Annotated in this window: 72 protein-coding genes (1 of these 72 cut by a window edge); 31 read left to right on the forward strand and 41 right to left on the reverse strand. The window is 32.3% G+C overall.

All coding sequences use genetic code 11. The features are described from left to right. The 5 genes from WNY78_RS05845 to WNY78_RS05865 form a co-directional block, all read left to right on the forward strand. Positions 1 to 464, forward strand: partial view of a TlpA disulfide reductase family protein gene (locus tag WNY78_RS05845; protein WP_342872255.1) — the 3' portion only. 79 nt of this gene lie to the left of the window's left edge; 464 of the gene's 543 nt are visible here — the last part of the coding sequence; its start codon lies beyond the left edge, outside the window; it ends in the stop codon at positions 462 to 464. After that, the gene (locus WNY78_RS05850) at positions 461 to 1,219 is read left to right on the forward strand and encodes a thioredoxin family protein (RefSeq protein WP_342872256.1); all 759 of its coding nucleotides are present in this window, start codon (positions 461 to 463) and stop codon (positions 1,217 to 1,219) included. The genes WNY78_RS05845 and WNY78_RS05850 overlap by 4 nt, the downstream gene beginning before the upstream one ends. 185 nt (positions 1,220 to 1,404) lie before the next feature. Next, positions 1,405 to 3,084 (forward strand): glycoside hydrolase family 2 TIM barrel-domain containing protein, encoded by a 1,680-nt coding sequence (locus WNY78_RS05855; protein ID WP_342872257.1) that lies wholly within the window; start codon positions 1,405 to 1,407, stop codon positions 3,082 to 3,084. Between the two features lie 223 nt (positions 3,085 to 3,307). Beyond that, positions 3,308 to 3,712, forward strand: coding sequence for a hypothetical protein (locus WNY78_RS05860; RefSeq protein ID WP_342872258.1), 405 nt, complete (start codon positions 3,308 to 3,310; stop codon positions 3,710 to 3,712). Between the two features lie 108 nt (positions 3,713 to 3,820). Beyond that, positions 3,821 to 4,501, forward strand: coding sequence for a hypothetical protein (locus tag WNY78_RS05865; RefSeq protein ID WP_342872259.1), 681 nt, complete (start codon positions 3,821 to 3,823; stop codon positions 4,499 to 4,501). A gap of 165 nt (positions 4,502 to 4,666) precedes the next feature. On the opposite strand, the gene WNY78_RS05870 is transcribed toward WNY78_RS05865, so the two are convergent. From WNY78_RS05870 to WNY78_RS05890, 5 genes are all read right to left on the reverse strand, one after another. Further along, positions 4,667 to 5,359, reverse strand: a complete 693-nt coding sequence (locus tag WNY78_RS05870; RefSeq protein ID WP_342872260.1) for a peptidoglycan DD-metalloendopeptidase family protein — start codon at positions 5,357 to 5,359, stop codon at positions 4,667 to 4,669. Between the two features lie 90 nt (positions 5,360 to 5,449). After that, a complete protein-coding gene (locus WNY78_RS05875; protein ID WP_342872261.1) occupies positions 5,450 to 6,952 on the reverse strand; it encodes a serine hydrolase in 1,503 nt (500 codons plus the stop codon). A 431-nt stretch (positions 6,953 to 7,383) separates the two neighbouring features. Continuing rightward, on the reverse strand, positions 7,384 to 8,934 hold the full coding sequence (locus WNY78_RS05880) for a hypothetical protein (RefSeq protein WP_342872262.1): 1,551 nt from the start codon (positions 8,932 to 8,934) through the stop codon (positions 7,384 to 7,386). A gap of 89 nt (positions 8,935 to 9,023) precedes the next feature. Continuing rightward, positions 9,024 to 9,608 carry a hypothetical protein gene (locus tag WNY78_RS05885; RefSeq protein WP_342872263.1) on the reverse strand — a complete coding sequence of 195 codons (585 nt, stop codon included), beginning with the start codon at positions 9,606 to 9,608 and terminating at the stop codon, positions 9,024 to 9,026. Continuing rightward, positions 9,592 to 10,149, reverse strand: a complete 558-nt coding sequence (locus WNY78_RS05890; protein WP_342872264.1) for an RNA polymerase sigma factor — start codon at positions 10,147 to 10,149, stop codon at positions 9,592 to 9,594. The genes WNY78_RS05885 and WNY78_RS05890 overlap by 17 nt, the downstream gene beginning before the upstream one ends. A gap of 211 nt (positions 10,150 to 10,360) precedes the next feature. On the opposite strand from WNY78_RS05890, the gene WNY78_RS05895 reads away from it, so the two are divergent. From WNY78_RS05895 to WNY78_RS05905, 3 genes are all read left to right on the forward strand, one after another. Next, entirely contained in the window at positions 10,361 to 10,927 is a 567-nt protein-coding gene (locus WNY78_RS05895) for a DUF2911 domain-containing protein (protein WP_342872265.1), read from the forward strand. Between the two features lie 12 nt (positions 10,928 to 10,939). Further along, complete coding sequence (meaB, locus tag WNY78_RS05900; RefSeq protein WP_342872266.1) at positions 10,940 to 12,019, forward strand: methylmalonyl Co-A mutase-associated GTPase MeaB; 1,080 nt, start codon at positions 10,940 to 10,942, stop codon at positions 12,017 to 12,019. 371 nt (positions 12,020 to 12,390) lie between these two features. After that, positions 12,391 to 13,107, forward strand: a complete 717-nt coding sequence (locus WNY78_RS05905; protein WP_342872267.1) for a glycosyltransferase family 2 protein — start codon at positions 12,391 to 12,393, stop codon at positions 13,105 to 13,107. Between the two features lie 3 nt (positions 13,108 to 13,110). Here the strand turns inward: WNY78_RS05905 and WNY78_RS05910 are convergent, their stop codons facing one another. From WNY78_RS05910 to WNY78_RS05945, 8 genes are all read right to left on the reverse strand, one after another. Continuing rightward, positions 13,111 to 13,686 carry a phosphatase PAP2 family protein gene (locus tag WNY78_RS05910; RefSeq protein WP_342872268.1) on the reverse strand — a complete coding sequence of 192 codons (576 nt, stop codon included), beginning with the start codon at positions 13,684 to 13,686 and terminating at the stop codon, positions 13,111 to 13,113. Then, a complete protein-coding gene (locus WNY78_RS05915; protein ID WP_342872269.1) occupies positions 13,686 to 13,913 on the reverse strand; it encodes a hypothetical protein in 228 nt (75 codons plus the stop codon). The genes WNY78_RS05910 and WNY78_RS05915 overlap by 1 nt, the downstream gene beginning before the upstream one ends. 59 nt (positions 13,914 to 13,972) lie before the next feature. Beyond that, positions 13,973 to 15,346 carry an MATE family efflux transporter gene (locus WNY78_RS05920; RefSeq protein WP_342872270.1) on the reverse strand — a complete coding sequence of 458 codons (1,374 nt, stop codon included), beginning with the start codon at positions 15,344 to 15,346 and terminating at the stop codon, positions 13,973 to 13,975. A 321-nt stretch (positions 15,347 to 15,667) separates the two neighbouring features. Further along, a complete protein-coding gene (locus tag WNY78_RS05925) occupies positions 15,668 to 16,771 on the reverse strand; it encodes an ATP-grasp domain-containing protein (RefSeq protein WP_342872271.1) in 1,104 nt (367 codons plus the stop codon). A 43-nt stretch (positions 16,772 to 16,814) separates the two neighbouring features. Next, positions 16,815 to 17,762, reverse strand: a complete 948-nt coding sequence (locus WNY78_RS05930) for a nitronate monooxygenase (RefSeq protein WP_342872272.1) — start codon at positions 17,760 to 17,762, stop codon at positions 16,815 to 16,817. After that, the gene (locus tag WNY78_RS05935; protein WP_342872273.1) at positions 17,763 to 19,367 is read right to left on the reverse strand and encodes a S8 family serine peptidase; all 1,605 of its coding nucleotides are present in this window, start codon (positions 19,365 to 19,367) and stop codon (positions 17,763 to 17,765) included. A gap of 69 nt (positions 19,368 to 19,436) precedes the next feature. Beyond that, positions 19,437 to 20,624, reverse strand: a complete 1,188-nt coding sequence (mnmA, locus tag WNY78_RS05940; RefSeq protein WP_342872274.1) for a tRNA 2-thiouridine(34) synthase MnmA — start codon at positions 20,622 to 20,624, stop codon at positions 19,437 to 19,439. 168 nt (positions 20,625 to 20,792) lie between these two features. Next, complete coding sequence (locus tag WNY78_RS05945; RefSeq protein ID WP_342872275.1) at positions 20,793 to 21,497, reverse strand: toxin-antitoxin system YwqK family antitoxin; 705 nt, start codon at positions 21,495 to 21,497, stop codon at positions 20,793 to 20,795. 83 nt (positions 21,498 to 21,580) lie between these two features. On the opposite strand from WNY78_RS05945, the gene WNY78_RS05950 reads away from it, so the two are divergent. Next, the gene (locus WNY78_RS05950; RefSeq protein ID WP_342872276.1) at positions 21,581 to 22,972 is read left to right on the forward strand and encodes a fasciclin domain-containing protein; all 1,392 of its coding nucleotides are present in this window, start codon (positions 21,581 to 21,583) and stop codon (positions 22,970 to 22,972) included. A gap of 338 nt (positions 22,973 to 23,310) precedes the next feature. Here the strand turns inward: WNY78_RS05950 and yidC are convergent, their stop codons facing one another. Both yidC and WNY78_RS05960 read right to left on the reverse strand, forming a co-directional pair. Then, complete coding sequence (yidC, locus tag WNY78_RS05955) at positions 23,311 to 25,215, reverse strand: membrane protein insertase YidC (RefSeq protein ID WP_342872277.1); 1,905 nt, start codon at positions 25,213 to 25,215, stop codon at positions 23,311 to 23,313. Positions 25,216 to 25,284: 69 nt separating this feature from the next. Then, a complete protein-coding gene (locus WNY78_RS05960; protein WP_342872278.1) occupies positions 25,285 to 26,922 on the reverse strand; it encodes a CTP synthase in 1,638 nt (545 codons plus the stop codon). A 212-nt stretch (positions 26,923 to 27,134) separates the two neighbouring features. Between WNY78_RS05960 and WNY78_RS05965 the strand changes: the two genes are divergently transcribed. Beyond that, on the forward strand, positions 27,135 to 27,749 hold the full coding sequence (locus WNY78_RS05965; protein WP_342872279.1) for a hypothetical protein: 615 nt from the start codon (positions 27,135 to 27,137) through the stop codon (positions 27,747 to 27,749). Between the two features lie 127 nt (positions 27,750 to 27,876). On the opposite strand, the gene WNY78_RS05970 is transcribed toward WNY78_RS05965, so the two are convergent. The 6 genes from WNY78_RS05970 to bshC form a co-directional block, all read right to left on the reverse strand. Then, complete coding sequence (locus tag WNY78_RS05970) at positions 27,877 to 28,110, reverse strand: DUF3820 family protein (protein ID WP_342872280.1); 234 nt, start codon at positions 28,108 to 28,110, stop codon at positions 27,877 to 27,879. A 1-nt stretch (position 28,111) separates the two neighbouring features. Next, positions 28,112 to 28,654 (reverse strand): DUF922 domain-containing protein, encoded by a 543-nt coding sequence (locus tag WNY78_RS05975; RefSeq protein WP_342872281.1) that lies wholly within the window; start codon positions 28,652 to 28,654, stop codon positions 28,112 to 28,114. A gap of 164 nt (positions 28,655 to 28,818) precedes the next feature. Next, on the reverse strand, positions 28,819 to 29,229 hold the full coding sequence (locus tag WNY78_RS05980; RefSeq protein ID WP_342872282.1) for an OsmC family protein: 411 nt from the start codon (positions 29,227 to 29,229) through the stop codon (positions 28,819 to 28,821). Further along, positions 29,230 to 31,137 (reverse strand): LysM peptidoglycan-binding domain-containing protein, encoded by a 1,908-nt coding sequence (locus WNY78_RS05985; protein ID WP_342872283.1) that lies wholly within the window; start codon positions 31,135 to 31,137, stop codon positions 29,230 to 29,232. Positions 31,138 to 31,300: 163 nt separating this feature from the next. Next, entirely contained in the window at positions 31,301 to 32,836 is a 1,536-nt protein-coding gene (gene guaA / locus WNY78_RS05990; RefSeq protein WP_342872284.1) for a glutamine-hydrolyzing GMP synthase, read from the reverse strand. A gap of 178 nt (positions 32,837 to 33,014) precedes the next feature. After that, the gene (gene bshC / locus WNY78_RS05995; RefSeq protein WP_342872285.1) at positions 33,015 to 34,616 is read right to left on the reverse strand and encodes a bacillithiol biosynthesis cysteine-adding enzyme BshC; all 1,602 of its coding nucleotides are present in this window, start codon (positions 34,614 to 34,616) and stop codon (positions 33,015 to 33,017) included. A 121-nt stretch (positions 34,617 to 34,737) separates the two neighbouring features. Here bshC and WNY78_RS06000 point away from each other — a divergent pair, with 121 nt between their 5' ends. From WNY78_RS06000 to WNY78_RS06020, 5 genes are all read left to right on the forward strand, one after another. Further along, positions 34,738 to 37,230: a M14 family metallopeptidase gene (locus WNY78_RS06000; RefSeq protein WP_342872286.1), complete on the forward strand. Its 2,493-nt coding sequence runs from the start codon at positions 34,738 to 34,740 to the stop codon at positions 37,228 to 37,230. Positions 37,231 to 37,406: 176 nt separating this feature from the next. Further along, a complete protein-coding gene (locus WNY78_RS06005; protein ID WP_342872287.1) occupies positions 37,407 to 38,153 on the forward strand; it encodes an alpha/beta fold hydrolase in 747 nt (248 codons plus the stop codon). Between the two features lie 163 nt (positions 38,154 to 38,316). Beyond that, positions 38,317 to 38,778 carry a GNAT family N-acetyltransferase gene (locus WNY78_RS06010; protein ID WP_342872288.1) on the forward strand — a complete coding sequence of 154 codons (462 nt, stop codon included), beginning with the start codon at positions 38,317 to 38,319 and terminating at the stop codon, positions 38,776 to 38,778. A gap of 139 nt (positions 38,779 to 38,917) precedes the next feature. Then, entirely contained in the window at positions 38,918 to 39,721 is an 804-nt protein-coding gene (locus tag WNY78_RS06015; RefSeq protein ID WP_342872289.1) for a hypothetical protein, read from the forward strand. 1,132 nt (positions 39,722 to 40,853) lie between these two features. Further along, positions 40,854 to 41,696, forward strand: a complete 843-nt coding sequence (locus WNY78_RS06020; protein ID WP_342872290.1) for a hypothetical protein — start codon at positions 40,854 to 40,856, stop codon at positions 41,694 to 41,696. Between the two features lie 129 nt (positions 41,697 to 41,825). Here WNY78_RS06020 and rimO read toward each other — a convergent pair whose 3' ends face one another. Continuing rightward, complete coding sequence (rimO, locus tag WNY78_RS06025; RefSeq protein ID WP_342872291.1) at positions 41,826 to 43,130, reverse strand: 30S ribosomal protein S12 methylthiotransferase RimO; 1,305 nt, start codon at positions 43,128 to 43,130, stop codon at positions 41,826 to 41,828. 476 nt (positions 43,131 to 43,606) lie between these two features. On the opposite strand from rimO, the gene WNY78_RS06030 reads away from it, so the two are divergent. Continuing rightward, positions 43,607 to 44,671, forward strand: coding sequence for a serine hydrolase (locus tag WNY78_RS06030; RefSeq protein ID WP_342872292.1), 1,065 nt, complete (start codon positions 43,607 to 43,609; stop codon positions 44,669 to 44,671). On the opposite strand, the gene WNY78_RS06035 is transcribed toward WNY78_RS06030, so the two are convergent. The 11 genes from WNY78_RS06035 to WNY78_RS06085 form a co-directional block, all read right to left on the reverse strand. Continuing rightward, positions 44,668 to 46,323 carry an amidase family protein gene (locus tag WNY78_RS06035; RefSeq protein WP_342872293.1) on the reverse strand — a complete coding sequence of 552 codons (1,656 nt, stop codon included), beginning with the start codon at positions 46,321 to 46,323 and terminating at the stop codon, positions 44,668 to 44,670. The two genes, WNY78_RS06030 and WNY78_RS06035, sit on opposite strands and share 4 nt — an antisense overlap. Positions 46,324 to 46,354: 31 nt before the next feature. Continuing rightward, positions 46,355 to 46,780, reverse strand: coding sequence for an SRPBCC domain-containing protein (locus tag WNY78_RS06040; RefSeq protein ID WP_342872294.1), 426 nt, complete (start codon positions 46,778 to 46,780; stop codon positions 46,355 to 46,357). Next, the gene (locus tag WNY78_RS06045) at positions 46,773 to 47,105 is read right to left on the reverse strand and encodes a hypothetical protein (RefSeq protein ID WP_342872295.1); all 333 of its coding nucleotides are present in this window, start codon (positions 47,103 to 47,105) and stop codon (positions 46,773 to 46,775) included. The genes WNY78_RS06040 and WNY78_RS06045 overlap by 8 nt, the downstream gene beginning before the upstream one ends. Before the next feature lie 11 nt (positions 47,106 to 47,116). Then, positions 47,117 to 48,091 (reverse strand): signal recognition particle-docking protein FtsY, encoded by a 975-nt coding sequence (ftsY, locus tag WNY78_RS06050; protein ID WP_342872296.1) that lies wholly within the window; start codon positions 48,089 to 48,091, stop codon positions 47,117 to 47,119. 201 nt (positions 48,092 to 48,292) lie between these two features. Then, positions 48,293 to 48,445 (reverse strand): DUF4295 domain-containing protein, encoded by a 153-nt coding sequence (locus tag WNY78_RS06055; protein WP_008271041.1) that lies wholly within the window; start codon positions 48,443 to 48,445, stop codon positions 48,293 to 48,295. Between the two features lie 49 nt (positions 48,446 to 48,494). After that, positions 48,495 to 48,677, reverse strand: a complete 183-nt coding sequence (rpmG, locus tag WNY78_RS06060; protein ID WP_342872297.1) for a 50S ribosomal protein L33 — start codon at positions 48,675 to 48,677, stop codon at positions 48,495 to 48,497. Between the two features lie 27 nt (positions 48,678 to 48,704). Next, positions 48,705 to 48,941, reverse strand: coding sequence for a 50S ribosomal protein L28 (gene rpmB, locus WNY78_RS06065; RefSeq protein WP_040281104.1), 237 nt, complete (start codon positions 48,939 to 48,941; stop codon positions 48,705 to 48,707). 115 nt (positions 48,942 to 49,056) lie between these two features. Next, positions 49,057 to 50,304 carry a competence/damage-inducible protein A gene (locus tag WNY78_RS06070; RefSeq protein ID WP_342872298.1) on the reverse strand — a complete coding sequence of 416 codons (1,248 nt, stop codon included), beginning with the start codon at positions 50,302 to 50,304 and terminating at the stop codon, positions 49,057 to 49,059. After that, on the reverse strand, positions 50,304 to 50,645 hold the full coding sequence (locus tag WNY78_RS06075) for an Hpt domain-containing protein (protein ID WP_342872299.1): 342 nt from the start codon (positions 50,643 to 50,645) through the stop codon (positions 50,304 to 50,306). Before WNY78_RS06075 ends, WNY78_RS06070 begins: the two co-directional genes overlap by 1 nt. Next, positions 50,645 to 51,256, reverse strand: a complete 612-nt coding sequence (locus tag WNY78_RS06080; protein ID WP_342872300.1) for a fumarylacetoacetate hydrolase family protein — start codon at positions 51,254 to 51,256, stop codon at positions 50,645 to 50,647. Before WNY78_RS06080 ends, WNY78_RS06075 begins: the two co-directional genes overlap by 1 nt. An 83-nt stretch (positions 51,257 to 51,339) precedes the next feature. Then, positions 51,340 to 52,116: a 3'-5' exonuclease gene (locus tag WNY78_RS06085; protein WP_342872301.1), complete on the reverse strand. Its 777-nt coding sequence runs from the start codon at positions 52,114 to 52,116 to the stop codon at positions 51,340 to 51,342. A gap of 131 nt (positions 52,117 to 52,247) precedes the next feature. Between WNY78_RS06085 and WNY78_RS06090 the strand changes: the two genes are divergently transcribed. Then, complete coding sequence (locus tag WNY78_RS06090; protein WP_342872302.1) at positions 52,248 to 52,823, forward strand: hypothetical protein; 576 nt, start codon at positions 52,248 to 52,250, stop codon at positions 52,821 to 52,823. Between the two features lie 112 nt (positions 52,824 to 52,935). On the opposite strand, the gene WNY78_RS06095 is transcribed toward WNY78_RS06090, so the two are convergent. From WNY78_RS06095 to WNY78_RS06110, 4 genes are all read right to left on the reverse strand, one after another. Then, on the reverse strand, positions 52,936 to 54,270 hold the full coding sequence (locus WNY78_RS06095; protein ID WP_342872303.1) for a dihydrolipoamide acetyltransferase family protein: 1,335 nt from the start codon (positions 54,268 to 54,270) through the stop codon (positions 52,936 to 52,938). 90 nt (positions 54,271 to 54,360) lie between these two features. Further along, positions 54,361 to 55,458 carry a glycosyltransferase family 2 protein gene (locus WNY78_RS06100; protein WP_342872304.1) on the reverse strand — a complete coding sequence of 366 codons (1,098 nt, stop codon included), beginning with the start codon at positions 55,456 to 55,458 and terminating at the stop codon, positions 54,361 to 54,363. A gap of 7 nt (positions 55,459 to 55,465) precedes the next feature. Then, a complete protein-coding gene (gene recR, locus WNY78_RS06105) occupies positions 55,466 to 56,083 on the reverse strand; it encodes a recombination mediator RecR (RefSeq protein WP_342872305.1) in 618 nt (205 codons plus the stop codon). Positions 56,084 to 56,259: 176 nt separating this feature from the next. Further along, positions 56,260 to 58,758, reverse strand: a complete 2,499-nt coding sequence (locus WNY78_RS06110; RefSeq protein WP_342872306.1) for a T9SS type A sorting domain-containing protein — start codon at positions 58,756 to 58,758, stop codon at positions 56,260 to 56,262. 158 nt (positions 58,759 to 58,916) lie between these two features. On the opposite strand from WNY78_RS06110, the gene WNY78_RS06115 reads away from it, so the two are divergent. Next, positions 58,917 to 60,353 (forward strand): sodium:solute symporter, encoded by a 1,437-nt coding sequence (locus tag WNY78_RS06115; RefSeq protein ID WP_342872307.1) that lies wholly within the window; start codon positions 58,917 to 58,919, stop codon positions 60,351 to 60,353. On the opposite strand, the gene WNY78_RS06120 is transcribed toward WNY78_RS06115, so the two are convergent. Beyond that, a complete protein-coding gene (locus WNY78_RS06120) occupies positions 60,330 to 60,692 on the reverse strand; it encodes a CoA-binding protein (RefSeq protein ID WP_342872308.1) in 363 nt (120 codons plus the stop codon). The two genes, WNY78_RS06115 and WNY78_RS06120, sit on opposite strands and share 24 nt — an antisense overlap. Positions 60,693 to 60,881: 189 nt before the next feature. On the opposite strand from WNY78_RS06120, the gene WNY78_RS06125 reads away from it, so the two are divergent. Then, entirely contained in the window at positions 60,882 to 63,365 is a 2,484-nt protein-coding gene (locus WNY78_RS06125; RefSeq protein ID WP_342872309.1) for a TonB-dependent receptor, read from the forward strand. Positions 63,366 to 64,094: 729 nt separating this feature from the next. Next, on the forward strand, positions 64,095 to 64,301 hold the full coding sequence (locus WNY78_RS06130; RefSeq protein WP_342872310.1) for a hypothetical protein: 207 nt from the start codon (positions 64,095 to 64,097) through the stop codon (positions 64,299 to 64,301). A 42-nt stretch (positions 64,302 to 64,343) separates the two neighbouring features. On the opposite strand, the gene WNY78_RS06135 is transcribed toward WNY78_RS06130, so the two are convergent. Both WNY78_RS06135 and WNY78_RS06140 read right to left on the reverse strand, forming a co-directional pair. After that, positions 64,344 to 64,649 carry a hypothetical protein gene (locus WNY78_RS06135; RefSeq protein ID WP_342872311.1) on the reverse strand — a complete coding sequence of 102 codons (306 nt, stop codon included), beginning with the start codon at positions 64,647 to 64,649 and terminating at the stop codon, positions 64,344 to 64,346. A 19-nt stretch (positions 64,650 to 64,668) separates the two neighbouring features. Next, positions 64,669 to 65,679 carry a beta-ketoacyl-ACP synthase III gene (locus WNY78_RS06140; protein ID WP_342872312.1) on the reverse strand — a complete coding sequence of 337 codons (1,011 nt, stop codon included), beginning with the start codon at positions 65,677 to 65,679 and terminating at the stop codon, positions 64,669 to 64,671. A 296-nt stretch (positions 65,680 to 65,975) separates the two neighbouring features. On the opposite strand from WNY78_RS06140, the gene htpG reads away from it, so the two are divergent. The 5 genes from htpG (at position 65,976) to WNY78_RS06165 (ending at position 71,306) form a co-directional block, all read left to right on the forward strand. Beyond that, the gene (gene htpG, locus WNY78_RS06145) at positions 65,976 to 67,886 is read left to right on the forward strand and encodes a molecular chaperone HtpG (protein ID WP_342872313.1); all 1,911 of its coding nucleotides are present in this window, start codon (positions 65,976 to 65,978) and stop codon (positions 67,884 to 67,886) included. Positions 67,887 to 68,109: 223 nt separating this feature from the next. Then, positions 68,110 to 69,066, forward strand: coding sequence for a tRNA-dihydrouridine synthase family protein (locus WNY78_RS06150; protein WP_342872314.1), 957 nt, complete (start codon positions 68,110 to 68,112; stop codon positions 69,064 to 69,066). 178 nt (positions 69,067 to 69,244) lie between these two features. After that, entirely contained in the window at positions 69,245 to 69,829 is a 585-nt protein-coding gene (locus tag WNY78_RS06155; RefSeq protein WP_342872315.1) for a Crp/Fnr family transcriptional regulator, read from the forward strand. Between the two features lie 351 nt (positions 69,830 to 70,180). Then, entirely contained in the window at positions 70,181 to 70,558 is a 378-nt protein-coding gene (locus tag WNY78_RS06160) for a VOC family protein (protein WP_342872316.1), read from the forward strand. Between the two features lie 58 nt (positions 70,559 to 70,616). Continuing rightward, entirely contained in the window at positions 70,617 to 71,306 is a 690-nt protein-coding gene (locus WNY78_RS06165; protein ID WP_342872317.1) for a YafY family protein, read from the forward strand. Between the two features lie 61 nt (positions 71,307 to 71,367). On the opposite strand, the gene WNY78_RS06170 is transcribed toward WNY78_RS06165, so the two are convergent. Beyond that, positions 71,368 to 72,435, reverse strand: a complete 1,068-nt coding sequence (locus WNY78_RS06170) for a tyrosine-type recombinase/integrase (RefSeq protein WP_342872318.1) — start codon at positions 72,433 to 72,435, stop codon at positions 71,368 to 71,370. A gap of 192 nt (positions 72,436 to 72,627) precedes the next feature. On the opposite strand from WNY78_RS06170, the gene WNY78_RS06175 reads away from it, so the two are divergent. From WNY78_RS06175 to WNY78_RS06200, 6 genes are all read left to right on the forward strand, one after another. Next, positions 72,628 to 73,353 carry a hypothetical protein gene (locus tag WNY78_RS06175; protein ID WP_342872319.1) on the forward strand — a complete coding sequence of 242 codons (726 nt, stop codon included), beginning with the start codon at positions 72,628 to 72,630 and terminating at the stop codon, positions 73,351 to 73,353. Positions 73,354 to 73,410: 57 nt separating this feature from the next. Further along, positions 73,411 to 74,187, forward strand: coding sequence for a DUF6602 domain-containing protein (locus WNY78_RS06180; protein ID WP_342872320.1), 777 nt, complete (start codon positions 73,411 to 73,413; stop codon positions 74,185 to 74,187). A gap of 220 nt (positions 74,188 to 74,407) precedes the next feature. After that, positions 74,408 to 75,151 (forward strand): hypothetical protein, encoded by a 744-nt coding sequence (locus WNY78_RS06185; protein ID WP_342872321.1) that lies wholly within the window; start codon positions 74,408 to 74,410, stop codon positions 75,149 to 75,151. Positions 75,152 to 75,319: 168 nt separating this feature from the next. Continuing rightward, positions 75,320 to 76,015 (forward strand): hypothetical protein, encoded by a 696-nt coding sequence (locus WNY78_RS06190; protein ID WP_342872322.1) that lies wholly within the window; start codon positions 75,320 to 75,322, stop codon positions 76,013 to 76,015. 146 nt (positions 76,016 to 76,161) lie between these two features. Continuing rightward, positions 76,162 to 76,650, forward strand: a complete 489-nt coding sequence (locus WNY78_RS06195) for a hypothetical protein (RefSeq protein ID WP_342872323.1) — start codon at positions 76,162 to 76,164, stop codon at positions 76,648 to 76,650. Between the two features lie 297 nt (positions 76,651 to 76,947). Continuing rightward, positions 76,948 to 81,441, forward strand: coding sequence for an ATP-dependent RecD-like DNA helicase (locus WNY78_RS06200; protein WP_342872324.1), 4,494 nt, complete (start codon positions 76,948 to 76,950; stop codon positions 81,439 to 81,441). Positions 81,442 to 82,374 lie beyond the last annotated feature (933 nt).

The following is an 82,374-nucleotide window of genomic DNA, read 5'->3' on the forward strand; positions in this document are numbered from 1 at the left end:
CAAATGAGAACCGTTCTGAAGTTAATAATGAGATCGCTGTACATGATTTCAATTCATTAGAACCTTTACTTTACACTGAGTCTAACAAAACATATATCGTGAATTTTTGGGCCATGTGGTGTGCACCTTGCGTTAAAGAATTGCCTTATATACAACAGTATGCCAAAACATATCCTGACACAGAAATCTTATTAGTGAGTTTAGATTTTAAAAAAGATATTGAAACCAAATTAAAGCCTTTCTTAAAAAAACATAATATAACCTCAAAAGTGGTGCTACTAGATGATCCTGATTCTAACACTTGGATTGATAAAATAGATCCAAACTGGTCTGGAGCTATACCATTTACTATCATATTCAATGCTAAAGAACGTGCTTTTTATGAGCGTTCTTTTGAAAGTTTTGAAGATTTAGAAAACGAAGTAACTAACACAATACATAAACCTTTATACAAATATAAATGAAAAGAATAAGCATGTTAATTGCCATAATTGGCCTATCTACAAGCGTACTAGTCTCTTGCAAAAATGAAGCTAGTGACAAGAAAGATTTAACTTCAGAAAATCAACATAAAGATCGAAAAGGTGCACATAGAGATGGAGATCATAAAGGACCTCCTCCAGGTGATAGAAAAGGTCCTCCTAAAGTTGGTAGCCCAGAACAAACCAAACCTTTAGAAGAAATTGGAGGCTACAAGATTGGTGATGTTGCAACAGATTTCAATCTTAAAAACGTAGATGGCTCCATGGTTTCGTTAGCAAGTATAGAGAGTGCTAAAGGTTATATAGTAACGTTTACTTGTAATGAATGTCCGTTTTCAAAATTATATGAAGACCGTTTAATTGCATTGCATAACACCTATGCTTCTCAAGGATATTCTGTAATTGCGATTAATCCTAATAGTCCTGAAAATGAAAAAGAAGGTTATGAAGCGATGCAACAACGTGCAAAAGAAAAAGGATTCCCTTTCGCATATCTAGTTGATGAAGGACAAAAAATCTATCCACAATATGGAGCTGTAAGAACACCTCATGTCTTTTTATTAGACAAAGAATTTAAAGTACAATATATTGGAACTATAGATGATAACGCTAAATCTCCAGAGGACGTGAAAGTGAAATATCTAGAAAATGCTATTAATGCATTACAAAATGGCAAAAAACCAGAACCAAATTTCACTAAAGCCAATGGATGTCCAGTAAAGGCAAGTAGAGCTTAAGACAATATCGTTTAATTAATATTAAAAATCCCGAACTTATGTTTGGGATTTTTTTGTTTGAAATATACGTAGAACTACGTATTGATAATCCAATAAAAAACGAGTAACTTCGTCTAACGACTGATATAAGTCATTTAAACGGACTCATATCATAATAGTTGTGTGCAATCAAAAAAACGGAGTAAATGAAACAAAATTTAACATTAATACTCATTCTATGTATTACCAAACTGATTTTGGGCTGTTCTCAACTGGAAAAGTCTAAAACTGAACAAAAGGAAGCAGAAACCAATATTGAACTAAAAGACAATTGGTACTACCTTAATGGAGAGAAATTCTTTATAAAAGCCATCGGTTACGAAATAGGTGCACGACCAGGACAACATCCTTATGAAGATGAAAAGAAAGATCATTTGGAGTTAATGAAATATGATCTCGATAACATTAAAAAAGGAGGTTATAATACAATAAGAACTTGGAGTCAATTTTCTGAAGCACAATTAAAATTGGTGCAAGAATCGGGTTTAAAACTTATTATGGGTTTAGAAGTTAATCCCGAAGAAGATTATAATGATCCTAAATTTATAAATCATTGCAAGACACAGCTTGAAGATATTTTAAAATATGCACCCAAATATGATTGTATAATTACGTATCTGGTTATTAACGAACCTCAAACAGATCACATTCATAAAGTTTCAGCCAAGGCGTTTAAAGACCTTATGAAAATGATGGTAGATATGATTCATAAGGATCACCCAAATGTACCTGTTACACTTTCTGCAAATGCTATGATTAGCGATTGGATGGATGAAAGTATGTATGATGTATACGCTTATAATTGTTATGGCTACAATGAAGGCCAAACAGCAACAATGGGATTTAGAGATTATATTAAAGGTTTAAATGAATTAAACGGATTAGATAAACCATTTATAATTACTGAATTTGGACATTCAGTATCACCAAAAGGAGGCTTTGGTAGTTTTGGCTCACGAACTTTAAAAGAACAAAGTGAAGGACTTGTCTCTAATTACCGAGATCTGATGGATGCTGGAGCTGTAGGAATGTGCCCATTTTATTATGCTGATGGTTGGTGGAAAGGTGGAGAAAAAAGCATACACAATAAAGACCAACCAGAAGAATGGTTTGGATTTTGGGGTTATAAAGATGTTTACGACAAATATGGTTCACCTCGTCCTGTTTGGTTTGCCATGCGAGATTATATGAAAGGGCTTATTATAAGTCCTAAAAACAGAACAATACACACTAACACAACGACGATACCTTTAGAGTTTTATAATGATGCGACTATTAAAAAAGTAGTTGTGAAAAACCGTGATGAAGTTATCTATTCTAAAAACATTACAAACGCAGGTTATTTTGCAGATCAATTAACAATTAATCCAGTTGGTATGGAAGCAATAGAGCTTGCTTTTGAGTTTTTTGATAGTGAAGATAATAGTGTAAAAAACGAATCTATAATAATTCTGGCTTCTAAAACTGCTATTGAATTGCCCAAATTAACTATAGAAGTCACACCTGAAAAAGATTTAAACGAAAGCAAAAATGCGAGTATCAAAACTAAAATTGAAACTAATGAAAATTTTAAATTAATTAGCGATTTAATAGTTAGTTATAATACACATCTTGGATGGGATGTTGGGCAACAAATATCTGTTTCTATTACAGAGCAATTAGATAAAAAGATAATAACTTCTGAAAGTTCCTTTTTTATTCCAGATAATAGCTGGGTTGTAAATGCATCAGCTGGAATATCTGTTAGGTATGGCAAATTTACCTTTAAAATCCATGACCAAAAAATAATTTACAGAGGTGATTGGGCTAAAGAAATCAGTCGTTAGCATGACAGCACACAACAACATGTATAATTAATTGCTTTGGTCGTTGTTTACTTGGAAAATTCCTTCGGAATTTTCTCGCGTTCGTTTTTGTTTACTAAATTAGGTGCTTAAACCACGTAACTAACCATAAACAAAATGTTAGACGAACTCCTCAAATCCATTCATAATTTAATTTTCAATATTTTTCATTACCTTCATTCCAACTAACTAATTCCAGATTATAATGAAAAACATCCTAGCAACCATCGTAGGCTTGATAGCAGCTTCATTAATCGTTTATCTTTTTGAAACGCTTATAGGTCAAAACCTGTTCCCTTTACCAGAAGGTGCCAACCCAATGGATATGGAGTGGCTAAAAAATAACATGGACCAAATCCCAACTGGTGCAAAAGTCATGGTAGTCATTGGTCATTTTATGGGAATTGTAGTAGGTATGTTTGTTGCAGGATTCATTTCTAAAACGAGTATGGTTCCTGCATATATTGTTGGAGGTTTGATGTTGGCTGCAACTATTTTTAATGTGGCTATGTTGCCAAAAGAGTTATGGTTTAGCATTAGTGATATTGTATTTGCTGTTGTTGGGCTATTAGTTGGAAAGAGTTTGGCTAGTAAACAGATTAGAATTTAAAAAAATAAAACATACACACATGAACCGAGCATTTACTTAACTCTATCATTGAAAAGAGTATTTGATTGCGAACAACATGTGACCTTATAAAACAATAAACATACACACATGAAACATATTATCATCGTATTTATTTTTACAGGACTATTACTATCTTGTAATTCATCAGACAAAACTAATACAGCAACTGAGCGTTCTTCGGAAACGGAAACGACAGAAACCAGCACACCAAAAGAGAGCACTAAAGCGTTAAAGTCAATTGAAACCGATGACGACTTAATAGCTACAGCATTAATGGCTGTTCCAGAAGAAAGTAGATCAGACTGTAAAATTATTGGATATAATATGGCTGGCGAATTTGTAACGCTTAAAGAAGGTACTAACGAATTTATTGTGCTTGCTGATGATCCTAAAAAAAATGGATTTAGTGCAGCATGCTATCATAAAGACCTAGAACCTTTTATGGCAAGAGGACGAGCTTTAAAAGCTGAAGGAAAGACACCAAAAGAAATATTTGAAATCCGTGAAGAAGAAATGAAATCTGGTGCACTTAAAATTACTACAGGAGCAACGTTGCATATTTACTACGGAAAAGAAACAGAATACGATCCTGAAACGTCTAAAGTAGAAGGAGCAAAACTACGCTATGTGGTTTATATGCCTTGGGCAACATCAGAATCTACAGGTTTACCTGAAGCACCTTTTGCTTCTAACCATCCTTGGATTATGAATCCTGGAACACATAGAGCGCACATTATGATTTCTCCTTTAGCTGAAGAAAACAATTAATAGTGTTGTGATTATAAGTATTTAGCTAAGTGATTGTTGATAATTTAAGTTGTCATTCAGAAGGAATTCCGATAGCAATCGGGAGACTGAAGAATCTTATGTTTTATTAATGCGAGATTCTTCGCTACGCTCTGAATGACAGAACAGCATGCTTTTAGCTTTATTTTACTCTAATCTCAACAAAATTTCTGGATCCAAACAATTCCCTTTATAAAACTCTAAATCCTTCTTAGAACAAACTCCTGGATAATCACCAACAAAATCTTGCATATCCTTTATAATCTGAAAATGTAAATGAGGCGCATAATCACCATTAACACTCGAATCTCCTAAAGTCGCAATTTGCTCTCCTTTTGTGAAGGTCTGCCCTACTTTTAGATTTTCTATGGATGCTAAACTTAAATGTCCGTAAAGCGTGTAGAATTCTATATCATCAATAGTATGTTTTAAAATAATCGTCGGACCATAATCTCCAAAATTGGTGTTATTTTTAAAACTATGTACCTCAGCATCCAAAGGTGTGAATACAGGAGTTTCCGCAGCTATCCAAAGATCGAGACCTAAATGGATATTGCGTTCGGTTTCGGGAGTTGCGTCTTTAAAATAGGTGCTTCGTTGATAGATGTTTCGGGTTTCGAGATAACCTCCAAAAGCGACTTTGGCACCATGTTTCTTTTTATGGCTATTGATGTAACGTTCTAATGTTTCCGAAGAAGAGATATCAATAGTATTGAGTACTTTGTTAAATTTTGATAAATCTAGTGAAACGTAATCTGATTTGGAGATTGTAGGATGTAACACATAAAGTGATTGCTTGCCTAATTCCCTCAACAATTGAGAAAATACTTTATTTGCCATGCTCGTGATTTTTGTTAAAAATACGTCAATTGCCGATTATGTACCACAATTTGAATGTGAGATTCCTCCTATCGTCGGAATGACATTAGTCTAATTTTTTAAAGCTTTTTCCAACGCTTCTGCTTTATCCTTTGCATACATTAAACTCTCATCCATTTGATAGCACATTTGAAAATTGGCTAAAGCTTGTATCGAATCGCCTTGCATTAACAACGCATCACCATAACTATCATAGACATTTGCAGATTTTGGATGCTCTTTGATATTCAATTTAAAAATTTGAGCTGCAGCATCTATCTTATTTTCATTGATTAATAAATACCCTAATTGATTGATGTCATTCTCGCCTACTCTATAGCTTATGGTATCTGTTTTTACGCTATTATAAAATGTAATGGCTTCGTTTACATCTTTCTCATATATCTTTTTTGCCATTTCATTAGTGACACTTTTCTTTGGCATTTGGTATGGTTCTCCAGCTCGTAATCTTTCAATATTATCATATATAGGCCCAAAATTCTCTCCTGAGTCATTGGTTAAAATAATAAAACCACTTTTTGCATCGACTTCATTATGCAAAAACGTAACAAAACCAAACCAACCTCCTGAGTGATTAATAACTCTAGGTTCTCCAGGATTATATTCTAAAAACCAACCAAAACCGTAGCCTGTATATTCACCATCATTAGTTTTACCAGACTCCCAAGCTTCGTCTAAATACTCTTTAGAAATGATGGTATGATTTGCTAATGCCATGTTCCATTTGTAGAGATCTTCTACAGTTGAGTAAATTCCACCATCACCTCTAACATCATTTACAATATTGTAATCGTTAATTATTAAGTCTTTCTGGTTAAGTGCTTTTCTGTAACCAAAAACACGATTTGGCATCTTTGGATCTGCATCTATTTGATAATTATATAATGTTGTATTGGCCATTCCTATTGGATCTGTAATCTGTTCTTTTAAGAAATCTCTAAAATGTTGTCCAGAAATTTTCTCAACAATAGAAGCCAAAACCAAATAACCAGTATTACTGTACTCCCATTTTTCTCCTGGTTGAAAATCTAACTCAGGATCTACACGGTAAAACACTTTTAAAATCTCATCGTTACCAAGAATATATTGTTTCGTGGAATCTTCTTTAACAAAGTTTTGATCAATTATTCGCTCATAATCTGTAAGCCCAGAGATATGATATAATAGTTGTCGCACTGTAATATTATCATAAGGAAAATCGGTCAAAATAGTATTCACTTTTTGATCATACTCCAATTTACCAGCTTCTTTTAATTTCATAATCGCCATGCCTGTAAACTGCTTACTTACAGATGCTAACCGGAATTGAGAATCCAAGTCTAACGAATCTATTGGGTTAATAGAACGTAACCCATTACTGCTTTTAAATATGACTTCGCCTTTTTCATAGACTAGGATGTTTCCTGTTGAGAGTCCTTCAGTTTTCATCGCATTTACGAAATTTGCATACTCACTTTTGGAATCCTCTCCTACGGTTTTTTTAGATTCGTCTTTACATGAAAAAAAGCATGCCGAAAAAAGACACACTACTACTAGTTGTTTGAATAAAGTCATATTTTTGATTGATTGTAATTCTACTCAATAAAGATAACCGATTTAATTAATTGTTACAAAAACTTGAAGTATTGTCTAATATTTTTCGATTGTCACCTTGAGCGCAGTCGAAAGGTCTTTAGATGAACGAAGCTCGAAAAGTTTCGACTGCGCTCAACCTGACATTGAGTTTAAAATAATCTTAAAATTTTATTTTTTTCTTCGGAAGTGGGACAACTTGAAGACTGTTTATTTTTTGAAAAGAGCATATTTCTGTTTAAAACTGAAAGACATTAAGCAAAAGCAAATATTTGAGTTTTCGACTGCGCTCAAACTGACATTCTGCTTAAATAGTAAGTAATATGATTGTCATTTAGAAGTAATAATGACTGAAGGATAATTGATTATTGAGATATGAGATTCCTCCTATCGTCGGAATGACAGAAAGACAACTATTGTTTCAAAGCAACCTCACTAAACTTAGCATTAATGACAATAGTTTTTCCAGAATTTTTAGAATTAGGATAGTTATTTATGGTTTGCTGTGTTGTTATTTCATCATTTAAACGTGAGCGATTGCCTTTAAAATACATACTGTAATCTACAGTATTGCTTGGTAATTTAATAACTGCTTCGCTATTCTCTAAAATAATATTGAGAATAGTAAATGCTTCCGAAATATTTGAAATAGATAAATCTCCAAAACTACCATCAATGATGGCAGTTCCGGTTAGATTATCAATATACATATCAGACGAGTTACTATTTAATCTCAAACTAGCAACTGTATTAAGATGTGCATTTTCAACATATTTTAAATTTAGTTCACCATCACTCCACGTTGTAACTTGCACTGGAGAATAAGACACATTAATGGAAGTTTCGTTTCCATCAATGTGATTTGCCATCAAATTAGCGTGTGATATATCTGCTTTAAGATTGTAAATAACCGATGCCATTTTTAATTCGCCATGTCTCACGTTCATATTTAGCTTAGCACCTTTTGGCATTTTTATTTTTATGGTACGTTTTACATCTTTACCATGCATTTCAAAACGTTTTGAAAGATGCTCAGCACGTTTTTCAAGAGCTTCTTGCCTTTTTTCATGAACTTTCTCCAACTTCTCATGACGTTTATCCATCATTCTTTCTTGAGCTTCCAATCGCTTCTCCATAGCTTTAGCTCTTTCCTCCATTTGTTTACCGTAACGTTCTCCCCAAACTTCCATCTTTTTTGACCATTCGCCATCAAAACGTTTTCCAAATTCTTCTCCCCAAGCTTCCATCTTTTTACCATAATCTTCACCAAATTGTTTCCCGAATTTTTCTCCCCAAACTTCCATATGTTTTTCATAAGATGAAAAATCAACTTTAGCCATTTCTCTTCCCCAAGCTTTCATCTTCTCGCGATTTTTTGCTGGATAATCCTTGCTCCATCTCTCTAAATACGCTTCTCCATCTTTTTTATAGGCTTCAGAATCAAAACTCACGTTCGTAATACCATCTGGTAATTCTGGTAATTCTGGTAATTCTGGCATTTCTGGTATTTCTAATCGTGCCATTTCTGGCATTTCTGGTAGCTCTGGCATTTCTGGCATTTCTGGCATTTCACCTAAATCTATATCTCTTAAAACATCTAATGCTTTTAGAGCTTCAAAAGATTCAAAATGTACATTTTCATTATCTGAAAAACTCCATGAACCATGTGATCCATCAGACGAAATTGTAACGTTGCTACCAGAACCTTCTACTTTAAGATTCCATGATTTTAAAGCCTCTTGTAATTCTTCTTTCGATAATTTTTCACCTTCAATATAGGCTTCAATTTCTAAGGTGCTTTTGTTCCATGTGTCAATTTCTATTTGCACATAACTCGTGTTTAAATCGATTTCTACATCTTTTGTGACATCAATTTTCTTTGAAACTTTGGTTAATTTCTCCTGAGCCGAAACGCTTAAAGCGATACAGAAAAATAAGAGTGTTAATATTTTATATATTTTCATTTTGATTGTTTTTTATTATTGTGAAATGTTAACTCCAACGAGGTTTCGACTGTGCTCAACCTGACAGAAGTTAATACTCCATATTTTGATTATGCTTTGATTTTCTCTCCTTCCGAAGTATTTAAATCATTTAATTGTTCTTTTAAGCGATACAATAAATTAAGTCTTAATTTAAGATTGTCTATCAATGCACTCACCGTTAATTCATTTGGTCCATGATCGGTTAGCTCTACCGAAAGACGTTTGTATTCTTGATTTAACTCTGCAAGTCTCACAACGTAACCATCAAACAACTCTTTGTTTTCTGGTGTTTGCTTTACTTTAGACAACTCTAAATTAATGTTTGCCAAATAGTAATCTTCAACCTTTTTAAAATCTGGAGAAATATCTCCTAGTGATTTTAATTGGTCATCTTTTGACGGATTTTGAGTCTCGACGATTTCCGTAGGATCAATAGTTACATTCCCAAAGAAATTTGATGCTCCAAACCCTAATCCAATTAAGATTACAATTCCTGCTGCAATTTGTAACACACTGAAACGTTTTTTGATTGCTATGTCTACTGGCAAGGCCTCATCCAATTTTTCGAGAAAACGTGCTTCGTGACCTACGCTCATTTTTAATTGCGAATCTTGTTGCTCTTCTTCAAATAATTTTCTAATATCTCGTGCCATTTTTTAAAGGTTTTAACTGTTCTTTTAATTTAGACTTTCCTCTAGAGAGTTGGGTTCTTGAAGCAACTTCTGAAATGTTTAAAATTTCAGAAATCTCCTGGTGATCATATCCTTCAACTAAATACAACATCACGACGTAACGGTATTTATCTGGAAGTTTTTGAATCGCCAACTTAATCTCATCTAGCGTTATTGTATCCTCAACTAACCATTCGTTCTTATAAGTGTCATCGACGACTTTGAGGTGCACCTCTTCCAATTCTTGCAAATGTTGCTTCTTGGATTTTAAGCAATCAATACATTTATTAATCACGATACGTTTTAACCAAGCTCCAAAAGTGACTTCAGCTTTATACTGATTGAGTTTTGCAAATGCTTTAATAAAGGCTTCTTGTACGATATCTTCAGCTTCCATAGAATCCTTTACAAACCGCATAGCAACTGCAAACATACCATCACAATATTGATTGTATAGTTTTATTTGCGCAGTGCGATCATTCTGCTTGCATTGTTCAATGATGTCAATTTGAAATGTCTTCAAATCTTTTTTTGGTTTGGTTATATATCAAATAAATCAATTACTTCTATTTGACATTAGTTCATTATAAAGACGACACAAATAATAGAGTGTTGCAAAAAATTATTTTTTTTTATAAAATCATAAGAAATTTATACAAATTCTCGTTAAGTATTGACTTAGCATTTCTATTTCAATTATATTTGACGTCAATTATTTACATTCTTTTATTGCTATGAATACCTTTTTAAAACGCCTACTTATATTATTGTCTATTGTTGCTTTGGGATTATTTTTATATTCTCATTTTGTTGAGAACATTTTTTCTCCACGATTGAGTCCTAAAGATACTGTAGAATTTAAACTGAATGACCTCAAACTAGAAGTCTTCTACAACAGACCATCAAAAAAAGGTCGTGACGTTTTTGGTGCATTAGTCCCTTTTAATAAAGTTTGGAGAACAGGAGCTAACGAGGCAACGACATTTCAAACCAATAAAAATTTAATGATACAAGGTATTTATTTACCTAAAGGAAAATATACATTATGGACAGTTCCAAAAGATTCTACATGGAATGTGATGTTTAACACAAAACAGTATTCCTGGGGAGTTGATGAAGAAATGCAACCCATGTGGGACCCAAATAGTGATCTCCTAGAGATAGATGTACCTGTAGAAAAATTAAAATCTACGGTTGAGCAATTTACGATTGCGTTTGATAATTCTACAGACGACCTCCAACTTACTATGGCTTGGGATAATACAAAAATTGCAGTACCTTTAAAAGTACTAAAAGATTAAAACAGAGACCGTTTGTCTAAAACATCAAAATCGTCTGCATTGCATGAAACAGATGGTGTATCACAACCTGATATCACCAATGCGTCTTCTATTAAACGTATCAAAGACAAAAGAAAAGCAAAACTCAATACTAATACTCTAGTTACTGAAATTTTAAACGGTAACATCACTGCATTAAGTAGAGCAATTACGCTTATCGAAAGCTCTAACCCTAAGCATCTACAGCAAGCTAACGACGTTATTAAATTATGTTTACCACATGCTAATGCATCTGTTAGAATTGGTATTACTGGAGTTCCTGGTGTTGGAAAAAGCACGTTTATTGAAGCCTTTGGATTGCATCTCACGTCTATTGGTAAAAAAGTTGCTGTTCTAGCTGTTGATCCCAGTAGTAGTTTGAGCAAAGGCAGTATTTTGGGTGACAAAACCCGAATGGAAGATCTCGTAAAAAATGACAATGCATTTATTAGACCTTCACCTTCTGGAACATCTCTAGGTGGTGTAGCACGAAAAACTAGAGAATCAATTATTTTATGTGAAGCTGCTGGTTTTGATACTATTATAATTGAAACTGTTGGAGTTGGACAAAGTGAAACTGCTGTTCACAGTATGGTAGATTTCTTTTTATTGCTGAAAATCGCTGGAGCAGGAGACGAACTCCAAGGTATAAAACGAGGCATTATTGAAATGGCAGATGCTATTGCCATTAATAAAGCAGATGGTGAGAATTTAAAAGCTGCTAAACTAGCCAAAGTAGAATTTAATAGAGCGTTGCATTTGTATCCGCAAAAAGAATCTGAGTGGCAACCAAAAGTAAGTTTGTGTAGCGCTTTACATCGTGAAGGCATTGAGGAGTTGTGGCAGCACATTTCAGAATATATAGAGCATACTAAAGCCAATAATTATTTTGAAACACATCGTACTGAACAAAATAAATTCTGGTTACTACAAACCATTGAAGACCGTTTAAAATCTGATTTTTTTAATCAACCAGAAATTAAAATGGCACTTAAAACGCAGTTACATTTAATTGAAGAAGGAAAAACAACACCTTTTGTTGCTGCTGAGTATTTGTTGAAGTTAAATGACTAGTAGGAAAATTTTATATATTATCCTAATTTTCAATTTTACATGTTTGATTGCTTCGGTTTATATGAATGTCAAATTATATATAGATTATTCTACCTGTACTGGAAAGTCATGCATGCTTTTTGAATTGAGAGAAGCATTTAATTATAGTACTAGAAAATATTTTGCAATTTTTCCAATATTTGCTATCATATTATCTCTTTTTAAAATAAGATTTGAAGAACTTAGATTTTTGTCTTTGACCATAATTCTTATTTCAATAGTAGCAATTTTATGTTCACTATTTAGGGTTTGGAAGCTTTGTATTTAAAAGTTAGCTTATTTACAGACGAGCTGATAAAAAAGAATATTTTTGTGATATTAACATGATACTTATGGATTATAAATTTACGATTATCGTTCCTGTTTATAATGAAGAAGACAATTTAGAACGTTTAGAAGCGGAACTTTTAAACTATTTAACATCTAGTATTGTTTCTACTAAAATACTTATTGTTAATGATGGTTCTACAGATGGAAGTCAAGCTTTAATTGAAAACATCTGTCAGAAACATTCAAATTTTAACTATATCCTTTTTGCAAAAAACCAAGGATTAAGCACAGCTTTAAAAGCAGGTTTTGATATAGCAACTACTGAATTAGTTGGCTACATAGATGCAGACTTGCAAACCACTCCAAAAGACTTTAATCTACTTCTTGAACACATTAAAGATTATGATTTAGTAACTGGAGTGCGACAAAACAGAAAAGATAGTTTTATAAAGAATGTATCCTCATCAATTGCTAATCGTATACGTCGTTTGTTTACACATGACGGCATGGACGATACAGGTTGTCCTTTAAAAGTTATTAAAGCCGAATATGCTAAACGCATACCAATGTTTAAAGGTTTACATCGTTTTCTACCAGCAATGATTCTATTACAAAACGGAACGGTAAAACAAATACCTGTTCAGCATTTTCCAAGAATTGCTGGAACGTCTAAGTTTGGATTGAGAAAGCGTTTAATTTCTCCATTGATAGATTGTTTTGCTTATCTCTGGATGAATAGGAAAAAGATCAATTACAATATAAAAAAAAAGAGTTTCTAATTATTATTTCAACTGAAATCTCGACTGAAGATACTGGTCTAATTTATAGAACATGAATCCTGAAAAAGCTCCAAATATTATTCCACTAACAACATCTAAAGGGTAATGCACTCCAATATAAATACGACTATAACCCATTAATATAGACCAAGGAATCATAATAAACCAAATATATTTATATTTTGATTTCAACATCAAACTTGTAAAAACAGCTACTGCCATTGAGTTTGATGCATGTCCAGAAAAGTAACCATATTGACCACCACAATATGCTTTGACTAATCTAAATTGCTCAACAATATCACTATTATTGCATGGTCTATTTCTTTGTACCAAAATGTTTTTAAATAGGTTTGTGATTTGATCTGTAAACGTAATCATTAACGCAACTACTAATAATGTTAACACAAACATTTTAGTATTAAGGCGCTTATACATTAGATAAGCTAGTATAAGGTAAAATGGTATCCAGTTAGTCTTAGTTGTATAGAACATCCAGAAACCATCCCAAGCTTCTACACCTAAGTTGTTTAGATAAATGAATAATTCGGTATCAATCTTAACAAGTTCTTCAATCATTAGTCGTCGTATCTAGAAACTTCTCTATCATAAAAATCAGTAGCAGCTTTAATCATGTTTTCGGCTTCTGCTTCTATTTCTTTTTGATCATGTTCATCAAACTCTTCAAACCACTCTACTTCATCATCTTCTAAATTGATTATAAATCGAGGAAAATCTGTATGAATAACATAAATCGCGTTAGGATGATCTGTATTATCGCCGAGTATGAATTTTGGTAGTTCCATTATATTAATTATATGTGTCTTATGTTATTTGTATTTCGAGTACTCAAAGTTATAAAATCTTATGACTCTCGTATTAATTTTTTTGTTAGATAATTGAATCTAATAAACAATAATATTGCAGCAGTTGTTAAACCAGCAAGTAACCCAAGCCAGATGCCAAAGCTACCGTATGCTTCCTCTTTTCCGAGGAAAAAACTAATAGGAAATCCAACTACCCAATATGAAACAAATGTAATAATCGTTGGGATTTTAACATCTTGTAAACCTCTTAAGGCTCCCAAAACCACAACCTGAATACCATCACTTATTTGAAAAATGGCTGCAGCAATCATCAATTTTGCTGCTATAGTTACTACTTCAGTATTATCTATCAAGTTTTTAGTGTCATCATAATCTAAATATAATTTAGGTAATGCTTCATGAAAAATAAAGAAAAAAGCCGCAAAACAAACTGCTAATAAAGTCGTTAATAAAAATAAAGAAAATGCAATTCTACGAAGTGCAATGAAGTGTCCTAAACCTTTTTGATTACCAACTCTAATCATTGATGCTACACTAATTCCCATAGCAACCATAAAGGTCATAGATGATAAGTTTAAGGCTATTTGATTAGCTGCTAATGGATTTTTGCCTAACAAACCACTTAACCAAATAGCTGCAGTAAATATGGCTACTTCAAAAAACATTTGCATAGCACTAGGTGTTCCTAAATTAATTAATTTTCTAATTTTTAATTTATCAAGAACAAAAAACTTAATATTGGTAACGTAGGCTTTTGACTTTTCTTTTTTAGTCAGTAACCACCAAAGGTGAGCAACCATTATAAATCTTGATATTAAAGTGCCATAAGCTGCTCCAACGATTCCTAATTCTGGGAACCCAAATTTCCCAAAAATCAATACATAGTTTATAACGACATTTACAATATTGGCTAAAATTGTAGCGTACATAGGATATTTGGTCATAGACAAACCATCACTAAACTGCTTAAATGCTTGAAAAATCACTAAAGGAATTAACGAAAAAGCCACCAAATTTAAATAAGGCAATGCTAATTCTACAACCTCAACAGGTTGTTTCATGAAATATAATAATGGCTTAGCAAAAAAGACCGTTAAGAATAATAGAACTCCTATTATTGTGCATAAAAATAAGCCATGCTTGAAAGACGATTTACCTTCTAAAAAATTATTTGAAGAATCAGCCTCAGCAACCAAAGGTGTAATTGCAGTTGAAAAGCCAATCCCAATGGACATAGCTATAAACATAAAACTATTACCTAATGAGACAGCAGCCAGTTCGGCAGTACCTAATTGACCTACCATTATATTATCGACAAAACTCACAAAAGTGTGTCCCAGCATACCTAAGATAACTGGAGTGGCTAACTTAAGGTTGTAACTAAATTCTTTTGTGTATTGAGATAATATCAATGAATGGATTTTAAAAATGCGAAGTTATATGATTAGAACTTGCTATCACAAAACTTCACTTAATTTTAGCAAAACTAAAATTTAATTGTTTGACTATTAAAAAGTTATGAACTAAATTTGTTAATAAGTTGAACGCCAAATTATAACGATATTTTATTCAATCACTTATTTTTACTGCTTGAATACCTTATTGTAGTAGGTTAGGTATTTGGGGTAGAAACTTTTTTAGCTATTATTTTAGAGGGATTTAAAAATTTTATTGTTAAAAAACGTTTCAAGCAAAAAGAGGCTTTGTCCTCTTTTTGTTTTTTATACCAATTTCTAAAACCGTCTTCCCAACCACTCTATAAACTTGTAAAATGTTGGCAGAGGATCTTTTAAAAACGTTTTTGTCTCTGTGTTATTCATTAAATATGTTCTTCGGAAAATAAACATAGGATTACGTTTAATAGTCTTCAACACGCCTTTAAATCGCATATAATGAATATGTTTATAATCCTCATCAATTAGTTCTTGATTTAAAGCTAGTTGAACTGCCTTTTGCGGAAAGTTTACTCCAGCAAACATAGATCCTTCAACACTTCCCCAAAAACGAGCATTAATTTCTATGAGCTTATAATCTTTAGTTTTAGCATCATAGCGTAAGTCTAGATGTGCAATTCCAGACCAATTAAGTTTAGACATGGTTAATTTTGCGACGTTTAAAACCTCATCATTTTGTAAAAAATCAAAAGCTAGTTGAGGCGCAAATGTATTGTGTCCTTTTAAATTTCCCTTTTGAATCGTATAACTTAATACGTCACCATTTTGACATAAGACGCTACAATCTATGTCATAACCTTCAATAAATTCTTGAATAAATATTGGTCGATTTTCTTTTTTTATATGACTTTCAAATTTTTCTTTTGAATTTACTTTTAAAATCCCATCACCACCTTTTAAATCTAAAGGCTTTACTAGGATTGGAAATTGAATCTTAGACAAAACATCTTGCGTATCTGTTTCCGAAGTAATAAAAAAAGAATTTGGATGAGGTAAACTGTGAAGATTAGCAAAATCACTTAATTTCTTTTTATCAATTGCTAATTCAAAATTTTTAGAGTTTGGTAATGGAATAATACGAGCTGAAGATGATATTTTAGCTCCGTTATTTATAAAAAATAAAAGTTCTCGCTCTGCAATTGGAAGAACTACTGTAATTGAATGTTTTTCTATTTCAGAATTAATAACATCAACCCAATCTTCATCATCTGGTCGGTTATAAAATTTATAATACGATGTAAATTTGGAATACTTTGTTGCTGTTCGTTTTTTGTTAGATAAAACGAATATATTATAACCCTCAACTTGAGATAAGCATTGCATTACAGACAAGGCCCAAGTGCTATCTCCATCTGGAATTAAAACGTTACAACTTACAGTCATTAATTATTTAGGGTCAACATTAATTGCTTTCAAATATAGTCTTTTAGACTCTAATTTGTTGTGTTTGTTTTTGAGCTAATTGAAATTCTTTAATTAAATCTTCAACAATTTGAGCTGTAGGCTTTATATCATGAATTAAACCTGCAATTTGTCCAATCTCAAGTTCACCATCCTCTAAATCACCTTCAAACATGCCTCGTTTTGCTCTTGCTCTTCCCAAAAGTAATTTTAACTCTTCTACTGTAGGTGCTTTTTTGTAGAGCTCTTGTAAGTCTTGGAAGAATTTATTTTTTATCAATCTAACAGGAGCTAATTCTTTCAACGTTAATTGTGTATCACCTTCTTTGGCATCAACAACAACATTTTTAAATGCGTCATGAGCAGAAGACTCTGTACTAGCAACAAACCTACTTCCTATTTGTACAGCATCTGCTCCTAAAAGCATTACTGCTAACATAGCATGACCTGTAGCAATACCTCCTGCAGCAATTAAAGGGATTTGAAGATGCTCTCTCACCATTGGAATTAAGGTTAAGGTCGTTGTTTCTTCTCTACCGTTATGTCCTCCAGCTTCAAAACCTTCTGCAACAACAGCATCAACACCAGCTTCTTGAGCTTTTAAAGCAAATTTCACACTACTAACAACATGAACAACGGTTATCCCTTTCTCTTTTAACCAAGGTGTCCACGTTTTTGGATTTCCTGCGGAAGTAAAAACAATTTTGACACCTTCTTCAACAATGATATTCATAATCTCTTCAATGTTAGGATATAACATTGGCACATTAACACCAAATGGTTTATTGGTTGCGTTTTTACATTTTTTTATATGCTCACGTAACACATCTGGATACATAGAACCTGCACCAATTAAACCTAAAGCACCTGCATTACTAGCTGCAGAAGCTAATTTCCAACCACTATTCCAAATCATACCAGCTTGGATGATTGGGTATTTAATTCCGAAGAGTTCAGTAATTTTATTTGCCATTTAAGATTTTATAAGTTTGAAAGTTTTTGATGCATCACCAGATTGAAATGTCATAATATATAATCCTGAAGCCATTGAAGAAGTATCCAACTGCCTAGATGATTCTGTAATATCCAATTCTAAGACTGTCTTTCCTAAGACATCAAAAACTCGTAATGTCGTGATGTCATTAGATGACGGAATTTGAATATTCAAAATATCTGTCACAGGATTAGGAAACACATTAAACGCAAAAAACTCCTCCTCTTGTAATGACAAACCAATGTCTAAAGCTAATTGAAGGTCTGGAATCCCATAACCAATAAAATAATCTGGTGTTGTATATTGTGACGCAGACATGCGCACATAGTCTTTAATTTCCTCATTAGTTGCATTTGGTAAGGCTTGCCATAAAGATGCAATACCTCCAGCCATTATTGGAGAGCTAAACGAAGTTCCGTTATTGTTCACAATTGTATTTGTATCATCAATTACAAAAGCTGCTGCTCCACGTGCTGCAACATCTGGTTTTTGAGTGGGTTGAAATGCGCTTCCTTGAGAACTAAATGTTGCATAGTTACCATCTGCATCTACAGCTGCAATACTTAAAACTCCTGTGGCATCTGCTGGAGCTCCAACACCGCTTTCTCCAGAATTACCTGCAGATGTTACGACTAAAATCCCTTTTTCATTTGCAATATTTGCACCTCTAGTTATGAACGTCGTACTTCCATTTAAATCTTCTTCAGTGTGACTATAATTCGTATTTTGATATGTTTTGTAACCTAAAGATGTGTTGATAATATGAACTCCCAAACTATCACTACGCTCTGCTGCTTCTACCCAATAGGCCTCTTCAACTGGAGTTTCACTTGCTGAATCTTCTGTTAAAAATAAATAATAGGACGCGTCTGGAGCAGTACCTACAAATTCATCTTGTACAAATCCAGCCATATCACTTAGTACTTTTGTACCATGATCATTATCTAAAAACGCATATACATTTGCATCACGCCTAACAAAATCATAACCATCTAATAAATCTCCATTATCTCGTAACCGTTGAAATGCTCCCATGGTATCCACATTTGGAAATCCTGCATCTAATACTGCTATAATAATTCCTTCTCCTGTATAATCTTGAAGATGCAAAGCATCTGCATGTATCATTTCTACCTGATTTAGCGTATTTCCGTAGGAAAAAGAAATATCAGTATTTTCTATCGCAAATTTATCTTCGGAAACTTCAACTCTTGACATATTTAAATTGTCATCAGCAAAATCTACGGCATCAACAAAATCAAAATCAGTAACCAAAGCGTTAATATCTTCCTCACTTCCTCTCACATAAACGGCATTAAACCATTTTGACTTTGCAAAAACAGTCACACCAGTTTCTGGAGCTTTGAGCATCGTAATATAGGTTTCATTTACTGGCACATCACGCTCATCAATGGCAATACCGTGTAAATTTTTTCTATTGATTGCTTGTTGAGTAAGAATTGAAATAGGATTATCAATTGAAGCTTGTACATTCTCTTTTTGATTAAAGTAGACCCAAGCGTCTTGCTGAGCATATACTGCAAACTGAAAGCATACAATACATAGGAGTAGGATTTTCTTCATAACAATGGGTGTTTAATTAAAAAGGTAGTCGTTTTTAATGGTTAAACCTTAAGATAACGACATTGCAATTTATGAAATTACTCCCGAACCTACTAATTCATCATCTAGATACCAAGCAACGAATTGACCTTCGGTTATTGCAGATTGCGGATTTTCAAACTCTACAAAAAGTCCGTTATCCACTTTATGAAGTGTAGCGTTTTCAAGTGCTTGACGATAGCGAATTCTTGCTTTAACCTTCATCGTTTCGTCAACTTTTAAGGTTAGATCTTCACGAATCCAATGCAATTCATCGTTTGTGACAAACAATGCACTTTTAAAAAGTCCAGGGTGATTTTTTCCTTGACCAGTATAAATCACGTTTTCATCAACATCTGTATCGATTACAAAAAGAGGCTCAATTGTTCCACCAACGGCAAGACCTTTTCGCTGACCTTTAGTAAAATAATGCGCACCTTGATGTTTGCCCACGATTTTTCCGTCGGAAACATTATAATCTATTTTTGTAGTTAAGTGTTTTAATTCTTCGGCTTTGCTTTCAAATTTTAATCTTTCGGCTTTATAATACGCTTTATCATCAGGAATTTCTACAATGACACCTTCTAAAGGTTTTAATTTTTGTTGTAAAAACTCTGGCAATCTTACTTTACCAATAAAACAAAGTCCTTGAGAATCTTTTTTATCTGCGGTTACGAGATCTAATTTGGTTGCTATTTCTCTAACCTCAGGTTTTGTTAATTCGCCAATTGGAAATAAAGCTTTTGATAATTGCGCTTGTGATAATTGACATAAAAAATAGGATTGATCTTTATTATTATCTGCACCAGCTAATAGTTGATAGGTTTTTTTTCCATCAATGTCTAATGTGCCTTTTCTACAATAATGACCAGTTGCAACGTAATCTGCACCAAGATCTAAAGCGATTTTCATAAAGACATCAAATTTGATTTCTCTATTGCAAAGCACATCTGGATTTGGCGTTCTTCCTTTTTGGTATTCATCAAACATATAATCAACAATACGCTCTTTATATTGCTCACTTAAATCTACGGTTTGAAAAGGGATTCCTAATTTATCTGCTACTAACATCGCATCATTACTATCATCTAGCCAAGGACACTCATCAGATATAGTCACAGAGTCATCATGCCAGTTTTTCATAAACAAGCCTATAACCTCATAGCCTTGTTCCTTTAACAAATAGGCTGCAACGCTAGAATCTACTCCTCCTGAAAGTCCGACAATTACTCTTTTCATTTGATACTCGTTATGTTTATTTTAAGGTAGGTTGAAACATCAAGTTACAATTTAGTTTACAGATTTATAAACTAAACTTTGTTGTTTCATTCTGCAAAATTAAGAATTAAAAATAGCAACAGAAGTGCTGTTGCTATATTAAATAACTATTTAATCTATTAGTTTTAACTATTGCTTTTTTGGATTCTTACTTCGTTTAGTATGATCTTTGGTTTCTACTAGTTTTCCGTTTTTGTAATAGTTCCAAATGCCATGTTTTAAATCTTTTCTATAAGTACCTTCGGCTTGTAAATTTCCGTCGGCATCATAATATTTACAAATCCCATGTAATTCATCATTTTCATACATGAATTCTTTTAAAACGTTCCCGTTTTTAGCATACCAGATAGACTTCCCATTGAGTTTACCATCTACATAGTTAGCTGTTTCTGCAGTTGTTCCGTCTGGATAAAACACTAATTTTTCGCCTTCTAGCTTACCTTTGTCATTATAAAACTCAGTAGACAGGATAGCTTTAAACTTATTGTGGTAATAGATCCATTTACCACTATAAAGCTTGCCATTCATTTTACCCTCACTAATTAATTTCCCTTTAGACGATAGAAATTTTACCTCAGCTTTATTGTTTTCCTTATTGAATACTTTAGTCGCACTCAAAACACTTGTCCCTTTATTGAGCGTGTAAAATTTAAAAGTGTCTATTTCTTTACCATGCTCAAACTGACCTTCGTATCGTAATTGTTTGGTCTTATCAAAGTACTTTTTCCATACACCATGCCGTTCTCCTGCACTATCAAACTGGTTAACAAGCTCTTGAGCAAAGGAATTCACACCCAATACTGTTAAAATAAATATAAAAAAATAATGCTTCATAACTTTTTGTTTAATCTTTTGCTAAATTTGTTGAACAAAATAGATTTTAGATTAATAATTTTAAATAACAAAAACTCAAAAAAATGAAAATTATTTCAAAAACAATCAAATTCTTACCGTTATTTTTATTAGCTCTCGTTATTACTTCATGTAATAATGATGATGATAATACAATAACTGATCCAACTCCATTAAATATTGTAGAAATTGCATCAACAAATGCAAATTTATCAAGTTTAGTTGCTGCTTTACAAGCTGCAGATGGAGATTTAGTAAACGTATTAAATGGGAATGGTCCTTTTACAGTACTTGCTCCAACTAACGAAGCTTTTGCAACATTTTTAAGTGACAACGGTTTTTCTAGTTTAGATGCAGTACCAACAGATGTATTATCTCAAGTATTATTGAATCATGTAATCTCTGAAGATTTAACCTCTTCAGATTTAATTGGATTAGGATCTGGTTACACAAACACTAATGCTACAGGAGCAGGAGGTAACGCAATAAGTATTTATTTTAACACAAGTAATGGTGTTAGATTTAATGATGTCTCTAGTGTAACTGATGGTGGTGCAGATATTGACGCCTCTAATGGTACAATACATATTATAGAAGCAGTTATTGGTTTACCGAGTATTGTAGATCATGCTACTGCAAATCCAAACTTTACAAGTTTAGCAGGAGCTTTAACTTCAGAAGGCTTAGTAATGGCATTACAAGCAGACGGACCTTTTACAGTGTTAGCACCAACAAATGATGCATTTTCAGATTTTACGAATCCAAATTCAAATGCTTTATCTAGCGTTTTGTTAAATCATGTTGTAAATGGCGCACTCACTTCAAATGATTTAGTGGGATTAGGTAATGGGTATTCTAACACCTTAGCATCAGGACCTGGAGATAACGTACTTAGCTTATATTTTAATACTGATAGTGGTGTAATTTTTAATGGTGTATCTTCTGTAGCAACTGCAGATATTATTGCTACAAACGGAATTATTCACGCTGTAGATGCTGTTATTGATATCCCAACAGTAGTGACATTTGCTACTGCAGATCCAAACTTTTCAACGTTAGTTACAGCATTAACAACGTTAACTCCTGCAACAGATTTTGTAGCAACCTTATCTACAGCAAACGGAACAAGTCCAGCACCTTTTACAGTATTTGCTCCAACAAATGATGCTTTTGATGCATTAGCTGCAATTCCTGCAGAAGATGTATTAACCCAAGTATTATTACACCACGTTTTAGGAGATGCTAACGTAACATCTAGCGATTTAACAGATGGTATTTCACCAACAATGTTAAACGGACAAGCAATCACTATCAACTTACCTGGTACAGGAACTAATATTGCAGATGTAACTGATGGTGCAGGTAATACAGATATTGGTGTTGTTGCAGTTGACGTACAAGCTGGTAATGGTGTCATTCATGTTGTAAACAAAGTGATGTTACCATCATTAGACTAATTACATTTTAAGTTCAAAAAGTTAGATTAATAGCATAATGTAGATTGTATTGAACTTAATATTAAAAGCCTTTAGATTATTTAATCTGAAGGCTTTTTTTTTGTGATATCATACATAATATTATTCCTTTTTCTTCGGAAATCTAACAGCATTAAAACACTTATATCTAGACATAAGAAGTAAAGTAATCTCACATTAACTTTAGCAAATAGCCTACTATATCCTTATTTCAAAATGATGTAATTAAATGAGTAGTTGATGTTTCCGAAGTTATAAAAACCAAAAGAACCTTTAGAATAATCTAAAGGCTCTTTATATCTATAATTTATAAAAGAATACTACTTCTTTCTCTTTTGTTGTGCTTGTTTTTGTTGTTCAGCTTGCTCCATCATACTTGCCATTTTCTTTTGAAACTTATTTTGTTTCTTAGGCTTCGTCTTATTCACTTGTATCTGAGCATGAATCTTATCTTCATCTAGAATAAAATTCTTAATAACTAACATAATTCCAATACTAATAAGGTTAGAAATAAAGTAATATAAACTCAATCCTGATGCATATTTATTAAAGAAAATCAACATTAAAATTGGAGAGAAATAAATCATGTACTTCATCATTTTACCCATATCAGGCATCCCTTCTTGCGTTGGTTGCGATGCCATTTGTTGACCTGTCGTCATTTTCATATAAAAGAAAATCGCGATAGCTGCCAAAATTGGAAATAAACTTACATGACTACCATATAATGGAATATTAAACGGAAGCTGAGCAATCACATCATAGGATGATAAATCGTCTGCCCAAAGGAAACTTTTTTGACGTAAAGCAAAAGCTGTTGGAAAAAACATAAACAAAGCGTAAAACACTGGTAATTGAATTAAACCAGGTAAACAACCAGCTAACGGACTTGCGCCTGCTTTATTTTGAAGTGCCATTGTTTCTTGTTGCGCCTTCATTTTGTTGTCTTTATGCTTCTCTCTAATGGCATCTAACTCAGGTTTTAAAACCTTCATTTTAGCTTGAGATAAAAACTGCTTGTACTGTACAAATGACATCACTAATTTTATTAAAATAGTCATGACGATAATAGCAATACCATAAGGTAAGAATCCACTTAAGAAACTAAATAATGGAATAAACAAATGCTTATTAATCCATCCAAAAATTCCCCAACCAAATGGAATACTTTCTTCTAAATTATAATCATAATTTTTTAAGACCTTACTATCTGTAGGACCAAAATAGAGTTTAAAATTATTTGTTGCTTCACCATTGGTAAACGTAAGTGGTAATTTAGATGCAAATTCTTTAGTAAAGATGGTGTCTATTTCTTCGTCTTCAACTAAATCTAAAGTAGAAATTCTTACGTTTTTAATTGGATTTTCTGCTACAAGAATTGTACTAAAAAAGTGTTGTCTATAAGATAACCAACGTGCGTCATTTATAACCTCTTCATCTTCTCCTGCTTGCGCTAATTTATCAATCTTATCACCTTCATGCATGTATGTTAATCGCGTGTAACGATTCTCATAACCTACACTTTGATCATGACGATAGGTTTTTAATTTCCAATCTAAATCTATTGCTTGAGAGCTATTAACAACTGTATTTAAACCTTGAGAACTAATAGAAAAATCTATCATGTAATCATCTGGTTTTAACTCATAACGGTATTCTAAATACTGAGTGTTAGATGCTTTAAATTTCATCGAAACAACCGTATTTTCTCCGTTTTTGGTTACAGTAGGTTCAAAATATTTATCCTGAGTATTTAATATTCTATTGTCTGTTGTTGGCAAAGTAATATTGAAGAATTCATTACCATCTTCAATTAATGCAATTGGCACAGAATCATAATCAACAAATTTTTTCAGAATGACTTCGGAAAGAAATCCACCTTTATTACTAAATTTTAAATCTAGAACATCTGTTTGTACAGTTGTAAAAGTATCTGTTGCAGATGGAAGCGTTGATGAAAACGCAAACGATCCTAGTTTGTTTTTTAAGGCTTCTAACTTTAATGAATCTCCTGGCTTTGGTGCTGTAAAATCTTCGGCAGTAACAACTTTGGTATCTTTAACTTGTTTTGTTTCTGCTTTTTTAGCTGCTTCAATTTGCTCTTGCTTCTCTTGTTCTGCTAATTCTTCAGGAGTGGGTTGGTTTTTCCACATCATGAAGATTAATATTCCGAAGATAAGAACAAATCCTATAATCGATTTTACGTCGAATTTTTTTTCTTCCATGTTATAATTTAAAAATATCTCTGATTGGTTTGACAGGATGCTTGCTAATTATCAAAAAGCTATCCAATATTATTTCTGTGCCATACTGACACTTTTGTTGTTTGTTTTATACTCTAATGCTGCCTTTACAAAAGACACAAATAAAGGATGTGGATTTGAAACTGTACTCTTATATTCTGGATGGTACTGTACTCCTACAAACCAATTATGTGTTGGAATTTCTACAATTTCCACTAAGCCAGTTTCAGGATTCAATCCTGTTGCTTTCATGCCAGCAGCTTCAATTTGTTGCTTATAATCGTTATTAAACTCATAACGATGTCTGTGTCGCTCTTTTATATCAACTGTTTTGTAAATCGCATGAGCTAAACTACCATCTATTAATTTGCAATCCCATGCACCAAGACGCATTGTACCACCTTTATCAATAATGGTCTTTTGTGATTCCATGAGATTAATGACAGGTTCTGATGTGTTTTCATCCATTTCGGTAGAATTAGCATTTTTGAGTCCTAGCACATTTCTAGAATATTCAATGACTGCCATTTGCATTCCTAAACAAATTCCTAAAAACGGAATATTATGTTCACGAACATAACGCACAGCTTCAATTTTACCTTCAATACCACGCTCTCCAAATCCTGGAGCTACTAAAACACCATGCAGATGTTTTAATTTTTTAGCTGCATTTTCTTTAGTTATATATTCAGAATGGATAGACTCTACATTGACTTTAACTTCATTCTCTGCTCCTGCATGGATAAAAGCTTCTAGAATAGATTTGTATGAATCTTGGAGCTCTACATATTTACCAATTAAACCAATCGTCACTTCTCCTTTCGGATTTTTATGACGTGATAAAAACTGATTCCATTGTGTCAAGTCTGGCTTTGAGCTTTCTAACTCCAACTTTTTTAAGACCACTGTATCTAAACCTTGCTCTAACATCAAATTAGGTACATCATAAATTGTAGATGCATCTATAGATTGTATGACAGCTTCTGGTCGTACGTTACAAAATTTAGCGAGTTTATCACGAAGATCTTGTGGCAATTCATGTTCTGTACGACACACTAGAATATCTGCCATAACTCCACTTTCCATCAACGTTTTGACACTATGTTGGGTTGGTTTGGTTTTTAATTCTCCAGCTGCAGATAAGTAAGGAATTAATGTTAAATGAATTACGATTGCATTATGCTCACCAAGATCCCATTTTAATTGTCTTACAGCTTCTATGTATGGTAATGATTCAATATCACCAACGGTTCCTCCAATTTCAGTAATAACAATATCATAATCTCCAGAGTTACCCAAAATTTGAACACGATGTTTAATTTCGTCTGTAATATGAGGAATCACCTGTACTGTTTTACCTAAAAACTCACCACGACGCTCTTTATCAATGACGCTTTGATATATACGACCAGTGGTTACGTTATTTGACTGACTCGTTGGTACATTTAAAAAACGCTCATAATGACCAAGATCTAAATCTGTTTCTGCACCATCATCTGTCACATAACACTCGCCATGCTCATATGGATTTAATGTTCCTGGATCAATATTAATGTAAGGGTCTAATTTTTGAATAGTCGTTCTATAACCTTGAGCTTGAAGCAATTTAGCCAATGAAGCTGCTATAATTCCTTTTCCTAATGAGGAAGTAACTCCTCCAGTTACAAATATGTATTTAGTAGTGTTCATGTTGCGCTGTTAAACGCAGGCAAATTTACAAAATTTAAATAGTTATTGTTGTATTGTTTTTAGGTTTGTTTTTAATACTGAAATAGGCCTAATTTGAAGTGGGTTATTTAGATTTGATTTTGTTGAGAAAATAGTCGAACTTCGTCTAACTGCGGATATCGAAAATTGATACAGTTGATATCCCAAGTATTTGCGGTAATATAAACTCAACATTGAACTTAAAAACGTTATTCCGAATATTATTATCGATTGGAGCCATTTTATGGGTTATATCTTGGATTGGAGACTTAAATGGAAAGTTGCCTGAATCAACTTATGGAATGATTTTATCAGCTATTCTAACAGGATTTGGAATTTATTTTTGGTTGAAATCTTACAAAAAAACAAGAGGACATTATCCCAAATTTCACAAAAAGTATCAGGAGATGATTAAATCAATGAAAAAAAATCCATTTAATGGAATTTTCTTCCTGGTAAAAAACTTATTCAAATTTTACACTTTCGTTCTTGTCTTCTCAATGATTTTAGTTCTTATCGGATATTTGACAATTGGACAATCTGAACCAGTGAAAGTGACTCAAAAATATTGCGAAAACAACATCGATGTTCAAAAAATAACTGGAGAAATCAAACACTATGGAATCTTAAGAAATGTAAGTTCTAGATGGAATTCCGAAACTGGAAATTCTGATTTATCATTAGTTTTTGTCGCTGAAAATGGAGTTTTCAATATTTCCACGAAATTAGAAAAGGAAAATGGAGAATGGGAAGTAAAAAAATATGAATTAAAAAATAAAAATACTGGTGCTAACAATGGCTCTAAGTAATTGCTGGTTCTCGCCTACCTACGAAAATCCTCCCAGATTTTCTTGGCTTGTGTTTTATTTACTAACTTTAATGCTCAAATCCACAACATTCCCTAAACAACAACGTTAGACGAACCTCAAAAATCAATCACTTCTTTGGATACCGTTTCTGGATATCTCTTATCAAATACTCCAATCCATTTAATTTCAACTCATAAACCTGCGTCAACATATCACCTAATTTTCCCTTCGGAAATCCTTTATTGTGATACCAAACCACATAATATTCTGGTAAGTCAATCAGGAAACGACCTTCATATTTACCAAAAGGCATTTTTGTATGTGCGAGTTTTATAAGAAAATTTTTGTCTGGTCCTACCATGTTATCTAGAGCGGAAATCTTTGTATGTATCTAATTCTGCTTTTACAAACTTAGACCAAATAGCTTGTTGTTCCTTATTGATAGAATTATTTGTTTGAGTATCGTAATCATTTTGCATAATCGCCAATTTGTTATTGGCTTGCTCATGTAGATGTCTAAGTACTTTTTTAATGTTTTTTGAGACCTTTACCTTAGAGATATTGTAACGCAGTTGTCTTACATGAAGTTCTGTAATATCAAAATGAAGTTGCTCATGAGCTAAAATGTGATCGTCGCCTTTGTCTTTAAGATACCAAGATTTTTCTGGATAGAAATGTGCATGAGCTTCTGCATTGAAACCAACAAACTCACCATTTGATTGACTTACAGAAAATGAAAAAGTAATCCCTGAAGCTGTAACTGCAACTGCATTAGTATCTCGTTCTGCTTCGCCTTTAAAATCTGACCATGAAAGCTTTTTACTATCACTCCATGAAATGGTAACCTCTTCTGTTGTGGCAGGTTTCAGAAGAAATAAAAAAATAATTAATAGTCGAGGTAACATTTAGTTTGCATTTTTTCCAGTTAAATTTTAGAATGATGTATTAATAAATTGAATTATTTTTAGTTTAGTCGAGGCTAAAAATCTAAGCTTAGCCTTAGCTACGGTTCTATTTTTAAACGATAAATCAACTAAAAAGAAACAATTTATATGCTTTATTTTAAGGTTTAATTGGAATTCGTCCAGTTAAAAGAAACATCCTTCTGAATATCTGGATGTAAACTGTAATGCACAGGACAAGTAGTAGCGATACGTTCTAAAATTTTACGAGTTTTTGCGTCTACCTCAAAAGGAAAGTTCAAAACCACTTCTATTTTAGAAATTCGTCTGGGATCACTCGCCATCGTTTTGGTGACATGAGCAGTGGTTCCTTTCATATCAACTCCCATATCATTGGCTTTGATTCCCATAACAGTAATCATACAACTTGCTAGTCCTGTAGCAACAGTATCTGTAGGTGAAAACGCTTCTCCTTTACCATTATTGTCTAGAGGTGCATCTGTAATGAATGAATTATTAGATTTTAGATGAACACTTTCTGTTCTTAAATTGCCTAAATAAGTTACTTTTGAAGTCATTTATTTTGCTTCTACAATGGTTAAATCTTGATATTTCACCACGTAAACTGCTTCATTATAAAAGCCACCAAACATTTTTTTAGTATATCTAAATTTGTTTTCAACGTACTCCGTTTCTATATCACTAGACGATGCAGTGTATAAATCATCTTCACTAGCGAGACGTAATAAAAGATCTAGTGTTAAATCAAACCCTCGTACGGCATATTTATTTGGGCTCACGTTATACTCACGTCTGTAAGCTCTAATAAATGCGTTTCTAGATGATCCAATATCTGCAGTTTTATTTATTGATGGATAATGAAACTTCAAATTAGACAAGTGATAATTAGAAATCTCTCTACCTTCAAAAGCTCTATTTTTATCTGTTGTAAATAAAATGATTTCTTTGCCATCTGTAATTAAACCGTTAATCATACTAATTACGTTTGAAGCAAAGCCTTCGTTACTTGTTTCTAAAAACACAATGTTCTTTCCGTTTTTAAAGATGTTTTCTAATTCTGTTTGATATATAAAATACGCTTCTTTACCTTTTTTATCCTTTCTAGAAAAAATTTGTTTAGCAGATGGAAATTCGGTTTTTAACTTATCACTTATACGTTTATGTTTTGAATCTGAAATGATAAACACATGCTTAGGCAGTGAATCTGTTTTCACAAAATTGATTATAGTATCTTCTAGCAAATCACTTGACGGAACACTTTGAAATACATTATCATACAATGTAGTAGGCGTAGAAAAAGGTGAAATCACAGGTACGTGATCACGTTTCAACTCAGATGCTACACGATCTAAATTTTTTGGTACTAATGGACCAATAACTGCGTCGTAATCTGAAAAATCATTCACTTTTAAAATATTTGAAACCTCAGTTAATTGATTTCTCGTGTCGTATACTTTTAAATTTGTAGAAATCCCTAATCGTTTTGCAGAGTCTATTGCCATTAATGCTCCAGCATGAAAATCTAACGAAATAGATAATAATGCATCTTTTCTAATTGCTTTTTTTGTCTCTTGTACAGAATCTACATCAATTCTATTAAGACGATAAGGCAACATGAGCGCTATCTTTTTAGGACTTAAGTTTTTGAGATTATGAGTTAAATTTGTATTATCTATATCCTCAACATTAGTTGCCACTTTAATATCTGCTGGCACTTTTAAAATCATGCCTAGTTTGAGTCCGCTTTCTTTTAATCCAGGGTTTAATGTTTCTAATTGCTCTTGAGTTACTCCTAGTTTTCTATTAAGAGCCATAAAACCCTCACTTTTTAAAACTGTATAATACCCATAGTTGTCTTCAACTGCCTTCTCTTCATTATTACTAATATTGGGCACATTAACCTCTTGACCTGGTTGCAATACGTCACCCAAATCTGGATTTAATGCTTCTAATTGAGGTACAGTAATTCCAAATTTATAAGCTACTCTCCATTTGCCTTCTTTTGGTAAAACAGTATATTTTTTAACTGTATTATTTAAAGATACTTGATGTGTGATTGTCTTAAATTTCGGAATCTGAATTTTATCACCTTTACGTAAGTCTTCAGAATATAATCTCCTATTATGCTTTTTAATATCTTCAATCTCAATATTATATTGTTTAGAAATACTGTATAACGTTTCCTTACGTTTTACGCGATGCTTTTTAAAACCAATGACTTCTTTTACCGTTTCTTTTAAAGGCTCATTCTTAACACGTGTGGTTGGAATGATAAGAACCATATCTGATTTTAATGTTGTTTTAGCATCAGGATTTAACGCTAAAATATCAAAAGGTGTCACTAAATACATCTTAGCAATACTTTCTATAGTTTCACCTTGTTTAACCTTATGCGTTTTATAGTCTTGTGCAAATGCAGAAATGCTACAAAATAAGATGGCTGCTATTAATAAGAGTTTTTTCATTTATAAAAAATTTATGTCTTATTTCCTTTTCTTCGGAAATTTTAGTTGATTACAACCATTTTATGTTTTAGTCTATTCCTAATATATAGTTTTTATTTTTTCTTATTTTTTCAATTGAGTAAGCTCTGCAAACTGCAACAGAATACTGTAAACTCTTTTTCTTTTATTCCCACTCAATAGTAGCTGGTGGTTTTGAACTAATATCGTAAACCACTCTGTTTACACCTTTTACTTTATTTATGATCTCGTTAGAGGTTTTTTGTAAAAATTCATACGGAAGATTAACCCAATCGGCAGTCATTCCATCTGTACTTTCTACTGCTCTTAACGCGACACATTTTTCGTAGGTTCTTTCGTCTCCCATCACTCCTACGCTATTCACTGGAAGCAACATTGCTCCAGCTTGCCAAACTTTATCGTATAAATTCCAAGATTTTAAGTTGTCAATAAAAACAGCATCAACCTCTTGTAATATACGTACTTTTTCAGGAGTAATATCTCCTAAAATTCTAATTGCTAATCCTGGACCAGGAAACGGATGACGACCTAAAATATCTTTATCCATTCCCATAGAAGCACCAACACGTCGAACCTCATCTTTAAATAATGCTCGTAATGGTTCTACTATTTTCAACTTCATATAATCTGGCAATCCACCAACATTATGATGACTTTTAATTGTTGCACTTGGTCCTCCTGTTGCAGATACACTTTCTATGACATCTGGATAAATAGTTCCTTGTGCTAACCATTTTACATCTTCAATTTTATGAGCTTCATCATCAAAAACCTCAATAAACGCGTTACCAATCGCTTTTCTTTTCAACTCAGGATCACTTACATCTTTCAAGGCATCCAAAAAGCGTGCCGAAGCATCTACACCTTTAACGTTTAAGCCCATACCTTCGTATTGCTTAAGTACACTTGAGAATTCATTTTTCCGAAGTAAACCATTATTTACGAAAATACAATAGAGGTTTTTCCCTATGGCTTTATGTAATAATATGGCAGCAACCGATGAATCTACACCTCCAGATAATCCTAAAACGACTTTATCATCGCCTAATTGTGCTTTGAGTGCTTCAACTGTTTCATCAACAAACGAATCTGGTGTCCAATCTTGTTCTAATTGTGCAATATGCACTAAGAAATTTTCTAATAACTGTTTTCCATCTGTAGAATGATACACCTCTGGATGAAATTGAATTGCGTATGTTTTTTCACCTGCAATTCTATAGGCTGCATTTTCAACATCATGGGTACTTGCTAATAAAACGCCATTAGTTGGTAATTGCTTGATGGTGTCGCTATGACTCATCCATACTTGACTTCCTTTAGAAATACCTGTAAAAAAGTCTTCGTCTTGTTTTACAAAACTCAAGTTGGCTCTACCGTATTCTCTTGTATTAGACTCTGCTACTTGGCCTCCAGAAAAATGCGCTAAATACTGCGCACCATAACAAACAGCGAGCATTGGTTTTTTTCCTCTTATTTGGGTAAGGTCTGGATGTAAAACATCTTCACCTCTCACCGAATTAGGGCTACCAGAAAGAATGACAGCTTTGAAACTCTCAGAATCTACGGGAACTTTGTTAAATGGATGGATTTCGCAATAGATATTCAATTCTCTAACGCGACGTGCAATAAGCTGAGTGTATTGCGAACCGAAATCTAAAATTAGGACTTTGTTGTGTTGCATGTGCAAAAATAGTAATGATTTGGGAATTACGATTTACCTTTTGAAGTTTTTTGAATATACTTTTTAACACATTTCTAATCTTTGTTTAGATGTTTAATAAAACCAACTTAAAAAATAGGCCTAACAAATAATTAGCGCTTTTACTTAAATTAGAAATACTGAATACTAAATACTGAATTTAAACAGTTAACACTAAAAACTCACCTTTTAAAGGCTCTAAATTTTCTATCAACTTAGGGATAAGCACATTACCATACTCTAAATAAAACTCAGAGAAATTCATATTGCGTTCTTGTAAACTTTGACGTGGAAACAACTCATCTTGCAAAGCTGTCACACGCTTTAAATAATCGCTTAGTTTTCGCTTTTGTGCTTTGAGCAATCTGCTCTCCAAATGTTCCAGTCCGTTGATTTGTTTCATTTCTTGAGCTTTCACAGCACCAATAAAGGATTGATCGGTTTGCTCTGCAATTGTATACAAATCTTTAAATTGTTGTATTAAATGCGCTTTTTGTGACGAAAAATCGATGTTTACTTCAGAAACTTGTTTGGTCACCTTAGTTCGTAACGCATTCTGTTTTAAAAATAAATCGGTTACTGAAACGTCTAACTTTTCAAGTTTCTCCTGTTGCTTATCTGTCATTATCACTACAGAATTTCGTAACAACAACATAGGAAACGTCACTTTTTGCGCTTCAAAATTAGATTTGAGTTGCAACCAATAGGCCAACTCACCTCCTCCTCCAATATAACAGAGGTTTGGCAAAATCACTTCTTGATATAAAGGTCTCATAATCACATTTGGTGAAAACCTCTGCGGAAAGTCATTGACTTCATTTATTATCTCACTCTTGCTCCAGGAAATATTAGTGTTTAGAACTTTGTAAATTCCGTTGGTTTCCACAATGCGTTCTCTTACATCTTTTGTGATGTAGAACAAATTGATTTCTCTCGGATTAACTTGAATTTTATAATTTCCGTCTAACGCATTAAGCTTTTCATTGGCTTGAGATACTTTATCAAAAGACGTTTGATTGACCAACTCGTCTTCTACATAAGGTAAAAACAAACGTTTTAAATCGATATCATTTCCATCAACAATGACTAAACCGTACTCCTTGAACAATTCATTAACCAAATAACGCATTGCGTCTGTTAGATTTTGATGTTCTAAATAGGCGTCTTTGAATAATTGTTTTATGTGGTGTGCATTTGTTGTAGAATTTAACTGACTCGCAAAAGCTTCAAAAACTTGGTCTAATCCATTAAGATCCAATTCACCTACTGCTCCAGAGGCTTCACGATTCCATTGTACTTTTTGTCCGCGGAAATTAAAATAATTAATCTCTTCAAAATCGTGATCTTCGGTTGCCATCCAATAGATTGGCACAAAATCTTGATTTGGATATTCAGCTTTTAACTGTGTACACAAATTAATGGTAGAAATGATTTTATAGAAAAAATAAAGAGGTCCTGTAAACAAATTAAGTTGGTGACCTGTCGTAATTGTAAATGTAGAATCGTTGCCTAATAAATCAATATTATGTTGAGTTGCTTCGGAAATTTCAACTGAAGCATATTGGTTTTTTAATGACTGAACTAACACTTTTCTCGTTTCCGAAGAATAAGAACGTTGCTTCTCTTCTATTTGAGCTTTAAAATTTTCAAGCTTTGGAAACCGATTATAAAATGATTTCAAATCGGAATTTTCATCTAGATAATCGCAAATTAAAGAAGAGAAATAGTTGGTTTCTCTAAACGGAATATAGTGTGTTGGCATAGTTTCAATTCAATTCTTTGGTAAAGATAATGTACTAAACTTTTTTTGAGTCCTAAATTTTAGTTAATTGATAAGGTCTTTAATATATTTACTAAATATCAATTAATACCGATTTTCATTTATGAATAAGTCATTTACTTTCATCTTCACGTTTTTATGTTCTGTCTCAATTTTTGCTCAAAACCTACAATCACCTTCTACTTTTTTAGGTTATGACATAGGCACAAAATTCTCTAGACATCATCAGGTTGTTGATTATTTTGAGCATGTAGAAAGCCAATTTCCGCAGCAAGTAAAATTAGAACAATATGGAGAAACAAATGAAAGACGACCATTAATGTTGGCTTATATTTCTTCCGAAGAGAACATGAAAAACCTTGAGCAAATACGAGAAAACAATCTCAAAAATGCTGGAATTCTAGAAGGCACATCAACTACAAATGATATTGCGATTGTGTGGTTGAGTTATAATGTGCATGGAAATGAAGCATCGAGTACAGAAGCGTCTATGTTAACCATTTTTAAATTGCTCACTGAGAATGCAGCCTATTTAAAAAATACGGTTGTAATTATTGATCCTTGTATAAATCCAGATGGTCGTGATCGTTATGTCAATTGGTATAATGAAACTGCGAATGTGCCTTATGATATTGACCAACAAGCTAGTGAACATAGCGAACCTTGGCCTGGAGGAAGACCAAACCATTATCTATTTGATTTAAATAGAGATTGGGCTTGGGCAACTCAAGTAGAAACGCAAGCACGATTAAAAGTGTATAACAAATGGATGCCTCATATTCATGTCGATTTTCATGAGCAAGGGATTAATGAACCTTATTATTTTGCTCCAGCTGCCGAGCCATTTCATGAAATTATTAGCGATTGGCAACGGGATTTCCAAACACAAATTGGAAAAAACCACGCCAAATATTTTGATGCCGAAGGTTGGCTATATTTCACTCGTGAGCGTTTTGATTTATTGTATCCAAGTTATGGTGATACGTACCCAACCTATATGGGTGCCATTGGTATGACGTATGAGCAAGGTGGTCATGGACGTGCAGGTTTAGGGATTTTAAATGACGAAGGTGATGAATTAACTTTAGTTGACAGATTAACACATCATACAGTTTCAGGATTATCTACGGTAGAAATTTCTTCTAAAAATGCAAAGCAATTAAACACAGAGTTTGGTAAGTATTTTGATAACTCGAAGCTTTTATATAAGAGTTATGTTTTACATGGAGATCAAGACAAAATTAAAAGCTTAACGCAACTATTAGATCAACATGAGATTACTTATGGTTATGCTCAAGGCGGAAAAGTAACTGGTTTTAACTATTCATCTTCTAAACAAGGTCAATTAAACACAACACAAAAAGATTTGGTGGTGAGCACCAACCAACCTAAAGGAAAAATGGTCAAAGTACTATTTGAACCTAATACCAAATTGAGTGACTCTTTGACTTATGATATTACTGCCTGGTCTTTGCCTTATGCTTATGGGTTAGATGCGATTGCTAGCAAAAGCATTATAACTATGGTTAATAAAACATTCTCAGGATACTTAATAGAGCTACCTGACACTAATGCAACTGCATATGTTTTAGAATGGGATAATATGATGGACGCTCAGTTTCTAGCAGATCTTTTAAAGCAAAACATTAAAGTCCGTTTTACTGAAAAACCATTTATCGCTCAAGACAAAACTTACAAAAGAGGCTCATTGATTATTGTGAGAGGTGATAATAATAAAATAGAAGATTTTGATAATAAAATATCCAAAACTGCTTCAAAACACAATAGAGCACCAAAAGCCATTCTCTCTGGCTTCTCCACCTCAGGACCAGATTTTGGGTCGCCAGATATTAAATTGGTAAATCCGCCAAAAATCGCAATGCTCTCTGGAGATTATACGTCGTCTTTGAGTTATGGAGCATTGTGGCACTTTTTTGAACAACAGCTTCACTATCCTGTGACGTCTATAAATACAGAGAATTTATCTCGCACCAATTTATCTAAATACAACGTACTCATTATGCCAAATGGCTATTATGGAGGTTTTTTAAATGAAAATCTAACAGAGAAAATTAAAACTTGGATTCAAGCTGGCGGAAAACTCATCGCTATAGATGGTGCTTTAAACAGTTTTGCTGGTAAGGAAGGTTTTGGGTTAAAACGTAATGTGGCTGATTCAACTCAAGAAGAAAAACAAAATAAGACCATTAAATATGCAGATAGAGAACGTGATAATACTAAAAACTTAATTACAGGTGCTGTTTTTAAAACTGATGTTGATAATACACATCCAATGGCTTTTGGCTATGACGATCACTATTTTACTTTAAAACTAGGAAGTTCATCGTACAGTCTTTTAGAAAACGGTTATAACGTTGCTTATCTTGGTGACAATCCTAAAAACGTATCTGGATATGCTGGACAACAAGCACTTAAAAAATTAGATAATTCTTTAATTTTTGGCGAGCAACGTATGGGAAGCGGAAGCATTATTTATATGGTAGATAATGTGATGTTTAGAAGTTTTTGGGAAAACGGAAAACTGTTTTTTGTGAATTCTATCTTTTTTGTAAATAATAATTTGGTTGAGTTATAAGATTGGTCTTTACATCTGTTCTTCTGAAATTATAAGTTATAACTTCATATATTCTTGTACAATAATTTAAAAAACAAATCCTGAAAGAAGCACTTTATCATATAAAAACAGATGACAAGCAAACCATTGCGCTTTGGAAATTAAACTCTGAAACAATATTAGACAAGCATATTTTTTTGACTCACGGGACTTTTTCAAACAGAAAAATATGTGACGGAATTGCATCTTATTTAACCGAAAAGGGATTTACGTGTTGGATAATGGAATGGAGAAATCACGGAAAAAGCTCAAAAACCAAACAGAAGTTTAATTTTGAGACTATTGCCAAGTTTGACCTCAAATCAACATTTGATTTCCTTTTTAAAATTCAGAATATAAAAAACATCGATTGTTTGACTCATAGTGGTGGCGGAATCATTTTAACAATGTTTTTAATAAACAATCCTAATTACATAGAAAAAATTAATAGCATTACTTTTTTTGGAGTACAAGCTTTTGGAGCTGGAGCGAAATTAAGTAATAGAATAAAAATTTTGGCAAGCAAATACGTAACTGCATTGTTAGGAAAAGTCCCTTCAAAAACTGCTGACTCAACAGAACATAGCGAAAGCTACCACACCATGAAACAGTGGTTTGATTGGAATCTAAAAAAGAATTTTATTGGAGAACATGGTTTTGACTATTTAAAAAAAATGAATCAAATTAAGATTCCCATATTATCAATTTGCGCTAAAGGAGATCGATTTATAGCTCCAAAAGAAGGTTGTGAACAATTTTTAAACGCATTTGAAAACGAGAAGAACATTTTACTATTCTGTTCTAAAGAGAATGGAAATTTAGAAAACTATAATCACAGTCGGATTTTAAAATCTAAAAACTCAAGAAAAGAAATATGGCCAATTGTAAAAGATTGGATGTCTTAAATTAACTACTTGCACTAGTCAACTTGAGAATCGTTATAATCACAAGAGTTTATAGAGTCTCTATTTCATTTAATTTTGCTAAATTAGTACATACTCAAAGCTAACAGTAACAGTATTTATTTGATTTTTTCTGCGGAAATCCTAAAACTCAAACCCCTTACTTATGATCAAAATTATTCCATACAAAAACGCACATCAAAATGGAATTGAAATCATGATGAACAACATCGCTATGGAGTTTGACCATGATATATTTTCTAAACCTTCAAAAGCGACACCAAATATTCCTGATGCTTATTGGGTTGCTTTAAATGGTGATGACGTTATTGGAACCATTGGAGTGCTCAACATAGAAAATGATTTTGCAATTTTAAAAAAAATGATGCTCAAAAAAGAGTATCGTGGTAAATCTCTAGGCGTTTCAAAATCGCTATTAGAAACCGCTATTAATTGGTGTAAGGACAATCACATTCCTAAAATTTATCTAGGCACTATGACTCAGTTTAAAGCCGCTCAATTGTTTTACAGCAACAATGGGTTTGTTAGAATTTCCGAAGAAAAACTACCCGATAATTTCTTGAATAATCCATTAGATACGGTCTTTTTTGTAAGAGAATTGAATTAAGCTAGTATTTTATTCCTTCTTAAAACAACCATACCTAAAAGGATTGACACTAATTTGACACTTTTTTTACATTTCTAATAGCTACACAGCTTACAATCAAACTTATATTTACGATAGTCAATCTCAAAACAAAACTATTATGAAAAAAGATGCAATTATATACTTCGGAAAAATAACAATATTAATACTATTAATCTTTTGTTTTTCAAATTGTAAAAACAACCAAACAGAAGAACCAGCTCCTGATGATCTTGCATTGGTTAACTCCAATATGGAACTTGTTAACACCAATAAAATTCCAGATTTGTATTATGGTGTTGATGCTCGGTTTTCGCCTATAAAAAAATCTGATATTCATAAAGCCACCACAATTTATGATTTTCTAAATGCTGGAGAAAAAGAACAAATAGCACATATCAATTCGGTTAAGTTAGTTATCATCAAAAACAACCAACAAAGTGACATCCAAGCTTATGGAGATAGTGACCAACTCACTGATGAACAACTAAACATATTGAGATCTACAGATTACTTTAGCCATTTTACGATTAAAACCCAATTCAAGGAAAAAAATAAGGAAAATGGTAAAATGGAAGAACGTTTTTTTGGTCCTCACATCACTGTTGTACCAGATAAGCAAGCCACTTATAATGATGGTCATGAAGCGTTAATCAATTACCTTAAAGAGAACAGTAAAGAAAGTATGAACGTAATTAAAGGTGATAATCTTGGAGCCATTAAACTCTCTTTTATAGTGACTAAAGAAGGTACAATTGCACATGTAAAACATGATGCCATGACAACAGGTTATGCATCTATTGATCAAAAACTCAAGGAACTCATCAAAAACATTCCTGGTGAATGGACACCTGCAGAAAACGCTCAAGGCGAAAAAATGGATTATGAATTCGTGTTTACATTTGGACTTAGAGATGGTTGTTAGGCACATAAACATCTTAAATATATCTTCTGTACTTATTTAAATTCTAGAAATTCACACCATTTTAATGCAAATTGAAATTGTCACTAAATAAAGTATTAACATTTTGTGATAAAATTCTGACTATCCACATGTTATCTTCTTGATTTTAAATTTTTAAAAAGCTAACTTCGTTTAACGTGGAATATAAAACATTGAAACGCTTGTATATTCACGAATCATTGCCATTCATTGCGGAACGCACTCAAACTCAATAAATAATATATGAACAAATTAAATAAATGGATTCTAATAAATTGTTTGGTTTCATTTTTAATGTTTTGTTATATTTTTTATAGCCATATGAGTGTATCAGGTGGTGATATTGCTATTTATGCTTTAAATATAATATTCGGAATTCTTCAAATAATAGTGGTATCAATACTAATTTGGAAAAAAGAAAATACATTTTATAGGATTATATTTTTCATTATACTACTTCAAATAATTGAAATTACTATTATGACGATTTGGGGTTATAGAATAAGGGCATTTCTTATATCATTTTAATTATCTGAACTGAAAACCAAAAACTGGATTAATTGCGGAATTTAGAAAGTTTCGGAATTGCTTACTCAAACGGAATTGAAAAATATTACGGAATAAAATGCCGACTAAATTTACTCAAACGCTGAAAATCGAAAATCGGAATTTATAGAAATAATTTGAACTAAAAAAACAACGAAATGGCAACACCGTATAAAAACAATGCTTAGTTTAGTGCTTAATCAAGAGTCCGTGCACTTTTGTAACATCTGATTTTCCTTCGGAAAATCCTCGCATACAAACCCGCAACTATCCTTATACATAAACGTTACGAACTAAAAAAAAACGCCTCTTAACTCACAACCTCAGCATACAAATCAAAGCCTTCTACAAGAGTAATTAAATTATAGAAACTCACACCATTCTAATGCAAGTTGAAATTATTACTAAATACAGTATTAACATTTTGTGATAAAATTCTGACTATCTACATGTTGTCTTCTTGATTTTGTATTTTTAAAAAGCTAACTTCGTTTAACGTAGAATATAAAACATTGAAACGCTTTTATATTCACGGATCATTGTGGTTAATTGTTAAGAACATAATATAATGGCTAATTGTATATTCTGTAATTGTAAAAAGGTAAGTAAAGAGCATCTCTGGGGAAAATGGTGGACGGAATATTATCCTCCTAGCAAAAAAAGTATGCTCATTAGAGATGACCATACTATTACTAAGCGTGACTCAAACAATGAGGTAATCGAAGAAAAAGGACAATTTTCTAATGTAGGTAATTCCATGACCAAAACCACAAAAGTGGTTTGTGAGAATTGCAATAACACATGGATGAGTCAAATAGAGAATGATATGAAAAAAGCATTTCATTCTATCTACATTAAAAAAAAGGAAACTATTTCGACGAATTCAGAATTAAGTATAAGAAAATGGATGTATTTGAAGTACTGTCTTATAGATCGTGCATATTCAGATCAAAGCTCAATGATTTCTAGTAAATTACCTAATTTCCTTCAAATTAAAGAAAAAATAGAATTTCAACGCACGGAATGTTGGTCTCAATTTTTAGAAGGTAAAGTAATACCAAGTGAATTCCATTTCTTCATCGCTCGATCCACAAAAGACTGCAAGTTTGGATCATTTAATCATTTACCTTTGATGTTGATGGATAGGAACAACTCATTAAATGTTAACATAGTCGACACTTGTATGTTTTTTAATGGTCACTTCATAGGTATCGTTACTAGTCATGATGGTATCGCAAAACATTTACTTAATTATACAAAAGATGAAAACTTAAATCCGTTTAGGCTTTTAAATATGAATACACAAGAATTACCTATAGATTTTGAGGTTCATGGCAGTGTTCTTGAAGAAGAAGTCCTTTCAATACTTGAGAATAAATTAAATAGAAAATTACGTAGAAATTTTATTTAACTTATAACACAACATATACACAAAAACGTGTATAATTAATTGCTTGGTTCTATGTTTACTAAATTACGTACTTCATATCGCAATCAAACATAAAAAAACCGTTAAACGAACTAGTCAAAAAACCCCTTCTTAACTCACAACCTCAGCATACAAATCAAAGTCTTCTGCTTCTGTAACTTTTACTGTTGCAAATTCCCCTGTTTTTAAATAGGTTGCTGTAGCATCAATTAAAACTTCGTTATCAACGTCTGGCGAATCAAATTCTGTACGACCAACAAAATAATTACCTTCTTTTCTGTCGATAACCACTTTAAATGTTTGTCCGATTTTTTGCTGATTCAACTCAAAAGAAATTTGAGATTGAATTTCCATAATCTGGTTAGCACGATCCATTTTTACCTCTTCAGGTACATCATCTTCAAGATTATAGGCATGTGTATTTTCTTCGTGAGAATAAGTAAAACAACCCATACGCTCAAAACGCATGTCTTTAACCCATTGTTTTAAAGTTTGAAAATCGTCTTCGGTTTCTCCAGGATAACCAACAATTAATGTTGTTCTAATGGTCATTTCTGGCACTCTTTCTCTAAAGTCTTTAAGCAACTTTGTGGTTTTCTCTTGCGTTGTCCCACGACGCATACTTTTTAATATAGAATCACTAATATGCTGCAACGGAATATCTAAATAGTTACAAATTTTAGGCTCGCGCTTCATAATATCTAACACATCCATTGGGAAACCCGTTGGAAATGCATAATGCAATCTAATCCACTCAATACCTTCTACCTTAACTAAGTGCTCAAGTAATTCGGCAAGATTACGTTTTTTGTATATATCTAATCCGTAGTATGTTAAATCTTGAGCAATTAAAATTAATTCTTTAACTCCATTGGCTGCTAATTTTTCAGCTTCGGTAACAAGATTTTCAATAGGTGTACTTCTATGTTTCCCTCGCATAATTGGGATGGCACAAAAACTACATGGTCTATCACAACCTTCAGCAATTTTTAAATACGCATAATTTTTTGGTGTTGTTGTTAAACGTTCACCAATGAGTTCATGCTTATAATCTGCACCTAAAGCTTTTAATAATTGAGGCAACTCTGTAGTCCCAAAATACTCGTCTACATTTGGAATTTCCTTTTGCAAATCTGGCTTATAACGTTCACTTAAACATCCTGTTACAAACACTTTATCAACCTCTCCTGCTTCCTTTTTTTGCATGAATTCAAGTATAGTATTCACACTTTCTTCCTTGGCATTATTGATAAAGCCACAGGTGTTAATCACTACGACATTTCCTTCTTCTTCATGAACAACATCCTTTCCACTGGCTTTTAATTGTCCCATCAACACTTCGCTATCGTACACATTTTTGCTACATCCTAGTGTTACAACGTTGATTCTGTTTTTCTTAAGTGATTTTGTTCTCATGATTTCTTTCCGTAAAAACGGAAAACTTTTAATTAATATCCAATTTCAAAACACATAACTACGCTGTTACAATTTTGAGCATGCAAAGATACGTAATGATTTGTGATAAACTGTTAAAACCTGATTCTGACCTAGTATTTGTTTTCAGTTGGAACGAATTTTTATTCAATTAGCAATTATAATTCTGAAAGACTAACTCGTTAACTTGAAAATTATATCAATAAACCGACAAAGAATGATCACGAACACATTAAAAAAGAAATAAGTATTAGTATGTAATTGGAAAAAATCAGTCAAATCTTTTAGAAACCATAAGAAAAAGCAATCTTATCGTATAATATTTTTACGATATCTAGATATCATAATAATTTTATTCTTCAAATCTCACCTCTTCTTAAGGTTCTGAAAATTAAATCTTAGTCAAATCAGGTTTAAACCTTTTTTATCTTTAATAGTCTTAGTATAAAATCAATACCATGAAATCTTCAAGTTTAATACTTTTCATTAGTAGTATTCTATTTTTTAGTTGTTCTTCGGAAGACACACAGCCTTATATTGAACAAGAGGCCATATATTTTCCTCCACTTACTTCGGAAACGTGGGACACTAAATCCATGTCTGAAATAGGATGGAATGTCACTGAATTACAACCACTCTTAGACTATCTCGAAATTAAGAACACCAAAGGATTCATCATGCTCCACAACGGAAAAATCGTCGTAGAATCTTATATGAATGGTCACGCAGAATCATCATCTTGGTATTGGGCAAGTGCAGGAAAAACCTTAACAACAACAGTTACAGGAATTGCTCAAGACGAAGGCATTTTAGATATAAATGATAAAGTATCAGATTATATTGGTACAGGATGGACGAGTATTCCTTTAGAAAAAGAAAATCTTATTACGAATAAACATCTGCTATCCATGACATCTGGATTAGATGATACTTCAGATGATATTTCCGTAGAAAACCTTCAATACATCGCAGACGCAGGAGATCGTTGGGCTTATCATGGTGTGTTTTTAAAATTACAAGATGTTATTTCTAGCGCAAGCAATCAAACTTGGAACACCTATTTTAATACCAAACTCAAAGATAGAATTGGAATGTCAGGAGCTTGGATTCCGTTTGAAAGTACAAATGTCTATTGGAGCACAACGAGAAGTATGGCACGTTTTGGACTACTAACATTTGCCAACGGCTCATGGGAAGACACTCAAATTGTATCTCAAAATTTCTTGAATCAAGCCACAAACACATCTCAATCTATTAACCAAGCTTACGGTTATTTATGGTGGCTCAATGGAAAATCTAGTTACCATTTACCACAATCGCAATTTGAATTTGATGGTGAACTCATTTCAAATGCACCAAGTGATATGTATTGTGCGTTGGGAAAAAACGATCAAAAAATCTATATCGTACCTAGTAAAAAATTAGTCGTTATTAGAATGGGAGAAGCAGCAGATGGTTCAAACTTTGCGCTTTCAAATTTTGATAATGAGCTTTGGGAAAAGATTAATTTGCTTATTAATTAATTGTATGATTTAGGAGCAACTCGCATTTTAGATGCTTGCTCATAAACATAAGCCCATTCTAGTAATTGCTTTTCTCTTAAACGTGAACTAATAAACGTTAATCCTTTTGGCTCACCAGTTTCTGTATAACCCATAGGAATTGTAATTGCTGGATATTCTGCAACTGCAGCAAAACCTGCGTGATAATTATTAATGGATAAAATACCATCTAAGTTATGTGTTGTCATTGGTTCGTCAAAGAAACGTTTTCCGTTAGTTTTTAAAGTCGCTTTGATTTTAGAAAACTCCTCATCAGTAGCAGAATCATCAGCAATACCTTGGAATAATTTTTGTCCGTAAGGCATAAAATTCAAACTGTCTTTTTTATTAAATGCCATGATATCTTCAATAGATGTGTAGCCTAGTTTAGAATTTCCGTAGGTATCCAAATAGCTTACTAAATCGGTTTTCATATCTAGATTTAATAATCTGAGAAAGCCTGGAAGATTTATATCTTGAGCTTCAATTTCTACAATTTCTGCACCTTGAGAAATCAAAATGTTTAGTGCATTGGCATACAATTCATCTTCCATCAAACTTTTAAAAGCGCCAAATCGTTTGTTATATAGAGTCGCTTTTTTAAAACTTCCTGCTGTATAATATCGAACTGGAGGGTCAAAAATAGACTTTGAATCTGATGGATCTTCACCTCTTAAAACATCTAAAAGAATCGCATTATCCGTTACATTTTTAGTGATTGGTCCTGCAGTATCCAAAGTAGAAGAAATTGGCACAATCCCACTACGACTCACTAAACCAATAGTAGGTTTTAATCCTACAGTAGAATTTTGACTCGCTGGTGATAAAATAGATCCTGAAGTTTCACTACCAATAGCTGCCACACAAAAATTGGCTGCTACAGCAACAGCACTACCAGAACTAGAACCTCCTGTATCTATAGTTTTACGACCGTACGGATTTAAGGTTTGCCCACCAATTGCAGAATAGCCACTTGGGCAATCACCACAGAAAAAATAAGCCCATTCGCTTAAATTAGCCTTTCCTAAAATTAAAGCACCTCTATCTTTTAAGCGTTCAACAATAAAAGCATCGTCTGTGATATTATCTTTTAATGCTACTGCTCCTGCAGTTGTTGGCATTTCTGAAGTGTTAATATTATCCTTTAGAAGTATTGGCATCCCAAAAACTGGGTGCTTCATCATTTTATTAAGTAATGCTCTGTCTTTTTGTTTTGCCTCAACGATAACATTTGGATTTAAAGCGATGACCGAATTTAAAGACAGCTCATTTTCGCGATCAAATTGTCTAATGCGATATAAATAAAATTTGGTAAGTTGCTCGTAAGATAATTTACGTGCATTGATATGTTGTTGAATTGTTGGGATGTCTTGATCTAAAATCAACGGTTTGAAACGGTTGAAATCAGCTTCTTTAAAGTCTTCCATTTGAGGACTAATAGTTTCCCAAATTTCAACTTTGGAAAGATGTTTAGAGTCTAAGACTTTAAACGCTCTAAAATCTTTTGTAGAGATTGCGCTTAAATCTTCAGTTGCCTCACGCTCTTTAGTACTGTTTTCTTTTGAGTTTTTTTCTTCGGAAGGTTTGCAGCTTACAACACATAAAACAAAGCAAAATAGAATTAGATATCGCATAACTTGTATTTTTAATAAAAATACGGAAAAATCAACTGCGATTTTCAAAAGGAATGATTGTTCCTTTTTCGATATAATTTTTAAAACCTAACAATAATTGTGACCAGCAAAATGAAGAATTTCTAAATTCATGATTATTCTCTGGCCAATTGATATGTGAGAACTTGAATAAGGTTTTGTCATTGTCTTCCTCTAAAGTGATTCCGAATGTAGTTGGATTCCAATCACTATCTGCATTAGTTATTTTGAGATAGAAGTATTCATTTGTTTTTACTTTAGAAACTTCTGCAAACCAATTATAATCGTCGGTAAAATTGAGGTTATAGGTCGTGCCAAGTTCAGGTTGCCCTGAAGATTTCAAGGTCCACCAATTATCTAAATGTTTAGGCAAACAGAATGCTTCATACACCTGTTGTTTAGAGGCATCAATATAGAAGTCGAAATAGATATTATGCATAAGGGTTGAAACGATTTATGAATTCATAAACATAACTTCCTATAAAGATAAATAAAATTGAATAGATAAAAAGTGCCCAAATCAAAAACGAATTGTAACGTTCTTTTTTAAAGCTTAAATAACAATAACCACCTATTATTGTAAATACTATGACAAGAATAAACTGTGGAAAAACAGCAAATTTCCATAGATACTTTGGAATTAATGGATTATCAAAAGTGTTAATAATATTAGAAACAGTATTTATTAAATAGTATAACACTCGAATAAGCGCAAAGCCAAAAGTCACAGTTGAAAGTACTTTTAAAGTCTTCTCGTTATTCAATTTTTAGTATGCTATTTAAAGAAACTATCTACAAACTCATATTTATTAAAAACCTGTAAATCTTCAATTCCTTCACCTACTCCAATATATTTTACCGGAATTTGAAATTGGTCACTAATACCAATCACTACACCACCTTTTGCAGTACCATCAAGTTTGGTAACTGCTAATGTTGTCACTTCTGTAGCTGCAGTAAATTGTTTGGCTTGTTCAAATGCATTTTGACCTGTAGAACCATCTAAAACTAACAATACATCATGAGGCGCATCACCAATTACTTTTTGCATCACACGTTTTACTTTAGTTAACTCATTCATTAAGTTAATCTTATTGTGTAAACGTCCAGCTGTATCAATAATAATCACATCTGCATTTTGGTTAACTCCAGATTGTAAGGCATCAAAAGCGACACTTGCTGGATCACTTCCCATGTCTTGTCGTATCATTGGTACATCAACACGATCTGCCCAAACTTGTAATTGATCTATGGCTGCTGCTCTAAATGTATCTGCAGCACCAAGGACTACTTTAAGTCCTTTCTTTTTAAACTGATAAGCCAATTTACCAATAGTTGTTGTTTTACCAACACCATTGACACCTACTACCATTAGAACGTATGGTGTTTTTGAACCATCGGCTTGTTTTGGCAATTCAGGAATCACATACTCAGTATCTTCTCCAGAATTGGTTTCAGATAATAATCCTGCTATTTCTTCGCGTAAAATTTGGTTTAATTCTGAAGTTCCTAAATATTTATCTTTAGAAACACGTTCTTCAATACGCTTAATAACTTTAAGTGTTGTATCCACTCCAACATCACTAGACACTAAAATTTCTTCTAAATTATCTAAAACGTCATCATCAACTTTAGATTTACCTGCTACTGCCTTATTTAATTTAGAGAAAAACGTTGTTTTCGATTTCTCTAACCCTTTATCTAGGGTTTCTTTTTTTTCCGAAGAAAATATTTTTTTAAAAAAACTCATTCTATTGTTAAGTTGTTTGTACTGAAACAAGTTCAGTATATATAATTGAGATATTAAGTTACTCTAATCTCTTCAACATACAAAGCAATTTCCTTGCCTTAAAAAATTACTGCTAATATGTCAGTTATCTCTCAAATATAGACATAAAAAAACTGCTTTCATATATGAAAGCAGTTCGTAATTAAACAATAAATGTTTAATTTATTTTTTGTTTAAAAAATCATTAACAAACTCTGGCGCCATTACTGACTCCACAAACATGTAAGCTCCAGTTTTTGGAGATTTTACCATTTTGATTGCTTTTGTAAGTCTCTTAGATCCTGTTTGTAATGATGCTACTGATTTCTTTGCCATGATAAATTTATTTATCATTTCCACGAAAGTGGAAACCTAATTGTTTTTATTATTTAATCTCTTTGTGAACTGTCATACGCTTTAAAACAGAATTAAATTTCTTAATTTCCATTCTATCTGGCGTGTTCTTTTTGTTTTTTGTAGTAATGTAACGAGAAGTTCCCGGTTGCCCAGACTCTTTGTGCTCTGTACATTCTAATATAACCTGTATTCTATTTCCTTTTTTTGCCATTGTACGTGTATTTAACGCGTGATGCTATTATTTTATAAATCCTTTAGATTTCGCTTCTTTTAATGCAGCAGAAATACCAATCTTATTGATTGTTTTTAACGTTGAAGCAGCTACTTTTAAAGTAACCCACTTATCTTCTTCAGGAATATAAAAACGCTTCTTTAATAAATTAGCGTTGAATTTACGCTTTGTTTTATTCATTGCGTGAGATACGTTGTTTCCAACCATCGCTTTCTTTCCAGTAAGTTCACAAACTCTTGACATTTCTTTCTAACTTTATATGATGTTATACTGTGCCTATTCTCTAATACCTCTTATAGATATTTTTAAACAGGGTGCAAATTTAATAAAACTTTGTAATACAGGCAAACTAAAACTGTTACTTTTTTAAAATTTCTTTCTGTAACATTTCAAAGGCTTTATTTGCTGCTTTGTTGATGACTTTAACACGATGATTTCCAAAGCTAAATTTTTCAGAATAAACCTCCGTTTTTGTGGCGATTGCAATATATACAATTCCTAAATCTTCGGCTGTATCATCTTTAGTTGGTCCTGCGTTACCTGTTGTAGCAATCGCAAAATCTGTATTAAATAATTGTAACACATTTTTCGCCATAGCTTCTGCAACTTCTCCACTGACCACAGAATGTTTATCTATTATAGCTTCGGAAACTTTAAGCACATTAACCTTTGCTTCTTTTGTATAACTTACAATACTTCCTTTAAAATATTTTGATGCTCCTGTATTTGTGGTAAAACGTTCTGCTAATAAACCTCCTGTGCAACTTTCTGCTGTTGCAACTGTCTTTTGTTGCTTTGTGAGCTGTTTCCCAATAACAGCCTCAATAGATAAATCGTCTTCAAAACCAACAAATATATCTGCTATTTGAGGTAGCAGTAATTGTGTTTGCTTCTCCATTTCCGAAGAAATGATTGTTTTATCGTCACCTTTTGCCGACAATCTTAATCGCACACGACCTAAACTTGGTAAGTATGCTAATTTGATAAATCCTGGCAATTCGTCTTCAAATTTTTCTATACGTTCTGCTACAGAGCTTTCACCTAAACCATAGGTTAAAAACGTTTTGTGTTCAATGTAAGGAAATTTAAAACGTGATCGTAATTTTGGGATGACTTCATTGTCAATTAATGCTTTCATCTCATATGGAACACCTGGAAGCGAAATAAAAATGGTATTATTTTTTTCTAACCACATCCCTGGAGCACTGCCATACCTATTCATAAGGACATCAGCTTTAGAAGGCACTAATGCTTGATCTAAATTCACTTGGGTAACAGGTTTCTTAATAAATACCTTCCATAAATGCTCGATATTTTTTCTAACGGAAATATCTTCCTTTAAGGTATCGTCAAAATAATCTGTAATAGTTTTTTTGGTAATATCATCTTTTGTTGGACCTAAGCCTCCTGTAACAATAACGATATCTGCATTAGCTTCTGCCTCTTCAAACGCCTTTAAAATATGGGTTCGATCATCCTGTACAGATGTGATTTGATACACTGAAACACCAATTTTATTAAGTTGTTTTGCTATAAATGCTGAATTTGTGTCAACGACTTGACCAATGAGAATCTCATCACCAATGGTAATAATTTCTGCTAACATTATAAGTTGAAGTCTTCTTTAATCTCTGTAGTAGCTTTTTCTACAGCAGTTAATACTAATTCTAATTGACTAGAACAATCTTCTCCTACTTTCTCAAATTTCCCCCAATCTTGAACGACAAGAAGATCTTGTAAAACGCCAAGTTCAAATAAATCTATGGTTGGTTTCATTTTATGAGCAGCTTGATACGTTTCTTTATAATCTAATGTTGCTACTGCTTTCTTGAGTCGTTCAGCATCTTCTGGCACTTCTTCAATAAATGCTTCGGCAAGCGCCTGGATAAAATCCATATCATTATCTGCCAATTCTTTAACTCTACTTAATTTGTAATATTGTTCCATTATTTAACTGTAATTGAAAACAATTGTTTGTCTTCTATAAATCCTTTTAGTCTATCATTAGCAATAACTTTGCCAACTCCTGCAGGAGTTCCCGTAAAGATAATATCTCCAATCTTTAAAGTGAAATATTTTGACACATATTCTATAATTTCATCTATTTTCCAGAGCATTAGGCTTGTATTTCCGTTTTGCACGAGCTCGTCATTCTTTTTTAAACTAAAATTGAGATTATTTAAATCTTCAAAGTTTTTCTTGTTGAGCCACTCACCTATCACTGCTGCACCATCAAAAGCTTTAGCTTTTTCCCATGGTAATCCTTTTGCTTTCAATTGTGCTTGTAAGTCTCGTGCAGTGAAATCAATTCCTAATCCTATCTCATCATAATATTTATGAGCAAATTTTTTATCAATATGCTTTCCTACTTTATTGATTTTCACCAAAACTTCAACTTCGTGATGCACATCATCAGAAAAATCTGGAATAAAAAAAGGCTGCTTTCTTAATAATATAGACGTATCTGGTTTTAAAAACACAACTGGATCTGTTGGTTTTTCGTTTTCTAACTCTTTAATGTGGTCTGTGTAGTTTCGACCTATGCAGATTAGTTTCATATTTTTTGTCATTCCTGCGAAGGCAGGAATCTATTTAATTCTCCTTTTGTTTTTTTGGATTCCTGCCTTCGCAGGAATGACAACTAACTTAGTTTATTATTAAAAGCTCTCAATTTAATGGCAGTCAACACTTTTTTTGTGTACAATGGAAAATCTGCATTAAGCAACCATCCAAAATAACCAGGTTCTTTATCTAAAACTTCTGTAACTAGCTTACCCTTATGCTTTCCGAAGGAAAAACATTCTATACCTTCTTTATTATAGGTAATAAATCCGGCAAAATCTGCGAATTTTTTACGTGAACTGAATTCTGCCAGAAAGTTAGCATCATTCTCTAAGTCTTCATATCTATCTAATTGCGCTTTAAGCACTTCATATGTTGCTAAGGTATCTGCTTCTGCACTGTGTGCATTATCTAAGCTTTTGTCGCAATAAAATTTATAGGCTGCACTTAATGTGCGCTGTTCCATTTTATGAAAAATAGTTTGCACATCAATAGACTTTGTGGTTTTCATATCAAAATCTACATCTGCACGCAACATTTCTTCGGCTAATACAGGAATATCAAATCGATTTGAATTAAAACCTCCTAAATCACAATCTTTAATTAATTGATAGACTTCCTTAGAGATGTCTTTAAAGGTTGGTGCATCTGCTACATCTTCATCTGAAATTCCATGAACTAAAGTCACTTCTGGTGGAATTGGAATGGTTGGATTGACACGTTTAGTGTAAGTTTCCTCCTTTCCGTCTGGATATACTTTAAGGATTGAAATCTCGACTATTCTATCGTTTGTGATGTTAATTCCTGTCGTTTCTAAATCAAAAAAACAGATGGGTTTCGTGAGGTTGAGTTGCATTATTATAAATTGATATTTTTACAAATATACCCTTAAATTTTATTAATTTTAGCCTAGAATTGCCCAAGATTATGCGTTTTATTTTAGTGTTGATTTTTTGTTTCATACTTCCTCTTACTTCTTTCTCACAAATGAGTAATAATCCCTATGTGACATTAGTAGAAGAGAAAACAGGTAAACGTCTCCAGCTATTTGCAGAAAACACAGATTCTATCCCTTATATGGTGTTTTTGCGAGTAACAACTACAGATTACAGGAGAACGAGTAAACGTCCAATTTTAAAAGAAATTCCTGGCAATTCAAAGCTACTTCTCAAGACCCTTATTTTATTAGATGGTAAAGAAGGTCTTTATGATACTACTTTTATTGTTAACGAAGTAACGACCAATTTAGCCATTAGAAAGAGTAAAGAATTTGATGTTAAAATTACTGGTGCCAAATTGGATAAAAACGTTTTAATTTTCACCAATACTAATTGTGCTTTATGTGACGAAGCTTTAACTATTCTTAGCGATAATGCGTTTAGCTACGAGGATTTTAATCTAGATACAGACATTAAAGCATTAGACCTTTTAAAATCTGAAATTGGCGACTCAACATCTATAGAAGCTATTAATTTTCCTGTTCTAAAAATTGAGGACAACATATATACTGAAATTAAAACGCGACAGGAGTTTATTGATATTTTGAAGACGCATTTTGAGTAATACAATTTCCGAAGAAAAAAATAGATATAAAAAAAGCACAACCTAAAGATTGTGCTTTTGCTTTTCATATAGTAATGAGATTCTTCGCTTTGCTCTGAATGACATTTTCAATTTAGATTTCTCTATTAGAATCCCAAGCTTCTAAATAATCTTTTACTGCTTTTACAAATTGTCCGCCAAGCGCACCATTAACAACACGATGATCATAAGAATGGGATAAGAACATTCTATAACGAATGCCTATAAAATCACCTTCAGGAGTTTCAACAACTGCAGGCACTTTTCTAATAGCACCTAAAGCTAGAATTCCAACTTGTGGTTGATTAATAATTGGTGTTCCCATAATACTTCCGAAGGTACCAACATTTGTAACTGTATATGTTCCTCCAGCAATATCGTCTGGTTTTAATTTATTATCTCTTGCACGAGCAGCCAAATCATTAACTTTTTTGGTCATCCCAACTAAGTTTAATTGATCTGCATCTTTAATCACTGGCACAATTAAATTACCATCTCCTAAAGCTGCTGCCATACCTAAATTGATATGTTTTTTCTTAATTACTGTATCACCTTGTAATGAAATATTCATCATTGGGAAATCACGTAATGCTTTTGCAACTGCTTCCATAAAGATTGGAGTGAACGTTAAGTTCTCACCTTCTCTCTTAAAGAATTCATCTTTGACCTTTTTTCTCCAATTCCATATTTTAGTCACATCTGCTTCAATAAAACTTTGAACATGAGCAGCTGTTTGAACAGACTCAACCATATGATGTGCAATTAATTTGCCCATTCTAGTCATTTCTATAATCTCATCGTCTCCAGTTGCGACCACAGGAGCTGACTCTATTTTCTTCTCTACAGCTTTAGTTGGAGCTGGTTGAGACTTTGGAGTTTCTTGAGCTACTTCTTTTGCAGAAGCTGGTTGAGATCCTCGATTTTCTACAAATGCAAGTATGTCATTTTTAGTGACACGACCATCTTTTCCTGTTCCTGAAATACCATCTAATTCTGCTTGAGAAATTCCCTCTTGCTTTGCGATGTTTCTAACTAATGGTGAGTAAAAACGATCTCCTGAACTTACAACAGGTGCTGTAGTTTCTTTTGCTGCTACGACTGTTTGAGCAACCTCAGCAACAGCAATAGGCTCTGCAACTTCTTTTGCTGGTTCTGCTTTTGGAGTTTCTACTGAACCTCCTGCTTCTCCAGCAATTTCTATGACAGCAATAGTTTGACCTACTTGAACGAGATCATCAACCTCAAACAATTTTTCAATCAAAACACCATCTACTTCACTTGGTACTTCACTATCTACTTTATCTGTTGCAATTTCAAAAACTGCCTCATCTGCTTCAATAGTATCACCAACATTCTTCAACCAAGATGTTATTGTTGCTTCTGCAACACTCTCTCCCATTTTAGGAAGCTTTAGTTCAAATTTTGCCATATCTGTAATCTAGCGTGTGTATTTTGTTAGTTGATTGCAAAATTAATTAAAAAACAACACATTTGTTGCGATTATTTCAATTAATTATCCTCAAAAGGAAATAATGGTTCCTCTACTTTTAGAGCTATTACTTCCGATGATAAAGTTAGAATTTTTTGGTAGAATCTTAAAGGTAGCGCTACAATTTTTAGGTGTATTGGAAATGATTTCGATGATTGACTTAAAACTGAGGTGATTATTATCTAAAATATACTCTGTATCATCATTATAATTTTCAATACTGGTTTGTAAGCTTAACTCTTGTTTTAATGCCTTTTCTATGAGTATATTCATTTCCGAAGATAACAACACATAATTACGTTTTGGTTGTATGTCGTCATTTGAAGACTTTTTAAATAATGGTGCACATCTAATTCCCAACCATACAAGTGCATCAAACGCTACATTAGATTTAAAATGTTTGTTGTAAAAAATTTGCATTGCTCCATAAAAACGCTTGGCATACGTTTTATCTTTTAACGTACTTTCTCCTTTAAAATGTATAACCGTTGTTGCTCCATAATACATGTTATCATAACCTGCTTGACTCACTTTATAAGACAGGTCTATATCTTCGCCATACATAAAATAATCTTCATCAAAGCCATTCACTTCATTGTAAATAGATGTTTTAAGAAACATAAATGCGCCAACAAAAATTGGAGCTAATCCGGTAGATTTCTCATTAATCTCATTTACATAATATGAACTTGATAATCCGAGCATTTTTTTAATTGCAACATGAGGCGTCGGGACTTTTCGTTTACTTTCTGGTAGAAATTGACCTTGACCATCAATTAATCTACAACCAATGATGCCTAGATTTTTTTGTGCTTCGGAAATTTTAAGTAGCAATTCAAAAGTATCTTCTGCAACAACTGTGTCTGGATTTAGAATACAGAGATACTCACCTTTTGCTTCTTTAACTGCAATATTGTTTCCTTTTGAAAATCCGTAGTTTTCAGAATTCTCTATTAATTTTACCTTCGGAAATTGGCGTTTCACCATCTCACAACTATCATCTTTAGACAAATTATCAATGACGATGATTTCAGAATCTATATGAATTAAAGCCGCTTCAACACTTTTAATACAAAGCTCCAAAAAATGACGCACATTGTAATTGAGTATGATGACAGATAATTTCAATAGTCTATTATGATTTTAGAGATGCCTCAAAAGGGATTCTATTAATTATACTTCTACCAAGAGTGACCTCATCTGTGTATTCTAGCTCATTTCCGACGGAAATACCTCTAGCAATTGTAGATGTTTTTATATCGTAATCTTGAATTTGTTTGTAAATATAGAAGTTGGTTGTATCGCCTTCCATAGTAGATCCAAGTGCAAAAATGAGTTCGGTAATTGCACCTTGCTTAACTTTCTCTACCAAAGAATATATATTTAATTCATTAGGACCTATCCCATCCATTGGAGAGATTTTTCCGCCTAAAACATGATACAAGCCTTTAAAAGAGCTCGTGTTTTCAATGGCCATAACATCTCTTATATCTTCAACAACACATACGATGTTTTCGATACGATTAGGATTTGCGCAAATTTCACAAACATCTGTATCACTAATATTATGACAGCTTTTACAAAATTTTATTTCGGTACGCATGGTACTTAACGCTTTTGTAAAACTAAGGGTTTGCTCCTTAGGTTGGCGCAACAGATGTAATACTAAACGTAATGCTGTGCGTTTACCAATACCTGGTAATTGCGACATTTCATTGACTGCGTTTTCTAGTAATTTAGAAGAAAATTCCATAGTTGCGAATTTACAATTTGTAATACCATTTACCAATTAAAATTACTGCAATAAATTGCGCCTTTTCCCTTTCTACTTCAATCAATAAGTGGTATAAAACAATTTCAATTAGCTTTAATTAAAAACACCACCATTATAAAATTAATGGTGGTTGTCTTATAATTTAAATTTCAATTTTATTCGATAATTAATTTCTTAGTTACAGATCCTTCAAGATTATTAATTCTCACGAAGTAAAGACCTGTTGAATATGAAGACACATCAAATGAAGTTGGTTCTGAAATATTGATTTTTTTAGTATAATACATGAGTTTACCTAAAGCATCAAAAATTCTTACTGATACCAAATCACTTTTATTCCAATTAATTGTTACATTATTTTTTGCAGGATTAGGATACACTTCAAAAGACTCTAATGCAAATTCATTGACACTCAAAGTGGCATCAAACACATCTGAACTCCAAAGTCCACGACCATAAGTTCCAGCATAAATTTTATTATCTGCTGTATTAACTTCAAGTTCGCTAATAATCACATTAGGTAAACCATTACTAAATGGTTGCCACTCTGTAAATGTGTTTTCAATATAGAATACTCCATAATTCATTCCTAAATACAATCCATCTTCACCATTGTCGTGCCAAGCTAATGCTTGAGCGCTAAAGTTTGGCAAGTTCAATTTATATGACGTCCAAGAATCTCCACCATTTGAAGACACGTACACCTTTTGATTACCTGTAGTTGCTATCGCTACTTTACTAGGATTTGTTGGATGTATCGCAATGGAGTTTATATTACCAGAAAAGCCTCCTACAGCTGTCCAGTTTGTAGCTGTTCCTGCAAAAGAGTTTCTGTATAAATTAGAACCTCGTGCAGCATATTGATAATTACTATTTGAAGGTGCTATTTTTAAATGATTAAGGTTTCCTCCAAAATTTTGGGAGATACTTGACCAAGTATTCCCTCCATTTGTTGATTTATACACTTCATCGTAACCTGAATATATTACGTTTGGAAGAATAGGATCTTGTTCAAATGGTGTTACCCAATTTCCAGATTTATTTTCTGGACTAGAAAGACCTGTTACACTTAAACCACCATTTAATGATCTGTAAAGCGCTCCATTTTGAGATGTACCATAGATAATATTTGAATTGGTTTTATCAATAAAACTTTCCATACCATCTGCTCCTATCCAATCTGTCCAATCGCCATTTACATCCATTACAGAAGTTCCATTATCTTGAGCACCACCTGTTACAATAACAGGATTTGTTTGGCTAATTCCTATTTTATAAAACTGACGAATTCCCATTCCACCAGTTAAATCTTTATAATAAGAATTATTGACTACTGTTGGGTTTTCGGCAACATACAAGCCTCCATCTGTACCAACATATAATTTATCATTTACAAATTCTAAAATATCTACATCTGCATGGCAGTATCCAATACCTTGACTATTTGCATTATTAGGTGTCCATTGTGAAGTCGAAGTAAAAGTCACACCTCCATTTGTAGATCTCCAAGTATTAACACCAGCGATATGTACATCATCAACATTATTAGGATTTACAGCGATATCCATATCTCTTGGTGCTTGACCAAAACCTACATCATCTGGATCTGTAGGATCAGAACTATATCCAAAGTAGTTTTTCCCAACATGATTTAATTCAACAAAAGGTGTGAAATCAACAGATTTGTATAGTGCTCCAAAAACACCATTAGACGCTTCTAACACATATATAACCTCTGGATTATCTGCAGAAACTCCAATCATTTTTGGACCATTAGAAAAACCGCCTGTTGGCACAAAAGATGCTCCTCCATCAAGGGATACATAAAATGAGTTTCCTGATGCAAAAATTATATCAGTATTTCCTGGTTTAAATTCAAAATCATAACCCGTTGAAGCACTAGAATGAATTGTAGACCAATTCACACCAGCATCTGTAGATTTAAAAAGTCCGCCACTTTGTGCAGAACAAAACATTTTATTAGTATTTGTTGGATCAATAAGAATTTTATTAACTGAACCATTTCCTATATCTGCTAAAAGACTCCATGTTGTTCCACTATCTGTTGAAGTAAAAATTGTTCCGCTTGTAGAACCCCAAAAATAGGTTGTATTTACTGTTGGATGGATAGCTAATGCTGAAACATTTAAATTGGATAAATTATCTGTTAATACTGTCCAACTTAAACCTCCATCTGTAGATCTCCAAACACCTCCTGTATCTGCACCTGCAATAATATGATTTGGATTTGCTGGCTCTATAGCAACAGAAGTAATACGACCAACACCTGGATTCCAACCACTTGTAGCATTCCAAGATATTGGACCCAATTGTTCCCAAGAACCTACTGTAGTTCTTGCTGTAGAAGCGCTTTCATTTAAATAACTATTATAGTTTTCTAGCTCATTAAAATAAAATTCTGGTGATGGTAACATTCCGTTTTCATCCATACTTCTCAATGCTTGATATTCCCAGCGTTTGTAAGGCTTGTATCCTTTTCCACGCTCGGTACCAACTTGAGCAAAATGAGCTTCGGCTGCAGTTTGAATGGTTTGTACCGTGTGAGTACCTTCGGAAATCATCTGTTTGTAATCTTGGGAATACATGAAAGTTGCAGATAAAAAAAATGCAAATAGTAGATAATAATTTTTCATTTTAATAGGGATTTTTTTAGTTTAAACTACAATAAGGAATTCTATACACTAATCTACATTCAGAAAAGCATATAATTCTCTAGAAATTACTTATTATTGTTTACAATTTTTTTACTAAAGTAAGACAAATCAAATAAAAATCTGTTAAAACAAACTATATGTCGACGAACGTCATCATTTTACTCATTCTAGCCTATTTTGGTATTTTAATTTTGATTTCTTATTTCACTGGTAAAACATCTGGAAATGCCGCTTTTTTTAAAGCAAACAAACAATCGCCTTGGTATATTGTTGCGTTTGGAATGATAGGAGCATCACTTTCTGGAGTGACATTTATTTCTGTTCCTGGTTGGATTGAAGCCTCTCAATTTAGTTACATGCAAGTTGTACTAGGCTATATTGTTGGATACTTAGTTATTGGAACCGTTCTATTACCTTTATATTATAGATTAAATCTAACATCTATCTACACCTATTTAGAAACTCGATTTGGAAACTACGCTTATAAAACTGGAGCTTCTTTCTTTTTAATTTCTAGAATAATTGGAGCTAGTTTTAGATTATTTCTCGTCGCAAATGTTTTACAAATTATACTCTTTGATGATTTAGGCGTTAGCTTTTGGCAAACTGTGACTATTACCGTTTTATTGATATGGCTTTACACGTTTAAATCTGGTATTAAGACTATAGTTTGGACAGATACTCTTCAAACACTATTTATGCTCATTGCAGTTGGTGTAGCCATTTATTATGTTAGTGATTCTCTTGATATTCAAGATGGAAGTATTCTAACTTATGTATTAGATAGCGATCTTTCAAAAGTCTTCTTTTTTGAAGATTTTAAATCTGCTAATTATTTCTGGAAACAATTTATTTCTGGAGCTTTTATAGCTATTGTCATGACTGGATTAGATCAAGATATGATGCAAAAAAACCTCACCTGTAGATCGTTAAAAGATGCTCAGAAAAACATGTTTTGGTTTACTATAGTACTTACAGTAGTAAATTTCGTGTTTTTAAGCTTAGGACTTTTACTAACTGTTTATGCACAACAAAATGGAATAGATGCACATAAAGATGATTTATTTCCAATTTTAGCTAAAAACCATTTAGGCATAACCGTATTTGTATTTTTCTTACTCGGTTTAATTGCTGCTGCTTACAGTAGTGCAGATAGTGCTTTGACCTCATTAACAACCTCATTTAGCATAGACATCTTAGATATAGAGAAAAAGTATTCCGAAGAAAAACAAGTAACAATTAGAAAACGAATTCATATTGCTATTTCTATTGTACTTATTTTGGTTATTATAGGATTTAAATATATCATTAAAGATGAAAGTGTGATACAAAAACTCTTCGTATTTGCTGGATATACGTATGGACCTTTACTTGGATTGTATGCTTTTGGACTATTCACAACTTGGAATGTCAAAGACAAAATTGTGCCAATAGTAGCTATATTATCACCTATTCTATCTTACATCATAAGTGTTAATAGCCTAAAATGGTTTGGATTTGAATTTGGTTTCTTTATCCTAATTTTAAATGGGTTCCTTACCTTTTTAGGTTTAGTATTGATTCGTAGACAATAATACCAAAGTACAGGCTTCTTCAAAATAAATACCTTCTTGTTTCAATAGGTTTTGAAATTCTGGGTTTTCGGTTCCTGGATTAAAAATAATACGCTTTGGATGTAGTCCAATAATATAATCGTAATACGCTTTTTGACGTTGCGGATTGAGATATAACGTCACTGTATCAATATCCTTGTAAGGCATTAAATTAGTATCAATAGTTATTCCTGCAACGTTTCCTTCTCTCAAACCAATAGCAACAACATCATGATTATAACTCGTCAATCTATTTATGGCAATATTAGAATAACGCTCTGGTTTTAAAGATGCTCCAATGACTAATGTTTTCTTATTCATATTGTATTCTTTTTATTACAAAAATAGAACTCTTCAAACAATTTAGAATCTCAAAATGTTAAAACCATGTTAACTAATGTTAAAAAAAGTAACGCAACAATAAATCAATCGTCTATAAGCTAACAACCATTAAATTTCATCTAATCAATCAATGCTGAATTTATTTCGGCATCAAAAATCAATCAAAAAATGAAAACACTAACACAAGTGTGCATTTGCCTATTCACAATCTTCGCATTTGCCCAACCACCAAAATTAGACTTACGAGACGGACAAGTATCAGGTAGAGTCATTGACGCATCGTTAAATCAACCATTACCTTACGTAAACATTCTTATTAAAGACGTCGCAGACAAAACTATCACAGGAGGCATCACAAAAGATGACGGAACCTTTGAAATTGACAAAATTCCAGAAGGAAAAATCACAGTATCTATACAATACATTGGTTTTACTACGGTTACTAAAACCGTAAATATGGGTAAAGACAGCTACAAAATCGACTTAGGCGACATAAGACTTGAAGAAGATCTTGAAAGCTTAGACGAAGTTACAGTCGTTGCCGAAATAACGACTATTCAACAAAAAGTAGATAGAAAAGTCATTAACGTAGGTAAAGATTTAACGACAGCTGGAGCTACTGCTAGTGATATTATGAATAACATTCCGTCGGTAAATGTAGATCAACAAACTGGTAACATTAGTCTTCGTGGTAATGAGAATGTTAGAGTTATGGTAGATGGGAAATTATCAAATGTCCCAATTGCTCAGTTATTGCGCCAAATCCCTTCAACATCTATAAAACAAATTGAATTGATCACAAATCCTTCAGCAAAATATAATCCAGAAGGTATGAGTGGTATCATTAATATTATTCTGCATAAAAACACCAAACTTGGTTTTAATGGGAATATCAACTTCGGCTTAACCAAAGAAATTAACGCAAAATTCAATAGTTCAATAGATATGAATTATCGTAATGGTAAATTTAATTTCTACGGAAATTACGGTAACAACATTGGTAACAATGCCAATTACGGTAGTATTGAACGTTTAGATGATCAATCTATTCAAACTTTTAATTTTGAAAACAATAACAAATCACATCTCTATAAAGTTGGTGTAGATTTTTATATGAATGATAATAACACAGTATCATTTTTTACCAATCAAAACCTATTTAATGGTTTAGGGAGTGGAGACGCAGGAATTCAATACATTGGTGAACCTCTCCAATTACAAACGTTTTATAATGATATTGATAACACAGTAGCACAATATAATGGTGTTTATAATCATAAATTAAAAAAGGAAGGTGAAAAAATAGACTTAGAAGTAGACTATAGTGTTTTTGCTCAAGATGAGATTGCAAATTTCAATTTTTCAAATATTTCATTTCCTCCAAATTACATAGATATTGTAGACACAGATAGAGATCAAACGACTATAAATTTAGATTATGTCAATCCGTTATCTGAGAAAGCAAAATTAGAAATTGGTGCAGAAGCACGTTTATTTGACACTAATATTGATTATAATTCTACTGGATTATCTGTGAATGAAAATCAGGATTCAACGCCTAATAATGGTGATGAATTTATACCAACACCTGCTACCGATTTTAGCTATAAAAGAGACATTTACTCTTTGTATGTCACTTATGGGAAATCGTTTGAAAAATTTAGCTACCAAATTGGAGCACGTGCAGAAACTGTTTCAGAAGATGCCTCTGCCATACGACAATTAGAAAACTCAAGTGAGACAACACCTTTTGAGAATGACTATTTTCAAATCTATCCATCAGCTTTTGTAACGTATACACCAAGTGATAAAAATTCTTACCAAATGAGTTTTAGTCGTCGTGTTGATCGTCCAGGTTTACAGCAAGTCAATCCTATTAGAGAATGGAGTACGCCTTTGATTTCTTCCTTCGGAAATACGAACCTACAACCTCAGTTCACAAATTCAATAGAAGTCAACTACACTAGAAAATTTGAAAAAGGAACCGTTACAGGAGGTGTGTTTTACAGATTGGTAGAAGACGAAATTAATAGAGCAGTATTTATTGATCGTTTAGATCTTAATAAAAATATTCTAACCTACGATAACTTTGAAAATACGACTGCTTTCGGAATTGAGATTAGCAGTAACTACAGACCAACAAAATGGTGGAGCTTAAACGGAAGTTTCGATTTATTTTCTCGTCAACAAAAAGGAATTGCAGAAACGCTAACAGCACCAACAGATATCGCGACGGTTGATGACATAGAACGTTCAACTGTAGAAGCTAATAATGTGGTGTACAACTTTAGATTATTCAATAATTTTAAAGTGACTAAAAAATTAAGCCTATCAGTATTCTCTATGTATAGAGGTGAAGAAAAAGGCTTACAATTTAACCGTCAACCTATGTTTATGGTTAATACAGGACTTAGATATAGTTTCTTAGAAGACCAAAGAGCAACGTTTAGTTTTAACTACAGTGATATTTTAAATACCATGAAGTTTGAATTTGATGGCGACAGACCTACACCACAAGTCGGTCAATTTAATTGGGAATCTAACTCATGGAATATTGGATTATCATACCGTTTTGGAGGCGGAAAATACAGAGCCTTACAACGTAAAAATAGAGACGACAACGAAAAATCTGGAAGCGGAGGATTTATATAATCTCAAAGAAAAATTTGGTAACCTACATATAATAGTTGATGGTTAGTGTTAATTGTACGGTTATTGAATAAGAAAACCCAAAACGCAAGTTTTGGGTTTTTGTTTTTAATGCTATTCTATAATAAAGTGTTAAATTTTAGACTGTTATGTAATCTATCGTTTTTAATAACGACAACATGATTATACATAATAATTGGTTTTTAGATGAAGTCCCTATAAACCTTAGTTGATTAATAGCAAGGAAATCCGTGGTTTATACTGCGGGTTTTTTTTATGCGGTCCCGATAGTTATCGGGATTAAAACCCAAAATGCCATTTCTTGTTTAAAACCTCTTAAGAGAAAATGATGAACTTATACTTTAAACAAAGTAGAAAAATAAAGCATAGCCTTAGTTACGGTTTCATTTTATCCTGAAGAAGAAAGTAAAAAATGCGTTTATTATAGTTATTTTGAATATGAACTGGTATAATGTTAATTGATAGTTAAAACTGTTAACTAATGAAATAAAAAACAACTTTGTACGTCTTAAGAGTGTGATAAGTTTTAAAGCTAATCAGTTTAATACATATTTACTTAATGGTTATAGTTTTAGTGTTTAATTAAATTGATTAATAGCAGAAAAATCCCGAAACGAGAGTTTTGGGATTTTTTGTGTTTATTCGGGACGTTTATTTAGATAAATAGAAAATATTCTCTAACTTAGAGAACTTTAACCATTTTTAATAACTATGAATTTCCTAACCCAATCAAACAACAACACATACGAAACAACAGTAGACCTTGGAGCATCGCATACTTTTGCAATTCTCGCTGGTGTTGTGTCTTATTTGATAGCTGCATTAATTGGTATATTATTACTAATAATCATGTTTAAATTAATTAAATATTTAAATCTTAAGATAAAGCTTATGAGCAGAGAACTTAAAAATGAATAAGGTCATCTGAGATATTAACTATCATAACAAAAAATCCCAAAGTCAATCTTTGGGATTTTTTGTTTTAGATCGTCTAAATGTTTTATATAGCTGCATAATTATAAAAGATTGTATCGCTATATTAAGAATTGTCAAAACAATACCAAGCCAAGCTTCTCTTGCATAAAATGGTAATTCTCTACCAAAAATATTGATTGGCATACTAAAAAACCGGATTAATGAACTGGTTACAGCACTCATTTTAATTCCTAAAAAGACTATGCCTTCCGTAGAAAAGTATGCATTACTAAGACCTAATACGATTTCAAATATTAGGAGTAAAAAGAATAGTTTTAAAAATAGTTTCAATTAAATTCAGGAATTAGTGTTACCACTTAATAATCACACTTCCCCAAGTAAAGCCACTACCAAAAGCAGCCAATACAACTGTATCACCTTCTTTTATTTTGCCTTCTTCCCATGCTTCGGTTAAAGCGATTGGAATTGAGGCAGCAGTCGTATTACCATATTTTTGGATATTATTAAAAACCTGATCATCTTCTAATTTAAACTTACGTTGAATAAATTGTGCAATACGCAAATTAGCTTGATGCGGAATCAACATATTAATATCATCAACCTCTAGGTTGTTTTTCATTAAACCTTCCATAATCACTTCACTAAAACGAACCACTGCATTTTTAAATACAAATTGTCCGTTCATGTGCGGAAAATAACTTTCGTCATTAGGATCATTATCTGCTAAAATATCACTCACCCAACGCTTACCCATTCCTGGAGCAACTAACACCAATTCTTCAGCATGTTCTCCTTGAGAATGTAAGTGCGTTGATAAAATACCTTTACTCGTATCTTCTTCTCTTGTTAAGACAGCAGCTCCTGCTCCATCTCCAAAAATTACGGTAACTCCTCGTCCGCGAGTTGTTTTATCCAATCCGTGAGAATGCAATTCACTACCAATCACGAGAATATTTTTATACATGCCTGTTTTGATAAAATTATCTGCCACAGCAATCGCATATACAAATCCAGAACATTGGTTACGTACATCTAAAGCTCCAACCGTTTTAATATCTAATGCATGTTGCACTTGCACACCAGGACCAGGAAAATACATATCTGGACTTAAGGTTGCGAAGATTATAAAATCTATATCATCTTTATCAATTCCAGAACGTTCAATGGCTATTTTAGCAGCCTTTACTCCCATTCCTGAGGTAGTGTCTTCAGAACCTTCAATGGCCCAACGACGTTCTTTTATTCCTGTGCGTTCTTGAATCCACTCGTCATTTGTATCCATCATTTTGGATAAATCATCATTGGTTACAACATTATCTGGAACGTAATGTCCCAAACCTATAATCTTAGAATTGTACATAAAAACTTGTTTTTGTTCCCATGCAAATGGGAATCTCTTTGATTAAAAATAAGTATTGCAATTTAGCTATTTGCGACTAACTATTTTTTAAACTGAAACGCATTCGTTATGCATGCATAGTATTCTGTTAGCTTCGGAAATTGGATTTTCTTACAAACCTCTAAAATTTAAATCACAATTTTGAAGGTTTCACATTTCCGAAGTGAAAATTGTGTCAGTTTGTCACATTATCAGCATTGGTACTTTTTTTGTCACTAGATGAACATTACAATAATTATAATAAAAACATATATATCATGACAAAAGGAAACATTAATGTATCGGTAGAAAATATTTTTCCGCTCATTAAAAAATTCTTGTACAGCGATCACGAAATATTTTTACGTGAATTAATAAGTAATGCAACAGATGCAACACTTAAATTGAAACATTTAACAAGTATTGGCGAATCTAAAAGTGACTACGGAAACCCAATAATTGAGGTTAAAATTGATAAAGAAGGAAAGAAACTTCACATTATCGATCAAGGTTTAGGAATGAGTGCAAAAGAGGTTGAAAAGTACATCAACCAAGTAGCATTTTCTGGAGCTGAAGAATTTTTAGACAAATACAAAGATTCTGCAAAGGACTCTGGAATTATTGGACATTTTGGTCTAGGATTTTACTCTGCCTTTATGGTTGCAGAAAAAGTAGAGATCATTACAAAATCACATACAGATGCACCAGCTGCACATTGGACGTGTGATGGATCTCCAGAATTTACTTTAGAAGCTTCTGACAGAACTGAAAGAGGAACAGAAATCATCCTTCATATTGCTGAAGATTCTACAGAGTTTTTAGAAGAGAATCGCATTAGAGAATTATTATCTAAGTATAATAAGTTTATGCCAGTTCCTATCAAATTTGGAACTAAAGAGATTAACGATCCAGAATTTACGCCTAAAACAACTAAGGATAAAGATGGAAAAGAAACAACTGAGCCTCACAAAAAAATTACTGTAGATAATATTATTAACAATCCTAATCCTGCTTGGACAAAACAACCAACAGAATTAGAAGATGTTGATTATAAAAATTTTTACCGCGAGTTATATCCTGCACAATTTGAGGAGCCATTGTTCCATATTCATTTAAATGTAGATTATCCGTTTAATCTTACTGGGATTTTATATTTCCCTAAGATGACGAATGATTTAAACATGCAAAAGGATAAAATCCAATTGTACCAAAATCAGGTGTATGTTACCGATAATGTAGAAGGTATTGTACCAGAATTCTTAACCATGTTAAGAGGTGTGATTGATTCTCCAGATATTCCGTTAAACGTATCGCGTTCATATTTACAAGCAGATGGTGCTGTGAAGAAAATTTCTTCTTACATCACACGTAAAGTTGCAGATAAGTTGAAATCTTTATTCAACGAGAATCGTGAAGACTTTGAACAAAAATGGGATGACATCAAAATTGTAATTGAATACGGAATGCTTTCTGAAGATAAATTCTTTGAAAAAGCAGATGCTTTTGCATTGTACCCAACAGTTGATGGTAAATTTTACACATATGACGAATTATTCAACAAAATAAAAGCGAACCAAACAGATAAAGATGGTAAGCTTGTGATTTTATATGCTTCAGATAAAGATGCACAACACTCGTATATTGAGTCTGCAAAATCTAAAGGTTACGAAGTATTACTATTAGATTCTCCAATTGTATCTCACTTGATTCAAAAATTAGAAACGTCTAAAGAAAATATTTCTTTTGCACGTGTTGATGGTGATCATATCAATAACTTAATTAAAAAGGATGAAACTGCGATTTCTAAACTTTCCGAAGAAGAAAAAACAACACTCGATACTTTATTAAAAGAGGTGATTCCGCAGGAAAAATTCTCTGTACAATTAGAAGCTAGTGATAGTGATGCGAGTCCGTTTATTATTACACAACCAGAATTTATGCGTCGTATGAAAGAGATGCAGCAGACTGGTGGTGGCGGAATGCAGATGTTTGGTAATATGCCAGAGATGTACAATTTGATTGTGAATACGAATTCTGATTTGGTGAACGAAATTTTAAACACCAAAACCAAGAAAAAACAAGAACGTTTAATTACGCAAAGTTTAGACTTGGCTCGTTTATCTCAAGGTTTATTGAAAGGTGAAGAGTTAACAAACTTCATTAAACGTAGCTACGAGATGATTAAGTAATCATGTCGCGTCATGCTGAACTTGTGTATTCATAAACGTATATTTTGAATTAAAGTATTCATGAATCTGCGATTACAGCATCTCACAAATAACTCAAAACCACTTTGTGAATTCAAAGTGGTTTTTTTATATCTTTTTTCTTCGGAAATATTACCACATCAAACTCGTCAACGAACGTATAAAACAACAAACTATTCGCTTATATTTGTGCTAAGCAAAAACTATGAGTTTCACACTTTTATCTTCGCCATTACAAGGGTTTACCGATTTCCGATTTCGGAATGCACAACAAAAATATTTTGGTGGCATTGATACGTTTTATGCGCCATACATTCGTCTCAACGGAAAACTCAAAGTGAAATCCTCATACGAGCGTGATTTATTGCCAGAGAACAATACTACACTTGAAGTTATCCCTCAAGTGATCACCAATGATGCAGAGGAGTTTTTATTTGTCGCCAACTATGTACAACAATTAGGTTATAAAGAACTCAATTGGAATTTAGGTTGTCCTTATCCAATGGTGACCAATCGTGGTATGGGTTCTGGTTTAATTTGCGACCCAAATAGAATAGATGATATTTTACATCGTGCTCATAATGAAACCGATATTTTGGTCTCAATGAAAATGAGAATGGGTTATGAGAATAGTGAAGAGATTTTACACACCTTCCCTATTTTAGATAAATATCCGCTTAAAAATGTGGCGATTCATGCACGTATTGGTAAGCAACTGTATAAAGGTGGTGTTGATTTAGATGCGTTTCAAAAATGTATAGATGTTGCACATCATAAACTCTACTACAATGGAGATATTACAACGGTTGCACAGTTTAAAAACATGCAAGAGCGTTTCCCGAGTATTGATCATTTTATGATTGGTCGTGGGTTGATTGCAGATCCGTTTTTACCGAGTATGATAAAAAATGACACTACAGACTACCCTAAAAACCGTTGGGAATTATTTGAAGCGTTTCATAACGAAATCTATGAGCAATACGATGCTGCTCTCTCTGGTCCAACTCCAATAAAGATGAAAATGTTAGGCTTTTGGGAATACTTTTCTCAATCGTTTTCTAATCCGCAAAAAACATACAAAAAGATAAAAAAAGCGACTAATCCTGTAAAGTACAGACAAGCTGTGAAAGAAATTCTAATTTCATCTAAATCAACAACATAGCACTCATAACCGTAGCTACCAAAATTCATTTTATAACATCTTTAGACCTTGTATTTGGTCGAACAAATTGGTTTTTTCTTGTTAATTACAACCGATTAACTAATTTATCATGAGAATGCCGATTCTCACATGCTCGTTACAAAGGTTTTGTATACCTTATTTGAATCAAGCAAACTAAATGCGTAACGACAACTCCAAGATCAGCGTAATTTTTAAAGACCTTTCTTTTTCAAAAGATGAGATTAAAATTATTGAGTCTGTATTTATAAAAAAGACCTACAAAAAAGGAATCCAACTCCTCGCACCTGGTGATACAGGAGACATACTTTATTATGTTTATGATGGATGTATAAGATTGTATCATATTGATAACCTAGGTAAAGAACACACTGTACAGTTTGGAATTAAAGACTGGTGGTTGAGTGATTGCACTGCTTTCTTTTCAGAAGAAAAAGCGCTAATGAACATTGAAACCATTAATGATACAGTAGTGTATGAAATTTCTAAGCAAAATCGTGATTATTTATATGAACAAATTCCTAAAATAGAAACGTTTTTTAGAAAAAAACTAGAACGTGCTTTCGCTGCGTTTCAAAGAAGAATTATAGTTAATCTATCACAAAATGCTACTGATCGCTATCTTGATTTCATTAAAACCTATCCTAATATAGAGCAAAGTGTAAAAAATTACCATATCGCTTCATACTTAGGTATTACAACTGAAAGTCTAAGCAGAATTAGAAAAGAATTATCGAAAAATTAAATTTATTACCATACATCAATTTTAAACTCAATTAATCCTCTTAATTTTGTCGCCAGTAAATTACCAAATCCCTAAGGTTAATTAATAGCTAATTAAGCGCAAGTTTTATACACTTGCGCTTTTTTTATTCCTTGAGTTCTAATTGTTTATCAAACACTTTTCCGCAGAGAAAAAGACTTATTTTAAGTTGTTAAAAAACATAAAAATTAAAGGCTAATTCTATTTACTTCTTTTATTACTCCGACTTTCTGGATGCTAGATTCAAAAATTTAAATTTAAAAATACCCTTGACACAATCTGTCACTAGCTCATATATCTTTGCATTATGTTTAACAATTAAATCAATTTAAAATGAGAAATGCAGTTAACTGGTTTGAAATTCCAGTAAAAAATTACAACAGAGCAAAGCAATTTTACACGACAATTATGGATTCTCAAATCACAGATCATCCAATGCCAGAACAAAATATCAAATATGGCATATTTCAGTATGATGAAGATAATAATGCTGTAGGAGGTGCAATTATTGAAGGCGAAGGTCAAAATCCAACTACAGATGGTGCAACTGTGTATTTAAATGGAGGAAATAATTTAAGCATCGCTTTAGATAAAGTTGAAGCTAATGGAGGAAAAATCTTAATGCCAAAAACCGATATTGGCACTTTTGGTTTCATCGCTCAATTTATAGATACTGAAGGTAATCGCGTTGCTTTACACTCCATTTTGTAATTCGTCAATCTCAATTAGAAGATAGTGAATTGTTTTACGGTTCACTATCTTTGTTTTCATGTCACAACTTTCTAGACTCATATCTATATTAACATTATTACGTTCTAAACGTTTGCTCACAGCTAGTGAATTGGCCAAAAAGTTTGACGTAAGCATGCGTACTATTTATAGAGATATTAGAAAATTAGAAGCGGCTGGAATTCCTGTTGAAACCATTGAAGGCAGAGGTTATTCGTTAATGGAAGGTTACACTATTGCTCCAGTTCAATTTACAGAGAAAGAAGCCAATGCTTTAATTACAGCGCAACATCTCATCAATCAAACAAACGATTTGTCTTTTGCTTCAGACTTTAAAAAAGCTATGACAAAGATTACTTCTGTGTTTAGAACTTCAATACAAGAAAAAAGCGAATTATTGAGTAGTAAGATTTTTGTTTTTGATTCTAATTATGAGAATATTACGAGTAATGCCTTATCGGAAATTCAAATGGCCATTACCAATTTCAACTTTATAGACATCCATTATCGAAAGGCAGACGATCCCAATATCACTTTTAGAAAGATAGAACCTTACGCCTTTTATGCTACACAAAATAAATGGATTTTAATTGCTTGGTGTCATCTTCGTAATGATTATCGTGCGTTTAGAATTGATCGTGTTCAAAACTTTAAAATTCTAAGCGATACTTTTGAGGATCGTAAATTTAATTTGCAAACATATTTTCAGTATTGTCCTTTTGATAACTAATTACCAATACTTGCTGCTTTTAAATAATTATGATTGCACAGCTAATTTCGGTTTAAAAAAATCACAATGTATCTAATGGACTTTTAATATTAGATGTTGATCTATTAGACACATGAGTATAGATTTGCGTGGTTTTAATACTATGATGTCCTAAAAGTTGTTGGATGAAGCGTAAGTCTGCTCCACTTTCTAAAAGATGTGTTGCGTAACTATGACGCAAACCATGGATACCTATTTGTTTTCTTATTCCAGCCTTTTCCATAGCACGTTTAAAAACAGCTTGAACACTTCTTGAGCTGTATGCACCTTTATATTGACCTTCAAAAAGCCATTCTTTTGGTTTATAATTTTTATAATATGTTCTTAATGCATCTAAAACACTTTCTGGTAAGTTTACATATCTATCCTTTTTGCCCTTAGCTGCCGAAATTAATACTTGCATCCTATCACTATCAATATGATGAATTTTAATGTTTACAATTTCGCTTACACGTAAACCCATACCGTAACACAGTTTTAATATAAGCAAATGTTTTTCATTTTTCACTTCATTAAAAAGTCGTTTAATTTCTGCTTTACTCAACATTTTTGGTAATGTCGCAGGTGTTTTAGGTCTTGGGATATCAAAAAACATTTTGGGTTCGTGCATTACTTTTTCGAAGTAAAACTTTACAGCATTTATTTTGCTATTCATTTTACTTTCTTTCATTTTTAAGGTTTTGACACAATACAGAAAATAATCTTTTAATCGTTTGTGAGTTAAATTATCAACAGGATGGTGTTTTAATAAGATTAGCAGATGTGCAAATTCGGCTAAATACATACGAGAAGTATTGGAGCTATATGCTTTTAACTCTAATTGTTCGTTAAATTTTTGAAACGCTATTTTATTATTAGGATGGATTTGAAGTAATAATTTAGAATAGGTACTGTCAACTTTAACATGTAATACTGTTCTTACTGCTGGAAGATCTATTAGATACCATTCTTGAGCACTTTGACTCCATTTTGCAGAAGGAAACCGTTTTCTAAGGTCATTTTTTAGTTTTTGATTAAACGTAAAATGAACCCAAATTACTTTTTTGTTTCTATGTGTTCCTAATAGAAAAGTATAATGTTTAAAATCCATTTAGATGTACGTATTTTATATATCAAATATTTATAAATTTAGTCAAAAAAAAGTGAATGATATATAAAACGCGCATATTTAATATTATTGTTTTAGGTTGATATACCTGAAATTCTTTGGTGATAGTAATTTTATTATCTTTGAGTACGTATATGCGTATATAAACGTGTTGTAGGCAATTTAAGAAACATTATGGCTGATAGAAAAATTTTTGGAATCAACAACACATATTCGATTCATTATTCGCACGATTCATTGAATAGTGAAGAATTTTCCATAATTGCTCTCGAAGAAGATGATATGCCACCTCAATACTTTTTCTTTTCCGAATACCTGACTCAATTAACCAATAGAAATGAAATTTGGGGAAAAGGACTATTTCTGCTCAACCTTTACAATGGTGCTGTTAATATTAACCTTGTTAATCACGATTGGGATTCACAAGTGAGTTTTACAAGACTAATTAATTGGGTAACTCACGAAAACTTAACACCACTTAATACAGCAGATATTTTACCTATTAACCCATTTCCATCAAATCCTGTGACTGACAATGTAAAAAAAGCGAAATTGAAAAATGCTCATTTTATAGCTTATTCGACTTTTCTTTCTAAAAGTGAAAAAGATGTTCAAAGTTTACTCTTACTTTCTGGAAATAAGCTTAATTGGATTACTTTGTATGCAATTTATGATACTTTAAAATTTTACTCTCAAGATTTTGATGCTCTGACAACTAAATGCGGATATACAAAAAATGACATAAAAGCATTTACAGGAACTGCTAATAATTTTGGACTTTTAGGAATAAATTCAAGACACGGAGAATTAGGCTGGGGAATACCTACTAATACTATGAATATACAAGAAGCTAAAAGACTGATATTGAATATGTCAAAAAATTACATTATGTCGAAATAAAATTGCATCGAACGACAATATTTTAACTACTTAATTAAAGAAAACCGACTCGAAAAAATGGTAGATTATTTTAGACTTGTGAGCGAAGAACTCTTTATTAAGCTAAATCAAGTCAAAACATTTATAAAAAAACACAATCCGACAATTGGAATTTTAACAGAAGAAATTTTGAGAACATTTCTTCAAGATTATATACCAAAAGGAGTATCTGTTGAACAAGGTTTTATTCTTAATAAAAGTGGTGAATTATCTAAACAATGTGATATAATAATTTATGATTCAGAATTATACTCGCCTTTTTATAGAATCAATGATATAGTCGTAGTACCGTCTGAATCGGTAATTTCTATAATTGAAATAAAAACAACAGTAAATAAGCAAATTTTTCATCAAGTCATCGACTACTTCAAATCATTCACGGGAATTATAGAGCCAAGTACGGGAAAACATCTTTTCATTTACAACGCACCGAAAGTTTCAAATTTAGATAGTTATTTTCACAATTATAAACACTCTGGAGACTATCAATTATTTGACCACGATACATTTTATGAACTTCCTGACACAATAACTGGAATAAGTCATTCATATCACTTAAGAAGAGATTATGTAGTTTTTGATAGAGATATGATGGGTTATTTATCGTACAATTATGAAACAGAAAAAAATGTAGATATAAGTTCGTTAGAATTATTTTACTCGAACATATATAGACAAGTAGAAAATTATTTAAAAACAAAAGTATCAAGCGAACATAAAATGACTTCAAGAGATGAATACCACGAAAGTCGGAATTTGAAAAGCTTGTTTGCAATTGAACTATTTGATATGTAGAAAAAACTGCCTACAACAACGTATATAGCTCATAGCTAATTAGTTGCTTAATCGAGGTTAAGGCATATTTGGAAAGTCGCCAAATTTTTAAATTTGACGATTTCCAACAAAAAAGATAAATAGTAAAATTTAAAAATCTGGCTTGTGCTCAACCGAAAAATAATCGCTAATTTTCACGCTACGAGCCATATACAAACCCGTTGTAAGTAATATTTAAAAAATGTTCATTAGAAGAAAAACATTAGTAGGAAGAAAAAAATTTGATAAGAAGTTCATCGTTTCTTTGAAAGAACTTTTTATTGAAGCTAAATTAAAAACAATAACTGTTAAGATTCCTCATAACTATGTTCAAAAAGATGAACCTAATGAGCTGGATATTGACGAATTTTTGAATCTAGACCGCAATTTTCCAGCAATTATTTTGAGAGCAATAAATGAAAAGAAAAACGAAGAAATTAAAATCCTCTTTGTAAATATTTCTACAAACTCATATTTTTATGATCATACCTTTCCTAGTGGTCATAGTGAACCTTCAGAAATTTATGTTTCTACAAATGATCCAGTTCGAACTTGGGGATTATTTGAATATTTTTATAATTATTTAAAAAAGGTAGAACGGAATAACAGATTCGACGCAATAAAACTTATCGGATTTTTCTTGTCAATCGTAATGTTGATGGCGGAATTTTCTTCACTTATTGGAACAAAAACCCTGTTTCTAAATAAACTTTTCGGCTATTCAATTGCTTTTGATTTAGGAGCAATTGCTCTTTCATTTATATTGATTTATTCATATTATAATTCTGCAAAAGGAGTTTATATAAAAGAAAGAAAAGGTACAGTTAGTTACTTCTTGATGAGAATACTTAAAGGGGAATTTAGAGATAATCCAATGTTCAATTTAATTATATCTGTTTTAGCATCAGTTATTGCTGCTGTAATTATGAGTTTACTAGGATATTAAGAACGTAATACTACTTACAACAACGTGTATATTTAATTGCTAGTTATAGCTTGCTTACGAATATTCCTGCGGAATATTCTATTCGTTTTTTATTTACTAAATTAGTTGCTCAAACACGCAACTAACCATACACAACACGTTGGCAGTAATTTAACGAAAACCCTAAATTTGAAAAACATACTTCTTTTTATATTCTTTATTACGCTTTTTGCTAGCTGTAAAAAAGAAAAACCTGAACAGCTTCACACATTAGTTATTAAAAAAGAATATTGTGATATTGAAAATGAAGGAATCATATTTTTACCTGAATTTGAATTAAGAAAAAACGATTCGTTAATCAGCACTCATAAGACTGAAATACTAAATAATTATTACAATATTGATAGCTTAAAATCTGGAAATTATAATATTGTATATACTTCAATGTTTAAGAAAACGGAATCTCAAAATATTATTCTAAATAGCAAGAATATTGACACTTTAATAATTTGTCTCGATAAGATTGATTATAGCTCAATCGACCATATTCCATTTATTGATAGACTCAAGGAAAATGAAAATTATATAATAGATGTATATAATCAAGGGTGTGTTTCTTTAGGAGGTGCAATTATGAAAATTAGCAAAACTCGAAATAAAGTAATTGCAGAAACTAATGAGAATAAAAAAGAATTAACATCCGCAGAAATTGAATATGTGAGACAATTTGAATTAGAATTAGTCAATATGAATTCGTGTTGTTGTACTTCAACCGACTATTATTCATTGGAATATAATGATGAAGTTCTTAAAATAGAAGATGGCAGTTGCAAATGGTATGGATATGGAAGGCTTTACAATAAATTATTCAATGTGGAAAATTAAAAACTACTGCCAACACCGTGTATAATTAATTGCTAGGTCACTGCCGACTTACGAACATTCCTGCGGAATATTCTATCTGTGATTTATTTGCTAAATTAGTTGCTTAACCACGCAACTAACCATACACAAAACCGTTGCCCACAATTATGAAAAACCTCATTCTAATTATAATTTCACTCTTTTCATTAAGTTTCTCGTTCGCTCAAGAAGATGATTTTCAAGATGATTATTTTAGAGAAAAAGTGAATCTCGAATTTAATGATAATTACTCAAAATGCTATCTCTCTGAAACTAAAAAAGCAGTATCGGAATCGAATGGAAAAATGGAATTTTGGAGTATTTGTAATTTGGATAACAAAAATAGAATTATTCGCATAGAATCTTATGATAATGCTGTTCTATATCAAGAAGTATATTTTGAACTAAACGGAAAATTACGTTACTCAAATGCAACGGAATATTACATACCAAAAAAAGGGTTTTCGGAAATGACGTTGACTTATGATTTCTATTTTGAAAATGAAAAGTTGGTTGCGATATCATTTGGAAATGTAAATTCTGAAAACTTTGATTCCTCAAGAATTATTGGAATATATAAGAATAGAATTTCTGAACTTGAAAAAATGAAAAAATAACAGTGGGCAACAACGTGTATAATTAATTGCTAGGTCACTGCCGACTTACGAACATTCCTGCGGAATATTCTATCTGTGATTTATTTGCTAACTTAGTTGCTGAAACACGCAACTAACCATACACAATCACGTTGTAAGTAATGCGAAAATCGAACTAAAATTGAAAATTTGAACTAAAAAAGCCAACCACACAAACAGCACATTTGGTTTTTTTGCCGACACATAAGCCAACGCTGAAAAAAACCAAAAGAGCTGTTTTTTGCCAACGCTCAAATTGCCGAAAACAGGAACATAAGAATGAAAATAAATTACAATCCCAAATACATTAAAAAACATTTATCTATTAGAGTTCCTTGGCACGATAACGCTTGGAATGGAACAATTTGTAAAAATGTAAAAAACAATGATGCTTGTTTAGCTCTAAAAAATTGTGCTGAAAACAGAAATGACAATTTAGAAAAAGAACTAGCTGGAAAAAGGATTTGCGATATTAAAGATGAAACAGAACTGCCACCTTGTATTTCTGAAAGTGCAATGTTTATGGCAGATTTTGATTTTACAAAAAACCTTAAACATCCATACGCAACAAGTTATAATGACTACTACAAACATCTTCAACCTACACCAGTAATTTTCCCAAAATATAGTGCAACTGCCATCCCTTTTAGATGGGGAATGCCTGAAAACGCTGAGGAATTTGCTGAACAATACGACTTAGACTATGATTCAAATCGTGAACCTTATAAAAAGACGAATGATGAATCATTAAGATTTACTACAAATTGGGTACAAGATTACATAAATCAAAAGTCTATTTTTAATTGTTTTTTTGAACATATCAATCCTATTGAATCTTTAAGTTTTTTCTACGCAAAAGAAGTACCTTTTGTAGAAGAAAATAATAGAGTTCTCGTAGGTCTAGGGGAAATAACTTCTATAATTGAGCAAAAGGCTTTTAACACATCAGACGATACGGGTTTTATTTCTATGCCTTGGGAACATATGGTAAATCACAGTATTAGACCGAATTCTAAAGACGGTTTTTTATTTCCTTATCATCAAGCAATCGAGTACCAAAAAGAGCATCCTAATTTTGACCCAAAGAGTATTGCTGTAATAATCCCCAATGAATTTAGGTCTGAATTTTCATATGCAACTGAACACGTTTCACACGATTTTGCAATTTATATATTACGAGAATCTATCAAAAAAATAGAATTAGCAAAAGAACTAGAAATTGGCAGTAATTGGGATGATATTTTAGAATGGTTAAGTAAAAAACTGGTTGTTGTAAAAAAACTAAGAGGAGATTATCCAGGTTTTGGTGTTGCCTTAACTAGTTTGGGTATTGAAAGAGGTCATTTTTTAGCACAACATATTTTCAACAATATCAAAAAGGAAGATTGTCCTTGGGAATATTTAGATAAAGTTTTGTCTAATTTAAACCTGTTACAAGACAACTTAAAAGATAGTATTTCTATAGAAAATGTAGAAATATGGAATTACTATAAAAAACAGCAAGTAAATCGCTTATCACTTTTAAAATTGATAAGTAGATTTAATTTAAGCAAATTACAAGCGAACATAATATTTGACATTGAAGAAAGAAGAAAAAAATATCAATTTAAGACTGACAAGGAAATAATTGAAAATCCTTACTGGTTATACGAAATCTCAATACATTCAACAGAGCCAATAAATTATTCAGTACTTGATACTGGCTTAATGCTAAATAGAAATAAAAAGCTTGAACCAAGTCAAACAAAACAGTTTTCTAAATTAAGTAAAGAAAGAATTAAAGCATTGACAGTAATGCAATTGGAAAAACAGGCAAATAATGGACACACATTATTTCCAGAGGAAGAAATAATTAAAAACATTGCCAATTTACCGATTGAACCAGAATGTAACCTAAATGCTGATTACTTTAATTTAGCATCTTCAATTTTTGATAAAAGTATAATAACTCATTATACAGCAGATGGCAAAAAAGCATATCAATTGTCAAGATTTGATGAGACTGCAAAATTAATTAACACAGTAATTACAAAAAGATTAAAAGCTAAAAAACATAATTTTCAAGAAAACTGGGAACAATATTTAAAAGAAATATCATTTAAAGACACGGAAGCCGATAGAAAAGCTAAAGAAGAAAAAATTAAAGCTTTAGAGGTAATGGCTAATTCTCGTTTTTCTGTTTTAATAGGGCAAGCTGGTTCAGGTAAAACAACTTTATTATCTGCGTTAGCATCTATTCCTAAAATTAAGCAAGGTAATATCCTCTTTTTAGCACCTACTGGTAAAGCTCGTGTTAGAATGGAGGAAAAAGCAAAAAAACACGGAGTTACAGCAAAAACAATAGCAAGTTTCTTATTCAAATCTAAAAGGTTTAGAGGCTCAACACAAACTTTTCACTTAAATGGTGCTGATAAAGAAATGGGATATAAGACAGTCATTATTGATGAGTGTTCTATGTTGACCGAAGAAATGTTAGCTGCAACTTTACAACATTTGAAAAGAGTTGAAAGGCTAATTCTAGTTGGAGATTACAGACAACTTCCACCAATTGGTGCAGGAAGACCGTTTTTTGACATCATAAATTATGTTAAACCAGAAAGTATTGAAAATCAATTTCCGAAAATTGGAGAATCATATATTGAACTAACTGCATCTGCAAGGCAAGTACAAGTAGATAAGGAAACACGATTAGATACTGATTTTGCAAACCTATTTGGTGGAAATATTAAAGAAAATAACGCAGATGAAATCTTTGAAAAAGTAATAAGCGGTAAGAGTGAAAATATAAAAATCTTTAATTGGGACAATGAATCTGATTTTGAAAATGTATTGTTTGATGTATTAGAAAATGAACTGGGCATTACAGACGAAGCATCTTTCAACAAGTCTATCGGAGCAAATGACTCAGGTTTTTTCAATTGGAGAGAAGCGGTAAAAGATGTTGAAAACTGGCAATTACTAAGTCCTATAAAATCTAAAGTTTTTGGTACAAATCAATTAAACAGAGGACTTCATCAAAAATTCAAAAAAGATGCTTTGCATTGGGCTCAAAATGGGAAAAAAACACCCAAACCACTTGGAATAGAAAATATCATCTATGGCGACAAAGTTATTAATCTTCAAAATGGTAAAAGAGACAAAGGAACTTATCCAAACGATGGAATTAATTATTTAGCAAATGGAGAAATAGGAGTTGCAGTTGGACGAACAAACTGGAAGAATACTAAATGGAAAGGAAAACAACCTTATCAATTGGAAGTAGAATTTTCTTCTCAAATTGGATATAAATATCAATTTACTTCCCGAGATTTTGATGAAGAAAATGGGAGTTTTTTAGAATTGGCTTATGCTTTAACAATACACAAAGCACAAGGCAGCCAGTTTAAAACTGTAATATTGGCAATTCCAGAACCTTGCGTTTTACTTTCTCGTGAACTTCTCTATACTGCAATGACTAGACAAGAAGATAAAGTTATATTACTTTATCAAGGTAATTCTCAGATGCTCTTCAACTATACTAATGATTCTCAATCAGCTAATTTACAGCGAATAACAAACTTATTTTACAAACCTAATATTACCAAATACAAAGATATTCTATTTGAAAAGAATCTTATTCATTGTGCGTCTGATGGCAAATTCTTGCGTTCAAAATCCGAAGTAATAATTTATGAATTACTACTAAAAAATGATTTAGAGCCAGTTTATGAACATAAATTAGAAATTGACGGTCAAATAAAAAGACCTGATTTTTACATTGTAGATGATGATAGTGGTATCGATTATTATTGGGAGCATTTAGGAATGTTAAATGATTCGGATTATGCAAAAAAATGGAATGAAAAACTAGACTGGTATAAATCAAAAAACATCTTACCTATTGAAGAAGGTGGTGGCGAAAATGGTTCATTAATTATTACTAAAGATGATGCAAAAGGCGGAATATCAGCAAAGGATATTGCAAAAATAATAGAAGAAGAATTTGAGATAAAAACTAAAGACAATACAATAGATGAAATAAAAGAATTGACAACCATTGTATTTGAATTGAGAAATACTGTAGAAACCTATTTTTCAAAACTTTCTATTCAGTTCAATGAAATAAAAGAATCATCAATCGAAAGAGATGAAAGGATTGAAACTATTTATAAAATATTAGATGAGAATTCTAAATCAAGTAATCTTCAAAATTATTATTCAAATGTTGAAAACAGTATTGAAAATTACGATTTATTGATTGATAATTCTAAAATGTTTTTGGCATCCGCATTTTTCTTAAAGGACAAATTTGAGAGTAATGATGTGGTTGATTTTTCACCTTTTATTTTACAATTTTCTAGAGCAATAGAGAATGAATTATTGCATAAAGTATTCGTTTCGTTTTATTCAAGTTTAGAAGAAGTTTTAGAAAAAGATTCGGCTTTTTTAGAAAACGAATTCGGGAATAATAAAACAAAGATTTTTGCAAAACTATTAAGTAAAAAAACTGATAAATTCACGTTAGGAACAATGGTATTTATACTTGGCTATATCGTTGACGTAAATGGAAAGACCATTAAATCTTCTAACTTACTGCAAGAGTTTCGCAAACACATTACTTCTATCTCTGGAGAGCGATTATTAAACTCTGTGTTTATCAACAACCTAAAAACATTAACAGATGACTATAGAAACAAAGCCGCTCATATAAGCCAAATTGAAAATGGAGAAGCAGAAACTTTTTTAAGTTTAGGAAAAAGTGTGCTTAATGAATTACTGAACGCTTTAAATTGAAATAGAGAATGATAAGTACAAAAATGCCAACGCTCAAAGCCATACACATTCGCAATTCGCAACAGCCAACGCTAAGCCAAAAATTGCAAAAGAGTATGTCTTGCCAACGCTCACATTTGAACTAAATAACAAACATCGGAAAACCAAGCTGAACGTGAAAAGCACTACTTACAACAACGTGTATAAAACATAGCTATTATAGGCTTTTCGAGAGGTTTTTGTATATTTACAAAGTACGCCAAATTTTTTATTTGGTTATATTTATAAAAGAAAATTAAAGATAAAAAATAAAAAATTCGGCTCGTGCTAAATCCGAAAAATTAGCGTTTATTTATACGCTACGTTTCATACACAAGACCGTTACCAAAAACAACTCGGAAAATCGAATTCCATATTTAACGGAAAACTAAACATTGAATATTTCGAGTTTTTTCTCACTCAACTCTGAATAATTTTAATTGGGTTTTCTGATTACTTAAACTCTGAATTTATGCTTACTTGAACTCGGAATCTTACTCTTTCGGAATTTAGTTCGATTGCGGATTTAATCACTCAAATGGAAAATCTTTACAACGAAAAAAAGCCTGGTTTTTTTTCGCGATTTTTTTGAATTTTAAGTTAGATAATTCCGAAATAACCTGTTGAAAATTTTAAAAAATTAATATTCGGAAATTTTAACTCATTGTTTCCACTCTACTCTTTCGTTGCATTTGGTAACATCGTGTATAAAAAATTGCTACATTAATGCTAAAATAAAGTCAGTTGCACTTTTGTTACTTCTGAATTTCCTTCGGAAATTCCTCGCTAACAAAAACGCAACTTTCCATACACAAACACGTTGTGTGCCATTTGAGAAATGAATTTTCCTGAAATAGGTTGACTAAAAATTAAGCAATTAATTACAGTCACTTATGAAAACACAAAATGAACACT

This window comes from Psychroserpens sp. AS72 (assembly GCF_038900375.1).
Classification (GTDB): Bacteria; Bacteroidota; Bacteroidia; order Flavobacteriales; family Flavobacteriaceae; genus Psychroserpens.

Excerpts from the sequence above, each read along its gene's own strand:
- WNY78_RS05850 (WP_342872256.1), top strand. The coding sequence starts at position 461 with ATGAAAAGAATAAGCATGTTAATTGCCATAATTGGCCTATCTACAAGC.
- WNY78_RS05855 (WP_342872257.1), top strand. The coding sequence starts at position 1,405 with ATGAAACAAAATTTAACATTAATACTCATTCTATGTATTACCAAACTG.
- WNY78_RS05860 (WP_342872258.1), top strand. The coding sequence starts at position 3,308 with ATGAAAAACATCCTAGCAACCATCGTAGGCTTGATAGCAGCTTCATTA.
- WNY78_RS05865 (WP_342872259.1), top strand. The coding sequence starts at position 3,821 with ATGAAACATATTATCATCGTATTTATTTTTACAGGACTATTACTATCT.
- WNY78_RS05870 (WP_342872260.1), bottom strand. The coding sequence starts at position 5,359 with ATGGCAAATAAAGTATTTTCTCAATTGTTGAGGGAATTAGGCAAGCAA.
- WNY78_RS05875 (WP_342872261.1), bottom strand. The coding sequence starts at position 6,952 with ATGACTTTATTCAAACAACTAGTAGTAGTGTGTCTTTTTTCGGCATGC.
- WNY78_RS05880 (WP_342872262.1), bottom strand. The coding sequence starts at position 8,934 with ATGAAAATATATAAAATATTAACACTCTTATTTTTCTGTATCGCTTTA.
- WNY78_RS05885 (WP_342872263.1), bottom strand. The coding sequence starts at position 9,608 with ATGGCACGAGATATTAGAAAATTATTTGAAGAAGAGCAACAAGATTCG.
- WNY78_RS05895 (WP_342872265.1), top strand. The coding sequence starts at position 10,361 with ATGAATACCTTTTTAAAACGCCTACTTATATTATTGTCTATTGTTGCT.
- WNY78_RS05905 (WP_342872267.1), top strand. The coding sequence starts at position 12,391 with ATGGATTATAAATTTACGATTATCGTTCCTGTTTATAATGAAGAAGAC.
- WNY78_RS05910 (WP_342872268.1), bottom strand. The coding sequence starts at position 13,686 with ATGATTGAAGAACTTGTTAAGATTGATACCGAATTATTCATTTATCTA.
- WNY78_RS05915 (WP_342872269.1), bottom strand. The coding sequence starts at position 13,913 with ATGGAACTACCAAAATTCATACTCGGCGATAATACAGATCATCCTAAC.
- WNY78_RS05925 (WP_342872271.1), bottom strand. The coding sequence starts at position 16,771 with ATGACTGTAAGTTGTAACGTTTTAATTCCAGATGGAGATAGCACTTGG.
- WNY78_RS05930 (WP_342872272.1), bottom strand. The coding sequence starts at position 17,762 with ATGGCAAATAAAATTACTGAACTCTTCGGAATTAAATACCCAATCATC.
- WNY78_RS05935 (WP_342872273.1), bottom strand. The coding sequence starts at position 19,367 with ATGAAGAAAATCCTACTCCTATGTATTGTATGCTTTCAGTTTGCAGTA.
- mnmA (WP_342872274.1), bottom strand. The coding sequence starts at position 20,624 with ATGAAAAGAGTAATTGTCGGACTTTCAGGAGGAGTAGATTCTAGCGTT.
- WNY78_RS05945 (WP_342872275.1), bottom strand. The coding sequence starts at position 21,497 with ATGAAGCATTATTTTTTTATATTTATTTTAACAGTATTGGGTGTGAAT.
- WNY78_RS05950 (WP_342872276.1), top strand. The coding sequence starts at position 21,581 with ATGAAAATTATTTCAAAAACAATCAAATTCTTACCGTTATTTTTATTA.
- yidC (WP_342872277.1), bottom strand. The coding sequence starts at position 25,215 with ATGGAAGAAAAAAAATTCGACGTAAAATCGATTATAGGATTTGTTCTT.
- WNY78_RS05960 (WP_342872278.1), bottom strand. The coding sequence starts at position 26,922 with ATGAACACTACTAAATACATATTTGTAACTGGAGGAGTTACTTCCTCA.
- WNY78_RS05970 (WP_342872280.1), bottom strand. The coding sequence starts at position 28,110 with ATGGTAGGACCAGACAAAAATTTTCTTATAAAACTCGCACATACAAAA.
- WNY78_RS05975 (WP_342872281.1), bottom strand. The coding sequence starts at position 28,654 with ATGTTACCTCGACTATTAATTATTTTTTTATTTCTTCTGAAACCTGCC.
- WNY78_RS05980 (WP_342872282.1), bottom strand. The coding sequence starts at position 29,229 with ATGACTTCAAAAGTAACTTATTTAGGCAATTTAAGAACAGAAAGTGTT.
- WNY78_RS05985 (WP_342872283.1), bottom strand. The coding sequence starts at position 31,137 with ATGAAAAAACTCTTATTAATAGCAGCCATCTTATTTTGTAGCATTTCT.
- guaA (WP_342872284.1), bottom strand. The coding sequence starts at position 32,836 with ATGCAACACAACAAAGTCCTAATTTTAGATTTCGGTTCGCAATACACT.
- bshC (WP_342872285.1), bottom strand. The coding sequence starts at position 34,616 with ATGCCAACACACTATATTCCGTTTAGAGAAACCAACTATTTCTCTTCT.
- WNY78_RS06000 (WP_342872286.1), top strand. The coding sequence starts at position 34,738 with ATGAATAAGTCATTTACTTTCATCTTCACGTTTTTATGTTCTGTCTCA.
- WNY78_RS06010 (WP_342872288.1), top strand. The coding sequence starts at position 38,317 with ATGATCAAAATTATTCCATACAAAAACGCACATCAAAATGGAATTGAA.
- WNY78_RS06015 (WP_342872289.1), top strand. The coding sequence starts at position 38,918 with ATGAAAAAAGATGCAATTATATACTTCGGAAAAATAACAATATTAATA.
- WNY78_RS06020 (WP_342872290.1), top strand. The coding sequence starts at position 40,854 with ATGGCTAATTGTATATTCTGTAATTGTAAAAAGGTAAGTAAAGAGCAT.
- rimO (WP_342872291.1), bottom strand. The coding sequence starts at position 43,130 with ATGAGAACAAAATCACTTAAGAAAAACAGAATCAACGTTGTAACACTA.
- WNY78_RS06030 (WP_342872292.1), top strand. The coding sequence starts at position 43,607 with ATGAAATCTTCAAGTTTAATACTTTTCATTAGTAGTATTCTATTTTTT.
- WNY78_RS06035 (WP_342872293.1), bottom strand. The coding sequence starts at position 46,323 with ATGCGATATCTAATTCTATTTTGCTTTGTTTTATGTGTTGTAAGCTGC.
- WNY78_RS06040 (WP_342872294.1), bottom strand. The coding sequence starts at position 46,780 with ATGCATAATATCTATTTCGACTTCTATATTGATGCCTCTAAACAACAG.
- ftsY (WP_342872296.1), bottom strand. The coding sequence starts at position 48,091 with ATGAGTTTTTTTAAAAAAATATTTTCTTCGGAAAAAAAAGAAACCCTA.
- WNY78_RS06055 (WP_008271041.1), bottom strand. The coding sequence starts at position 48,445 with ATGGCAAAGAAATCAGTAGCATCATTACAAACAGGATCTAAGAGACTT.
- rpmG (WP_342872297.1), bottom strand. The coding sequence starts at position 48,677 with ATGGCAAAAAAAGGAAATAGAATACAGGTTATATTAGAATGTACAGAG.
- rpmB (WP_040281104.1), bottom strand. The coding sequence starts at position 48,941 with ATGTCAAGAGTTTGTGAACTTACTGGAAAGAAAGCGATGGTTGGAAAC.
- WNY78_RS06070 (WP_342872298.1), bottom strand. The coding sequence starts at position 50,304 with ATGTTAGCAGAAATTATTACCATTGGTGATGAGATTCTCATTGGTCAA.
- WNY78_RS06075 (WP_342872299.1), bottom strand. The coding sequence starts at position 50,645 with ATGGAACAATATTACAAATTAAGTAGAGTTAAAGAATTGGCAGATAAT.
- WNY78_RS06080 (WP_342872300.1), bottom strand. The coding sequence starts at position 51,256 with ATGAAACTAATCTGCATAGGTCGAAACTACACAGACCACATTAAAGAG.
- WNY78_RS06085 (WP_342872301.1), bottom strand. The coding sequence starts at position 52,116 with ATGCAACTCAACCTCACGAAACCCATCTGTTTTTTTGATTTAGAAACG.
- WNY78_RS06090 (WP_342872302.1), top strand. The coding sequence starts at position 52,248 with ATGAGTAATAATCCCTATGTGACATTAGTAGAAGAGAAAACAGGTAAA.
- WNY78_RS06095 (WP_342872303.1), bottom strand. The coding sequence starts at position 54,270 with ATGGCAAAATTTGAACTAAAGCTTCCTAAAATGGGAGAGAGTGTTGCA.
- recR (WP_342872305.1), bottom strand. The coding sequence starts at position 56,083 with ATGGAATTTTCTTCTAAATTACTAGAAAACGCAGTCAATGAAATGTCG.
- WNY78_RS06110 (WP_342872306.1), bottom strand. The coding sequence starts at position 58,758 with ATGAAAAATTATTATCTACTATTTGCATTTTTTTTATCTGCAACTTTC.
- WNY78_RS06115 (WP_342872307.1), top strand. The coding sequence starts at position 58,917 with ATGTCGACGAACGTCATCATTTTACTCATTCTAGCCTATTTTGGTATT.
- WNY78_RS06120 (WP_342872308.1), bottom strand. The coding sequence starts at position 60,692 with ATGAATAAGAAAACATTAGTCATTGGAGCATCTTTAAAACCAGAGCGT.
- WNY78_RS06125 (WP_342872309.1), top strand. The coding sequence starts at position 60,882 with ATGAAAACACTAACACAAGTGTGCATTTGCCTATTCACAATCTTCGCA.
- WNY78_RS06130 (WP_342872310.1), top strand. The coding sequence starts at position 64,095 with ATGAATTTCCTAACCCAATCAAACAACAACACATACGAAACAACAGTA.
- WNY78_RS06140 (WP_342872312.1), bottom strand. The coding sequence starts at position 65,679 with ATGTACAATTCTAAGATTATAGGTTTGGGACATTACGTTCCAGATAAT.
- htpG (WP_342872313.1), top strand. The coding sequence starts at position 65,976 with ATGACAAAAGGAAACATTAATGTATCGGTAGAAAATATTTTTCCGCTC.
- WNY78_RS06150 (WP_342872314.1), top strand. The coding sequence starts at position 68,110 with ATGAGTTTCACACTTTTATCTTCGCCATTACAAGGGTTTACCGATTTC.
- WNY78_RS06155 (WP_342872315.1), top strand. The coding sequence starts at position 69,245 with ATGCGTAACGACAACTCCAAGATCAGCGTAATTTTTAAAGACCTTTCT.
- WNY78_RS06160 (WP_342872316.1), top strand. The coding sequence starts at position 70,181 with ATGAGAAATGCAGTTAACTGGTTTGAAATTCCAGTAAAAAATTACAAC.
- WNY78_RS06165 (WP_342872317.1), top strand. The coding sequence starts at position 70,617 with ATGTCACAACTTTCTAGACTCATATCTATATTAACATTATTACGTTCT.
- WNY78_RS06170 (WP_342872318.1), bottom strand. The coding sequence starts at position 72,435 with ATGGATTTTAAACATTATACTTTTCTATTAGGAACACATAGAAACAAA.
- WNY78_RS06175 (WP_342872319.1), top strand. The coding sequence starts at position 72,628 with ATGGCTGATAGAAAAATTTTTGGAATCAACAACACATATTCGATTCAT.
- WNY78_RS06180 (WP_342872320.1), top strand. The coding sequence starts at position 73,411 with ATGGTAGATTATTTTAGACTTGTGAGCGAAGAACTCTTTATTAAGCTA.
- WNY78_RS06185 (WP_342872321.1), top strand. The coding sequence starts at position 74,408 with ATGTTCATTAGAAGAAAAACATTAGTAGGAAGAAAAAAATTTGATAAG.
- WNY78_RS06195 (WP_342872323.1), top strand. The coding sequence starts at position 76,162 with ATGAAAAACCTCATTCTAATTATAATTTCACTCTTTTCATTAAGTTTC.
- WNY78_RS06200 (WP_342872324.1), top strand. The coding sequence starts at position 76,948 with ATGAAAATAAATTACAATCCCAAATACATTAAAAAACATTTATCTATT.